Origin of the sequence: Anaerosporobacter faecicola (genome assembly GCF_012070565.1) — a bacterium.
In the GTDB taxonomy this organism is placed as follows: Bacteria; Bacillota; Clostridia; order Lachnospirales; family Lachnospiraceae; genus Anaerosporobacter; species Anaerosporobacter faecicola.
On sequence record NZ_JAAQRO010000010.1, the window covers coordinates 57,672 to 164,914 of the forward strand.

104 protein-coding genes (1 of these 104 only partly in view) are annotated in these 107,243 nt (G+C 35.6%); 9 read left to right on the forward strand and 95 right to left on the reverse strand.

The window, feature by feature from the left end; genetic code table 11:
* The 5 genes from HBB17_RS06635 to HBB17_RS06655 form a co-directional block, all read right to left on the reverse strand.
* Positions 1 to 168, reverse strand: partial view of a histidine phosphatase family protein gene (locus HBB17_RS06635; RefSeq protein ID WP_167956701.1) — the beginning only. It extends 423 nt beyond the left edge of the window; the window shows 168 of its 591 coding nt (coding positions 1-168); the start codon lies at positions 166 to 168; its stop codon lies beyond the left edge, outside the window.
* A 339-nt stretch (positions 169 to 507) separates the two neighbouring features.
* Complete coding sequence (gene fsa, locus HBB17_RS06640) at positions 508 to 1,161, reverse strand: fructose-6-phosphate aldolase (protein ID WP_167956702.1); 654 nt, start codon at positions 1,159 to 1,161, stop codon at positions 508 to 510.
* Between the two features lie 112 nt (positions 1,162 to 1,273).
* Positions 1,274 to 1,900, reverse strand: coding sequence for a DUF4867 family protein (locus HBB17_RS06645; RefSeq protein WP_167956703.1), 627 nt, complete (start codon positions 1,898 to 1,900; stop codon positions 1,274 to 1,276).
* A gap of 13 nt (positions 1,901 to 1,913) precedes the next feature.
* Positions 1,914 to 2,939 (reverse strand): LacI family DNA-binding transcriptional regulator, encoded by a 1,026-nt coding sequence (locus HBB17_RS06650; protein ID WP_167956704.1) that lies wholly within the window; start codon positions 2,937 to 2,939, stop codon positions 1,914 to 1,916.
* Between the two features lie 40 nt (positions 2,940 to 2,979).
* Complete coding sequence (locus HBB17_RS06655) at positions 2,980 to 4,461, reverse strand: L-fucose/L-arabinose isomerase family protein (protein WP_167956801.1); 1,482 nt, start codon at positions 4,459 to 4,461, stop codon at positions 2,980 to 2,982.
* 475 nt (positions 4,462 to 4,936) lie between these two features.
* Here HBB17_RS06655 and HBB17_RS06660 point away from each other — a divergent pair, with 475 nt between their 5' ends.
* Entirely contained in the window at positions 4,937 to 6,433 is a 1,497-nt protein-coding gene (locus tag HBB17_RS06660) for a L,D-transpeptidase family protein (RefSeq protein WP_167956705.1), read from the forward strand.
* A gap of 177 nt (positions 6,434 to 6,610) precedes the next feature.
* Here the strand turns inward: HBB17_RS06660 and HBB17_RS06665 are convergent, their stop codons facing one another.
* From HBB17_RS06665 to ruvA, 13 genes are all read right to left on the reverse strand, one after another.
* Positions 6,611 to 7,195, reverse strand: a complete 585-nt coding sequence (locus HBB17_RS06665; protein WP_167956706.1) for an AAA family ATPase — start codon at positions 7,193 to 7,195, stop codon at positions 6,611 to 6,613.
* Positions 7,196 to 7,382: 187 nt separating this feature from the next.
* On the reverse strand, positions 7,383 to 7,811 hold the full coding sequence (locus tag HBB17_RS06670) for an aspartate carbamoyltransferase regulatory subunit (RefSeq protein WP_167956707.1): 429 nt from the start codon (positions 7,809 to 7,811) through the stop codon (positions 7,383 to 7,385).
* Positions 7,805 to 8,725 carry an aspartate carbamoyltransferase gene (pyrB, locus tag HBB17_RS06675; protein WP_167956708.1) on the reverse strand — a complete coding sequence of 307 codons (921 nt, stop codon included), beginning with the start codon at positions 8,723 to 8,725 and terminating at the stop codon, positions 7,805 to 7,807. Before pyrB ends, HBB17_RS06670 begins: the two co-directional genes overlap by 7 nt.
* A gap of 165 nt (positions 8,726 to 8,890) precedes the next feature.
* On the reverse strand, positions 8,891 to 9,652 hold the full coding sequence (locus HBB17_RS06680; RefSeq protein ID WP_167956709.1) for a hypothetical protein: 762 nt from the start codon (positions 9,650 to 9,652) through the stop codon (positions 8,891 to 8,893).
* Positions 9,621 to 10,520: an ATP-binding cassette domain-containing protein gene (locus tag HBB17_RS06685; protein WP_167956710.1), complete on the reverse strand. Its 900-nt coding sequence runs from the start codon at positions 10,518 to 10,520 to the stop codon at positions 9,621 to 9,623. The genes HBB17_RS06680 and HBB17_RS06685 overlap by 32 nt, the downstream gene beginning before the upstream one ends.
* Positions 10,521 to 10,534: 14 nt before the next feature.
* Positions 10,535 to 12,079 carry a phosphate--AMP phosphotransferase gene (locus HBB17_RS06690; RefSeq protein ID WP_167956711.1) on the reverse strand — a complete coding sequence of 515 codons (1,545 nt, stop codon included), beginning with the start codon at positions 12,077 to 12,079 and terminating at the stop codon, positions 10,535 to 10,537.
* 220 nt (positions 12,080 to 12,299) lie between these two features.
* Complete coding sequence (locus tag HBB17_RS06695; protein WP_167956712.1) at positions 12,300 to 12,752, reverse strand: NUDIX hydrolase; 453 nt, start codon at positions 12,750 to 12,752, stop codon at positions 12,300 to 12,302.
* A gap of 176 nt (positions 12,753 to 12,928) precedes the next feature.
* Entirely contained in the window at positions 12,929 to 14,671 is a 1,743-nt protein-coding gene (locus tag HBB17_RS06700; RefSeq protein ID WP_330588173.1) for a peptidoglycan D,D-transpeptidase FtsI family protein, read from the reverse strand.
* 35 nt (positions 14,672 to 14,706) lie between these two features.
* Entirely contained in the window at positions 14,707 to 16,002 is a 1,296-nt protein-coding gene (locus HBB17_RS06705) for an FtsW/RodA/SpoVE family cell cycle protein (RefSeq protein WP_167956713.1), read from the reverse strand.
* Positions 16,003 to 16,010: 8 nt separating this feature from the next.
* Positions 16,011 to 18,542 (reverse strand): U32 family peptidase, encoded by a 2,532-nt coding sequence (locus HBB17_RS06710; RefSeq protein ID WP_167956714.1) that lies wholly within the window; start codon positions 18,540 to 18,542, stop codon positions 16,011 to 16,013.
* Positions 18,543 to 18,836: 294 nt separating this feature from the next.
* Positions 18,837 to 19,247 (reverse strand): cell division protein ZapA, encoded by a 411-nt coding sequence (zapA, locus tag HBB17_RS06715; protein WP_167956715.1) that lies wholly within the window; start codon positions 19,245 to 19,247, stop codon positions 18,837 to 18,839.
* A gap of 255 nt (positions 19,248 to 19,502) precedes the next feature.
* The gene (ruvB, locus tag HBB17_RS06720; protein ID WP_167956716.1) at positions 19,503 to 20,504 is read right to left on the reverse strand and encodes a Holliday junction branch migration DNA helicase RuvB; all 1,002 of its coding nucleotides are present in this window, start codon (positions 20,502 to 20,504) and stop codon (positions 19,503 to 19,505) included.
* Positions 20,505 to 20,570: 66 nt separating this feature from the next.
* Entirely contained in the window at positions 20,571 to 21,188 is a 618-nt protein-coding gene (gene ruvA, locus HBB17_RS06725) for a Holliday junction branch migration protein RuvA (RefSeq protein WP_167956717.1), read from the reverse strand.
* Between the two features lie 502 nt (positions 21,189 to 21,690).
* On the opposite strand from ruvA, the gene HBB17_RS06730 reads away from it, so the two are divergent.
* Both HBB17_RS06730 and HBB17_RS06735 read left to right on the forward strand, forming a co-directional pair.
* Positions 21,691 to 22,803, forward strand: a complete 1,113-nt coding sequence (locus HBB17_RS06730; protein ID WP_238483691.1) for a sensor histidine kinase — start codon at positions 21,691 to 21,693, stop codon at positions 22,801 to 22,803.
* 1 nt (position 22,804) lies between these two features.
* Positions 22,805 to 23,518, forward strand: coding sequence for a response regulator (locus HBB17_RS06735; RefSeq protein WP_167956718.1), 714 nt, complete (start codon positions 22,805 to 22,807; stop codon positions 23,516 to 23,518).
* A gap of 240 nt (positions 23,519 to 23,758) precedes the next feature.
* Here HBB17_RS06735 and pyk read toward each other — a convergent pair whose 3' ends face one another.
* A complete protein-coding gene (gene pyk / locus HBB17_RS06740) occupies positions 23,759 to 25,174 on the reverse strand; it encodes a pyruvate kinase (protein ID WP_167956719.1) in 1,416 nt (471 codons plus the stop codon).
* 30 nt (positions 25,175 to 25,204) lie between these two features.
* Positions 25,205 to 27,370 carry a protein translocase subunit SecF gene (secF, locus tag HBB17_RS06745; protein WP_167956720.1) on the reverse strand — a complete coding sequence of 722 codons (2,166 nt, stop codon included), beginning with the start codon at positions 27,368 to 27,370 and terminating at the stop codon, positions 25,205 to 25,207.
* A 334-nt stretch (positions 27,371 to 27,704) separates the two neighbouring features.
* Between secF and HBB17_RS06750 the strand changes: the two genes are divergently transcribed.
* Entirely contained in the window at positions 27,705 to 29,294 is a 1,590-nt protein-coding gene (locus tag HBB17_RS06750; protein ID WP_167956721.1) for a glycoside hydrolase family 9 protein, read from the forward strand.
* Positions 29,295 to 29,456: 162 nt separating this feature from the next.
* On the opposite strand, the gene HBB17_RS06755 is transcribed toward HBB17_RS06750, so the two are convergent.
* The 4 genes from HBB17_RS06755 to HBB17_RS06770 all read right to left on the reverse strand — a co-directional run bounded on the left by HBB17_RS06755 (position 29,457) and on the right by HBB17_RS06770 (position 33,267).
* Positions 29,457 to 29,705 carry a hypothetical protein gene (locus HBB17_RS06755; RefSeq protein WP_167956722.1) on the reverse strand — a complete coding sequence of 83 codons (249 nt, stop codon included), beginning with the start codon at positions 29,703 to 29,705 and terminating at the stop codon, positions 29,457 to 29,459.
* Position 29,706: 1 nt separating this feature from the next.
* Positions 29,707 to 30,633 (reverse strand): deoxyribonuclease IV, encoded by a 927-nt coding sequence (locus tag HBB17_RS06760; RefSeq protein WP_238483692.1) that lies wholly within the window; start codon positions 30,631 to 30,633, stop codon positions 29,707 to 29,709.
* Between the two features lie 97 nt (positions 30,634 to 30,730).
* Positions 30,731 to 32,284 carry a cardiolipin synthase gene (gene cls / locus HBB17_RS06765; protein WP_167956723.1) on the reverse strand — a complete coding sequence of 518 codons (1,554 nt, stop codon included), beginning with the start codon at positions 32,282 to 32,284 and terminating at the stop codon, positions 30,731 to 30,733.
* A 119-nt stretch (positions 32,285 to 32,403) separates the two neighbouring features.
* Positions 32,404 to 33,267, reverse strand: coding sequence for a putative ABC transporter permease (locus HBB17_RS06770; protein ID WP_167956724.1), 864 nt, complete (start codon positions 33,265 to 33,267; stop codon positions 32,404 to 32,406).
* A 381-nt stretch (positions 33,268 to 33,648) separates the two neighbouring features.
* Between HBB17_RS06770 and HBB17_RS06775 the strand changes: the two genes are divergently transcribed.
* Positions 33,649 to 34,821, forward strand: a complete 1,173-nt coding sequence (locus tag HBB17_RS06775; protein WP_167956725.1) for a ribonuclease H-like domain-containing protein — start codon at positions 33,649 to 33,651, stop codon at positions 34,819 to 34,821.
* A gap of 231 nt (positions 34,822 to 35,052) precedes the next feature.
* On the opposite strand, the gene HBB17_RS06780 is transcribed toward HBB17_RS06775, so the two are convergent.
* From HBB17_RS06780 to HBB17_RS06820, 9 genes are all read right to left on the reverse strand, one after another.
* Positions 35,053 to 36,537: a methyl-accepting chemotaxis protein gene (locus HBB17_RS06780; protein ID WP_167956726.1), complete on the reverse strand. Its 1,485-nt coding sequence runs from the start codon at positions 36,535 to 36,537 to the stop codon at positions 35,053 to 35,055.
* Between the two features lie 249 nt (positions 36,538 to 36,786).
* Positions 36,787 to 36,966, reverse strand: coding sequence for a 50S ribosomal protein L32 (gene rpmF / locus HBB17_RS06785; protein WP_073281783.1), 180 nt, complete (start codon positions 36,964 to 36,966; stop codon positions 36,787 to 36,789).
* Between the two features lie 42 nt (positions 36,967 to 37,008).
* A complete protein-coding gene (locus HBB17_RS06790; protein ID WP_167956727.1) occupies positions 37,009 to 37,530 on the reverse strand; it encodes a YceD family protein in 522 nt (173 codons plus the stop codon).
* 406 nt (positions 37,531 to 37,936) lie between these two features.
* The gene (locus HBB17_RS06795; RefSeq protein WP_167956728.1) at positions 37,937 to 39,127 is read right to left on the reverse strand and encodes an acetate/propionate family kinase; all 1,191 of its coding nucleotides are present in this window, start codon (positions 39,125 to 39,127) and stop codon (positions 37,937 to 37,939) included.
* A gap of 169 nt (positions 39,128 to 39,296) precedes the next feature.
* The gene (gene pta, locus HBB17_RS06800) at positions 39,297 to 40,295 is read right to left on the reverse strand and encodes a phosphate acetyltransferase (RefSeq protein ID WP_167956729.1); all 999 of its coding nucleotides are present in this window, start codon (positions 40,293 to 40,295) and stop codon (positions 39,297 to 39,299) included.
* Positions 40,296 to 40,417: 122 nt separating this feature from the next.
* Positions 40,418 to 41,284 carry a phosphatidylserine decarboxylase gene (locus tag HBB17_RS06805; protein ID WP_167956730.1) on the reverse strand — a complete coding sequence of 289 codons (867 nt, stop codon included), beginning with the start codon at positions 41,282 to 41,284 and terminating at the stop codon, positions 40,418 to 40,420.
* A 138-nt stretch (positions 41,285 to 41,422) separates the two neighbouring features.
* Entirely contained in the window at positions 41,423 to 42,046 is a 624-nt protein-coding gene (locus tag HBB17_RS06810; protein ID WP_238483693.1) for a CDP-alcohol phosphatidyltransferase family protein, read from the reverse strand.
* Positions 42,047 to 42,062: 16 nt separating this feature from the next.
* On the reverse strand, positions 42,063 to 43,106 hold the full coding sequence (locus HBB17_RS06815; RefSeq protein ID WP_167956731.1) for a lysylphosphatidylglycerol synthase transmembrane domain-containing protein: 1,044 nt from the start codon (positions 43,104 to 43,106) through the stop codon (positions 42,063 to 42,065).
* Between the two features lie 16 nt (positions 43,107 to 43,122).
* Positions 43,123 to 43,809: a phosphatase PAP2 family protein gene (locus HBB17_RS06820; protein WP_167956732.1), complete on the reverse strand. Its 687-nt coding sequence runs from the start codon at positions 43,807 to 43,809 to the stop codon at positions 43,123 to 43,125.
* 338 nt (positions 43,810 to 44,147) lie between these two features.
* Here HBB17_RS06820 and HBB17_RS06825 point away from each other — a divergent pair, with 338 nt between their 5' ends.
* Positions 44,148 to 45,398, forward strand: coding sequence for a nucleotidyltransferase (locus tag HBB17_RS06825; protein WP_167956733.1), 1,251 nt, complete (start codon positions 44,148 to 44,150; stop codon positions 45,396 to 45,398).
* A 201-nt stretch (positions 45,399 to 45,599) separates the two neighbouring features.
* On the opposite strand, the gene pepF is transcribed toward HBB17_RS06825, so the two are convergent.
* The gene (gene pepF / locus HBB17_RS06830) at positions 45,600 to 47,405 is read right to left on the reverse strand and encodes an oligoendopeptidase F (RefSeq protein WP_207717330.1); all 1,806 of its coding nucleotides are present in this window, start codon (positions 47,403 to 47,405) and stop codon (positions 45,600 to 45,602) included.
* A 192-nt stretch (positions 47,406 to 47,597) separates the two neighbouring features.
* On the opposite strand from pepF, the gene HBB17_RS06835 reads away from it, so the two are divergent.
* Positions 47,598 to 48,593 carry a hypothetical protein gene (locus HBB17_RS06835; RefSeq protein ID WP_167956735.1) on the forward strand — a complete coding sequence of 332 codons (996 nt, stop codon included), beginning with the start codon at positions 47,598 to 47,600 and terminating at the stop codon, positions 48,591 to 48,593.
* Positions 48,594 to 48,720: 127 nt separating this feature from the next.
* On the opposite strand, the gene HBB17_RS06840 is transcribed toward HBB17_RS06835, so the two are convergent.
* The 6 genes from HBB17_RS06840 to HBB17_RS06865 form a co-directional block, all read right to left on the reverse strand.
* On the reverse strand, positions 48,721 to 49,368 hold the full coding sequence (locus HBB17_RS06840) for an ATPase (protein WP_167956736.1): 648 nt from the start codon (positions 49,366 to 49,368) through the stop codon (positions 48,721 to 48,723).
* 108 nt (positions 49,369 to 49,476) lie between these two features.
* Positions 49,477 to 49,956 carry a pantetheine-phosphate adenylyltransferase gene (coaD, locus tag HBB17_RS06845; RefSeq protein WP_167956737.1) on the reverse strand — a complete coding sequence of 160 codons (480 nt, stop codon included), beginning with the start codon at positions 49,954 to 49,956 and terminating at the stop codon, positions 49,477 to 49,479.
* A gap of 45 nt (positions 49,957 to 50,001) precedes the next feature.
* Positions 50,002 to 50,568, reverse strand: a complete 567-nt coding sequence (rsmD, locus tag HBB17_RS06850) for a 16S rRNA (guanine(966)-N(2))-methyltransferase RsmD (protein ID WP_167956738.1) — start codon at positions 50,566 to 50,568, stop codon at positions 50,002 to 50,004.
* A gap of 287 nt (positions 50,569 to 50,855) precedes the next feature.
* Positions 50,856 to 52,532 carry a two-component system response regulator gene (locus HBB17_RS06855; RefSeq protein WP_167956739.1) on the reverse strand — a complete coding sequence of 559 codons (1,677 nt, stop codon included), beginning with the start codon at positions 52,530 to 52,532 and terminating at the stop codon, positions 50,856 to 50,858.
* A 267-nt stretch (positions 52,533 to 52,799) separates the two neighbouring features.
* The gene (locus HBB17_RS06860; RefSeq protein WP_167956740.1) at positions 52,800 to 53,000 is read right to left on the reverse strand and encodes an alpha/beta-type small acid-soluble spore protein; all 201 of its coding nucleotides are present in this window, start codon (positions 52,998 to 53,000) and stop codon (positions 52,800 to 52,802) included.
* A 132-nt stretch (positions 53,001 to 53,132) separates the two neighbouring features.
* On the reverse strand, positions 53,133 to 54,329 hold the full coding sequence (locus HBB17_RS06865) for a MalY/PatB family protein (protein WP_167956741.1): 1,197 nt from the start codon (positions 54,327 to 54,329) through the stop codon (positions 53,133 to 53,135).
* Positions 54,330 to 54,593: 264 nt separating this feature from the next.
* Between HBB17_RS06865 and pdxR the strand changes: the two genes are divergently transcribed.
* Positions 54,594 to 56,006, forward strand: coding sequence for a MocR-like pyridoxine biosynthesis transcription factor PdxR (pdxR, locus tag HBB17_RS06870; protein ID WP_167956806.1), 1,413 nt, complete (start codon positions 54,594 to 54,596; stop codon positions 56,004 to 56,006).
* 243 nt (positions 56,007 to 56,249) lie between these two features.
* On the opposite strand, the gene HBB17_RS06875 is transcribed toward pdxR, so the two are convergent.
* The 5 genes from HBB17_RS06875 to kduI all read right to left on the reverse strand — a co-directional run bounded on the left by HBB17_RS06875 (position 56,250) and on the right by kduI (position 61,155).
* Positions 56,250 to 57,275, reverse strand: a complete 1,026-nt coding sequence (locus HBB17_RS06875; protein ID WP_167956742.1) for a sugar kinase — start codon at positions 57,273 to 57,275, stop codon at positions 56,250 to 56,252.
* Positions 57,276 to 57,396: 121 nt separating this feature from the next.
* Complete coding sequence (locus HBB17_RS06880; RefSeq protein WP_167956743.1) at positions 57,397 to 58,359, reverse strand: bifunctional 4-hydroxy-2-oxoglutarate aldolase/2-dehydro-3-deoxy-phosphogluconate aldolase; 963 nt, start codon at positions 58,357 to 58,359, stop codon at positions 57,397 to 57,399.
* Positions 58,360 to 58,612: 253 nt separating this feature from the next.
* Positions 58,613 to 59,404: a DUF7402 domain-containing protein gene (locus tag HBB17_RS06885; protein ID WP_167956744.1), complete on the reverse strand. Its 792-nt coding sequence runs from the start codon at positions 59,402 to 59,404 to the stop codon at positions 58,613 to 58,615.
* 11 nt (positions 59,405 to 59,415) lie between these two features.
* Complete coding sequence (locus HBB17_RS06890; protein ID WP_207717331.1) at positions 59,416 to 60,222, reverse strand: gluconate 5-dehydrogenase; 807 nt, start codon at positions 60,220 to 60,222, stop codon at positions 59,416 to 59,418.
* A gap of 72 nt (positions 60,223 to 60,294) precedes the next feature.
* Positions 60,295 to 61,155, reverse strand: a complete 861-nt coding sequence (kduI, locus tag HBB17_RS06895) for a 5-dehydro-4-deoxy-D-glucuronate isomerase (protein WP_167956745.1) — start codon at positions 61,153 to 61,155, stop codon at positions 60,295 to 60,297.
* A gap of 193 nt (positions 61,156 to 61,348) precedes the next feature.
* On the opposite strand from kduI, the gene HBB17_RS06900 reads away from it, so the two are divergent.
* Positions 61,349 to 62,209 carry an AraC family transcriptional regulator gene (locus HBB17_RS06900; RefSeq protein WP_167956746.1) on the forward strand — a complete coding sequence of 287 codons (861 nt, stop codon included), beginning with the start codon at positions 61,349 to 61,351 and terminating at the stop codon, positions 62,207 to 62,209.
* Between the two features lie 122 nt (positions 62,210 to 62,331).
* Here HBB17_RS06900 and HBB17_RS06905 read toward each other — a convergent pair whose 3' ends face one another.
* The 50 genes from HBB17_RS06905 to HBB17_RS07155 all read right to left on the reverse strand — a co-directional run bounded on the left by HBB17_RS06905 (position 62,332) and on the right by HBB17_RS07155 (position 106,566).
* The gene (locus tag HBB17_RS06905; RefSeq protein WP_167956747.1) at positions 62,332 to 63,780 is read right to left on the reverse strand and encodes a TrkH family potassium uptake protein; all 1,449 of its coding nucleotides are present in this window, start codon (positions 63,778 to 63,780) and stop codon (positions 62,332 to 62,334) included.
* A 17-nt stretch (positions 63,781 to 63,797) separates the two neighbouring features.
* The gene (gene trkA, locus HBB17_RS06910; RefSeq protein ID WP_167956748.1) at positions 63,798 to 65,156 is read right to left on the reverse strand and encodes a Trk system potassium transporter TrkA; all 1,359 of its coding nucleotides are present in this window, start codon (positions 65,154 to 65,156) and stop codon (positions 63,798 to 63,800) included.
* A gap of 161 nt (positions 65,157 to 65,317) precedes the next feature.
* Positions 65,318 to 66,268 (reverse strand): bifunctional riboflavin kinase/FAD synthetase, encoded by a 951-nt coding sequence (locus HBB17_RS06915; protein ID WP_167956749.1) that lies wholly within the window; start codon positions 66,266 to 66,268, stop codon positions 65,318 to 65,320.
* Between the two features lie 59 nt (positions 66,269 to 66,327).
* The gene (truB, locus tag HBB17_RS06920) at positions 66,328 to 67,251 is read right to left on the reverse strand and encodes a tRNA pseudouridine(55) synthase TruB (RefSeq protein WP_167956750.1); all 924 of its coding nucleotides are present in this window, start codon (positions 67,249 to 67,251) and stop codon (positions 66,328 to 66,330) included.
* A gap of 13 nt (positions 67,252 to 67,264) precedes the next feature.
* Positions 67,265 to 68,251 (reverse strand): DHH family phosphoesterase, encoded by a 987-nt coding sequence (locus HBB17_RS06925; RefSeq protein ID WP_167956751.1) that lies wholly within the window; start codon positions 68,249 to 68,251, stop codon positions 67,265 to 67,267.
* A gap of 240 nt (positions 68,252 to 68,491) precedes the next feature.
* Entirely contained in the window at positions 68,492 to 68,896 is a 405-nt protein-coding gene (rbfA, locus tag HBB17_RS06930) for a 30S ribosome-binding factor RbfA (RefSeq protein WP_167956752.1), read from the reverse strand.
* A gap of 109 nt (positions 68,897 to 69,005) precedes the next feature.
* Positions 69,006 to 71,576, reverse strand: coding sequence for a translation initiation factor IF-2 (infB, locus tag HBB17_RS06935; protein ID WP_167956753.1), 2,571 nt, complete (start codon positions 71,574 to 71,576; stop codon positions 69,006 to 69,008).
* A 14-nt stretch (positions 71,577 to 71,590) separates the two neighbouring features.
* Complete coding sequence (locus HBB17_RS06940) at positions 71,591 to 71,941, reverse strand: L7Ae/L30e/S12e/Gadd45 family ribosomal protein (protein WP_330588175.1); 351 nt, start codon at positions 71,939 to 71,941, stop codon at positions 71,591 to 71,593.
* The gene (gene rnpM / locus HBB17_RS06945) at positions 71,928 to 72,203 is read right to left on the reverse strand and encodes an RNase P modulator RnpM (protein ID WP_167956754.1); all 276 of its coding nucleotides are present in this window, start codon (positions 72,201 to 72,203) and stop codon (positions 71,928 to 71,930) included. The genes HBB17_RS06940 and rnpM overlap by 14 nt, the downstream gene beginning before the upstream one ends.
* A 31-nt stretch (positions 72,204 to 72,234) precedes the next feature.
* Complete coding sequence (nusA, locus tag HBB17_RS06950; protein WP_167956755.1) at positions 72,235 to 73,305, reverse strand: transcription termination factor NusA; 1,071 nt, start codon at positions 73,303 to 73,305, stop codon at positions 72,235 to 72,237.
* 41 nt (positions 73,306 to 73,346) lie between these two features.
* Positions 73,347 to 73,814 carry a ribosome maturation factor RimP gene (gene rimP / locus HBB17_RS06955; RefSeq protein ID WP_167956756.1) on the reverse strand — a complete coding sequence of 156 codons (468 nt, stop codon included), beginning with the start codon at positions 73,812 to 73,814 and terminating at the stop codon, positions 73,347 to 73,349.
* Between the two features lie 293 nt (positions 73,815 to 74,107).
* Entirely contained in the window at positions 74,108 to 75,034 is a 927-nt protein-coding gene (locus HBB17_RS06960; RefSeq protein ID WP_167956757.1) for a diacylglycerol/lipid kinase family protein, read from the reverse strand.
* Between the two features lie 82 nt (positions 75,035 to 75,116).
* Complete coding sequence (locus HBB17_RS06965) at positions 75,117 to 76,118, reverse strand: class D beta-lactamase (RefSeq protein ID WP_167956758.1); 1,002 nt, start codon at positions 76,116 to 76,118, stop codon at positions 75,117 to 75,119.
* A 209-nt stretch (positions 76,119 to 76,327) separates the two neighbouring features.
* A complete protein-coding gene (locus HBB17_RS06970) occupies positions 76,328 to 77,263 on the reverse strand; it encodes an MBL fold metallo-hydrolase (RefSeq protein ID WP_167956759.1) in 936 nt (311 codons plus the stop codon).
* On the reverse strand, positions 77,253 to 77,552 hold the full coding sequence (locus tag HBB17_RS06975; protein ID WP_167956760.1) for a DUF1330 domain-containing protein: 300 nt from the start codon (positions 77,550 to 77,552) through the stop codon (positions 77,253 to 77,255). The genes HBB17_RS06970 and HBB17_RS06975 overlap by 11 nt, the downstream gene beginning before the upstream one ends.
* A gap of 60 nt (positions 77,553 to 77,612) precedes the next feature.
* The gene (locus tag HBB17_RS06980) at positions 77,613 to 78,191 is read right to left on the reverse strand and encodes a TetR/AcrR family transcriptional regulator (RefSeq protein WP_167956809.1); all 579 of its coding nucleotides are present in this window, start codon (positions 78,189 to 78,191) and stop codon (positions 77,613 to 77,615) included.
* Positions 78,192 to 78,303: 112 nt separating this feature from the next.
* A complete protein-coding gene (locus HBB17_RS06985; RefSeq protein WP_167956761.1) occupies positions 78,304 to 79,011 on the reverse strand; it encodes a DUF5131 family protein in 708 nt (235 codons plus the stop codon).
* Positions 79,012 to 79,086: 75 nt separating this feature from the next.
* A complete protein-coding gene (locus HBB17_RS06990) occupies positions 79,087 to 79,707 on the reverse strand; it encodes a hypothetical protein (protein WP_167956762.1) in 621 nt (206 codons plus the stop codon).
* Positions 79,708 to 79,790: 83 nt separating this feature from the next.
* Positions 79,791 to 80,156: a GNAT family N-acetyltransferase gene (locus tag HBB17_RS06995; RefSeq protein WP_167956763.1), complete on the reverse strand. Its 366-nt coding sequence runs from the start codon at positions 80,154 to 80,156 to the stop codon at positions 79,791 to 79,793.
* A gap of 61 nt (positions 80,157 to 80,217) precedes the next feature.
* Positions 80,218 to 80,979 (reverse strand): GNAT family N-acetyltransferase, encoded by a 762-nt coding sequence (locus tag HBB17_RS07000; protein ID WP_167956764.1) that lies wholly within the window; start codon positions 80,977 to 80,979, stop codon positions 80,218 to 80,220.
* A gap of 202 nt (positions 80,980 to 81,181) precedes the next feature.
* Positions 81,182 to 81,961, reverse strand: coding sequence for an ASCH domain-containing protein (locus tag HBB17_RS07005; RefSeq protein WP_167956765.1), 780 nt, complete (start codon positions 81,959 to 81,961; stop codon positions 81,182 to 81,184).
* A 21-nt stretch (positions 81,962 to 81,982) separates the two neighbouring features.
* Positions 81,983 to 82,189 carry a DUF6440 family protein gene (locus HBB17_RS07010; protein ID WP_167956766.1) on the reverse strand — a complete coding sequence of 69 codons (207 nt, stop codon included), beginning with the start codon at positions 82,187 to 82,189 and terminating at the stop codon, positions 81,983 to 81,985.
* A 29-nt stretch (positions 82,190 to 82,218) separates the two neighbouring features.
* Positions 82,219 to 83,190 carry an alpha/beta fold hydrolase gene (locus HBB17_RS07015; protein ID WP_167956767.1) on the reverse strand — a complete coding sequence of 324 codons (972 nt, stop codon included), beginning with the start codon at positions 83,188 to 83,190 and terminating at the stop codon, positions 82,219 to 82,221.
* 18 nt (positions 83,191 to 83,208) lie between these two features.
* Positions 83,209 to 83,670, reverse strand: a complete 462-nt coding sequence (locus tag HBB17_RS07020) for a GNAT family N-acetyltransferase (RefSeq protein ID WP_167956768.1) — start codon at positions 83,668 to 83,670, stop codon at positions 83,209 to 83,211.
* A 179-nt stretch (positions 83,671 to 83,849) separates the two neighbouring features.
* Positions 83,850 to 84,554: a hypothetical protein gene (locus tag HBB17_RS07025; RefSeq protein WP_167956769.1), complete on the reverse strand. Its 705-nt coding sequence runs from the start codon at positions 84,552 to 84,554 to the stop codon at positions 83,850 to 83,852.
* Positions 84,555 to 84,818: 264 nt separating this feature from the next.
* On the reverse strand, positions 84,819 to 85,388 hold the full coding sequence (locus tag HBB17_RS07030) for a GNAT family N-acetyltransferase (protein ID WP_167956770.1): 570 nt from the start codon (positions 85,386 to 85,388) through the stop codon (positions 84,819 to 84,821).
* 132 nt (positions 85,389 to 85,520) lie between these two features.
* Complete coding sequence (locus HBB17_RS07035) at positions 85,521 to 85,736, reverse strand: GyrI-like domain-containing protein (RefSeq protein ID WP_167956771.1); 216 nt, start codon at positions 85,734 to 85,736, stop codon at positions 85,521 to 85,523.
* Entirely contained in the window at positions 85,733 to 86,005 is a 273-nt protein-coding gene (locus HBB17_RS07040) for a DUF3781 domain-containing protein (RefSeq protein ID WP_167956772.1), read from the reverse strand. The genes HBB17_RS07035 and HBB17_RS07040 overlap by 4 nt, the downstream gene beginning before the upstream one ends.
* An 18-nt stretch (positions 86,006 to 86,023) precedes the next feature.
* Positions 86,024 to 86,533 (reverse strand): hypothetical protein, encoded by a 510-nt coding sequence (locus HBB17_RS07045; RefSeq protein ID WP_167956773.1) that lies wholly within the window; start codon positions 86,531 to 86,533, stop codon positions 86,024 to 86,026.
* A gap of 26 nt (positions 86,534 to 86,559) precedes the next feature.
* Positions 86,560 to 87,879 (reverse strand): replication-associated recombination protein A, encoded by a 1,320-nt coding sequence (locus tag HBB17_RS07050; protein WP_167956774.1) that lies wholly within the window; start codon positions 87,877 to 87,879, stop codon positions 86,560 to 86,562.
* Positions 87,880 to 88,025: 146 nt separating this feature from the next.
* Entirely contained in the window at positions 88,026 to 88,532 is a 507-nt protein-coding gene (locus tag HBB17_RS07055) for a hypothetical protein (RefSeq protein ID WP_167956775.1), read from the reverse strand.
* 91 nt (positions 88,533 to 88,623) lie between these two features.
* Positions 88,624 to 89,649, reverse strand: a complete 1,026-nt coding sequence (locus HBB17_RS07060; protein ID WP_167956776.1) for a serine hydrolase domain-containing protein — start codon at positions 89,647 to 89,649, stop codon at positions 88,624 to 88,626.
* A 203-nt stretch (positions 89,650 to 89,852) separates the two neighbouring features.
* The gene (locus HBB17_RS07065; RefSeq protein WP_167956777.1) at positions 89,853 to 91,016 is read right to left on the reverse strand and encodes an iron-containing alcohol dehydrogenase; all 1,164 of its coding nucleotides are present in this window, start codon (positions 91,014 to 91,016) and stop codon (positions 89,853 to 89,855) included.
* A 52-nt stretch (positions 91,017 to 91,068) separates the two neighbouring features.
* Positions 91,069 to 91,629 (reverse strand): flavin reductase family protein, encoded by a 561-nt coding sequence (locus HBB17_RS07070; RefSeq protein ID WP_167956778.1) that lies wholly within the window; start codon positions 91,627 to 91,629, stop codon positions 91,069 to 91,071.
* A 69-nt stretch (positions 91,630 to 91,698) separates the two neighbouring features.
* Complete coding sequence (locus HBB17_RS07075; RefSeq protein WP_167956779.1) at positions 91,699 to 92,085, reverse strand: MerR family transcriptional regulator; 387 nt, start codon at positions 92,083 to 92,085, stop codon at positions 91,699 to 91,701.
* A 100-nt stretch (positions 92,086 to 92,185) separates the two neighbouring features.
* On the reverse strand, positions 92,186 to 93,118 hold the full coding sequence (locus HBB17_RS07080) for a GTP-binding protein (RefSeq protein WP_167956780.1): 933 nt from the start codon (positions 93,116 to 93,118) through the stop codon (positions 92,186 to 92,188).
* A gap of 639 nt (positions 93,119 to 93,757) precedes the next feature.
* Positions 93,758 to 94,264, reverse strand: coding sequence for a hypothetical protein (locus HBB17_RS07085; protein WP_167956781.1), 507 nt, complete (start codon positions 94,262 to 94,264; stop codon positions 93,758 to 93,760).
* Positions 94,265 to 94,499: 235 nt separating this feature from the next.
* Positions 94,500 to 94,865 (reverse strand): DUF7674 family protein, encoded by a 366-nt coding sequence (locus HBB17_RS07090; RefSeq protein ID WP_167956782.1) that lies wholly within the window; start codon positions 94,863 to 94,865, stop codon positions 94,500 to 94,502.
* 62 nt (positions 94,866 to 94,927) lie between these two features.
* Positions 94,928 to 95,386 carry a hypothetical protein gene (locus HBB17_RS07095; RefSeq protein WP_167956783.1) on the reverse strand — a complete coding sequence of 153 codons (459 nt, stop codon included), beginning with the start codon at positions 95,384 to 95,386 and terminating at the stop codon, positions 94,928 to 94,930.
* 181 nt (positions 95,387 to 95,567) lie between these two features.
* Positions 95,568 to 95,840: a hypothetical protein gene (locus HBB17_RS07100; protein WP_167956784.1), complete on the reverse strand. Its 273-nt coding sequence runs from the start codon at positions 95,838 to 95,840 to the stop codon at positions 95,568 to 95,570.
* Between the two features lie 20 nt (positions 95,841 to 95,860).
* Positions 95,861 to 96,886 (reverse strand): hypothetical protein, encoded by a 1,026-nt coding sequence (locus tag HBB17_RS07105; protein WP_167956785.1) that lies wholly within the window; start codon positions 96,884 to 96,886, stop codon positions 95,861 to 95,863.
* 420 nt (positions 96,887 to 97,306) lie between these two features.
* The gene (locus HBB17_RS07110; RefSeq protein WP_167956786.1) at positions 97,307 to 97,822 is read right to left on the reverse strand and encodes a DUF2247 family protein; all 516 of its coding nucleotides are present in this window, start codon (positions 97,820 to 97,822) and stop codon (positions 97,307 to 97,309) included.
* A gap of 450 nt (positions 97,823 to 98,272) precedes the next feature.
* Positions 98,273 to 100,699 carry a glycoside hydrolase family 3 N-terminal domain-containing protein gene (locus HBB17_RS07115; protein WP_167956787.1) on the reverse strand — a complete coding sequence of 809 codons (2,427 nt, stop codon included), beginning with the start codon at positions 100,697 to 100,699 and terminating at the stop codon, positions 98,273 to 98,275.
* Positions 100,700 to 100,712: 13 nt separating this feature from the next.
* On the reverse strand, positions 100,713 to 101,645 hold the full coding sequence (locus HBB17_RS07120; protein WP_238483695.1) for an AEC family transporter: 933 nt from the start codon (positions 101,643 to 101,645) through the stop codon (positions 100,713 to 100,715).
* Positions 101,646 to 101,706: 61 nt separating this feature from the next.
* A complete protein-coding gene (locus HBB17_RS07125; RefSeq protein ID WP_167956788.1) occupies positions 101,707 to 101,949 on the reverse strand; it encodes a sodium ion-translocating decarboxylase subunit beta in 243 nt (80 codons plus the stop codon).
* Positions 101,950 to 102,150: 201 nt separating this feature from the next.
* A complete protein-coding gene (locus HBB17_RS07130; RefSeq protein WP_167956789.1) occupies positions 102,151 to 103,245 on the reverse strand; it encodes an alpha/beta hydrolase family protein in 1,095 nt (364 codons plus the stop codon).
* A 24-nt stretch (positions 103,246 to 103,269) separates the two neighbouring features.
* A complete protein-coding gene (locus HBB17_RS07135) occupies positions 103,270 to 103,851 on the reverse strand; it encodes a TetR/AcrR family transcriptional regulator (RefSeq protein WP_167956790.1) in 582 nt (193 codons plus the stop codon).
* A gap of 402 nt (positions 103,852 to 104,253) precedes the next feature.
* Positions 104,254 to 104,778, reverse strand: coding sequence for a hypothetical protein (locus HBB17_RS07140; RefSeq protein WP_167956791.1), 525 nt, complete (start codon positions 104,776 to 104,778; stop codon positions 104,254 to 104,256).
* 399 nt (positions 104,779 to 105,177) lie between these two features.
* Positions 105,178 to 105,765, reverse strand: coding sequence for a GNAT family N-acetyltransferase (locus HBB17_RS07150; protein ID WP_238483696.1), 588 nt, complete (start codon positions 105,763 to 105,765; stop codon positions 105,178 to 105,180).
* 54 nt (positions 105,766 to 105,819) lie between these two features.
* Entirely contained in the window at positions 105,820 to 106,566 is a 747-nt protein-coding gene (locus tag HBB17_RS07155) for a pyrroline-5-carboxylate reductase family protein (RefSeq protein ID WP_167956793.1), read from the reverse strand.
* Between the last annotated feature and the right edge of the window lie 677 nt (positions 106,567 to 107,243).

Here is a 107,243-nt window from a genome sequence, read left to right on the forward strand (position 1 = left end):
TTGTAACGGGCTTGCATAAAATGCAACAAAGGAATAGTCCGCCAATGCAGTTGCACAGACCCTTGCTTGTTCCATTCCGGTTTCATTCAATGGGATGTTCTCAATTCCTTGGTATCTGCCTTGTATATTCCAATCAGTTTGTCCATGTCGAACTAAATATATCTTCATATAAACTCCATTCTAATCCTTGTGCCTTTTTCATAAGTGTTACAGTTTTCTTAAAACACAGATTCTTCTTGTCTCGTTCTATTATACAATAGTCTCACTCACATTTCCATTCCTATTATGTGGTATTTCAAAGTTGTGTCTCAATTCTACACATTCTTACGCCGAATGTACACACAGGGAGACGTGGTTCTTCGGATGATTGGATACATGACTTGCCCCATGTATTAGTAAAAAAAGCAGGATCTTCGACTCCTGTTACCAGGCAAATCAAAGATACTGCTTTTTAAACAATTCTTTTATATCCTTTTATATGTGCACATTGTGCGAAATGCTCCGATCTTATTCTCCAAAAACAGCTTTATAATCAGCTTGGAATTTTGCAATACCTTGGTCTGTTAATGGATGTTTCGTCATTTGTTCAATAACAGAGTATGGTACAGTTGCAATATCTGCTCCTGCTAAAGCACAGTCAGTAACATGAATTGGATTACGTACACTTGCAGAAATAATTTCTGTTTCAATATTATGAACAGCAAAGATATCAGCAATCGTACGAACTAATTCGATACCTGGTTGAGAGATATCATCAAGACGACCTAAGAATGGAGATACATATGCCGCACCTGCTCTAGCAGCAAGTAAAGCTTGGTTTGCAGAAAAGATCAATGTAACATTTACTTTGATTCCTTCGCTTGCAAGTACTTTTGTTGCTTTTAAACCATCCACTGTCATAGGGATTTTAACAACCATGTTTGGATGGATTTTTGCAATTTCTCTACCCTCTGCGATCATGGTTTCTGCATCAACAGTGGTTGCTTTTACTTCTCCACTAATTGGACCATCTACGATTGAAGCGATTTCAGCAATAACTTGTTTAAAATCTCTTCCTTCTTTTGCTATAAGGGATGGGTTTGTAGTAACACCACAAATTACTCCCATATCATTTGCTTTTTTAATGTCTTCTACATTTGCTGTGTCGATAAAAAATTTCATTCTAATCACCATTTCCTTTCAAAAGTAGGGCGATCCCTTTTCCAACATGAATCGTCCTGTGAAAGATTATTCTTTCACATTAATTTCATTATATGAATCAATTTTGTTTACCCTATACTGTTAGGTTCTCACCTTTTAGTCCAATAAATGCACCATCTTTGTCAAGTCCAGAATCTTTGTGTGCAACAAGCCACTTATTTCTAGCAAATAGCAATGCATCTTCTCCTTTTGCAGAAACTGGCTTCTTAACTAAGTCAAGATTCGTATCCTTAGGTAATACAACAACACATTGGAATCCTTCGTTTGTCGCATCACATGGTGCATAATGTAAAGTAGTTGCATATACCTCAATTGCTGTTCCAGCTGGCAATAAGAACGCTTCTACCTTGGCTGTATCATAGGTATAATCTTCTTCCATATCCTGCTGCATTCCAATTAATAAGATTAGATCTTTCGCTGCAATGTTGATTTCAGAACTTCTATGGTACTCCAATGCATTCAATGTATGATTATGTCCATTACAATATCCTACTTGTACTGGTAGCCCTCCATATACATGGTTTGTAAAATAATCCATAATTTCTGTTGTTTCTAACGCAGCTACCGATGGTTCATAAACCACATCTTCTGGTAATGGAGTGGTTTTAAGGATTTTTACGATATCTGTTGTATCATAATCTTTCAGAACACGACCATACTTTTTAAAGCTTTCGTCTGATACTTTCTGAATCTTTAACATATCTATTCCTCCACTAATTCATATTTTCAAGAATTTTGATCTCATTCTTAGTAATGTTCAATTCTTTCGTTGGGGTTATATTACTTACCAAGCGTTTAAATGCCATGTTTACTGCTTTATATCCCTGGGTAAATGGTTGCTGACAAATTGTCGCTTTTATAATTCCTCGTTGAATCAAGTCCCTTGTCTCCGGAATCAAGTCAGAGGAAACGATCGTAATCTGGTCAACTAACCCAGCCTGTTCAACCGCTTTACATACTCCCACCGTTCCAGCCGCTACAATATAGATTGCTGAGATATCCTTATGTTTTTCCAACATTTTTCTTGTATTCTCGTATGCGCAGGTATCATCATCATTCGTTTCAATGATATCAAGAATCTCGATCATTGGATACTTTTCCTTACAAATAGTATGAAACCCTGTAATTCTTTGATTATGACCAGATAACATTGGTGTTCCAGTTGCAATTCCGACTTTTGCCTTTCCTCTTGTAACTAAGCCAAGAAGGCCAGCTGCGGTTTCCCCACTTTTTACATAATCACAACCAACGTGGCTAATTCGCTTTGAATCTTCAATATCGGTATTGATGGTTAACACTTCAATTCCCTCTTCTGTAAGTTCTGCTATTTTATCCGCAATACGCTGATCATTCATAGGGTTTAATATAAGAAAATGAATCTGGCTTTTCATTTCATCGATCAATGCAAGTTGTTTCTCGATTTGATATCCTCTCATTGTTTTAAGCAGGATCCCCACTCCATAGGAGTGGATTTCCTGCTCAGCACGTCTAATTCCTGCTATAACTTCATCATAGAAACGAATTCCCTCTGAGATGAGTAGTATGCCAATAACATAATTTTTCTTTTGTGCAGCAAGTGCTCTACCAGCTGGGTTGGGAACGTAACCTAAGCGATTGGCAGTTTCGCGAATTAATTGTTCGGTTTCAGGTTTTACTTTTCCGCGGTTATTCAGTACCCGATCCACAGTACCTCTTGATATATTACATGCTTGCGCAATTTGCTTAATTGTTACTGCCATCTTGTACCTCCAAGAATCTCTCTACGTCGTTTTTCCATTTCTATGCAAATGGATTTTCTGTTTTATATAGCATTCCTTTTGGTTGGTTAAATCCAATATCTTCTACTCCTAAGTATTTGAATACTTCGAAGATTGCTTTTCCGTAATGTCCAAATGCAACTGCTCCATGATGAGGATAGTTCTTTTCTACTAATACATGACGGTAGAATCTTCCCATCTCAGGAATTGCAAATACACCAATGGCTCCGAAAGAACGTGTAGCTACTGGTAACACTTCACCTTCCGCAACATAGGCTTTTAATAAAGCATCGGAAGTACTTTGCAAACGGAAGAATGTGATATTACCTGGCATGATATCTCCCTCTAATGTACCACGAGTGATATTTGGCTCTTGATTTGGTTCTAAGCTTCTTGCCATGATCTTTTGGTTCTTCATAGAGCAGAAAGATAATTTGCAAGATGGAGTATTACCACAATGGAATCCCATAAATGTATCTTTTAATGTATATTCATAGTTTCCTTTTATTTCTGATTCATACATATCAGCTGGAACAGAGTTATTAATATCAAGTAATGTAACTGCGTCTTGACTGATACATGTTCCAATATATTCGCTTAATGCACCGTAGATATCAACTTCACAAGAAACTGGAATACCTTGTGCTGTTAAACGGCTGTTAACATAACATGGTACGAAACCAAATTGTGTTTGGAAAGATGGCCAACATTTATTTGCAAATACAACATAGTCTCTTGAACCCTTATTTGCTTCCATCCAGTCTAATAAGGTGATTTCATATTGTGCAAGTTTAGGAAGGATACCTGGCATCTTGTTTCCATCACCAAGTTCTTTTTCCATATCTTTTACTACATCTGCAATTCTAGGATCTCCTGCATGTTCATTAAATGCTGCATAAAGATCCAATTCAGAATTTTCTTGAATCTCAACACCAAGATTATAAAGTTGTTTGATTGGTGCATTACATGCTAAGAAATCTTGTGGACGTGGTCCAAAAGAAATGATCTTTAAGTTGTTTAAACCATTGATTGTTCTAGCAATTGGAAGGAAATCTGCCATCATATCAGCAACTTCACTTGGTGTTCCTACAGGGTATTCTGGTATGTAAGCTTTAATATTACGAAGTTTTAAGTTATAGCTTGCGTTAAGCATACCACAATATGCATCACCACGTCCATCTAATAAGCTATCTCCTCTTTCTTCTGCTGCAGCTACGAACATTACTGGTCCATTGAACTCTTTTGCTAATAACGTCTCAGATGATTCTGGACCAAAGTTTCCAAGATAGATTACTAAAGCATTACATCCTGCTTCATTTACTTCTTTTAAGGCTTTACGCATATCTACTTCATTTTCAATTGTAGTCTTACATTCGAAAATTTCGCCGTATTTGTTCGTGTAAGCTTTAACAACTTCTTCTCTTCTACTTTCAGATAAAGACATTGGAAAACAATCTCTACTTACTGCTACGATACCTAACTTGATTTCTGGAATATTCTTCATCATTCTCACCCCATGCTATCGTTTCAAACGAATTGCCCATACCTATTTGCGAGTCGGGCACGCATGGCTCCTTTCCTTCCTTTAATTAATTTCAACTTAGATTTTATGATTGCCAAGTTCAAAAGTACCAAGAATGTGCGAGTGCGCATCCACTGGAGGGTTTATATACTTTTTTCTCTTGTATCATTTGTACTTATTGTTTAAAATGTGCACGTGCACATTTCTATTTTCATAATATACTAGGACTCCTCATTTGTCAATTCTTTTTTCATTACTTGTTGTCTCATACAAACAACATTTCCTTCCTATACATAATCTATCCATATTCTTCCCTTATTCCTTTAATTTTCCCATATTATTTTTGTAACTTTACTTGCACTTTTAAGCTTGTGTGTTATCATTAGTGTATGATATAAGGGTCATAAGGAATATTGGCGCTTTAATCAGTGTATATATTTATATATGGAGGAAGCTTATGAATAGTAGAATAACAAAAAAACGTAGTTCCTTAATCAAAAAACTACTAATTGGAAGTCTTCTTGCTCTAGTTGTCATTCTAGCAGGCGGTTATTTCTTAGCTGTAAGATATTATAGTAACCATTATTGGAAGAATACCATGATTAACGGAATCGATTGTTCCAACAAAACAATCGATGAAGCAATGAAACTTCTCAAATACGAAGCCGATCATTATGTACTCACGATTGAAGAACGTGATGATATAGAAGAAACCATCAATGGAACAGACATTGATTTTTCCATTTCCTTTGGAACAAGTCTTGAAGACCTAATGGATGAGCAAAATCCTTATCAATGGTTGTCTTCTCTTTCCAAAAAATCGGAACATGAATTTTCTTCGATGATAACCTTCGATGAAGCAAAACTAAGAGATAAAATTGCATCATTAAACGCATTTAATCCTTCTATCGCTGTTGCACCAACAGATGCTCATATCTCAGATTATACGGAGGAAGGTTATTTAATTGTAGAAGAAACCCAAGGAAGCACGTTGAAACAAGAAGAAACAACGGCTCATATTATTGAATCGGTATCGAATTTTAACGATCGAATCGTCCTTGATGATTTGGACTGTTACGTAAAACCACTCATTACAAAAGATGATAAGAAACTTAAAACTTTATCTGAGATTTTGAATAAATATACGAGCACCGTTTTGACATATCATTTTGGTGACGTAACAGAAGTTCTTGATGGTTCCCTAATACATACTTGGTTATCAATTGAAGATGATCAAGTAATCTTAGATGAAGATAAAGTAAAAGAATATGTAGATTATATTGGTAAAAACTATAATTCCTTTGGTCGAAAACGGAAGTTCAAAACAAGTTATGATAAGACGATCAAAGTTGTAGGTGGTGATTATGGCTGGTGGCTTAATCGTGGTTTGGAGCGACAAGAGATTATTGAAGCCATCTATGCTGGTACCCAAGGAGAAAAGAAACCGAACTATTATCAAACAGCGCAGCAATACGGTAGTGATGATGTTGGCAATACGTATGTTGAAATTAATCTTAGCGCACAACATCTCTTCTACTACAAAGATGGCGAATTGATTGTCGAGTCTGATTTTGTTTCAGGTAATGTAGCCAAAGGACATGCAACTCCTGTAGGTACGTATAGCATCACATACAAAGAACGTGATGCAACACTTGTAGGCGAAGATTATGAAACACCCGTGAAATACTGGATGCCATTCAACGGAAGTATTGGTTTACACGACGCTAATTGGAGAGATGACTTTGGAAAAGATATCTTCTTGAAAAATGGCTCTCACGGCTGTATCAATCTACCACCAAAAGTTGCAAAGAAGATTTACGAGAATATCTCAAAAGGTACTGCTGTTGTCTGTTATGAATTACCAGGCACAGAAAATTATGAAGTTAAAGACGAAAAAGCAAAAAAAGCTGATAAAAATTCGACGAATTCAAATGAGTCTTCAAGAAATAATTAATGAGTACTTCGTACTCTCATAACGCTAAAATATAAAAAAACAATCTTTTATGAATACCGTGTTAAGATACTGACATTACTCGTCAGTTCTTACACACATTCTTTCATAAAGATTGTTTTTTCTTTGTGAAAATGCAGTTCGTTCCCACCCTACATTCTTCACCTTTTACATGTTTCATTATTTTAGTAATTCTTCTTCCATTGCTTTCATAGATTCTGCAAATTCTTCATCACTAGAGTTATGGAAGATCAATAAATGATCAGTTGATCCTTCTTGCTGTAAAACTTCAGGTAAATTATAATCTCTAGTTGCTATGTACTCATCCCAATGTTCTAATTTCCATGTATCTCGATCCGAAGCTCGATCAATCATTCTTTGATGGCAAACCTCTACGTCTGTGTCTACCCAAACGACAACTAATTCTGCTCCATTATCATTTACTTGTTTTTTAAAATTTTGCATATACTGTAGATCATGGATTTCACGGGTAAATGGTGCATTAATCAATACCAGGTCTTCATACTCTAGTGCCTCTAATGCAAGATCAATAACGACCGTATATTCAACATTTCTAACATACGTTTCAAAGAAATCTGAGCTACGATTGATTTCTTGATTTGCAGCAATAAAAACCTGTTTTGACAAAGGAATTAGCGTATCTTTATCAAGATAAACAATATGCTTTAATGTTTTCGCTAATTGCTTTGAGATAAATGTTTTTCCACATGCTGGTGGCGAAGTTACAAGGATTAATTTTTTCATACGATACAGTTCCTTTCTCTGTTGTATATTCGAATCCTATGCGTATTCTTCCGTAATTAGACTTTTTTTTCTTTCGTTCAATCATTTTATGTGGAGATACAATAAAGTGACTCGTAATTTAAATAAATGTAAAAGGTCCCCCTATAAGAGGACCTCCTTGTCTTACATATTTGCTACAAAATCTAACTTATTTTTGTTCTTTAAAGGACTGCTCACAATAGACACATCGATAAATTCCTTTATCTTTGTTCGTTAATTTAAATGCGTGTGGTAGTTCTTGTTCGATTGAAGTAATACATCTTGGGTTCTTACATTTAATTATATTAACCACTTTTTCTGGTAATTGCAAGTTTTTCTTTTCAATTATAGAACCGTTTTCTATAATATTGACGGTAATGTTATGATCCAATACACCTAACATGTCCAAATCGATATCAACATTTCCCTCAATCTTAATGATATCTTTCTTTCCCATCTTGTTACTCTTGGCATTCTTAATTATTGCAACACTACAGTCCATTTTTTCTAGATTTAGATAGGAATAGATATCCATTGCCACGCCTGCCTTAATATGATCAATTACGATACCTGTTGTTAATCCTCCGATATTTAGCATCCTGACACCTCCAACAATTTCATGATCAAAGCCATACGAACATATACACCATACTCTGCTTGTTTAAAATAAACTGCTCTAGAATCATTATCTACTTCTGTAGAAATCTCATTAACTCGAGGTAATGGGTGCATGACTAACATATCCTCTTTTGCCAGTTCCATCTTTTTTGCATCTAGTATAAAACTATCTTTTAATCGAATATAATCTTCTTCATTAAAGAAGCGTTCTTTTTGTACTCTAGTCATGTATAGTATATCTAACTCTGGCATTACATTTTCCAAGACTTTAACTTCCTTATACGGAATATGGTTCTCTTCAATCACTTCTTTACGTAGATAATCAGGAACACGCAACTCATCTGGGGAGATCAACACGAATTTGACACCTGGATACCGTACCAATGCATTAATCAAAGAATGTACCGTTCTACCAAACTTAAGATCCCCGCAAAAGCCAACTGTAATATTATCAAGGCGACCTTTCAGATTTTTGATCGTTAATAGATCTGTTAATGTCTGTGTTGGGTGGTTATGGCCTCCATCACCTGCATTGATCACAGGAATTTTGGAATACTGGGCTGCCACCAGTGGTGCACCTTCCTTCGGATGACGCATTGCACAGATATCTGCATAGCTAGAGATTACTCGGATTGTATCTGCTACACTTTCACCCTTTGCAGCCGAGCTCGAATCGGCAGAAGAAAAACCAAGTACACCACCACCTAGATTCATCATTGCAGCTTCGAAACTAAGTCGTGTTCGTGTACTTGGTTCATAAAATAACGTCGCGATTTTTTTACCATTGCAAACATTGGAGTATCTCTTCGGCTCAGCGATAATCTTCTCAGCCAATGTCAAGATCTCCTCAAGTTCAGTAACCGATAAGTCAAGGGGACTAATTAAATGTTTCATATGCACCTCCAAAAGAATATATGTTTAACATCTCTTTACTCAACGATATATTGTACTCGATTCCTTTGGTTTTTTCAAGTGTCAAATCCATTTCCTAACGTTCCCCTAACCCCCCATTTCCTTTAAACGCAACTACATAATCTAATTTTAATAGAATCATGAAAGTTACTTATCTTTTTTATTAGTACTTGTTATAGCATATAGCCTCCATGGTTTACACATCAGTAATAAATAGCATGCTGCATAACTGCAACAATACACAACACCTTTTCCCAATCCCCAAAATGCAGAAATTGATACATACTCCTGCTTATTCACCTGCTTCGCCACAGAACTAATTGGCGGCAAAAGGAAACTAATGATGCGAAATGCAGGAAAATCTTCAATTACTTGTCCTTGTACAATTGCAAGTATTGTTACGATAACAAGAATGCATATCTGAAATTTTCGATCTGGTAATATGGTAGAATTAAGTATAAGACCAACAAACATACCCAATAACGAAAAGATAACATTCAATAATAATCCAAGAATCGCATCATTGAATACAGGTGCACGATCAAACAAGCCCGAAAAGCCGAAATAATATCTAAAAAATGGATAGATTGTGCTAATGAGAGAGAATACCACTATAATTCTTGTTAAAACGAAAATCTTACTTATGTAAAGATAGGATCGTCTCGTAGGTCCTACTTTCATAAGCATAATTTGTTCTAACACTTCATCTTCTGAATCACAATAGGAGACACTAATTACGGTCATTAAAACGAATAGATAGATTGCTTGAACAACCAAAGAGGGAAGTACTTTTTGTGGTCCAACACTATATGCGATTCCAAAAAAAGCAAAGTAAGCAATTAACGGTAAAATAATTCGATTTGATTTCAAGTAATTTTTATTTCCCAGTCTCATACAAGCTCGTAACATAGTGATAATCCTCCTCTCTTCCAAAAGCATGATAATCTAGGATGGTCAATCCCTCTTTTATTAATTGCAATAAGATTTTCTGCGATTGCTCTTTTTTACAGATTATCCTAGTTTGGTTGCTTTCTTTATGTACTTCTATTGCCAAACCTTCCAATTTCCAAATTTTTTGTAATTCTTCACATGCACCGATAATTTCAATCATTACACAATTGGTATAATTTAATATACTACTTTTCTTTTCTCTCCATATGCCATTATTAATCTCATAAACCTGATCTGCTAACTCACTTACAAAGAATGGTTCATGACATGCAAGTAGAATGGTTATCCCCTCTTGTTTTCGTTTCTTTATCTCTTCCATAAAAAATTGTTGCGATCCAAGATCTTGTCCTGATAATGGTTCATCCATTAATAGCAAATCGGATTTCCCCATCAAAGCCTGTATAACGGAAACTTTCTGCAACGAACCTTTTGATAAATATTTTAGTGGTGTACGAGTCATATCCTTCATATGAAACCTTGTATAATAGTATTCTCTTCGTTTCTTACTAGCCTCTTCATCAATTCCATCAAGAACTGCCAGTTCACAAAGCAGTTCTTCGATGGTAATATTTAGTTTTGGAAATCGATCAGGAACATAATTCATTTGAATATTTTTCTCATACTTAACCGATCCCTTTGTTGGTTTTTGTATACCTGCAATAATTTTTAATAACGTACTTTTACCTGTCCCATTAGCTCCAAGAAATGCTATGGTTTTTCCTCTTTTTATGGTTATATTCGTATGATCAAAAAGATTATGTTGATTAAATCGCATGGACAGATCCTCGATTTTAATAATATCTTCTTCATTTCCTTGAATCCCCATATCTATTCCTCCTCTCAAGTTAACCGCTTTTCTAACGCGTGAATGATTGTCTCTAATACTTTTACTCTTGCATATCGTTTTGAATTCCCTTCGATTACGGTCCATGGTGCATACGTAGTTGATGTCTTCACTAACATCTCATCCACAGCTTCTACGTAATCATCCCATCGTTCTCGATTTCTCCAATCTTCTTCTGTAATCTTCCATGATTTTGCAGGATTCTGTTGTCTATCCAGGAATCGTTTTTCCTGCTCATCTTTATCAATGTGCATCCAGAACTTTATGATCTCTGCACCAAAATTACGCAGATGCTCCTCCATCTCATTGATCTCGTGGTACGCCCGCTTCCATTCCGCCTTCGTACAAAATCCTTCCACTCGTTCTACAAGCACTCTACCATACCATGTGCGATCGTAGATTGCCATATGGCCTTCTTTTGGAAATGTTTGATAAAACCTCCACAGGTAATGATGTGCCTTCTCTACATCGTTTGGTGCACTGATCGGAATCACTTTATATCCCCGTGGATCCAGATATTTTGTAACCCGTTTGATGGCACCACCTTTCCCAGCAGCATCCCAGCCCTCAAAGGCAAGAATCACCGGTACTTTTTTCGACCTCATCTCGTTATGCAGAAGCGACAATTTACATTCTAACTGTTTTATTCTGCACTTATATTCTTCTTTCGACAATTTCTTTGTCAAATCAATTCCAGCTAAAACTGGGGTTTTAATATCATCGATGAGTTCCGTCTGATTCACGCATACGATAGGAGTTTCTAACTGATTTCCCATTCGTGTTACATGATGTAACTCTTTTGCACTCTCTTTATGCGCGAGTAATTCTTCTTCCAATCTTGCCACTACTGTTTTCATGATTTTGCATTTTGCATAATGAAAATCCATCGCTTCAACAATGGTCCAAGGTGCATTCTGTGTATCTGTATTTTCAAGCATCTCATTATTCATCTTTAAATATTTTTCATAGTGTTGATTTTGTCTAATATCTCTTTTTTTAACACGCCATCTCGTTTCTTTTCGGGCTTGTAACTTGTGAAATCTCTTCTTTTGTTCCTCTTTTGTGATATATAAAAAGAACTTTATCAGAACCATTCCATCATCTGTCAGTAATTGTTCAAAATGTACAATGTCATCAAATGCACATTCGATTTCTTCTTTTGTAGCAATCTGATCAATACGATCATTTAAAACCCTACGATACCAACTTCGATCAAAGATCGCTATCCTACCTTTCGCTGGTAATTTGCTAAAAAAACGACACAGATATGGTCTTTGTTTCTCTTCTTTCGTTGGTCGTTGTATGGAATATACTTGAAATCCTCTGGGATCAAGTGCCTGAATCAGCTGATTGATCATTGTTCCTTTCCCAGAGGCACCAAATCCTTCAAATAGAATTGTAATTGGTATTCCTTCTTCTTTGCATACCCGTTGTAGATAGGAAAGACGGGAAGATAATTGTTCCTGTCTCTCTTTTGCTTCTTTTTTATCTTTTTTATCTTTTTTATCTATTCTCTTATTCAAATCTACTTTTTCTAACACCCGTCATTCCTCTTTATCATGATAATTATAGACTCCATGTAGGAACATCTATATAATAAAAGGATTAACAGATTAAGGAAAACTATACGTATTATTCATTATTCCTCGTATTAACAATACGATCTTCCTTTATCTTAAAAAATAAATGAAACAACCTAAGAAAGAAGCACGAATGGAATAAATTCTTAACCATTAGCTGCCAAATTCTCAGGTTGTTTACTTAGAAATATTTTTTATTTCCCCATAAATTACTCTTTTTCAAATCGACATATTCATTATATGCTTTCTCTAAAATCTGCTTTTCATTGGAAAACTTCAGTAAATGATATGCTTCATGAAATTTGTAATATCCTGAATCCATAAAATACTCTTCACGTTGTGGTTTACTATAATAACTATCGGACATCATCAAATACCAATGTACATCCTTCGAAACCATGTCCGTTGGAGTGTTAAATGTATATTGACTTTTTCCTACATACTTGATTATGTTCGTATCGACTCCGGTCTCCTCTTTTACCTCACGGATTGCTGTTTCCTTGTACTCTTCGCCTTCCTCTACCGTACCTTTTGGTAAAACCCAACCTTCATACTTGTTTTTATAGTTTTTATACAGTAATAAGATCTTTCCTCTGAATATAACCACACCGCCACAGCTCGTTGCTTCTATCATCGCAATTCCTCCTGTACTATGGTGTGTCTTGTCCTAGAAATAGTATACCTCTTTTTTTTGTGATTTTCAACCAAAACATGAAGAGAATCTTGTTACTAATTACGAATCTTGTTGCTATTCGCCTCTTAAGTAATAAATACTCTGTTGAATATTACCAATGAACATCCTTTTCTATATTATCTACTGAAATATGTGTCCATTATCTTCTTTGCAATTGGAACTGCATAATCACTACCAGTTCCTGCACCTTCTACAATGATGCTTACCGCTATTTCTGGATTATCCGCTGGAGCAAAACCAACAAACCAGGCATGGGATGAACTTCCAGAATCAAATTCTGCAGATCCCGTTTTCCCTGCAGCCTGATATTTCTTACCAGAAAGTTTGTAAGCAGTTCCATTATTCACAACATCAATCATCATATCTGCTAATACATCTGCTTCTTTAGAAGACATAAGACTTCCGTAAGTGGAAGGCATATTCTTACTAACCACATCTCCCACATAATTCTCAATATGGTCAACCACATATGGCTTCATTAACGTGCCTCCATTTGCTATTGCACTAACAAGTAACGCATTGTGAATTGGTGTAATCAATGTATTTCCTTGTCCGATTGCCGTTTGAGCAACTAATTGATCACTTGAAGAGGTGTCCAAGGTATAGGAACTCTTTTTGTACGGAAATGGTAACGGTAAATCCATATTAAACAATAGAGAATCACACGTGTTTAACCAAGCTGTTTTACTAAGTTTCGTTCCAATTGATGCAAATGTTGCATTACAGGATTTTGCGAATGCTGTTTTAAGATCAAGATGACCATGCACCTTGTTATTATAGCATTTGATCTTCATATCGTTGATGGTTATGCTTCCATCACATGTGTATTCAAATTTCTTATATTTTTCATTCTCCCGCATATACTCCAAAGCGGTTACAATCTTAAATGTTGATCCTGGTGGGTATAATCCTTGGGTTGCACGATTTATCAAAGCGGAATTTTTCTCACTATCTTCAATCAAATCTTCCCATATAGACGTAACCCGATTGGGGTCATAGTCTGGTTTAGAAACCATTGCTAATATTTTTCCTGTACTTGGTTCCATTACAACAACAGCACCTTTATGGTTACCAAGGGCATTATAAGCAACTTTTTGTAACTCCACATCTAAAGTTGTTACAATATTATCCCCTACATTTTTCTTTTCCGACAGTTCATTAACAATTTTTTCAATCGGATTTGCGTTGGAAGTAAGCAAATTGAAGTTTTCGGATAACTCTATTCCCGTCTTTCCCTTATCAAAGCGACCAACTACATGGACGAATAAATCTTTGTATGGATATACCCGTTTGCTATTCCCTTCATCATCTTCGACTGTCTGTGCAAGTACTTCTCCATTCTTTCCAAGAATCTGTCCTCGTATGACACGTTCTGCCAACAAATCCTGTCTTTTATTATAGGTATTATTAATCACTGTTTTGCTGTCTGCAAAGAGAAAATGCGTATAATTCGCCAATAATAAAACAAAAAGACCAATAAAGATATACGTTACAACAAGAATTTCCCGATTTGCACCACGTTTTCTTTCCATCGGTTGTGGTTCTTCTGTCGTTTGCATCTTTCGTACAGACACCTTTACATTTCTATTATCCTGCTTTGCTACATTCTGTTCTTTCCGATTTTGTCTCTTTTGATTTTGTTTGTTGGAAGTATACCGTTTCTGGCTTTGCCTTCCTTGCGTTGTGTTCGCTTCCCCATTTTCTTCTGATGAAAAGATTCCTTCATCTTCCAAAGATTTCTTCAGATAACTACTGTAATCCTCATCCATAAAACCATCTGTGGAATAAGCTCGTGTGCTTTTCCTTTTATCATTCGCACTTATCTTTTTATTCTGCTTCTTTTTTCCTGAACCAATCACTCTTATCAACCTCGTTTATCAAATTCACTATAGCATCATTTGTTTCGAACATACAGTCCTTGTATGATGCAGAAGATTATGATGGTACTTAACACAGAACTACCTCCATAACTGATCAATGGTAACGTTACACCCGTACTAGGTATGAATTTGGTCACCCCACCAATGGTAAGGAATATTTGAAATCCATATACAATCCCTAATCCCAGTGCAGTTAATTTATAAAAATTACGTTTCATCTTCATTGCAATATTAATAAACATAATAAAACAGCTTAAGCAAATAAGAACGATACAAAAAGCGACGATTCCACCAAATTCTTCTGAAATAGCAGAAAAGACAAAATCACTTTCAACAACAGGAATACTGCTAGGTAACCCTTTTCCCAGTCCTAATCCAAACCAGCCACCTGTACCAATTGCAAATAATGACTGTGTAATTTGGTACCCTTCCTTATCAATATGCCCCCATGGATCCTTCCATGCCATAACACGTACACGAACATGACTGAATAGTTTATATGCAACTGCAGCAGCAACACTTCCACCACCTAGCCCAGCAAATAGATACAACGGATTGTGGGAAGCTACATAAATCATCATCAGATACGTAATAAAAAAAATCAAAGCACCTCCAAGGTCTTTTTCCAATACCAGTAAGATTACATGCGCTCCAGCCAAAACGGATACTTTCATAATCTGACGGAAATCATAATTTCTTGATAGCAAAGAGGCAATAAAGAATACATACAGTATCTTTACAAATTCTGATGGTTGTACCCCCACTCCTCCAAAATACAGCCAGTTTGTTGCACCATACTGCGTTCGACCAAAGACCAATACTACAAGCAATAGACCAATACCTACTACAGCATATAGAAGTCCCAGATTTTCCAATTGCTTTGCTTTATCAATGATCAATGGCACAATCAAACAAACCATGAGGGAAACACTTGCAATTATAAATTGCTTAATCGCCAAGGATATAGACAACCTCGTTAACATGACAAAGCTGAACATCAAAAGCATCAACATGTTATTCAGTACCAAGCGCGATAAATTCCGATAGACAACCTTATACACCGATAATACAATTGCAAAAAATGCGATCTGAAACATATACAAGATGAGCAATTGCATATTCTTCGTCTCCAAAAACAAAACTAAATAGCATATAAAATGAATTACATATAGCAATGCGATCTGCTTATTAAATTTCTTTGCCTGTCTCTTCCTATCACTACTGCGAAATACGGTAAAACAGTACAACGTATAGATTGTTAATAAGATAATGATGATGTATCTTGCTAATTCAATTACTAAATTCTCCATGTGACCACCTATTCAATTCCCCGATTAAAGTGCCCTTTGGTAAAGGAACCTTCTCTGTTTTTTTCATTATCAATGGATTTTCTATTATTTGATTTCCCATCAGAATTCTGTTTTATACACAAGGATAGAATTTCTCTCACCTGTTCAGCAGTCTCCATTGTAAAATCTATCCGTACTCGTTTCGGTTTTAATTTTTTAATCTCTTCCATCTGGCTTAGCAAATATAAAGCAGACCCATTGTAGATGGTATTATAGCAATATCTGCAATGTCTACGAACATAGAATCGGTTTTGTTTCGTATCACGCATTTCGTAATATGGATTTTCCTGCTCTTGTTTTCTCAGCCCTTGTGTATGTTTCACGCAACCAATGGTGCTATTTCGTAAGCATTGCGCTGATACCATGAGGGTAATATGTCCATACACGATCATATCTGATTCCGAGAGATCAAGTTCCGATAATTCTTTATACGTCAGCTCCAAGGAAGAAGTAAAATGGGTTACCCCTTGCTCATGGAAAAATGCTTTTGATTCTTCATTAAGTGTATATAAGTTAGAATCGAGTACTAGGTCAAACGAACGTGTAAATTTAACCTTTTCTTGAATTTGTTTCATGTATGCAAGTTCCTCTAAGTTCTTGATTATTACACCATCAATCTTTTCTATAAGATCTTCTGTAAAATAATCCTTAAACTTATCCTTTGTCTCTTCTCGGAATATAGCTGGAAGTACAAGATAGCAAAGAATATTTTTGTTATGAATCATCTGTGCACTACGTATGAATTCTGATTTACTAATTTCATCACAATTAAGATAAACAGCTTCAATCTCATCATATGCCAAAACAGCTCCTAATAAACGTGTATCTTCGAGATGTACACAAATACCAGGCATACCATATGAATTTTCTTTCCTTTGCTTTCTATTCTGTACATTTATTTCTGCGAACTGAATCTTGTTATTTTGCTTTTCTCTTCGATATGCACCCCAAACTTTTTCTGTCAGTGTTTGAACCGCTTCTCTTCGCAATTCATTTAGCTGACCATTTGGTATAAACAAACCATCTTCTAAATCAATTTCAAAAGAAGTAATACAAAAAGAAGTCGTATTAAGTTTTGACAATTGTTTGATTACTTGGTCTTTCGTTGCACTTTGCTTCTGTGCAACCATTGGAATTTCTCCTTCAACCATAATTTCATAGCTTTTTTTACGGTCTGTATATGCAAAGAGCAATCGCATCGGTTCATCTTTTCTTGCTAAGAACCTTGCCCTGATCGGCTCTTTTCTCTGCTTCTCCATATAATTTTCCTGTATGGAATCAAGCAATTGCTGGTTTTTGATTCGATATACTTGTTGTCCTACAAAAATTGGTGATTTTGCAAAAAAGTTCGTTCGAATGACACTCCCACGAGAAGCTCCATCCTTTAGCGTGAATTCATAACTTTCTCTCGCTTTTGCTATGGTATTACTCTTTCGTATCTCTAATAGGTCTTGTGCATGTACATCTTCTATCAATTGAATACCTGCATTATTTCCTTTTATATTCACTACTTCTCCCACAAGAACACCGCTATGATTCGGTCTAGTTAAAGACATCATGTCTTTCCCATTGTGATTTACATAATACCCTTTCGTGAAATTGCCACGATTGTAGAGATCCATTAAATCCTTTTGATCTCGTTCTAATTCATCCATATGGCGTTCTATATAAGATTGGTATTCCTTTTTCCCAAACTTTTGATAAAGATCCACGTATTTTCTATATAAATGTGCTGCGAGTGCTGTATATTCTGGTCGCTTCATTCTTCCTTCAATCTTAAAAGAATCGATTCCACACTCCACCAAATCTGGAATTATAGATAAAGTACACATATCCTTAGGACTTAAGAGGTAATTCTCTTTTCCTTTTGTCAGTTTTTCTCCACCTATATACAAATCATATGGCATTCTACAGGGTTGAGCACAACGCCCACGATTTCCACTTCTTCCACCAATCATACTACTCATGAGACATTGTCCTGAATAGCAATAGCATAGTGCTCCGTGCACAAATGACTCAATTTCCAAGTCTGTATTCTCTCGTATGGTGCGGATTTCTTCTAAGCTTAATTCTCTCGATGTAACTAATCTGGTCACTCCATAATCTTTTAATACATTGGCACCAGCTGCCCCAGTCAATGTCATCTGTGTACTTGCATGTAATGGCAGATCGGGAAAATTAGCATGTAGAAAATGTAACACACCATAATCCTGTACAATGGCCGCATCCAAACCTTGTTCATAAAACTTTACCATATACTGATACAGTTGATTTTTCAATTCTTCTTCTTTTAATAAGGTATTCACAGTAAGATATAACGCCTTATTATGGACATGTGCATAATCAATAGCCTCCATCATCTGTTCCTCTGTCAGGTTATTCGCATATGCCCTTGCACCGAATAAACTTCCTCCTATATAAACCGCATCACAAGAAGCTGTTACTGCTGCTTTTAAGCCTTCATACGATCCTGCTGGTGCAAGTATCTCAATATCTCTCATGTGTCAATCCTTTCTAATCTCTCTAATCGTTCTAATCTAGCCAAAGTCTCAAAGAACCTTTCTCTTTTGAAGTAATAAAGGAAAGCACACAAAAGGCAAAATGTGTCAACTTACTTTCCACAACTTGCTTCTTTCGTGCGCTTTCCTTATCCATATGAAATTCTTCAATTGCTCTGTGTATTCTGCTTCATGTACATGATTATACATTCTTACATATAGCTTCACATACATCTTTACATTCACCTAATCTTTACCAATTAAACGTTACTCTCATAAAACTTTACTAATAACAGATTACTTTTTGTTCTTGTCTTCTAATTCTGTCTGTAACTTAATTATCGTCTTTTGCGCTTCATTGTATTCATTTTGCAATTTTTCATAATCTTTTTGTACTGATTCTAATTTTGTTTTTGCAGCAATTACTTCATGTTTAAGGTCAAATAATTCATTTCCCTTCATATCGGCTTCTTCATTCATTTCTTGAACCTGGCTTATCGCTTTAAAATAATCATCTGCAATATTAATCTGCATTAAAATGTTACGCATATCTACATCAAGTTTATTATAACTATCCATCAGCTTGAATTCCGTATACTTTGTATTAATATAAGAGGCTATCTTCTGTAGATAATCTCCGCTTTCATAACCACTTAATGTGTATCTCTTATTATTAATAATAACTTCTACATCATTCATCGTATTCATTCCATTCGCCCCTTAGATATTCTAAACACATAACCGTGTCATTTACAATGTATTATGAAGATACAACAGATAAAAGGTCATACTTTAAAGCCCACGAAACATGAGAAAATGCCCTTATAGGGCGAATCCCGAATGTTCTTGTATTGCTATAGCACACCGTGTTTAACAATACGAAGTATCAAGAGCGACAAAATACATTTGACACTTTAATCATAATACACTCTAATTATAGTTGTTTCTTCCTAAAATGACAAGTTATTTCTGTTTTTGCTCTAATCCAAAGTGTTTATAGCATAAATCCGTTACCATTCGTCCCCTTGGGGTACGCATGATCAAACCATTTTGGATTAGATATGGCTCATAGACATCCTCGATTGTACCAGAGTCTTCTCCAATTGCAGCCGCAATGGTATCTAATCCAACAGGGCCTCCTGCAAACTTATCCATCATTGTATATAGAATCTCTCTGTCTATATGATCCAATCCTAATTTGTCTACTTCAAGTAAATCCAACGCAAAATTGGCTACTTCCTTCGTAATCTTACCGTCATACTTAACCTGAGCAAAATCTCTTACCCTCTTTAATAATCGGTTTGCTAAACGAGGCGTTCCGCGGGAACGTCTTGCCATCTCCATTGCACCTTCTTCATCAATTTCAACTTTAAAGACACCTGCTGATCGTAAAATTATCGCTTTCAGTTCTTCATTCGTATAGAATTCCAGACGATTAACGACTCCAAAACGATCTCGCAAAGGCGCTGTCAACATTCCGGCTCTCGTCGTTGCTCCAACAAGGGTGAATTTGGGGAGATCTAATCGTATGGAGCGTGCAGAAGCACCTTTTCCAATTACAATATCAATTGCAAAATCCTCCATTGCAGGATATAAGACTTCCTCAACTTGACGGTTCAAACGATGAATCTCATCTACGAACAAAAGATCCCCTTCTTGCAAATTATTCAGTATAGCAGCCATTTCACCTGGTTTTTCAATTGCTGGGCCAGACGTTACTTTCAAATTGACATCCATTTCGTTCGCAATGATTCCCGCTAATGTAGTCTTACCTAATCCAGGTGGACCATAGAATAATACATGATCCAGTGCTTCTTTTCTCTGTTTTGCTGCTTCAATATAGATTTTCAGATTATCCTTTGCTTTTTGCTGACCAATATAATCCTTTAATAGTTTTGGACGCAGACTATTCTCAATCTTATAATCTTCTTCCATCAACTCAGTTGAAATGATTCGTTTCTCCATGATCTTCCTCCGACTTTTTTCCGCTAACATTAAGCTTTTTTTCCGTTTTTAGCATATTTCCCATTCCTACAAAAAGGAAATCTTCTTCAAACTAAGTTTAAGGATATCTTCTGTGTCCATTTCTGGGGTTATATCGATTCCTCTTACTGCTTTTAGTGCTTCTGTATTACTGTATCCCAATGCAACCAACGCTTGAATAGCCTCATTCTTTGCATTCGTTTCTGTGGATGCTTCTTTTCCTTCCACGGAAGTTTTGGATAACTTCTGTTCAAATGCATCTTCTAATTTTAATTTATCCTTTAACTCTAAGATTAGTTTACTTGCTGTTTTTGCTCCAATTCCTGGTGCTTTGGCGATTGCTTTTGCATCATCTGCCAAAACTGCAAATCGAAGATCATCTGGTGTGATTGTTGAAAGGATACCTAATGCACCTTTTGGACCAATCCCATTTACTGTAATTAATAATTTAAATACCTGTAAATCATCTCTGGATAAAAAGCCATACAAAGCAAGAATATCCTCTCTCACATACAGATATGTATAGATCTTTACCTCTTCTCCGGTAGAAGGCAATTCATTCATTACAGACAAAGGTACTTTAATATCATATCCTATACCATTACATGCAACAACTATTCCATCTTCATATATACTATCCAATTCACCTTTGATAAACGATATCATTCTTCAATTCCTTCCTATTCTCTTGTCCTATATTAAATTATTATACTGGCTACCCGTACGAAAAGCAAGTAATTACGCATTTTTATCGAATATCTGTTCGTATAATTTTATACTATTTTCTTGTTTTAAAATATGTTAAAATAACGTTAAGGAAGCCTAAAATCTGTTTTCAAGAGAAATTATTTTTGCTATGATACTTTCAACAATTGAAATTGGTATTGCTAGCCAAACAATTGTTTTACGGTCCTAATGATGAGTCCTTCAAATCTTAGAAACGTAAGCCTCTCTACACACGTAGCACGAATTTGAATCCCTTACAAATTCGTGCTATTGATTTTTGTAGATCTATTTATACGTAACATGCCGATATGTTGTACATTTTAGCTCCAATTCTATAGCAACATATAAAGCTTAACAGGAATCAACTATTAATGGATTATCGCATATGTTATTTCTATCGAGGAAACAGATTTTACGTGCCTGATTTACAGGAGGAAATACTATGCTAAAATTCAAAACAAACATACACATGCAAACATTATTTGGTTTTTTATTGAAATTACGTCATAAGATGAATGATCTAACATATACCATTATACTAATGATTGTATCTACGCTTGTTGCTTTTCTGTTTTTCTTTTTAACAGGAAAACAATCATCTAATATCATATTACTCTACATATTAGCTTTGATCTTAACAGCTCGATACACCAATGGTTATCTATATGGGATCTGCTCTTCTCTAATCTATGTTATCATGGTAAATTGTTTTTTTACGTATCCTTATTTTCGTGTTAACTTCACGATTACCGGATATCCAATTTCATTTATAATAATGTTAGCGATTGCATTAACAACCAGTGCTGCCACTTCTCATCTACGTATTCAAGCAAGACTTTTGGCGGAACGGGAAGAAATGCTTCAAAAGGCAGATAAAGAAAAAATGCGGGCCAATTTGTTACGAGCAATCTCTCATGATTTAAGAACGCCGCTAACAAGTATTATTGGAACTTCCGCTACCTATCTCGAAAGTACTTCACTTTCAGAAGAAGAACGTACGATTTTATTACAACACATATACGATGATTCTACCTGGTTATTGCATATGGTAGAGAATTTACTCTCTGTTACACGTATCCAAGATACAGAAACGAAGGTCAAAAAAACGGAAGAGGCTGTAGAAGAAGTTCTTGCAGAAGCCATTGAACGGTTTAAGAAACGACAACCTGAAGCAAAGCTCGTAGTAAACATACCAGACGAGTTTATTATGGTTCCCATGGATCCTTTACTTGTAGAACAAGTAATCATGAATCTGCTAGAGAATGCTTGGTTTCATTCTCATAGTAAGCAGCCAACTAAATTATATATTACAAATGAAGCCGAATGTGTTTCTTTCCATGTTCGTGATTATGGAATTGGTTTGCCAGAAAAAAAACTATCCACCGTTTTTGATGGTAAGGCTACTTCAACTACGCAGAATGTAGATGGGCACCGTGGAATGGGTATTGGCTTATCTATATGTAAAACGATCATTGAAGCTCATAAAGGAACAATTTATGCGGTTAATTGTAACCCTGGACTCGAATTTGTATTTACATTACCAAAGGAGGAATAACATGAATGCTAAATTCACAGTCTTAATTATAGAAGATGAGGAAAACATAGCTAGTTTTATTAAGAACACCTTACAAAATCATTCATATCGAGTTTTATTGGCCTATACTGGACAGCAAGGGCTCGATATTATTAATTCCCAATGCCCTGATATTATCTTACTAGATCTTGGTTTACCTGATATGAACGGAACAGAGATTATTAAAAGTGTACGTACTTGGTCTAGTAACCCAATCGTTGTTGTTTCAGCTCGAACGCAAGAATACGAAAAAGTGGAAGCCTTGGAACTTGGCGCAGACGACTATATCACTAAGCCATTTGGCACCAATGAGTTAATTGCCAGAATCCGAACTTCTCTTCGACACAGTAACCGTTTGCTCAATGATTCTCCACTCTATAAACGACCTTATCAATATGGTGATTTACACATTGATTTCAGCAAACGTCAAGTGTTGATTAATGGACAAGAGATTCATCTTACACCAGTTGAATATAAGATTGTATCTTATTTGGCTCAGAACTCAGGAAAAGTAGTCACCCACTCTTCTCTTATGACTTATGTTTGGGGACCATACACCGATACAGATAATAAGATTCTTCGTGTTAATATGGCAAACATTCGAAGAAAACTAGAAAAGAATCCAGCCGAGCCCATCTATATCTATACTGAAGTTGGTATCGGTTATCGTATGAAAGAAGACGAATATAACGCATAAGAACAAAGTGTACTTCGCACAGTCAGCTTTAACTGACATCTACCTTATGTGCGAGTGCACATCCCCCGAAGGGTTTCTATATAGGAAAGTCCTCCGACTCTCCTATTATAGAACAAATAAAGGACATCTGCTGGGTCATTAAGCAGATGCCCTTTTATTTTATTTTAATATCCGCACAGAAAATTCAAAAATTATACTTTTAGCTAGAATAGCTAGAACAAATTCTAAAAATTCTAATTCTTATACAACTTCAACCTTTATCATATTCGTTGTACCAGATTTTCCAATTGGTACACCTGAAGTGATAACAATTACATCCCCATTTGATAGATATCCTTGTTGCTTTGTCGTTGAGATTGCATAATCAAATAATTCAAATACTTCACTCTTTTCTTGTAATAATACTGGTTCAATTCCCCAAGACAGGTTCAACTGACGGCATACCCGTTCTTCCGTTGTACAACCGATTATATTGCAAGATGGACGATATCTTGAAATCATACGAGCAGAACGTCCCGATTTGGTTACAGTTACAATTGCTTTGGCATTCAAATCCAATGCGGTCGTACAAGTTGCATGACAAATTGCATCCGTAATATCCGGATTTGCTTTTCGATTCTTATTAAAGAATCGTTTTCTAAAATCAATATCTGATTCCGTTTTCAATGCAATACGAATCATGGTTTGCAAAGCTTCAACGGGATAACTACCTGCAGCTGTTTCTCCAGACAACATAATTGCACTGGTCCCATCATAGATTGCATTAGCTACATCGGTAGTCTCTGCCCTTGTTGGTCTAGGATTCTTCATCATTGAATCCAACATCTGTGTTGCTGTAATAACTTGTTTACCTGATTCATACACTTTACGAATGATCATCTTCTGAATTACTGGCACTTCTTCTAGAGGAATCTCAACACCCATATCTCCTCTAGCAATCATGATTCCATCAGAAACTTGAATGATATCGTCAATATTTTCAACACCTTCTTGATTTTCAATCTTGGCTATGATATTGATCTTTTCTCCCTGGTTTTCTGCAAGCAATGTACGTATCTGATTGATATCTTCAGCTGAACGAACAAAGGAAGCGGCAATAAAATCAACTTGCTGCTTAATACCATATAAGATATCCTCCCGATCCTTCTTGCTTAAATATGGCATGGAAAGATGTTCATCTGGAACATTTACACCTTTTTTACTTGATATATAGCCATCATTCATTATTTTACATATAATATCTTTACCATCAAGACCAATAACTTGTGTCTCAATCAATCCATCATCAAACAAGATATGAGAACCAATTTGAATATCCTTATACAAATCCTTGTATGTGATACTAACACCTTCACTAGTACCTACTTTATCTTCCTGATAAAGTCGAAATGTTTGACCAGTTTGAAGAAATACTTTCTTTTCTTCAAAATCCTTTAATCGTATCTCTGGTCCTTTTGTATCCAATAGCATTGCTACTGGTTTTCCTTGTTCTTTCCTTATTCTACGTAGACGTTCCATTCTCCCACCATGCTCTTCGTAATCACCATGTGAGAAATTAAACCTTGCTACATTCATTCCTTCCCGAACTAATGCTTCCATTATGTCTGGTTGATCTGTCGATGGTCCCATTGTACAGATAATTTTTGTTTTTCTCATGCTGTCTGCCTCCCTAGATTCTATAACTGTTTACGATACTGTTTTCTTGTTCTTCTTTAATTGCCACATACACCAAACAATACTTGCAATGCAAATAGAGGAATAGCAACCACTGATCAAACCAAAGAACATTGGTAATGCAAATTCTGTAATAGCAGATATACGGAACATACCTGCTGCTACCAATATGATTAATATACATAAACCTGTTGTAACTGATGTATTGACAGAACGTCTTAAAGTCTGTGATATACTTTCATTGACAAGCGCAATAAAACTAATCTTTGGATTTGCTTTTGCATTTTCACGGATTCTATCATACAGTACGATGGTATCATTAATGGAGTAACCAATAATAGTCAAGGTAACTGCTACAAAAGAATCATTTAGTGGAATCTTAAATACAACAAATGCAAAAAATACGATCAAAACATCATGAAGCAAAGCTAACATTCCTGTCAAACCTGCTGCTAATCCGTGAATTGTTGAGAAACGGATCCATACGTAAATGATGATAAACACAAAAGCCAAAACAATTGCGATTCCCGCATCTTTCAAAGCTTGTTTACCAATGTAAGGTTCTACTGCATAGGTCTCTTCCAGTTCTGCCTGATAGGTCGTATGTAAGATTTCTGTAATCTCCTTTTGTTCTTCTGGTGAGATACCTGTTGTTCCAGCCAAAGTAACTACTACTTGTTTTTCATGGTTTTGACGATTATCTGATACTTGAATGGTGACTGGTCTGTCTGTAACTTGATTAATCGTCTTTTCGATTGCTTCTGTATCTCCTTCTTCTTCAACCGAATAGGTTAATACAACACCACCAGTAAACTGTGTATCTAATTTAATACCATTAATAAAGCAACCAATAATACCAATTAGTAATAAGGCAGCTGAGATCAGAGCAAATTTCTTTCTGTTCTCGAAAAACAATTTTACTGTTGTTTCTTTTCTACGTATAAAATATTTCTCTTTATTATATTTTCTATATTCTAATATACCTACTAATAAATGTTTGGAAACACTAACACCAACAAGAAGGTTAAAGATCATACCCATCAATAAAGTGTATCCAAAACTTAGCATGGAACCTGACCCGAAGATCATCAAAATAATTGCTACGATTGCTGTTGTAAGATTACCGTCTAATACAGAAGAGAATGCATTCTTATAACCATTCTTTACTGCTGTACGAATCGTTAAACCTTTCTTAATCTCATCTGCAATACGTTCAGAAATAATAATGTTCGTATCAACTGCCATTCCTAAGGATAGGATAATACCCGCAATACCAGTAAGTGTTAACGTATACTGTGGTACGGATACAGACAGTAACTGCAATGCCATCTGAAGAACCAATGTCAGACAAGCGATAATTCCAGGCAATTTATATTGCAATATCATAAATACACAGATAACAACAAATGCTATTGCACCTGCATAGATCATAATCTGTAATGCATGACTACCTAATGATGGACTAATCGTACTAAAGTTACTTGTTTTTAAAGAAAAAGGCAATGCACCAGCATTGATCTTATCTGCTAATTCCTTGGCAGCTTTATAGGATTCCATATTGTCGATTGAAGCATTACCACCACTGATCTTTGCTTGCACTTGTGGGTTTGATATCTGTTCTTCATCCATATAGATGCCCATGTTCTGTCCAACTAAATCTCCTGTAGCCTTTTCAAACAATTCGGCACCTTTTGTATCGAATGTTAGATGTACCATATACTGTGTTCCCACACCAGATGTATCTTGTCCAGGTTCAGCTTTTAAAACATTCTTTCCTTCTAACAGAACATTACCATCTGGATCACGAAATGTTAATTTCGCCATCTCACCTAATTCTGCAATTGCTTCCTCTGGATTAAAATCTGTCTCCCCAGATTTCCAAGGGAAACGTACAATAATATATCCGCCCTTTTTGTCAACGGTAACTTCACGGTCTGCAATATTTTTGGAATCTAATCTTGTTTCTATGATCGTCCTAGCTGAATCTAATTCAGAGGATGATGGTTTTCGATCTATTCCATCGGCTTCAAATACAACCTCTACGCCTCCTCGTATATCAATACCATAACGCATCTGAGTGATTGGCTTTACAGCATCACCAATTCCAACAACTGCGATAATGACAAATGCAAGGATAACTCCCATAAGAATTATCATATTTCTCTTGTTCTTTTTCACTTTTCTGTCCTCCATCCTGATAACTTACCGTGTGATTCACGCACTTCAATTGGTTTATTTTACACACTTCTATCGCAGTATCCATTGTATCATAATCTACTTTTTCTATACGCTAAGATATTGCTAAGTTTCCTTGTTTTCCCTTCTGTTGCCACAAAATTTTTCCCACTTCCATTTCTTCGTTTCCTATTTTCAATTATTTTGTTCTGTGATAAGATGTTAGTAGAGTGTAAAGTCTGTTATTATATTTCATTTCATACAACTTGTAATAAGGACTTTTATGCTTGGATGTCATATTTTTTTTATAAAAGTAAATATAATAAGGGGGTTTATTATGGTCAACATAATTACAAATCAAATTGGTTATCAGTGTAAAGAGAAAAAAGTAGCTGTATTTCGTAATGTTACAGGAACATCTTTCTCTGTAGTTAATGCCAATACTGGTAAAGAAGTATACAATTCCATTGTATCTTCTCCAATTGATAATGTTGCTTCTAATGAAGTAATCGTACTTGGTGATTTTTCTTCCGTTACCACGCCAGGAACTTATCAGATAAAAATGGAAGGAGCAGGAGTTTCTTATCCATTCCGAATTGATGTTGATGTGTACAAGCCAGTTTTACGTGATCTTTTCCGCATGTATTATCTACAACGTTGTGGTTGTGAAGTTACAAAAGAATTAGGTGGAATCTATGCACATCCTGCTTGCCATACTTCATTAGCTACAATTTATGGAACAGACAAAAAAATTGATGTAATTGGTGGATGGCATGATGCAGGGGATTATGGTCGCTATATTGTGGCTGCAGCCGTTACGATTGCTGATCTACTCTATGCCTATGAGGCCAATTGCTCTATCTTTGAAAAGAACTTTGATATACCAGAAAGTAATCAGACAACACCAGATCTTTTATGTGAAGTTCGTTATGAATTAGAATGGATGCTAAAGATGCAGGATCCAGAAACAGGTGGTGTTTATCACAAAGTTACCTGTGCCGGTTTCCCTGGTTTTGTTATGCCAGAAGAAGAAACTGAACCATTGATCGTATCTCCAATCTCTGTTACAGCAACAGCTTCTTTTGCTGCTTGTATCGCTCTTGCAATACCATTCTATTACAATTACGATGAAGAGTTCTGTAAAAAATGTTACCAAGCTGCTACAAGAGCATGGGACGCTTTACAAGATTTACATATGCCAGGTGGCTTTAAGAACCCAGCAGATATTGTCACTGGGGAATATGCAGACGCAACGGATACAGATGAAATCTATTGGGCTGCAGCGGAGATGTACAAACTAACAGGAAAGCAAATGTATCATGACGCATTCAAAAAACTGGTAACAGAAAAAGTATGGTTAGGTTATGGTTGGGAGGACGTTGGAAGCTTTGGTAATCGTGCTTACTTAACGACAAGTTTCCCAACAGATCACGAAGTCATGAATAAGATCACGGAATCGACTAAAGAGTATGGTAAACAATTATTCGAGGCTTCTAAAAAAGATGGTTATGGCGTTTCTTTAGGAAACTCCTATATCTGGGGTAGCAATATGGTAGTTGCAAATAACGCATTGGTATTACTTGACTGCTATCATCTTACCAAAGATAAATCCTATCGATTTGCTGCAAAAGAACATCTTGATTACTTGTTCGGCAAGAATCCAATGGCAACCTGCTATGTAACGGGTCATGGTATTACATCGCCTATGCATCCTCATCACAGACCAAGTGTAGCCAAGAACAAACCAATGCCTGGTATGTTAGTTGGTGGCCCTGATGCAGGTCTGCACGACCCACAGGCTGTTGCTACTTTAACTGGTATGCCACCAGCCAAATGCTATGTCGATCATTTTGATAGTTATTCCACCAATGAAATTACAATCTATTGGAATGCACCATTAATCACTTTATTAGCAGAATTCATGTAGAGCAAGCGTTCTCTAAGATGAGAGAACAAAAAAGCCCTCCCCTTTGCACTGTTACAATTAAAATGCATTCCACTATTTTTACATAATGAATAAAAAAGCTGTCTATTATAGAATTCAAAACATGTATTACATGCAATGAATTCTATAACAAGACAGCTTTAATTATTGCAATCGTTCAAAACGACCTCTTGATACCGATAATCTCCCTTCACTCATGTATTGAATTACTTCGTAAGGTGAGATTCCCAACGCTTCTGCAACTTGAAGTGCATTGCTATTGGGATATTTTTTTAGATAATCATAGATTGCATCAAAGAATAAATTATCCGTTGTTTCGCAATCTTTGCAGGTATACTGCTTCACACGGGACTTAAAAACCTTTCTACAATGTTTACATACATTCGTATACATCTTACTCTCCCAATATTTCTTCTTTTAATTTCGGATTAAATTCGCCTTTTCTTAGCATCTCAATTTCTTTTTTATATGGAGGAAATGATTTCTTTGAATCCTCTACAGATGGAATATATGGTGTTTCTAAGATTTTGGGTACATTTTCGAATGTTTTATGAGAAACAATATTGGATAATGCGTCAAACCCAATATATCCAAATCCAATGTTCTCGTGTCGATCTTTTGCAGCACCTCGTTCATTCTTACTATCATTAATATGGAACACCGCAATCTGGTCTTTCCCTACAAAATGATCAAACTGGTCAATCACCCCATCAAAATCATGAATGATATCATACCCACTGTCATGAACATGGCACGTATCGAAACATACACGTAACTTGTCATTATAGATGACCTTATCATAAATTCGAGCAAGTTCTTCAAAACTACGACCGATTTCACTACCTTTTCCAGCCATCGTTTCCAATGCTACAAAAACCTCGGTATCTTTGGTCAATACTTCATTCAAACCCTTGATAATCTGTTCCGTTCCTTTTTCTTCTCCTTCTCCTACATGGGCACCAGGATGAAGAACAAGAACTTTACTTCCCATTGCTTTTGTACGTTCAAGCTCTAATGCCAGAAAATCGACCGCAAGTTGAAATGTCTCTGGTTTTACACGATTACCAAGATTGATAATGTAAGGAGCATGAATAATCAAATCACTAATTCCATGTTCTTTCATAAAATTTTGACCAGCTTCAATATTCAAATCTTCAATTGCTTTTCTTCTAGTATTCTGTGGAGCACCTGTATATACCATAAATGTATTTGCGCCATAGGAATATGCTTCCTTTGCTGAACCTAGAAACATATCTTTTCCGCTCATTCCTACATGGGAACCTATTTTTAGATTTTTTTCTTCCATATTGTATTCTTTCATATTACTCTCTTTCATGTCTTTCTTTCAATTAATGTTATTCGTTTTATTAACAAAAACTGTTCTGCAGGTTGTACCCCTTACTATTTTACTATATTCCCTACATTTGTGTCGAGAAGATATTAAGAATGCTCTGATATAATTTCAATGCTGCAGGTCGACGATTCCATTCCTCAAAAGAAATTTCTTTGCTTACTTTTAAGGTTTTCATAAAATCTGCTTTGATATCTGCTATAATCTTCGCTTCTGACATAAAAACTCCACATTCATAATGCAGATAGAAACTGCGATAATCCATATTAATCGTACCAACGATACCACAATTCTCATTGATAATTGATTTTGCATGAATGAAACCCGGTGTATACTCATAGATACGGATACCATTTTGTAGCAAAACACCATAATTATAATTAGTCAGAATCTTAACATGTTTCTTGTCTGGTATGAATGGTGTAATGATCCGTACATCAACCCCACTTCTAGCTGCCATAATTAGTGCTAGTCTCATATCTTCCTCTAAGATTAGATATGGTGTGGTAATATAGAGGTAGTCATTCGCTGAATAAATAATCTGTTTATAAGTATTTTCAATAGGATTACTAGGATTATTCACCGGACCATCGGCGACTACACAAGCAAACGTTTGATTTTTCTCAAACACATCAGTGGGTTTATATATGGTATAGTCAAGATATTCTCCTGAACTAGCAATTTCCCACATTTCTAAGAAGGTTACTGTTAATCCCCATACGGCATCTCCATAGACCCGTACAGCACTATCCTTCCACACACCAAAACGTTCAATCAAATTTGCGTATTCGTCCGCAATATTCATACCACCTGTATATCCTATATTTCCATCAATAACAACTATCTTTTGATGGGATCGATAATTCATATATAATTTGTCTGTATACTTGTGGATTGGATTGAATACCCGAACTTGAATTCCTTCATTCTCCAGTATCCTACGGAAATTCTTTGGCGTTCGGATCATTGCACCAAAATCATCATACAGAAATTTTACTTCTACTCCTTCTTTGATCTTATCTAATAATATGGAATGAAGTTCGTCCCAAAGTCCACCTTCCGCAACAATAAAGAATTCAATTAAAATGAAATGCTTCGCTTTTCGTATATCATCAAACATTGCATCAAATGTGTCTTCTCCCATGGCATAATAGGTTATTTGATTATTCTTAAACATTGGAAAACCTTCAGAAACCATATAATTAGATACTCGCTCGATTTCTTTATAATCTTCTCGAATCTCCTCTAATATATGTTCTTCGTAGGTATGAAAAGTATTCCCCCGTTCGATCTTTGCCTTGATCACATTGCTTAATTTCTTATTCGCCGTTGACTTTCCCCATAAGGCGTACATAACATGTCCCGATATCGGTAATAACAACACAATACAAACCCAGGCGATCTTATACGAAGGACTTCGATTATCATTGATTAACGTGATGACTACGAACAAACTTAATACTTCCAGAATTAAATAAAAATAAACTGTATAACTTCTTAACCATAAGGAAAGTGCTATGATCACCGAGAATTGAAGTAATACTAGTGCACCCACAAGCCCCGCTCGTAGAAATCCACTCAGATGGCTATTGAATTTTCCCTTTAACTGTTTAATTTTCATACTCTAATCTCCCACCATTAAAGCGACCCTTATTCGCTCTTTGTTTCCTCAAAACTTTACTGTAAAATAAATTAACTTCACCCTTATTCGAATATCCCAATTTATATAACGATATTCCACTATTTGTTATTCTTTTTTCTCATACGTAATCGTTCCCTTAATTCTGTTAACATATATTCATTGTTTGTTGATTTCATATTAGGGAATGCTTTTAACAAACGTCGTTGAATAATATGTACATGTTCAGAATGTAAGGAATATTTCTCCTTGAATATACGTAAACGTTCGTCTAACTCACCACTGTGTACATGTACTTTTAGATTATCTATATACTCCGCAATCGTTGCATTCTCCAGCTTTCTTCGTAATTCTTCTTTTGAATGATAAAAACGACTTTTCTCCATATATCCAATAAGCTCATCGCGTAACTTATGCATATTGGCTAGTTTTTGGTTTAACTTCAATGTAGATATAATTGTAAGAACCAAATCAATTACTACAAGTGCAAAGATAACGAATGCAAGTATTTCTCCAGGCTTTTTCGGTATCTTATGGATCAATGCATTGGAAATTGGTTTTAAAAATACTGTCATTAATACAGAAAGTATGCCCCAGAATACCGAAACAATGGGACATATCCTACCTTGTATATTGAATTTGTATTGACTATAATCCCACCATTTGGCATGAAACAACTTTTCCATTACGTAAGAAGTCAGAAATTCTAGGATGGTAGCCAAAAGCATGCCTCCTAAAAACACAAGTAATAGATTTTTCGAAACAGGATCCAATATGATACAGATTAATACAGCACCTGCACCATAGATTGGTATGATTGGACCGTTCAAAAAACCTCGATTCACAAACTCCTTTTGTTTAACGGATACCAGACAAGTCTCATAAATCCATCCAAATACACTGTATAGGATGAATGTATAAAAAATATAGTAAAATTCAAATCCAAAAATCTTCACACTAAACATAGTCTTTCCTCTTTTTCGTAAAATAACTCAATACATAAGAAAGCAATCATAGCCTTTTTGAAACACAGGACCTTTTGCTTTTGTATAAATATATATCATTTTACCATATTATGAAGAAAAAACCTAGAGGCATTCAAACAATAGCTTTTGCCCCTCATTTGTGAATTGCAATACCTCCAAAATCTTGCTATAATCTTTTCAAGACAAAGTATATGATACAAGGTTCGAATGCACATAACAATCCGTTGTATCATGATCCGCAAAATACATTTTGACGATCATGAATATATTACTCGATCCTTCTGAATGTCCATAATACATTTCCTTTTCTATATTCTATGGACACAGATATGATATATTCATAAAGAAAGAGGTTGACCTATGATAACCATAGAAAAACAATTGAAAATTTCATCTGTCTATTCCTTCCATGATCAAATACCATATGAAGATATTGTCTTCTTTGATATTGAAACAACTGGGTTTTCTCCTAATAATACCATCCTCTATTTAATAGGTTGTACGTATTATAAGAATCAATGTTGGAATCTTATTCAATGGTTTGCAGATGACAATACTAGTGAAAAAAAGCTCCTCCATGCGTTTTTTACATTCATAAAGGATTACCGTTACTTAATGCACTTTAATGGAGAAGGATTTGATCTTCCATATATTCAAAAAAAATGTACCAAACTTGGACTAGACTATACTTTTGACCATATCGAAAGCTATGACATCTACAAAAAAGTTCTTCCTTATAAGAAGATATTCAAATTAGAGAATTTCAAACAAAAAACATTGGAACACTTTTTGCATATACAAAGAAATGACACCTATTCTGGTGGAGAATTGATTCAAGTCTATGCCAACTATCTTGGTATGAAGAAATTGGAACAGCTAAAGAACCGCACTCATGAAGTCTCACCTGTAAAAGACTTAGAAGCTCGCATTCAATCTACGAATCAAACAGCTTTTGGTTCTCCTAATTCTGCACAACTACTACAATTACTTTTATTACACAATGCAGAAGATGTTCAGGGTATGCTCCCACTAACGAATATATTATCCTATGTTGATCTTTTCCGAGGTGCGTACAAAAATATAACAGCAAAAGTTGATCAAGACCAGTTGGTTCTTCATTTTACCTTGGTTTCTTCGTTGCCTGAAAGTATCAGTTATGGAAATGATACCATACACTGCAATGCTTCTGGTGATCAAGCAATATTAAAAGTTACGCTGTACCAAGATGAACTTAAGTTCTTTTATGATAATTATAAAGATTATTATTATCTTCCAAAAGAAGATACTGCAATACATAAAAGTGTTGCCTTTTATGTCGATAAGAATTTTCGTACACGCGCCAAAGCAGCCAATTGTTATAGCAAAAAAACAGGTCGCTTTGTCCCTCAATATGAAGAAATCTACACTCCACATTTCAAAATTGATTATCATGACAAATATACGTATGTGGAAGTTACCGATGAATTCCTTCAGGATACAAAGAAATTAGCATTGTATATTCAGCATCTACTCACAAAATTAATTTCACGTTAACACTTTTCTATATTTATTTTCAACTCAAATATAGATAAACACTATACGATTATATGTGAATTAATTAATCTTTTTAGTTCTCTAAACTTTGCTATTTAGAAGGTATGATTTACACAAAGAAAAGAACAATCCACTCTAGATGGTAAGACATGACTTTAACTCTTTCATTTTCCTGTCTTACTACCTCTGTAGATTGTTCTTTTTATTATATTCTCCTAGAAAATCCTAAGACTACTCAGAAATTCTAACACTTTCTTCCATCTTGTTTGCAATAGAATAGATTTCTTCTAACAATTTGTTTAATTCACGAAGATTCCCCATAGCCGTGTTACTGATTGATAAACCTTCTGCGGATGATGCGGAAACTTCCTCCGTAGTAGCTGCTAACTGTGTTATATGATCTGAAAAATTCATATTTACTTCTAAAATGTTGTCCATCACACCACCAAATATGTGAATGGCATCAGCAAGTGTATTGATTTCTTGCTTTATTGTAGAGAACTTTTCTCCAGTTTTTGTTATTAATTCATTCTGTTTGCTTACTGCTTCTATGGATTGTTCCATTGAGTTATTTGCTTCCGTGGCATCCATCGTTAATTGACTAATAATTTCTGTAATCTTATTCGTTGCATTACTTGTTTCTTCAGAAAGATTACGAATCTCATCTGCAACAACAGCAAAACCACGACCTGCGTCTCCTGCACGTGCAGCTTCTATAGAAGCATTTAATGCTAGAAGATTTGTCTGTGAAGATATGTTCGAGATGGAGGCAGTTATCTGCTCTACGTCAACAATTGACTCATTTAATTGTTTCGTTTTTTCTTTTGTAAACTCACTATTCTTTGTAACACTTTTTGCTTGCTCTTTCAGATCTTCAATGATTTCAACACCTTCCATTACGATGTTATTAGCTGTACTTGACGTATCCTGCATTGATTTTGTTGTTTCTGCTGCTTCTTTAATGCTCTTTTGAATATCATAAGTCATGGAGGTCTGTACTTGTATAGATTCTGCTGTACTTGTAGTACTTTCCGCAATATTATTTACTGCAAAATGATTGGACTCCATACTATTGGTCAAACTGCTAGATTGTTCCTTTGCTTGTGTAAATTTATCAGATAGATTAGCAACCCCTTGCATTACTTCTTGTGTGATCATTTGGTTAACTTTTACTTTCTGTTGAATTTCTTGTGCGTCTTCATCACTATGTTTCTTTTGTAGCTTTGCATATATATTAACAGAAGCTCCAATAATTAATACTAATAAACATTGAAAGATATACTGTAGTGTGGTAGAACTATCATGATAATTGGATATTTGATAGATTGCACATCCAAGATTAACAAAGAATCCAATTATTAATCCACCTATCATATAAATCTTATCTTCATAGAATAATGCAACGATAAACATACTAAATGCAATTGCATAGATATAAGGTTGGGTATCATAGGATACGAACATCGTAACCAAGTATGTAACAGATAAAGAATTTAAGCAAACTCTTCTGAAGTTATTACTACTCTTTAACAGTTTATATCCCATTGCATTTGAAACCATAACAATACAAGATAGTATAATTAGTACAATATGTTTCTTATCCGACTGATTCACAAGAAAATATATTGAATTGGACAATACACATAGAATAATAACTATAACGATCAGAAAAGCAATTTTGTTCTTTTCTCTAATACGAATTTCACTTTTACTCATATTAATCCTTCCTCACTTCTTTCCTATTCTTCTTAGAACTGATTATTAAGTTGCAATTGAGTCTTTTAACATATATTTCTTATAGTATATATTTATACTCACATTTTGTCAATTCGTGTTATCATTACATTATAACAGAAATTCAATGTATCGATTTTGCGAATATCCTTCATGCAAACGCTTTCCCCTTGGCATAAGGCAAAAAAAACCTCATAACCAAGAATTCTCATGGTTATGAGGTTTAAGAAATTATTCTGCAGAGATAATCTCTTTTTTGTTATATGAACCGCAAGCTTTACAAACTCTATGTGGCATCATTAATTCTCCACATTTGCTACATTTAACTAGGTTTGGAGCAGTCATTTTCCAGTTTGCTCTACGGCTGTCTCTTCTTGCTTTTGAAGATTTATTCTTTGGACAGATAGACATGAGTACACCTCCTTAAAAATATAATTGATTTACTACAATCAATTACTTTGAATTATTGAAGATATCAAGGATAGCTGACATTCTAGGGTCTAAACTCGTGCTTTCGCAGTTACAAGTCCCCTTATTGAGATTTTGTCCACAAGTATTACAAATTCCTTTGCAATCTTCAGAACATACAACTTTCATAGGAAAGCTAATCAAAATCTCGTCGTAGACAAGTTTGTCTACATCTAAATCATATCCATTAATATAATTCATTTCATCTAGTTCCTCGATACGTTCTTCCTCTGTCTTTCCAAAATCAATTTCTTTTGATATGGAGATATCTAGAGTAGTCTCAACGTCTTCGAGACATCTGCTACAAGGAATCATAAGTACTACTTTCGTGCTTCCTTCAATTAAAACTTTCTTCTTACCAAGATTGGTAATTGTAAGTTCAAACGGATTCTTCACTTTAAATTCATATGTTTCACGTTGTAGTTTGAAGTTCTCCAACTCGATGGGAGCTGATATTCTTTCGACTTTGTCAGGAACTAACATAATCTCAGATAAATTAATGATCATAGTTATCTCCTATCTGTGAAACAGATTACTTTCACATCGATATCTCACTTATAGTCTGGGTTAGCAACATATAAGCGAAAATAAAGAGTGTGAAAACGCTTTATTTCACACTTTTAATATTATACATACTATACCATACTTTGTCAACCATTTATTTGTCGATTTGTATTGATGTATGTAGGTTCAAACGCTGTATTTTCCATGACTCAGGAGAAATAATCTATGTTTTTACAGATCCATTCAAACTCGAATGAATAAATCTCGTTCACTTAACAAAGTAATTAAAATATAAATACTGTAAAAGAGAATGGTATCCCCTTTCTCTTTTACAGATCCATAACTAATATACAAGATTCATCGCATATTTTTAATCAAATATGCTTGGTTCAGACAGTTACACAAATTCTTAGATTAAAGCAACTGTTTCTCTAGCGATTGCAAGTTCTTCATTTGTAGGAATAACACAAACTTTAACTTTAGAATCTGCTGTTGAGATGAGTACTTCTTCTCCACGGATTGCATTTTTTTCTTTGTCCAATTCGATTCCTAAGTAACCTAAATAACTTAATACGGATTCACGAACTGCACCATCATTTTCACCAATACCAGCTGTGAACGCAATACCGTCTACTCCATTCATAGCTGCTGTATACGCACCAATGTATTTGGCTACACGATAACAAAATACGTCTAATGCTTGTTTTGCAAGAACATTTCCTTCTGCAGCTGCAGCACCTAAATCTCTAAAGTCACTTGAAAGTCCGCCAGACATACCTTGAACACCTGATTTTTTGTTTAAGATGTTGAGGATTTCTGAGATATTCTTTCCTTCTTTGTTTGCAATAAATTCAATGATTGCTGGATCAAGATCACCACTACGTGTACCCATTAGTAAACCTTCAAGTGGAGTTAATCCCATACTTGTATCAACAGATTTACCATTTAATACCGCACTTACACTAGCACCATTACCTAAATGACAAACGATGATTTTAGAATTATTGATGTCCATACCAGCGAATTCAGCCATCTTCTTTGATACAAAGCTATGACTTGTTCCGTGGAAACCATATCTTCTAATTTTGTATTTTTCATAGTATTCACAAGGAATACCATACAAATAAGCTTTTTCAGGCATTGTTTGATGGAATGCAGTATCAAATACAGCTACCATTGGTACATTTGGCATAAGTGCTTTACAAGCATTGATACCAATTAAGTTTGCTGGGTTGTGTAATGGAGCAAGATCATTACATTCTTCAATTGCTTTCATTACTTCGTCATTGATTACAACTGAATGAGCGAATTTTTCTCCACCATGTACTACTCTATGTCCAACAGCACCAATCTCATCAAGAGATTTGATTACACCATTTTGTGCATCAATCAAAGCATCTAATACGATCTTGATTGCATCTTCATGGTTATTCATTGTAGCTTCTTTTTCTACTTTTGCTCCAGTGTTTGATTTGTATTTGAATCTTCCATCAATTCCGATTCTTTCGCAAAGACCTGAAGCTAATGCTTCTTCTGTATCTGCATTGATTAATTGATATTTTAATGATGAACTACCACAGTTAATAACTAAAACGTTCATAAACCCTCCTAAAATAATAGTACTTTTATTACTATCTCCATTTTTATCTTTTCTAATCATGAATTATCGCACCAAGCTATTGAAATCTTCACAAGGTGCGATAATTATATCGTATTATATAATGAAATTGGTGTCAAAAGATCAATTGTTCTTCTGAACCTTGTTCATATTATTCTGTAGCAGCAGCTTGTACTGCAGTAATAGCGATTACACCAACGATATCGTCTGCACAGCATCCTCTTGATAAATCGTTTACTGGTTTTGCAATACCTTGTGTAATTGGTCCATATGCTTCTGCTTTTGCTAAACGTTGTACTAATTTATATCCGATATTACCAGCATCAAGATCTGGGAATACTAAAACATTCGCTTTACCAGCAATTTCACTACCTGGAGCTTTAGATGCACCAACACTTGGAACCATAGCAGCATCTGCTTGGAATTCTCCATCGATTTTAAGTTCAGGATATGATTCTTTTGCAATCTTTGTTGCTTCTACTACTTTATCAACATCGGCATGTTTTGCACTTCCTTTTGTTGAATGAGATAACATAGCAACAACTGGTTCTTCTTGAACTAATAATTCAAAACTCTTTGCAGATGATCCTGCGATTGCAGCTAACTCTTCTGGATTTGGATTTTGATTTAAACCAGCATCAGAGAAAATGAATGTTCCGTTCGCACCATATTCACAATTTGGAACAACCATTACGAAGAAAGCAGATACTAATTTTGTATTAGGCGCTGTTTTCAAAATTTGTAAAGAAGGTCTTAATACATCAGCTGTAGCGTGGCAAGCACCAGCTACCATACCGTCAGCATCCCCTGCTTTAACCATTGTAACACCATAGAATAAATAATCTTTTGTTAAAAGTTCTTTTGCTTTTTCTGGTGTCATACCTTTATTCTTACGAAGCTCTACAAGTAAATCTATGTATGAGTTCAATTTATCTGAATTCATAGGGTCTACTATTGTAGCTTTACTAATATCTAGTCCCTCGGCACCCTTTTCAATTTCTTCTTTGTTACCAACTAATACCAAGTTTGCTATTCCTTCTGCTAAAATTTTAGAGGCAGCCTCTAAAGTTCTTCTGTCATTTGTTTCTGGTAACACAATCGTTTTCTTATTTTGTTTTGCTCGTTCTTTAATAGCATCGATAAATCCCACGATAATATCTCCTTTCGTATTTGGCAATAGACCGCTAATGCTATGTTTATTGTCGTAAAATCATTACTAAACCAATTATAGTCCATATGTTTATTGTATACAAGCACTTTTTTTAGTACAATTTATAAAATTTCTTTTCCTATGGCTTGCCCCATATGAATCATTGTTTCGTAACCATCTTCTGTATTCTTAAAGAATTCTTGATTAACCTGTACTTGTTTAGAATCAAGTAATAGAACAATACTGGAACCTCCGAATTCAAAACGCCCTTTTTCCTGTCCTTTCGTCACCTCTAATTCTTGATGATAATTTACAATCTTACCAACCATTAGTGCACCAATTTCCATCTGAATGATATCACCAAATTTCGTAGTTTCCAATACGGTATACTCTCTCGTATTCTCTTTGTAGATTTTTACATGTTCATTAGCCACAGGATTCACTGTATGTAAAATACCTGGAACATGAACATTTTTCCCCTTTATACCATCTGCAGGATAACAATAGCGGTGATAATTGTCTACAGTCAATCGAATGATCATACAACAACCGCCTTTATATTTTTTTGCTAATTCTTTGTTCCTAAGTAAACTTGCAACCGTATACTTACTATTCTTGATTGATACCACAAGTTTGTCCGAAATTGGATATGCGCTTACTTTACCATCTGCAGGAGATATTAACACCCCTTCTCTTTCATCAATTGGTCTATAATCTCGTCTGATCTGTCTTGTAAAGAAATCATTGTAGCTCATATAGTATTGTTCCACATACTCATTCATATCAATCTTATTCTTTTTAATAAAAGAAGGGATTAATATCGTGGAAAGTTTTGAATTAAGAACAACTCCTCCTAAATATGATATAGCTGGATTAACCAATACCTTAATTATACTTCTTCCGAGCGAATTGGCATAAAGTAATCTTAAAAGGCGATCTTGCTTCGTTTCCCTTTCTATCCTATTTCCATTCAAATCAATATATTTCATAAAGACTCCTTTCTACATTACTATTAGGTAGTATAACCAATGTTAAGCTACTTAATAGTAAAAAAAGATTCATAGCATCTATATACCGCTATGAATCAATCTTTTTTAATTTTCGTTTACTTAATATTCGTAATCGGTTTAAAATAATTCCAATACTTTGAGAAAAATAACCGTAGCACATGCAATCATAACTACCGACTCGGATTTATTTGGTTTTTTTACTTTAAAATTCAGTACAAACAAAAATGCAATGGCAACTAATACCCCTTCTAACACGGGTACAAAAGTAAAAAAATCACGCAAAAGATAAACAAGAGGTAATATAATTGCAACACTCGTTACAGGAAGACCTTGGTATAGTTTTCGATTTTCTGTTGTCTCGGATTGTCGTTTTTCTTCCATAACATTAAAAAACCCTAATCGAATAACAGCAGCTAATACATATAAGATAATACAGGCATTACCTATAACCCCAGTAGCCCCAAAAGAATATACGATAATAGCTGGGAACATACCAAAACAGATTAAATCGCAAAGAGAATCAATCTGTATTCCAAATCGCTTTTCATCTTCGGTTCGATCCATTGCTCTCGCAATCTTACCATCGAACATATCACATAAACCTGACATCATCAAACACAAAAAAGCAATTTTATGATTATCACTTAATGCTTGTGTCATTCCATAAATCGAAAACGCCAAACCAATATATGTCAATACAACTGAAAAATTATAAAATCCTATCATTCTCTTCTCTCTCATCTTAAAACCTTCCCTTTTACCTACTACTCACTTTTTCTTTTTGACAACTATTCTTGATCTGTACGACTACGGTAACCCCCGCACTGATCAATAACAACCCATAATAACTAATTCCCCTGCTTAATAACATTCCTGGAATAATCAGTGCTTTACCAAAAATCTTTTGGAAAATAATAAGAAACAGATTCTCACTCGCTCCAATTCCTCCTGGTAATGGTAACATATCGACCGCAATAGAGATAATGGATTGTAATGCAACAATATCAACTACGCCATATCTCGACAGGCCAAATGCCCGATATACAAAATATGTAACCAAAAACAATGCAACCCGTTGAATAAATGTAATAATAAACACAACAACCATTACACTCTTATGTTCTTTCAGAAATACTGCACTCTTATTATAATTATCAAATGCATGATCAATTTTTGTTAATGTGCTTTCTTCATCTCGAATCAATTTTATCTTTACAAGTATATGAATTCCTTTGTGCACTAGATAACGAATTGGCTTCGTATAAAAAATCATTAGCATTAACCATAATACAACAACTATATTAATTACGATTCCAAAATATAAGAAACAAATATTCTTACCCAAGTAATGGAATACGAATTTTCTCTTTATCGTGAGCATCAGCATACCAAATAAGATTAAAATTGATTTATATGCAATGGTTACTTCCAGTAAAACTAAGGTTGCAACTCCTAAATTCACTTTATCTTTTTTCATATAGTATAACTGTGCAGGTTGTCCTCCTGTTGCACTTGGTGTAATGCAACTAAAAAAGAAACCAATAAACGAGTACTTGATGCACCCTTTTAATTTAATCGGGCTACGTAGTTTTTTCATCATAAAGCAGATGATCACAGATTCGCAGCAAACAAAAAATATAACTGCAACGATACCAAGTAATAAATATAGTACGTTCGTCTTCTTAATGCTATCAAGAATCAGTGGAATTTCTTGATCTTTTAATAACAGATAAAATGTAACTCCTACGATAAACAAAAAGAATATGGTATTACATATATTTTTTTTGTTAACTTTCAGCATAGTTCCTCCCTATATCTTAATCCAACCCACACCGTGTATTAAGCTTTTCAAAGAAACGCTGAAACGGTTGATATAATTTCGTCTTATAGCTGATTAAACAACAAATCTCAGCTAAAGCTATTCCACCTATTGCATCAACAAAATAATGCTGTTTCGTAACTTGCGTTGAAACGACTACAACCAATGCAAAAAGCATGGAAAAAATTCGATAGGCTTTTGGTATCTGCTTTTTCCTTCGAATACCAATATAACAAAACCAACTTACACTACAATGTATGGAGGGAAATAAATTCTCTGCCGTATCTGACCAATAGATAAATCGTAAAACCTGTTCACTTATGGAATTGCCAGTCACCTCAGGTCGAATATTCGTTGTAGGCATTGCAATAAATATAATTGCATTGATCATATAAGACAAATATACAGCAAATAACATACGATATAAATGTTCTTTACTGACTCGCGTCAATAGAATAAAATTCAAAACCCAAAATATATAACACCCAAAATATATGAAAGAAAACCATGGAATCACTGGCACTGCTCGGTCAAAGCTTGTCGTAAAATCATAATGATATCTTCCTTTTTCCAATAGTTTCGACACTTCATATACTAACGTTTCCACAACAAAAGAGCCAACCAGTGGAAAGATGGCATAAGTTGGACATATTCGTCCCACTGTTTTTTTTAATAATGTATTCATTATGTACCCCTATTTACACTCTATTATCGAATTATTCTCTATTCACACAGAACAAGTGTACTTCGTACACTCTCGCGTTCATAACATCTTTATAAAAAATACAGAACTTTTATAGAACTTTTATAAGTATATCATCATTCTTGGTAGAAGTAAAGTTCAACCTTGCTATGTAAAAGGAATTGTAATAAATAATTAAGGTTGAAAATGCATTGACGTTTATTGCTTTCCTTTATAGAATGGTGTTGGAGTTCATTTTCCAACATTGGTTTTTGATGGCAATATGAAACACTCATATAGCACAAAGAACTATATCCTATTACAGATTGAAGGAGGTTTCCATGAAGATAGTAGGCTTAATCACCGAATATAATCCATTTCATAACGGACATGCCTATCACATACAAAAATCCAAAGAAATTACAGGTGCAGATTATGTTGTTGTAGTAATGAGTGGCAATTACGTACAACGAGGCACACCTGCAATTATTGATAAATACACGCGTACACAAATGGCACTTTCTCATGGCGCAGATCTTGTTTTTGAGCTTCCTACTCTCTTTGCGACAGCCAGTGCAGAAATATTTGCTTTCGGTGCAATTGCCATTCTAGAAGGCTTAGGAATCATTGATTCCATCTGCTTTGGTAGCGAATGTGGAGATCTTGTGCTTCTCTCCTCAATAGCAGATCTCATGGTACATGAAACGTCTGAATTTAAAGAGATTTTACAAAACAGATTACGTTCTGGTTTGTCCTTCCCTATTGCCAGAAAAGAAGCTCTTATAGCGTTTGCACCATCTTTAGGGATTACAGAAGAACAGATGAATTCTGTACTTTCTTCCTCGAATAATATATTAGGAATGGAATATCTAAAAGCATTATCGAGAATATCCAGTTCCATACAGCCATATACTCTTGTACGAGAAGGAAGTGGTTATCATGATCTATCCATTGACACCTCGTATTCCTCCGCCAGTGCCTTACGAAAATGTCTAACCCAGTCAACTGATAAAGCCCCTTTACAACAGCACATGCCTGCTGCCGCATACGACATATTACAAAAGGCTATACAGGTCAAAGCACCAATTGACGAAAATGATTTTTCAGATATCTTATTTTATCAGTTGCATTCCCAATCTCCAGAAAAATTAGCGACTTATCTGGATATGAATGTAGATCTTGCCAATCGAATCTCCTCTTTATCTTTGCAGTATCATAGCTTTCAAGGGCTCGCAGAAGCAATGAAATCCAAACAATATACGCGTACACGAATAAATCGTATATTGCTACACATACTGTTGCAATTGCATAATGAGGATTTAGTGACCTATGCGCCAGATACAAATATGCCCTATGCGCGATTACTTGGTTTTCGGCATTCTTCTAGCTTTCTACTAAAGACGATTCATAAAACTGGTAGAATTCCGGTGATTACGAAAGTAGCGGACGCAAAAGCACGTATCACCACCACACAATATGATTTGTTTCAAAAAGATTTATTTGCTACACATCTCTACAATCAAATCGTATATACCAAATTCCATCACGTCCTTCCAGATGAATATCGACAAGGTCCTGTAATTATATCGTAAAATTTGATCAAAAAAACAATCTTCATGATGATCTGTCAAATCAACTGTATCTATGATCTGACATCTCCGTTCATGAAGATTGTCTTCTATAAGTCGTTGGATTACTTTATGAGTAACCACATAAATGTTATTTCTTTAATTTTCAACTCTTACTTTTAGGTGAATTTAATTCTAAATCTTTCGTTTATTATTGTTCATTCATTATTTCGTCAATTCTTCTAATTCATCTACCAATTCACCAAATAATAATAATGCTTCGTTGATTGGGTCTTTACTTGCCATATCAACTCCAGCTCCACGTAAAAGAGATATTGGATCTTTTGAACAACCTCCACGCAAAAAGCCTACGTAATCTTCTACTGCTTTTGATCCTTCTTTAAGAATTCTTCTTGATAATGCAATTGCTGCAGAAAATCCTGTAGCATATTGATATACATAAAATGGTGTATAGAAATGTGGAATTCTTGCCCATTCCATATCAATTTCTTCATCAACGATCATATCTTTACCAAAGTATGTCTGATTTAGTTCATGGTACAATTTGCATAATTCTTCTGAAGTTAATGCTTCTCCTGCTTCTGCTTTTGCATGTGCACGCATTTCGAATTCAGCGAACATTGTTTGTCTGAATAATGTACCTTTGAAGCTTTCAATAAAGTAATTAACAAGATAAGCTCTCTGCTTCTTATCTTCAATCTTATTCAACAGATGTTGGATTAATAATGCTTCGTTACAAGTAGACGCAACTTCTGCTACAAAGATCTTATATCCTGCATCTTGGAATGGTTGTGTTTCATTTGAATGATAAGAATGTAATGCATGTCCCATTTCATGAGCTAATGTGAAAACATTATCCAAATTCTCATGATAATTCAATAATACATAAGGATGGGTACCATATGCGCCCCAAGAATATGCACCACTTCTTTTGCCTTCATTCTCATAGATGTCGATCCAACGATTTGCAAATCCTTCTTTTAATAGGTTAATGTATCGTTCTCCCAATGGAACTAACCCTTCTAATACAATTTCTTTTGCTTCATCAAAAGTGTAAGACATCTCTACATCAGAAACTAATGGTGCGTATACATCATACATATGGAGTTCCTCAACCCCTAATAATTTCTTACGTAAAGCAACGTATTTATAAAATTTTGGAAGGTTACTGTGTACCGTTTCAATCAGATTCGTATATACACTAACCGGTACATCCGTATCATCAAGATACATCTCCAACGTATTCTCATACTTCTTTGCTTTTGCACGGAACATGGAAGCTTTTACATTTGCAGAAAACATTGCTGCTGAAGTATTCTTCATTCCTTGATACGTATGATAAACACTTTCAAATGCTTCTTTACGGACTCTTCTGTCCTTGCTTTCCATGTAAGTAATATATCTTCCATGCGTTACAGGGACCTTTTCTCCATCCTCTCCTGTAATTGAAGGGAATTTAAGATCTGCATTATTAAACATGGAGAAGATGTTACTTGGTGCACCTAGCACTTCTCCTGCATCAGCTAAGATTGCCTCCTGCTGTGCAGTTAAAGTATGTGCTTTCTTTCTTGTTATTTCTTTGATAACGCGGGTAAATGGTTGTAACTCCTTGTTCTCTGACAAGAATTGTTCAATTTTTTCATCAGGTATTGCTAAGATTTCTGGCATATCAAATGCTACGGCACTATTAAGTAGAACTTCCAATCCATTTGCCTGATCTGCCAAATTTTGATAGGTTCCATTTGCTGTATTCTCATGATACTTTTCATTCGCATATACATATACACGTTCAAAATGGAACTCTGCTTCACTTTTTAGTTTAAGGTATTCATATAAAGTAGATGCACTCTCTCCTAGCTTACCTTCATAAGCTTGAAGATCCTTGCAAAGTGATTTCACTTGTTCAAATTCTTTTTTCCAGTCTTCATCATTTTGAAAAAGGTCTTCAATTGCCCATTTATCCTTCTGCATTATTTCATCTCTTGTTACAATCTTATTCGTTTTGGACATGATTCTCACCTCTTGTAACTTTTGTTACACCTTTCTTTAAAACATTGGCATCGTTCCTAACGATACCTTACTATTATACCATATAATAGTAGTTTTTCCTATTGCTTTCACTTTCATGTAATAGGAAGCTCATTTTCTTAATAGAATATAGTAATTTATGCAAAGGCAGGAAATGTAATGCGATCACAAAAAATGATGAAAATAATTGATCATGCAACGGTTCCCAGAGGGAGAACCTTAACCAAGTGTGGACTTTTCTTGTTCCTGCTTCTTGTTATAACGCAACCGCTTTCTGCACTAAACGGAGCAAAGACAGGTCTTTTATTATGGTTTAATACCGTCTTACCAACCTTGCTACCTTTCATCATCTTATCGAATTTTATTATCCGTTTTCAGGTTACTGATTATATATGCCGCATCTTTAGTCCTTTATTCAAACGCCTCTTTCGGATTAGTGATCTTGGTTGCTATCCTATCATCATCGGTATCCTGTCTGGTTATCCCATGGGTGCAAAAACTTGTGCAGACTTAATCAAAGAAGGACTATTATCACGAGAAGAAGGACAATATATCATGATTTTGGTAGGAAATGCAAGTTATATGTTTCTCACTAGTTTTCTTGCCATATCAAGCTTACATGTTCCTGGTCAAAAATACCAACTTCTCCTTCTCATCTACCTTTCTTCTCTCCTGTCTGCAACCATTTACCGTATACGAGCCAACCAGCTTAGAAAGAAGCAACAGCGCAAGGAGAAGCAATTAAGCTTAGATTCCATCTATGCCACAAGTTTACCTGAAGAAACCCCACTTAGTATGACTACTGTTGATCACTGTATTCTAGATGGGTTTACTACAATAACAAAAGTTGGTGGGTACATTATCATGTTCTCTGTACTTGCCCAGATTTTCCTTGTCCTTTTCTCTTCCTTTGGTTTTCTACGCTATCTGTTATTAGGTTCTTTAGAAATCACAACTGGAATCTATCTGGTATGTGCTTCTTCTATGAATCTAACACAAAAAATAGTCCTATCTATTACAATTACCTCCTTTGGTGGTCTCTCCAGTCTTGCGCAGGTGGGGAGTGTAATTGAGAATAGTGGACTATCCTTAAAAACTTATTTTAAATACAAAATACTTACTGGTATTCTAGCATTTTTTATCATAATAATTTACGTTATCATACGATGAGGAATCTTTCCTACATTGGAATATAACTCTATGACATTAACTTTCAAATATGGTATCACAAAAATAACCAATCTTTTAAACTAATTCATACCCTCATTACAATACATAACTTACAAGAATATCATTCTTACTCAATATCATCTAAGAATGTGTTCTCATCAAAATCAAAATCACCTTGTTCCTCTGTTGCCGGAGCAATTTCCTCCTGTTGGAGATTGCTCTGTGGCATTGAATTTGTTGGAGCAAGTTCTTTCTTATTGTTAATGACAATATCCAAATTTCCTTTTAATGAACCTAACAAATTATCGTATTTGCTTTTTGTACTTTCATATGCATTCGATAGAATTCGTTCTACGTCACCTAGCATATCTTCTGTATACGCAAAAGCACCTTCTCGAATCTCACTAGCATCTTGATTTGCTGCTGCAATAATTCGCTCTGCTTCTTTGGAAGCTTGTTCTACAATATCATTTGCCTGATAGTACGCCTGTTGCATAATCTCATGCTCATTGATCAATGCATTGGTTTGTTCTTGTGCTTGAGCAAGCATTGCATCTGCCTTTTCTCTTGCATCTTGTAGTATTGCATCTTTGTTAGCAATAATCTTCTGATATCTCTTAATTTCGTCTGGAGTTCTTAAACGTAATTCATCCACAAGATCATAGAGTTCATCCTTTGGTACAATTACTTTTGTAGATGATAATGGGTACATCTTACAACTTTCAATAAACTCATAAATATCTTCAATCAATTGTTCAATTCTGCTTGCTCCCATACATACTATCTCCTATCCCTGACTTTATTTTGCATGGATCTCATAACTTCCATATTATCGTTTTAATCCAATCTATTTATAAATCAACGCTTTACCAACTGTCAACATTTATTTTCTGAATTTGTCATGTACACGTTCAACAACGTTCTGTGGTACAAAAGAAGTAATGTCCCCACCGTACATGCCAATCTCTCGCACTACGCTGGAACTCACATAAGAATATTCCACACTTGTCGTTAAGAATAAAGTATCCACTTTGGGATTTACTTTATGATTTGTCTGTGCAATCTGCAGTTCATATTCAAAATCTGTTATAGCACGTAATCCACGAATAATTACATGTGCTCCTTTTAAATCTGCAAAATCCACCAATAACCCATCAAATGCTTCTACTACAACATTTGTCAAATCCTTTGTTGCTTCTTTAATCATGTCAACTCGTTCTTCTGCTGAAAATAACGGTTTTTTCGCGCTATTGTTCAAAACTCCAATAACAAGTTGGTCTACCAACTTTGACGAACGTAAAATCACGTCTAAATGGCCTAATGTAACCGGATCAAAACTTCCCGGATATACGCCTACTCTCATAATATCCTCCATAATCCGTATCTTACCCTAATCTAGTGAAACCCATTAGTTGGTCTCCTCACACTTTTGTATAAATACATGTTTATTTGTTTTATATTCTTTTGTACGATATACTTCCAAACTCGAATTCTCTAAATAGGAGAAATCCGTGTCCAAAGAAGCTTCTACTACAATCAAAGTATTGTAATAGATTACACTGGAATGTTCCAAATACTCCAATACCATCTTTTCTAGATCTTTGTTGTATGGTGGATCCATAAAGATAATATCAAATACTTTTCCATTCTTTTCTGCATATTGAATTGCCGCAATCACATCCATCATTAGTACTTGTGCTGCATCTGCAAGATTCGTTATCTTCAAATTCGCTTTAATGCAATCGATAGCTGCTTTGTTATTCTCAACAAATACAGCAGATTTTGCTCCTCTGCTTAACGCCTCAATACCAATTGCACCGCTTCCACTAAACAGATCGAGGAAATCACAATCTGCTAAGTCTTGCGCCAATATATTGAATAGTGTTTCCTTAATTCTATCCGTAGTAGGTCTTGTGTCTAAGCCTGCGATTGTTTTCAATTGCAACCGTTTTGCTTTACCCGCAATTACCCTCATTTCATCATCCCTTTAACTTCCTTAATATATTACTATGATGTAAGTGATTCACTATTGCACAAACACAACGTGAACTGAACGATTGCCCCTTACATCATACTATGAATGATATTACGAAAGCACTGAATGTGTAACAATACGTAGTATCATGAGCGCCAAATTAGTACTTGACGCTCGTATCATATGATATAGTCTATATCAAATTGTATCATAATTCAATAGGTTGTACAAACTTTTAAATAAATATTTGTGACTATTTTTGTTTTTTTCCGCCTTTTTCTATCACATTAATTTGGTACATTTATTCTTGTCTCTAAAAGTAATTTTTCAAAATCCACTTCTGCAACAGGCTTTGAATAGTAGTATCCTTGTGCATAATCGCATCCCATATTTTTTAAGAATAATGCCTGGTCTTGTGTCTCGACACCTTCTGCTACAACGAATAACCCTAACCATTTTGCCAGATTAATGATAAACTTAATTACAGAACGTCCGCTACTTCTTCCAACATTATTACGAAGAAAACTCATATCTAATTTAAGAATTTCAATTGGAAGATCACTCAGCATATTCAATGAAGAATAGCCTGTACCAAAGTCGTCCATCTCAATCACAAAACCATATCTTCTAATCTCATTCACAATTTCAATCATTTGTTTTGCATTATCGGTGTAGGCTGATTCTGTGATCTCCAAATGTAAATACTGAATTGGAATCTTATAACGTTGAACTAACTCATATAGAAGTTTTGGAAGTTTAGGATTATAGAGATCCACACGAGAAACATTAACGGATATCGGAATCACTTCGTGCCCGGTTTCTATCCAAGTAGCAATTTTTTGGCAAACACATTCCCATACATAATAATCCAATTCACTGATAAAACCATTCTTCTCAAAGATTGGTATAAATTCACCTGGAGATAAGAAGCCATACTCAGGATGAATCCACCGAACAAGAGCTTCTGCGCCAATTACACTTTCCGTAATAAGATCAAATTTGGGTTGATAGAATACAATAAACTGCTTTTCTGTAATTGCTGCTTTCATCGCATTAGTAATCATCTGTTCCCGTAATAATTTTTGTCGAATAGAATCATCATAGTAGCAGATGTAGGAATCATAGTTCCCATCAAATGTATCCACAGCCAATTTGGCACGGTCAAAAATCTTATCAATAGGCATCGTAATATCGTCTAAAGTATACACGCCAAAACGCATTACGATATTGATTGGTATTGGATAATTATTCAATCGATCTACAATTGCTCGTAATATGGCTTCACTGTAACATTCTTGTTTCATAAACAAAAAGAAATTATCAGCACCTGCATGACCACATAGTTCATGTTCTCCAATCATCTCAATCATTGTCTTGCCAATAAAACGAAGTAACTCATCTCCCTCTGTTCGTCCAAATAATTCATTCACTAATTTAAAACGAGAGATGTTTGCAAAAATCACTAAATACTTCTCATTTGCACATGTTTGTAGGACTTCCGTTACTTTCTCTGTAAAAAAATTCATACTATATAAACCAGTCAATGCATCTCGTTCAATCAGATTAATCACTGCTGCTGTTTTTAACGATTGAATCGTATTCTCTATTCTTCTTCGAATTATTGCTGGTTGAAATGGTTTGGATATAATATCATATGCACCCAACTGAAGTGCTTCTTCCTCTTTCAATTCACTATATTCCGATGTAATTACAATTACCGGAATATTCATAATAGCTTCTCTTTTTTGAAGTTCTGATAGGAAAGTAAAACCTTCCATATTAGAAATCATTAAATCCAATAAGATCATTGAAATTTTATGTGAATGGTTTTCTAATTTTGTCAGTGCTTCTGTAATATTATTCACATCAATGACGGTATATGTATCAGATAAAATCTCATGTAATTCCGATTTATTCTCTTCATTATCATCAATTAACAAAATACTATCTTTTTGACTTCTCATATTGAACCTCCCACGAGCATTTTTCGACCTAGTTCCCCGGACTAGTCCCTCTTATAAGTATAACATATTTATCAAATTTTTGAAACAATAAACCGTATATTGTTGCATAATATTGCAAAATAATTTTATTCACCTACTATTATACAGACAAAAGGGATATAATAGTATGATAATTCATACTATTATATCCCTTCATTTACTCTTTTGCTACTTGCTATGCATCTTTATTGCATTCTTTGCTTTTGCAATTCGTTAATTGCTAGGCAACTATTTGCCTGCCATTAATTTTTCTTGCTCTGCGATCATTTTTTTGACCATGTAACCGCCTACAGAACCATTCTGGTATGATGTTAAATCTCCGTTATACCCATGTTTTAATGGTACACCTAATTCATTTGCAACCTCATACTTAAATTTGTCCATTGCTTCTCTTGCTTCTGGTATTACTGAATGATTTCTGCTTGCCATAATAAACTCCTCCATTCCTTATTCAGATGATTTCTCTTCTGAATAGCTCGTGTTGTTGTTTGTTACGCTATTATTATATGGAATTCAAAAAATCTTACACATGTAATTATTGGTTTATAATTTTGTAAAACACTATAATTCCAAATCTTTAAATGCATCATAAATACGATTCATTGCTTCTTCAATCGTTTTCTTTGGTGCTGCGATATTGATTCTCTCAAACCCTTTTCCTTCATCACCGAATATGATTCCCTCATCTAACCATAACTTTCCTTTTTTTTGAATGCGCTCTTCTAATTCTTCAGCCGATATTCCATATCCATTGAAATCCAACCATACAAGATATGTCCCTTCTGGAATGGTCATAACAACCTTTGGTAATTGCGTTTCAATAAAATTCTGTACGAACCGAATGTTTTCCAATAGGTATTGTTTCAGTTCTTCTAACCATTCTTCTCCAAACGTATAAGCAGCCTGACATGCTACAACACCCAATATATTCGGTTCATCGTAACCTGTTTTATCAATTTCCTGTCGAAAAGCAGATCGTATACTTTTATTCGAAATAATAATATTTGACAACTGTAAGCCAGCAAGATTAAAGGTTTTGCTAGGTGATGTACAAGTTATCGTAATATCTTCAATCTGTTTGCTTAATGAAGCGATTGGAATATGCTTATGGGTAGGATAGATAAAATCCTCATGAATCTCATCTGCAATGATCGTAACGTTATGTTTCAAACAGATGGCTCCCAATCTTTCCAATTCTTCTTTATTCCATACACGTCCAACAGGATTATGTGGATTGCATAAAATAAATGCTTTTATAGAATGTGCAACAATCAATTTTTCAAATTCTTCAAAATCAATCGTATAGACACCCTTTCGGTCAACAATCTCATAACGCAAAGAATTCGAAATCACTTTACGACCGTTCTCACGAATTGTCTTAGAAAATGGATAATATACTGGTGTTTGAACTAAAATAGCATCTCCAACATCGGTTACTGCACGAATTGCCATGCTAATTGCAAAAACAACCCCCGGTGTGTAAACAAGCCATTCTGGTCTACAGTTGTAGTTATGTCTTCGTTTTTGCCAATCAATTATGGTTTGTTGATACTCCTCTTTCGGGTATGTATATCCAAAAATTCCATGTTGTATTCTTTGTTGCATTGCTTCTGTAATCTTTGGTACTGTAGCGAAATCCATATCAGCTACCCAAAGAGGCATGACATCTTTTTCTTTGCCTCTCTCTAGAGCAAAGTCATATTTCAAAGAATTCGTATTCTTACGATCAATGGTTTTATCAAAATCATATATTCCCATCTGTCAGTCCTCCGTCTTCATTAAAGTCTTAATTTCGGTTATTATATGCTTAAATAATAAAAATGTCAATGTATTATCCTACAATTTCGATATGATATAATCTATTTATCTTAAAGTAATTCAAATGTTAGTGCGTTGAAGTATATAATAATACATTGCAATACATTGCGTCTATTGATTTCATTCATCTTTCTATGGTATACTCTGCTATAACATGTAGGTTTGTGTTCGATACCTATAAACTTGTCTTACATAGGAGTGCTAATTATGTTTACAATACATTTTTCTTCCCAAAACAAAAGTCCACTGTACGAACAGATCTATACGTATATTAAAGAAGAGATACGGATTGGATCTTTGGCATATCAGGAGAAACTTCCTTCCACGCGCAATTTAGCAACTTATTTACAAGTTAGCCGTAATACGGTCGATATGGCTTATGCACAATTGGTATCAGAAGGCTATATTGAATCCAAGAATAAATCAGGATATTATGTTTGTCAAATTAATGAAATGGTAAATGTTTCAACTAAAAAATCGATATCCACTAATCATTCTGCTGTTGTAAAATCACACTATCAATATGATTTTTCCCCCTTTTCGATTGATATTAATAATTTTCCACTCAATACTTGGCGAAAACTCTCAAAAGAATGTTTGAACAATTCTAATAATGATTTATTCCTACTAGGACCAAAGCAAGGAGACTTAGCTTTTCGAGAAGCAATCCAACGCTATCTTCACGAATCAAGAGGTGTGCAATGTGAAAAAGAACAGATCATCATCGGTGCTGGTGCAGATTATCTTTTACAGCTCTTAACACAATTAATGCAATCTCTATCCCAGTGTAAAATTGCAATGGAAAACCCAACCTATACCCAGGCTTATCGTATTTTCCGTGGACTGGGTGTTAACACGTGTTGTATTCCTCTAGATCAGGCCGGTATGGAGATTGACTCCTTAATTCGATCAGAAGCCAATATAGCTTACGTTACTCCTTCTCATCAATACCCTCTTGGTATCATCATGCCGATCAAGCGCCGACAAGCACTCTTGCAGTGGGCAAATGAAGCAGAGGACCGTTATATCATCGAAGATGACCATGATAGTGAATTTCGTTATAAAGGAAAGCCAATTCCTGCTCTCCAAGGGTTAGACCAGAATGGAAAGGTAATCTATATGGGTACATTTTCAAGGGCAATTGCTCCTGCCATACGTGTTGGTTATCTTGTACTTCCACCAACTTTGCTCAAGCTCTATCAGAGCCGATATAACTACTATACTTCCACGGTATCTCGAATTGACCAGTCTATTCTTACTTCCTTTATCAATGATGGGTATTTTGAAAGACACTTGAATAAAATGCGAAAACGATACAAAGGCAAACATGATGTTCTCATTCAGGCTTTGAAGATTTTTCGTAATAAGATTTCCATCAAGGGGGAACATGCAGGATTACATCTAGTTGTTACCTTTCACTATCCTTTCACAGAAGAAGAATTAATTCAAAAAGCAAAGAATGCTTCCATCAAATTGTATGGACTAAAAGATTTCTTTATCACATTCTATCCAATAGACGCCTATGAACCTACTGTACTTCTTGGTTACGCCAATTTAACCGATGAAGAGATTGTACAAGGGGTTCAGTTGCTTTATGATACGATCAAAATGAAATAATTTCATTCGTCTGTCAATGCTATTGAGATAGATCGAACGGATAACCTCCCTATCATTTCCTATATGTACAACCTGAAAAAACTCCTACTTGACTAGAGTAGGAGCTTTTCATATAAATATTTAGGAAGTTTATTATCAATGGAATGGCAAATTTCCATTTAATAATCATTCATACTATTGTATTGTGTAAAACATATAACACAATACATATTGGTGTTTCATGGTAGTATCCGTATTCTAAAATTATCTTTGTACTCTACCTGATCCATCTCCACCAGCTAATTTCATAACTTCATCAACACTTACTTGGTTGAAGTCACCTTCGATTGAGTGTTTTAAACAACTTGCAGCTACTGCAAATTCGATTGTTTGTTGAGGTTCGAAGTTATTAACACAAGCATAGATTAATCCGCCGCCGAAAGAATCTCCACCACCAACACGGTCAACGATGTGCATTAAGTAGTTTTTACTGAAGAAGAAATCTTCTCCGTTGTAAAGCATAGCTGCCCATTTGTTATCATTCGCTGAGATTGATCCTCTTAATGTGATTGCAACTTTAGAGAAGTTAAAACGATCAACTAATTGTTTTGCAACATCTTTGTAACCTTCGTGGTTAACTGTTCCTGTTGTAACATCAGTATCTGCTGCTTTGATTCCGAATACATCAGCTGCATCTTCTTCGTTTGCGATACATACATCAACATATTCACAAAGTTTGCCCATTACTTCGCCAGCTTTTTCTTTTGACCATAATTTGTTTCTGTAATTTAAGTCACATGAAATTGTGATATTTCTTTCTTTAGCTGCTTTACAAGCTTCTAAACAAATTTCTGCAACATTATCACCTAATGCTGGAGTAATTCCTGTAAAGTGGAACCATTCTGCTCCTTCGAAGATTTCATCCCAATTGAAATCTTCTTTAGTTGCTAAGCAGATTGCGGAATTTGCACGGTCATAGATAACTTTTGATGGTCTTTGAGAAGCACCTTTTTCAAGATAGTAGATACCAACACGATCTCCACCACGAGTGATGTAAGATGTATCAACACCATATTTTCTTAATGAATTAACAGCTGCTTGTCCGATTTCATGTTTAGGAAGTTTTGTAACGAATTTTGCATCTAAACCGTAGTTTGCTAAAGATACAGCTACGTTTGCTTCTCCACCACCATATGTTGCACCGAATGATTCTGCTTGAACAAAACGATAATATCCTTCTGGTGCTAATCTTAACATTAATTCTCCAAATGTAACAACTTTCTTAGACATTTTATTCCTCCTAGAATAACACATACTTCATAAAAAACTCATCATGATGTTGTGTTACAATTATTCCTTTTCTTGATTCTTTCATTCTTTCTTATGAACGTTATTGAACATAAGTTTCTCTTTATTTTTGTAATAAATGTATTGCAAATCCGCCAACTTCATCTGCTAAATAAACAGCAACCATCTTGTTCTTGTCGTTATATTTTGCAGTTTCCATATTCACTTTTGCGCCGTTACGTTCTAAGTAAGCGATTGCACGATCTATATAATTTGTCTTGATCGCAATATGTCCGTTTGCTCCAAGATATGGTGTTTTCATAACTTCGATTGCAGAACCAGCGAATACAGAGCTGTTTCCAACTTTCTTAGTAAATCCGAAAATTGAATCAAATTTGCTTGCCACATCATCTGCTTCTTTCTCATTTGTTGCGTTGATTCCAACATGAGCGATTTCGAATCCTAACATCATCTCTACGGCTTCTTTTGTAAGTTGTTTGATCTTATCAAATTCACCAGCATTAATCATGTCTCCGCTAACCATCCAGCTACCACCACATGCGATGATTTTATTGAAATCTAAGTAACTCTTTAAGTTCTTTGCATTGATTCCACCAGTTGGCATGAATTTCATATTCACATATGGAGCTGACATAGATTTGATCATATTAAGTCCACCAGCTGCTTCTGCAGGGAAGAATTTAACAACTTCAAGTCCTAATTCAATTGCCGCTTCCACATCACTTGGGTTTGCAGTACCAGGTGTGATTGGGTATCCTTTTTCAACACAGTATTTTACTACTTTAGGGTTTAATCCTGGGCTAACGATAAACTTCGCACCAGCTTCCATTGCTTTGTCTACTTGTTCAGTAGTTAAAACAGTTCCTGCTCCAATCAACATGTCTGGATACGCAGTAGCCATAACACGGATTGCTTCTTCTGCAGCTTCCGTACGGAATGTAATCTCAGCACAAGGAAGTCCACCTTCACATAATGCTTTCGCTAATGGAAGTGCATCTTCCACACGGTCAATTTTTACAACAGGTACGATACCTATCTTTTGAATATCTTCTAATACTTTATTCAAGATTTTTTCCACCTTTCATATGAACAAGCTTTCGATTGATAATGCAACCATTCGAAAACCTAACAGAAGTGATTATAACATGTAAACGCTTACATTTCCATAATTAATTCTAAAATATTCGAAAAAGTGAACATATTTTATAAAAATTGCTCACTTTTTCGAGCTATTTTTGTATTAATTACCAAGTTTTACAATTTATTCAGTTTCAGCTTTGAAAACATTGTTTTCAAAGCTGATTTCGTCTATCAATTCTCTAAGCCTCTACTCCATAAACTTCCATCTGCGTTAATGCAGGGAATGGAGATGGGTCATCCGCTTTGATCAAATTCTTAAGTCCAACCCACGTAATCTTCTTCTTAGGGAAAACAATTGTATGTGGATCATAACTCTTTTGTAATTTCCAATCAAATTCTGTTCCATCAGAGAACACAACAGTAACTTGCGTCCACCAGTTGTCATGAGGGAAATCTGCTCTCGTATAGAGCACAATCTTATCCGTCACTACTTCTCTTCCAAAGTCGATCTTGATCGTTGCGTCATCCTGCATATTGATTCCCCAGGAAGCATAAGGCCATTCTCCATGAGAAGTGTTGGCTCTTACCCCGTCAATTGCATTCTTCGCTGCAAATACGGACTCTCCACGAGTTTCAACATTGGCGGACGCGTGAGGATAGCAACTTGATTCCTCATGTTGATCCGCAACATTAAGAGCTAGATTTTTATAAGAAGCGACTTCTTCTTGTGTTGCTATACGAGCTGTGATCAAATGACGCTCCCCACTAAAAGTCTTAGGAGAATAACAAACTTTCTTTTCTCCAAATGGCACTACATAACGAAAAACATTTGCTTTTAGATAGACAAAGGCACTTCCAAGTGCATCATCTACTTGTATAACGAGGTAAATATCTTTCTCCGATGAAGTAAGTACGATTGAATCTCCTTCTTCGTAGGCTTTGTCGTAAAACAAAGCCACTTCATTTTCATGACTATTTACACATGCTGTACTTCCATCTGCATGCAATATTTTTAATGATAGTTCCGCCATATTGGACCTCCTTATTTTGGTTGTTTTCCGATATATGCTAAGATACCACCGTCAACATAAAGGATATGTCCATTTACAAAATCAGATGCATCGGATGCTAAGAATACAGCTGGGCCAGCTAAATCTTCTGGAGTTCCCCAACGAGCTGCTGGAGTCTTAGCGATGATGAATTGATCGAAAGGATGTCTTGATCCATCTTCTTGAATCTCTCTAAGTGGAGCAGTTTGTGGAGTTGCGATATATCCTGGTCCAATACCATTACATTGGATATTGAATTCACCGTATTCAGAAGCGATGTTCTTTGTTAACATCTTAAGACCACCTTTTGCAGCAGCATAAGCAGATACTGTTTCACGTCCAAGTTCGCTCATCATTGAGCAAATGTTAATGATCTTTCCTTTTCCTTTTTTAATCATTGAAGGAATGACTGCTTTTGCTACGATAAATGGAGCATTTAAATCAACATCAATTACTTGTCTGAATTCAGCAGCTGTCATATCACACATTGGAATTCTCTTGATGATTCCAGCGTTGTTAACTAAGATGTCAATTACGCCAACTTCTTTTTCGATTTGTGCTACCATTGCATTTACTTGATCTTCGTTCGTAACATCACATACATAACCATGCGCTTTAATTCCCATTTCAGCATAGGCAGCGATTCCTTTATCAACTAATTCTTGTTTGATATCATTGAATACGATTGTAGCTCCTGCTTTTGCATAACTACTTGCAATAGCAAATCCGATACCATAAGAAGCACCAGTTACAAGGGCGATTTTTCCGTTAAGTGAAAAATTATTCATAATGTTTTCCATATTTTCTATTCTCCTATTCTATAAAACACTTTCGTTTAACACACACCTAATATTGGCAAACGCTTGTTGCGATTACATAATTTCTGTCATACCTACGCCATCCATATCATCGAATGCTTGGTTTTCACCAACCATACCCCAGATAAATGTATATGCTCTTGTACCACATCCTGAATGAATTGACCAGCTTGGTGAAATAACAGCTTCTTCGTTTCTCATAACGATGTGTCTTGTTTCTGTTGGTTCACCCATATAGTGGAATACGCAAGCATCTTCTGGCATTTCAAAATAAAGATATACTTCCATTCTACGATCATGTGTATGACATGGCATTGTATTCCATACGCTACCTGGTTGAAGACTTGTCATACCCATTACTAATTGACAGCTTTCCACTTGTCCTGGAAGAATGTATTTGCAGATTGTTCTGTGGTTTGATTCTTCTAATGAACCAAGTTCTACTTTGTTTTCATTTTTAACGATCACTACGCCTTCTTCTGCTTCTCCTTCTGGTTTAATTAAAACAGTAGGATATGATTTGTGTGCTGGTGCACTGTTGAAGTAGAATTTAGCAGGATTTTTTGCATCATCGCTAGTGAAAGTGATTTCTTTCGCACCCATTCCGATGTACATACCTTGTTTGTATTCTAATACATAAACTTTACCATCTACAGTAACAGTACCTTTACCACCAATATTGATGATACCCATTTCTCTTCTTTGTAAGAAGTAGTCTGCACGGATTTCTTCTCCTGCAGTTAATACAAGTGGAGTAACAGGAACTGCAGCACCAGTGATGATACGGTCGATATGACTATATACTGTTTTGATCTCACCTGGTACGAATAAGTTTTGAATTAAGAATTCTTCTCTCAATCTTTCTGTAGTATAATGTTTGACATCTCTTGGAGATGAAGCTGTTCTAAGTTCCATTATAAAACCTCTCTTTCTCTCTTTGCTTTTTTATTAGTTTCATGTAAAAGTATATTTCTTACTTCGATGTATACAGTATAACACAAGGATACCCCTAAATCTTGTTATTTCAATACATAAAACTTGCAAATTTTGAACTTTTGGTTTAAGATAATACAAACAGATAAAAATGATATGAAACGAAGGTTATTATATGGAAAAATATACATCATGCAAACAAGCAATTGAACACTGTATTAATAATAAGTATTTCGCTGTAGCCTATCTATGCAACGAAGAAAAAACCATGAATATCCATATTCATGATTGTTACGAAATGTATTTTTCTATTACAGGTGGTAAGCAATTCTTAATTGATAACAAATTCTATGATATCGATTCAGGTGATCTCTTCGTTATTAACCAATTTGAGAGTCACTACCTTACAAAGATCGATCAAATGGTACATGAACGGATCGTTGTATCCATTCATCCCGAGTTTGTTAAGATGCTCTCATCGGACAAAACGGATCTTTCTACCTGCTTTACCAAGAGGACAACCGGCTGTGCACACCGTCTACATTTAAGTGCAGAACAGCAAAAACGCTTTCACTATTACATAAATAAGATCACCTCCGTTGACAGTTTTGGAAGTGACATAATAGAAAAAGCTTGTTTTATGGAATTGCTCGTAATGATCAACAGTATCTATATGGAAAATCTTAATTTGGATTCAAATGTAAGCGATTACAAATATAATCAACAAGTCGAACAGATTATTCAATATATCAACCAAAACATCTGTGAACCGATTACCATCGAATATTTGGCAAAGCATTTTTATCTAAGTGATTCCTACATTTGCCGAATCTTCAAATCAGCAACAGGAACTACCATTAACAAATACATTACTGCACGAAGGATTAGTATAGCGAAGTCTCTACTCTCTTCTGGAATGAGCGTCAGTGATGTCTATTCCCAAAGCGGATTTAACGATTACAGTAACTTTTTGAAAGCGTTTACAAAAGCAGTTGGTGTATCCCCTAAAAAGTATGCACTATATAGCAATTCTTAATATCAAAAAGGAGCAGTTGCCTTATTGCAACTGCTCCTTTTCTATTCAATGACAACGATTCTAAACCAATCTTTTCAGTAATGTATCCTGATTGCAAACCTTTGCTCTCTATAAAATATATGCTATGCACTTTGTTTTTTCTTCCATGTATTCGGAGAGAACAACACCAACATTGGGAATAATTCCAATCGTCCCACCAACATATCAAACATTAAGACATATTTACAGAAGCCCGAGAAAAAGCCAAAATTTTGTGTAGGACCAACCATATTTAAACCTGGTCCGATATTATTGATCGTGGCTGAAACAGCTGTAAAATTCGTTATAAAATCACAATCATCAAATGTTAATAACAATACGGAACTTAAAAAAACCAAAACAAAAGTCATAAAATAGACCGATACCGCTTTTAACGTTTCATCATCAATCACTTTTCCGTCCATCTTCACACTTTTTACACATCTTGGGTGAATAAAGGTTGTAATCTCCTTCTTAATCAGTTTAATACTGATAATTATACGTGAAACCTTAATTCCACCCCCTGTACTTCCTGCACAGGCACCTATAAACATCAATAATAGCAGAATGGATTTTGAAGCTTCCGGCCATACATCAAAGTCAACCGTTGAAAACCCTGTAGTTGTTATGATTGAGGCAACTTGGAATAGGGAATGTTGCAAGGACTTCATAAAACTAGGGAATAAAGAATTTACATTAATCGCGATTGCAATGGTAGATACAATAATTATACCAAAATAGGTCAAGACCTCCTCCGAACGGAAGAAATTCTTCACCTTACGAAGTAGCAAGAAGAAATACGCGTTAAAGTTCACTCCAAATAAGATCATGAAGATTGATACAACATTCTGAATATAATCGGAATACCCTGCCATACTATCATTTTTAATACCAAATCCACCTGTACCAGCTGTACCAAAGGAAATGGTTACCGCATCAAACAATGGCATCTTTCCTATTAGTAAAAGGATAATTTCAACAACCGTTATGAAAACATAGATTCCATAGAGAATCGTTGCTGTTTTATGTACCCTTGGGACTAATTTTCCTACCTGTGGTCCTGGGCTTTCTGCACGCATCAAGTGCATATTATAGCCACCTGTCAGTGGCAAAACCGCTAAGATAAATACAAGAACACCCATACCACCTAACCAGTGGGTAAAGCTTCGCCAAAACAACATACAATGAGAAAGCGCTTCCACATTGCTTAATATACTAGCACCTGTTGTTGTAAAACCTGAAATCGTTTCAAACAATGCATCCGTATAGGATGGTATCTCTCCACTTAGGTAAAATGGCAATGCACCAAATATACTCAATGCGATCCAGCTTAATGCAACGGATGCAAATCCTTCTTTTGCATAAAACTCGGTATCCTTTTTTGAAACAAGCCCCAATGCGGCACCGACCAAAAGGCAAAGAAACATCGTGATCGCAAAATAAATTCCTGCTCGTTCCTGATAGATCACTGCCACGATCGCAGGCAGAAGCATAAATGCAGCTTCAAATTTCAAAACCAAACCAATGATTTTGCTAATTGCTTTATAATTCATCTTTCTGTTCCTCTATTCTACTTTTCTAAAATATCTGTAATATCATCCATACCTGATTTTTTCGTAACAATGATTACACTATCACCTAGTTGAATCGTATCTTTTCCTTTTGGTATAATAATTGTATTATTACGATGAATACAAGATATGATAACACCATCTCTCAATTTTAATTTTTCCAAAGGAACACCAATGATCTCTGAATTACGTCGAACGATGAATTCCAATGCTTCCGCTTTATTTTCAATAATCTTATATAATGTCTCTACATTACTACCAATGGAATTCTGCATAGCACGTACATATTGAATTACGCACTCTGCAACAATGTTCTTAGGGCAGATGATGCTGTCTAATTTCATACTTTCGATTACATCACTATAGGTGATTGTATGAACTTTGGTTATTACTTTTGCATTCGCTTGCGTTTTTGCATATAAGGTCATTAAGATATTTACCTCATCTAAGTTGGTCATCGCAGCAAATGCATCTATATTCTTAATTCCTTCTTCATCAAGGATATCTTGATTGATACCATCTCCATGAATAACTACTGCTTTGGATAATTCTTCACTTAGAAATCTACAACGTTCCTCATTCTTTTCAATAATGGTAACGCCAATTCCCATATTCTCTAGTTGCTTTACCAAATAATAGCTGATTCCACCACCACCAACAATCATGATATTCTTTACTTTCCCCTTCACAACACCTAGTTTATGAAAGAATTCATTTGCTTTTTGAGGGGTAGCAACAATGGAAATCAAATCACCTTCCATTAATTGAAATTGTCCATTAGGAATGATCACCTCTTGCCCACGTTCTACTGCACATACAAGAACATTACAATTTAATTTCGATGAGATTTCATATAATTTTAGATTCTGTAATTTTGAATCCGTAGGAATCTTATATTTGAGGATTTCAACTCGCCCTTTTGCGAAAGTTTCTACCTTTACAGCAGATGGGAAACGCAATAATTTTGCAACTTCTTTTGCTGCAACATATTCTGGGTTGATCGTCATGGATAATCCTAATTCTTCTTTAATAATATTGATTTGTTTGCTATACTGTGGATTCTGCATACGGGATATCGTTTGACAATTACTAATCTTCTTTGCGATTAAACAACACATTAGATTAAGCTCATCCTTGCCAGTCATAGCAATCAGCAGATTTGCTTTCTCTATTCCAGCATCAATCAAAGTAGTACTTACTGCTCCATTACCTACAACCCCAAGTACATCATAACGATTGGATACAGATTTTACAATATCACGGTCCAAATCAATAATTGAAACATTATGCCCTTCCATGCATAATTGTTCCGTTAATAAAGCTCCAATTTTCCCACAACCTACTATAATTATGTTCATTATATAGCACCTCTGTTTTTTCTACTTTAACCTAAGTATTTTTTGAAATAGTCGAGTATCGACCTATTCCATTGTTTTCTTTTCTTCTATATTAACAACAAACACCGATACAAGTTGTACAAAGAGTACTGACAACGAGTAGGAATTTGTCAAGTTCATTATTATTGTTTAAATAACATAGATTTTTGTTCTTGTTTCGCGAAATACTGTTTTCCAAATTCACGATCGCAAAACATCTGTGCTTTCAACGCTTCTAACCCATCGAATTTTTGTTCTCCACGTTCATAGGTATAAAAATCCACTTGAATTTCTTGACCATACAGATCTCCATTAAAATCAAATAGATAAGACTCAACACCTGGTTTTGTCTCTCCACCGATTGTTGGCTTGTAGCCAATATTGGTTATTGCTTGATACATACCATAGCTTGTATGGACGATTGTTGCATACACCCCATTAGGAGGGAGTAATTTATCTTCTGCCGGATAGATATTGGCTGTTGGCATGGAAAGAAGTTTTCCACCAATCTGATTTCCATAGACAACAGTTCCGCCAATCTGATACGTTCGTCCAAGCATACGATTTACTTGTTCAATCTGTCCAGATAACAAATTCTTTCGGATTGCAGTGCTGCTTACAATCTGATCATCGATTTTTACTTTTTCTAATACAACAACTTCAAAACCATACTTTTCGGACCACTCTTGTAGCATTGTTGCGTTGCCTTTTCTCTTGTACCCAAACTCAAAATCACTTCCCACTACAATCTTTTTTGCACGTAATTGTTTGCATAAGATTTCTGAAACAAAGGTATCTGCTTCCATACAACGCATTTCCTCATCAAATGGATAGGAAATCAGTACATCAATTCCTAATTGGTCAAGATACGCTTTCTTTTCCTCTTCACTAAGAAGATTCCCTTCCACTTTATCTTTTCGAAGTTTTTGCACAGAAGTAAAGGTGAACACGACCGATTTCCAATGATGTTCGCTACCTTTTTTCACTTCATCGATCAGCAATTGGTGGCCAATATGAATACCGTCGAATTTACCTAATGTAACAATGGTATCCGAATCCAAATTTAATTGCATTTTATCTGTAATATATCTCATCTTATAATACTTGCTCCTTCCGATTTGTGTAACCTATCACACCCGCAAGGATTGACTCATTAATTCAAAAACATCTTCACAGGTTTCAATAAGGTAGGATCACCCCATTCATAAATCGCATGGAACTGATTTTCCTTGTTATATATTCGAACTTGCTTATCTTCTCCTAACGCCGACTGCTTCGCTTCTTCTATATTTTGTATATGTTCTAACCGAAGAGGATTCCCATTCGCTAGAAATCGTTCTCCTAACTCATTCACAATGATTTTAGGATAATGCGGGAACATATCTGCAACTGTTACCATATGTTCTTCTAAAGAACCTGCTTCTTGTAATTTCTGCGCTTGTTCTAATGTGATTGCATTCTCTACAGTAAATTGACTTACTTTCGTTCTGATTAAACTCTTCATGCAGCCGCCGCACCCTAATTTTTCACCGATGTCATGGCAAAGAGTACGGATATATGTTCCTTTGGAACAGGATACAGTCATATGCACTTCCTGGCAATCCTGCTCTAATATAATATCTTGGATTGTAATATCGTGGATCGTGATCGGTCTTGGCTTTCTCTCCACCACTTTTCCTTCTCTCGCTAGTTCATATAATTTCTTGCCATTTACTTTAAGTGCAGAATACATAGGTGGAATCTGCATGATGTCACCTACAAAACTTTGTATAACCTCACAGATTTGTTCCTTCGTTACTTTTACCTGTTTCTGTTCTAAAATCTGACCTGTAATGTCTTGTGTATCCGTTGTTGTCCCTAACTGTAAAACAGTTTTGTACTCCTTGTCCTTATCCGTAAGTAAATCACATAACTTTGTTGCATTTCCTAAGCAAACAGGCAATACTCCCGTTGCATCTGGATCCAATGTACCTGTATGACCTATTTTCTTCTGTTTGGTAATCCCTCGCAACTTTGCTACTACATCATGTGAAGTGAAACCTTTTTCTTTGTATATATTAATTATTCCATTAATCAATGTTGTTCTCCTACTACTTGTTTTCAAGGAGTGCTTCCTCAGTTTCTAGGTTCTTAAGCTGTATATCGATATGTCTGACGATATTATTGATCACGTCGTGCATAACACCTTTCAGGGAGCAGCCTGCCGCTTTCACATGTCCACCACCACCGAAATAAACGGCAATTTTACTTACATCGACATTGCCATTTGCACGCATACTAACTTTATATTCTTGTGGTAATGTTTCATAGATGAATACCGCTACTTCTACTCCTTTTGTAACTCGAAGCTGATCGATAACACCATCGAGGTCTTCCGATGTTACTTCATAAAAATCCATTGTTTTCTTATTTAATGTTGAAATGATACATTTTCCGTCCAATACAAGAAAGCTTTCCAATAAACAACGTCCTAAAATCTGATTTTGCAAGTATGTCTTTTGATAAAAGCTTTCGTCAATGATCTGTGCAGAGGAAACTCCTTTACTTAATAATTTCCCTGCTATCATCATGGTTTTCTCAGAGGTATTGGAATGTTTGAATACACCCGTATCATGTACAATTCCAAGATACAACGCTTGTGCAGTTTGTAATGAGATCTTTTCTTCATCAAATAATCCGTAAAGGACTTCACAAGTTGAACTTGCATCCGGGAAAATATAATTTTCTTTTGCAAACTTCGTGTTACTAATATGATGATCAATACAAATGGTTTCTTTCGCTTGTTCAAATATTGGTTGTGCATTTCCAAGACGATCTGCACTGCCGCAATCTAAGGAAAGAAATAAATCATACGATTTTATGTCAGTTCGATAATCCATGTGAATTTGATCAAGGTTAGCCAGCATACCAAAAGAACTTGCTACGGATTCTAGAAATACATCAACCTGAACTTCCGGCAAATTTTCTTTTATATAGTGATACGTTGCCATACAAGATCCAACACAATCTCCATCTGGACGAACATGTCCCGATATGGCTATGGTCTTAACGTCTTTGATTGCTTCTAATAATTTCATTGTTACACCTTCCTTTCTACCTTTTCCATATATGCAAATCAACCCTGAAACCCCACTATTTCGGGCTACTTTCTTATACAACAATTTCCTAAGACATGTTTCATGTAAGTACAAAACTCATGTTCTTTTGACCCTAGTATCATACCATAAATAGCACAAAAAATCCACTCACACAAAAAGACAATCTCCATCAGATGCGTTCACAACTAATGAAGATTGCCCTGTCAATTCATTATGTTTCTATTCGTTGTCTTCTTCAGAATCCGTTTCCACATCTTCAACGTCATCTGTGAGATTTTTGTTCACATCATCGATTAATTTCGACATATTGACACCATATTCAATAGACTGATCCATAACAAATGTTAATTCTGGTGTATTACGTAGATTTACAGTCTTAGCTAATTGTGTTCTTAAATAAGGCGCTGCACTTCTTAATCCTTCAAATGTGGATTGTTTTTTCTCTTCATCACCTAATACACTGATATATACTTTAGCATGTTTTAAATCAGGAGCAACTTCCACAGCTACCACTGATGTCATTGGACTGATCCTTGGATCTTTAATCTCTCTACTAATCAAAACACTTAGTTCTTTTTGAACTTCACCATTGATTCTCGTATTTTTTATGCTGTTCTTTCTCATATTAACTCCATTTCTGTACGCTTGAACTCCGTACTTACGAATAACAAAATGTGAGGTCAAAGGATTGTAAACCATTTGACGGTGGTACCATGATAAGGAACAAACAAATCTATTTTCTTGGTACTTCTACCATTGTATAGATTTCAACTTGATCCATTTCTTTTACATCATTGAATTTTTCAAATACTAGACCACATTCATAACCAGCAGCAACTTCTTTAACATCATCTTTAAATCTCTTAAGGGAAGCTAAAGCACCATCAAAGATTACGATTCCGTCACGAATAATTCTTGCGCTTGAGCCACGAACAACTTTACCATCTAATACATAAGATCCTGCAATTGTTCCTAAACCAGAAGCTTTGAATACCTGACGTACTTCAACATGACCAAGAATTTGTTCTTCGAAAGTTGGGTCTAACATACCTTTCATTGCTGCTTCAATATCTTCGATTGCATTATAGATTACACGGTATAGACGTAAATCAACTTTTTCACGATCTGCTGTATCTTTTGCCGTATTATCCGGTCTTACATTGAAACCAATGATGATTGCATTGGATGCACTTGCAAGAATTACATCGGATTCGTTGATTGCACCAACACCACCATGAATAATACGAATTGCAACTTCTTCATTGCTTAATTTTAGTAAGCTTTGTTTAACAGCTTCAACAGAACCTTGTACATCGGCTTTTACGATAATATTTAATTCCTTGATATTACCAGCCTGAATCTGTGAGAACAGACCATCAAGCGATAGTTTTGATTTTGTATCATCTAATAATTTTTCTCTGCTTTGTTTGATAAATGCATCTGCAATGGAACGTGCTTCTTTATCATTCTCTGTTGCCATAAAGATTTCACCAGCACCTGGTACTTCATTCAATCCAAGGATTTCTACTGGAGTAGAAGGGCCTGCTTCTTTCACACGTCTTCCCTTATCATCAATCATTGCTCTTACTTTACCATATGCAGAACCAATTGCGATGGAATCACCAACGTGAAGAATACCCTTTTGTACTAATACAGTTGCAACAGGACCTCTTCCTTTATCAAGTTCTGCTTCAATTACAATACCTCTACCTTTACGGTTTGGATTTGCTTTTAATTCGCACATTTCAGCAGTTAACAAGATCATCTCAAGTAATTGGTCGATACCTTCACCAGTATGTGCAGATACTGGTACAAATACGGTATCACCACCCCAATCTTCTGCGATCAATTCATATTCTGTTAACTCTTGTTTTACACGTTCAATGTTAGCACTTGGCTTATCAATTTTATTAATCGCAACGATAATCTGAATACCAGCAGCTTTCGCATGGTTGATTGCTTCAACCGTTTGTGGCATAACACCATCATCTGCAGCTACAACTAAGATCGCAATATCTGTTGATTGTGCTCCACGCATTCTCATTGAAGTAAATGCTTCATGTCCTGGTGTATCTAAGAATGTAATCTTTTCACCATTAACATTTACCACATAAGCACCGATATGTTGTGTGATACCACCTGCTTCACTTGTTGTTACATTTGTTTTACGAATGGTATCAAGTAAAGAAGTTTTACCATGGTCAACATGACCCATTACACAAACAACTGGTGGACGTTTTTGTAATAAAGATTCGTCCTCTTCTTCCTCTTTTAATAATTCTTCGATCACATCAACTTTTTCTTCCATTTCTGCAATTACATCAAATTCTAATGCAATTTCTTCTGCTTCTTCAAATGTAATCTCTTGATTGATCGTTACGACTTTGCCTTGTAAGAATAATTTCTTCACTAAAGCGGCAGCTGGCATTTTTAATTTATCAGAAAGTTCCTTGATCGTTAATACTTCCGGTAAAATAATTGTCTTAATGCCATCATCTTCAACTTCTTGTACAGGGGCTGGTTTTGGCATAATAAACTGTCCTTTCTTTGGTGCACCATTGTTACTATTATTTTTGCTTGCATTGTTGTTTTTATTATTATTTCTGTCGTTTCCTCGATTGTTGTTACGGTTATCGAAACGATTATTTCTATTATTGTTGTTATTGTTATTGTTGCTATTATTATTGCTAAAACGATTATCATTTGGACGATTTCCGCGGTTATCATTGTTACGATTATCGTTACTACGGTTATTGTTCATGTTCCCGCGGTTATCGTTTGGACGATTTCCATTTCCTGCATTATTTCTTTGGCTATTATTATTCGTATTATTGTTATTACGATTGCCATTATAATTGTTGCCGTTATTATTGCTATTATTGTTGTTATTATTGTTGCTATTTCCGTTATTATTGCTGTTATTGTATCTGTTATTATTAGAATTGTTGTAACGGTTGTTTCCACCATTATTATTTTGTGTATTAGAACGATTTCCCATACGATTATCATTACGGTTATTGTTCTGGTTCTGGCTATTATTCTGTGTATTTGTTTTATTATGATTCTCACGATTTTGTGAAGTAGCAGGTTTCGTCGTCGTTTCTGTACTCTTTGCAGGTGTTGCTTTTTCCACAGATGCTGTAGATTTTGCTTGGAATTTATCTCGAACCATCTTTACTGCATCATCTTCAATGCTGTTCATATGACTCTTTACTTCAATTCCCTTTTCTTTTAAGAATGTAATAATATCCTTACTGGGTTTATCTAATTCTTTTGCTAATTCGTATATTTTAATTTTTGACATACTTACTACCTCCGCTATTCCACTACATTTTTAAGTTGTTTCTGTGTTGCATCAGCCAAGCCCTTATCAAGCACTGCTAAAGAAGCTCTCATCTCTTTACCCATTGCATGACCTAGCTCTGATTTTTCACCAAAAAAGTAAATAGGCACTTCATAGTAAGTACACATATTGGTAAACATTTTTTTGGTATTATCTGATGCGTCTGTGGCTACTATAACCAGTTCAGCTTTATGTTCTTTTACAGCTTTCTCCGTAGAGAATTCTCCACTTGCGACTTTACCTGCTTTGGTTGCTATTCCAATATAGGATAAGACTTTGTTCTTCGTCTTTTGATCACATTGAACATCGGTATTAATTTGTTCCAAGATCAATCAACTCCTTTTCTAATTGTTCATATACTTCTTTTGGAATGCTAACTTTTAAAGAACGCTCTAAGCCTTTGCTTTTTACGGCCTTTGAAAAACAGTCCATACAGTTGCATAGATATGCACCACGACCATTCTTCTTCCCAGTCGCATCGATAACGATTTCATCTTCGGGCGTTTTAATTACACGAAGCATTTCTTTTTTTGATTTCATTTCCCCACAACCGACACATTGTCTTTGCGGTACTTTCTTAACTTTCATTCAATCACTTCCTAAGTGTATTCCGTATTATTTATTCCTCTTCAAAAGACTCACTTGCTTCGCTGTTTCCATTTACTTGCGATTCACTCTTGATGTCAATCTTATATCCTGTTAAACGAGCAGCTAATCTAGCATTCTGACCTTCTTTACCGATTGCAAGAGACAATTGATAATCTGGTACAACAACATTTGCTGTCTTTTCTTCTACATCAACATCAACAGAAACAACTTTTGCTGGACTTAATGCATTCTCAATTAATACAGCTGGATCGTCACTCCAGTTAATGATATCGATTTTTTCTCCGCGAAGTTCATTCACGATTGCATTTACTCTTGCACCATTTAAACCAACACATGCACCTACTGGATCAACATTTTCGTCGTTTGAGTAAACAGCCATCTTTGTTCTTGATCCAGCTTCTCTAGAGATACTCTTAATCTCTACTGTACCATCTTTTACTTCTGTTACTTCTGCTTCGAACAGTCTCTTTACCAACTCTGGATGCGTTCTAGATACAGAGATTCTAGGTCCCTTTGTTGTATCTTTTACTTCTAATACATATAATTTGATACGATCTGTTGGTTTGAAACGTTCTCCTTTCACTTGTTCATTCTCTGTAAGTACTGCATCTACTTTTCCTAAATTGATACTAACATTATTACCTACATAACGTTGTACAATACCCGTAACGATGTCTTTTTCCTTACCATAGTATTGGTTGAAAAGTACTTTTCTTTCTTCTTCACGAATTTTTTGAACAACAACTTGTTTTGCTTTCTGTGCCGCAATACGTCCAAAATTCTTTGGCGTAACTTCTACATGAACGATATCTCCTACGCTGTTCTTAGGGTAACGAAGAATTGCTTCTGCTTCACTGATCTGTGTAACCTTGTCTGTTACTTCTTCTACGATCTCTTTTTCTGCATAAACAGTAACTTCACCTGTTTCTCTGTCAATGTTAACACGGATATTGTCTGCTTTTCCAAAATGGTTCTTACATGCAGCTACTAAAGAATTTTCCATCGCTTCTAGTAAGATTTCTTTACTAATATCTTTTTCCTTTTCAATTTGATTTAAAGCATCAATTAATTCTGAGTTCATTGTTTTCCTCCACTTTCTAAACTAAATTCGTTTTATCACGATTAAAAATCTAGTGCCAATCGTACCATTGCAATGTCGGAACGATTGAAATTCATTGTGTTCTCATCTTCTGTTTCAATTGTTAAGGTATCTTGATCAAATGCCGTTAATACACCAGCAAATTCTTTCTTTTTATCAATTGCTTTATATAATTTGATCTCTACTTCTTCACCAATGCTTCGTTTGAAATCTTTATCTTTCTTTAATTGTCTTCCTAAACCTGGTGAACTAACTTCAAGGATATATGCATCAGATATGAAATCCTTTTCATCTAGTAAATCGCTTAATGCTCTACTTACTAATTCACAATCATCAATTGTTATTCCACCTTCTTTATCAATGTAAGCACGTAAGTACCAGCTACCTGCTTCTTTCACGTACTCTACATCAACCAATTCAAAATGATTCGCTTCCATAATTGGTTCTAGAAGTTTTTCGGTCATTGCTTCATATTCTTCTCTTTTCGCCATTATAATCCCTCTTTTCAATAATCTGTAACACAAACTTCGTACATAGAAACCACATACGCGTTCAAAACATTTAAGTGCGAAGTTTACGTCTGTAATAACAAACAGTCAGCCTATCTTTCACGAGTTATTATAACCGTTCCATCGATAAGTAATCTGTTAAGCATTAAGGTTTTTTGTAAAACACAAAATGAAAGAGTGGACTGCCGCCCACTCTTTTAATAGTTCATACTTTCAATAACAATAACATTGTAACATTATTCCATGGTAAAAGCAAGTACTTTATAAAATTTCATTTATCCAGCAATAAATCGAATTTTCTTTGGAGATGTTTCGAAGGTTACTTTATTGTACTTACCATGTGCTTTCGTTTCTCCATCCACATGCACATATTGTCTCTTATTCATTTCAAATACTGCTTTTTTGCATCGATACGTATGAATTTCTGAGAAATGTACATGCTTTCCCTTTTTCGCAAATGGGAGGATACATAACGCTTTCCATCTAGCAATGTTCTCTGCAACACAAAGATCAAGATAACCATCTTTTGGATCTGCTTTCGGACAAAACATAAATCCTCCCCCTTCAAACTTCTGAACATGTACAGCTGAAAAGAAAATCTTATTATAATGGATGCGTTTTGTATCATCTAACAGAATTGTCCCATCAATGTATGGTATTCCCATTAACTGTTTCACAGCAATCAACCCATAAGTCAATTTACCGAAATTAATACGATTCAACAATTTCTTTAACTTCGAATGATTGACTTCATGACATACGGCTGCATCAAATCCCATTCCCGAACTTACAAAGAATCGTTTTTGTTTTTCGCCAAATGTCGCCACTCCATAATCTAAGTCAATGAAATTCGTTGGCTGCAGGATCTTCTCAATCTGCATACGATAGGATTTCTGTATTCCCATTCCTCTGGCAAAATCGTTACTTGAACCGATGGGAATATACCCAAGTGTGACCTGCTCTACATCTCGGATTCCATTCAGCACTTCATTCAGTGTGCCATCACCACCTAATACAACAATCGTTATATCTTCATCCGTTCCACTGGTAATCTGCCTAGCTACCTTCGTTGCATGACCAGCTTCTCTTGTGAAATATTTTTTATAAGTAAATTCCTTTTTTTCTAAGAATTGTTCAATATTCTTCCATATCCCATGTCCAAGTCTTGATTTAGCATGAGCATTAATTACAAAATGATACATATGTACACACCCTATTCTTTTGAATTCTGTATGGTTCTTTTGCAGTCCGTCTAACTACAAAAAATCGTACGTGTTTATCATATCATAATTTGTTGCTCACTTCTATCATTAATTTCTCCGCAATACCCTTTGCACGGTTTTTCGTTTCATTCTTTAATAGATCATCTGCAACATATACCGCGAAGTAAATCAATCTGTTGTCCTTATTGGCAAAGCCTACAAACCAATTTTCTCCACTCAAGCCATGTCCTGTTTTACCATAGATTATATCCCCATTGGACATTGTCGTCTCCATAATCTCTTTTAAAATCGTAACATCCTCCTTGGAATAGATGGTTTTTCCTTCCACTATAGCACGTAAGACATCAACTTGTTCAAGTGGCGATATCTTAAGAGAAGATGCCAGCCAGAATCCATTGGTATCCTCCATCGGATTGATTCCACTACCAGCCCATTCCGTACAGTCACAGTTTCCATAACCTAAGTTCTTAACTTCTTTTTCTACGATATCCTGCCCAGCTTGATCGATGACCTTTTTAAAATACCAAACGCAAGAAGATTGAAATGCTTCTTTTAAGGAAAGATCAGCATTCCACTGTTTGACTGGATATTTTGTTCCGTCATATCCCATAGTAGATTCTACGTTGTTTAAAATAGTATTATTCAGCCCAATTAATGTGGATATGATCTTAAATGTCGAAAAAGGAGATACCCGCGTCATACACATATCCTTGTTGTACACCTGATATTCCTGATTCTTCTCTGTGTCATAAATCACCGCACATCCATTAACCCCTTCAAAATAGGACGAATAATCCACTTCCACATATGTTGGTTCTGTTTTTTCATCTTCTTTTGTCGTTGGTGTGACAGATTGCACTTCTTGTACCTCTTCCATAGATTCTGTATTCACTTCTGCAGTATTCGTTTCTGTATTTGTCTCTATATTTGTTTCTGTATTCGTTTCATCACTACTAATTTCCACATGCTTTGTTTCCTTTTCTTTTGCTCTATTATCACTACACCCAACCAGAACGGTTACTAGTAAAGCAAGAAAAAGAATACTCCATTTTCTTCGTTTCATAATCTCCCTCTTTTTTATGTACTCCTGATATAATTTCATCTTTTTCTACGAACATATCTAACTTTGCTTTTCACTTGTACGTATGCTCTTATGGATTGATCTAAATTAATGCTAGTGATTTCTCCAATCCATATCTAGCATATGATGTTGCCTGCGATAAAAAATAACTTAAATCTTTGTCTTAACACGGTTACATCATACATGAGCAACTAAATATTGTCAATATTTGCACATAGAGATCTTCTAAATAAGGGATTCATCAAAAATTTTTCCATATTCATACGTTTACAAACTTCCAGTATAATCTTTTTATTTGCTATATTGTTATCTCCCTTCTCCGTTGTATTCTCGTTTACCAATTGACGTTCGATCTCCCTTTGATTTTCCTGTTCCTTTCTTGCTTCTATTCTCGCTTCTTTTATTCTTTCTTTTCTCACTTTTTTCACCGTATCATCAATCTTTTGTAAGAACGTTTCCGCTTGTGCTATTCGTATCCCCCCTTCTTCCACAGACCATACCTCTCCCCAAGCAGGACAATACCATGTAACAGGTTTGATGTTCTTGATTGTACGTAGCGATTTCATGCTATCATGAAAGCTGGTATAGATTGGGATGTCCCCTACAATCGGAATGGCATCCCCTACGAATATAACTTGTTCTTCAAGAAAATAAAAGGATGTTGACCCAGCCGAATGCCCCGGCGTTGCAAGTACCTGCAACGTAATCCCCTCTTCCAGTTTTCGAAACTCTCCATTCACATAGGTACCATCTAACTTTACGGATTTGTTCAATAAGGTATAATAATTTGGAATTGGGCGCTCCTTATATTCCAAATTGACATCCTCCATCCACTTTTGTTCCTCCTTACTTCCCCATACCTTACAGCCGCTTTCTTTCTTCAGTTCATAAGCTGCTCCTAGATGATCTGGGTGCGCATGCGTTAAGAAGATTTCTTTGATCATTGGAAGAGATCTACCGTATTGTTCAAGATATTCTCGAATAAGTTGTTCAGCCCCGTCAACTCCTGTATCGATCAGGTAGACTCCTTTCTTACCAAAGATCAGATAGATATAGACAAAGCGCTTGATTTCTTCCGTCACCTGAAACTCTATTTTCAATTGATGCACATGTTCGCTAACCTTCATAATTCATACCTCCTACAATAATCGCATCTCCGCCTACCGTACCTTTCCGTTTTTCCATAATCGCTGTATATTCTTTTGAAGAAAGCCAATTCTTAATCAATTCTTCGCTAGAAAATGCAATAACGATCACACGATTTGGTTTCCAATATTCTCCCAGATATGTAACCTCCTCCGTTCGAACCAGATAGGTCCCACCATAAGACTCCACGATTGGTTTTGCCAGACGGATGTACTCTTCATACTCTATGTTCTTCGTTTTTTCCTGAATTGTAGCAATAAAATAATACATTGTATTCCTCCTTTTATTTATGCAAGTATACACTTGCATATGGTGAATAAAAAATGGCATCTATTTTTTGATGCCATTAACAAAAGCTGCAATACTTACTCTCCTATACTCTTCCTGCGTCAACAATGATAATCGATCTTCAAACGATGCTTTTAGAAATACAAACCCAAAGTTCATTGATAAAAATGTCATTGCCAAAGCCTCTGTATCCTTCTCTTGATCCATGTATCCTTTGCGAATCATCTCATCAAAGTATTGTTTCACACCTTCTTTAAAGGTTTTGGGAATATTCATGATTCCTGCTGCTGTATACTCTGCTAATTCAGGTGTTCGCAACCCAATGGACAATCGGACAAAACGGCTTGTAACCTTGCTCATATAAATCTTAGAAAACGTATGCAAATCCTTCTCCAAATCCCACTGACAATCCATAAAGTCCTCCGGCTCCAGGTCAGGATGCCACTCCTTCTGCTGCATTGCCTGTAAAACAATTTCTTTCTTCTCACCGAATTTGCGGAAGATCGTACATTCATTCACACCAGCCAACTTGGCAATTTCCTTCGTCGTAGCAAACGCATACCCTTTCTCCATGATCAATTCCATCGTTGCATTTTGAATCTTTATTGAAAGTTCATCCATTTTTGTGCTCTCCATATGCAAGTGTTTACTTGCATTATACGATTATCCTTTTGATTTGTCCAGTTTTTTTTACATATAGTAATTGAGCATTGTCGGGCAACCTTAATAATATTTAGAAGTTAATTTCTGCTTTTCTTGCCTGACTACAAAGATACCTTGTTGCAATGGTATACTCTGTTCCATCTTTCCGAAAATGTGTTCCACACTGACGGAAATCAAAATGCGTCTGTTTCCGCTTACATTGCTCCCGAATATCAAGTACCCAATCATAATCGAGTACACGCGCATTACGGTCGGATTCTCCACCTACCACAACACATTCCACATCATCCAAATACTGCTCAATATTTATTCTCTCTAGCATTGGTTGGCATACGATGTTCTTATGCTTTATGGGTAATTTCGAGAAAATTGGTAATCGAAAATCAGCTCTTTCTTGGTTTTCAATCGTACAGGAAACCGTTACATTGTCATATCCGTCTCCCCAATCGTCCGGCATACAAGCTTCAAATCGTTCAATTCGCTTGGTAAGGAATAGAAAATGTAGATCGGAACGTTCCTTCATGATTGCAAAGCATTCCTTTCGCCATTCATCCGCTTCTTCCACAAGGAAATCCGATGTAAAGCAAAGGAACACAAGCTGTCCAGATTTCATCTTATACTCCCCATTTTTCTTTTTCTGAATGGGTGCATCAAAATTCTCTGCCCGAACAATCTGGTTCGTATCCACCCCTCTTTTGGCATCCCCTTTATGAATATAACAATACTTGCAACCTTCACTATACCGATGGCACCCACGCCAAGGATTCCAAACTGCCATTGTTTTTCTCCTCTCTCTTTATAACTACATATTATCGTTACATTATGTACTATTGCAAATTCTGTATAGTTTGCATTATTTACATAAATTCTTTATGACTTTTTCCACCCGTTTATTCTGTGCTGGTGTTAAGTCTTTCTTCCTACTATCCAATGCTTCTAAAAAAACATCCCTGTTTTCTCCCGTTATACAGATTGCTATTCGTTCCGTATGTTGCGCGATCTCCTTTGGTCTACATGTTTTAATATGTTCTAATAATCTAGGGAATAGAACTTTTGCGTATTCTTCACGTTCCTTACATAACTTTGCGAAGACAGTAACCGCATTATCCACTGTAATCACGCTTCCAGTTTGATATGCTTGTAAGAGCCGTCCAATATTACGAAAGATTATTTCACTTTTTAATTCAATAATGCAAGACAAGGCTGTCATTGCTCCCCAAACAAGTCGATTATTCTTTGATGATACCAATTCAATAAAACGATTACAATACGGTGCAATTAATTCTGGTTTTCGATCGCCAATCTCATACAAGACTTTCATGCAGTCATTCGCCACTCGTTTATCTTTCTGGTCTAAACCAGAGACGATTTCTGCAATCCCCATTTCATCCTCTGTATCACATAAAAATATAGCCAATTCTATATTGGGAATTTCATCATTTCTACCCATCGCAGTTGCAATTCTTTCAAGCATCCATTTTCCCCTCTTTCTAATACGAATTCGATTCGTCCATTACTACTATATTTTTGCAAAATAGTAATACTGCGTATTGACTGTTAACATGAAAAATTCACATAAGAGACACATTGATAGGTATCGCTCATTGACCAGCCCATTTTTGTATAAAATTCTTTCGTCTTAGGTTCCGCATCTGTTAGTAACACTTTTTGTGTCACGTGTTTGTATTTGTTCATAATTCTTTGAAACAATTCTGTCCCAATTCCTTGTCCTTGATATGTTGTTGCAACAAGCAGGTCTTGTACATATAGAATGGTTACACCATCTCCTACGACACGAATTGCACCAACAAGTTTTTCCTGATCCCATGCCGTGATTACTGACAAAGAATTTTGATAGGCACGTTCCAATTTTCCCGGATCACTCGTATAATTAATCCAACCAACATCTGTATATAGCTGCATTAAATCTGACAATTCTGGAATGTGGCCTTCTCTTCATTCGATATTCATTGTAATTCCTCCTTTACATATTTTCAATGAACTGTTCGCTTTTGGCAGTCAACTCCACCCAACCAGGTCGAAATCCGCATTTGATCGCATTCTTAACAGATTTTACATTTGACCATGCTGCACAATAGAACGGTACCTTTTCCCGTTCAACAATCATCAATGCCAACCGACTTGTCAATGCACTGGCAATACCCTGGCGCCGATAAGCAGGCAATACATCAACACCAATCTGCCACATATTCGCACCGTCTGCTGAACAGGCAGCAAAACCCACTAACTGTCCTTTGTCATATGCGCCGATTCCTAACACGTCTAGTTCTTTTCGATCTTCACATAAGGCATTGCTCCACTGTGGTACATACAACGGTTCAAAATCAGGTTTCTCCAATACTATCATTTCATATTCGCAAGATAACGGTTTGAGTTTCGTCAGATCCGGTAAAAAATAATCTGCCATAAAGCATACTTTCGCTTTATATGGTTGAAGAGCAGAATTTAATTTGTAGATGTTCGGTGTCTCAAAACAATGGTAAAACTCAGAATGATCGATATACTTCTGAACAGGTATCTCTAACCCATCTTTTACCGAAGCAACAATATTCGTTCCATAAGAAACTAGATTACAGATGAATGCTTCTTGAATATATTTTCTCGCATTTTTTTGTAAACAAGAAGGAACTACCACGTTATCCGTTCGTAGAAAATCTTCTGGTCTACAATTCATATCAATTGCAGACTGTTCTTGTGCAATCCGCATAATCTCCTTATTATCCATATGCACTACCTCATTTATACTTCTATACTTATTATCCTTGTATTCCACTTTTTTATTTTACGCAAACTTCGCACGATAAAATTATAGCTAGAATATAGCAAGCCCTACTCACTAAAACTGCAAGTGGGAAGTATTATATTGGTTACAATTCTTTCATTTGGCAACACTCAAATAACGGAAAAACGTATTAACACGGCTTTCCTTATTGATACACAACCTCAAACTCTTCGAATACTACCATCATATCTTCTGTAAATGTATAGTCTAATTCTTCTTTGCCTTCTGCCGTAAAAAAAGCCCGATGCCCTTCTCTCCAGGATTCTAAACTATCATCTTCCCCTTCCTTACTACATAAAGCAAAGTCAATCTCATTGAATGGTAATACCGTGATCTTCTTCGTTTGAATCACACATCTTGGCTTACCAGCCCAATCTGTTACGATACTGTAATCCCCTTCTTTTGGCATTGTACCTTCTACTTCCCAGGATTTCAAACTACTTGCTGTAGCTTTCTTCTGTCCTCTTAATACAAGATCAAGAAGATAGTTCGCCAAATATTCCGTCATTTCAAAATGAAATGCCTCCAAATAGGTTGTTTCTGCATCTACGTTCTTTGCCTCTAAAAATATTTTCCAGTATTGATCAATTCGTATCTTCTCTAATCGCTTACGGTTTTCTCCATCTGCAGGAACAAAACGCTCAATATGTGCACATGGATATGCTTCACAAGAAGCACACGTATCAATCTTTGCAGTCTTCTTGCAATTTCTTATTTCACAATCACCGCACATCTTACTATGTTTCATTGCCTCATCCTGACTGTGGCATCCATAACAAACCATATCCTCTTTTTCAAAAGTACATGTTTCTGTACTGTATTCCCTCGCTAACTGTTCCTTCTTTTCTTCATCTTGTGTTGCTGTAGCTATGTATATTGGACAGTCCGTACATACCAAACCGCAAAATGCTATTTCTTTATTCATTGGATATAAATCCTTTCTCAATCATTCAAAATATTCCCTTGCAGAGGGATCAACAACGACCTTTCCCTCCGCATCAAGTAATGGCGTAATTGCACCATATCCTGATCCTACCGAAACCAGATAATTCACCCCTGTAACCTTATCTACCAGAACATACGCACTACCTAACCCTATGCGTTGTTCATCTTTTACTATAAATCGATTATCCTTCTTTTCTTTACTAAACATAGTCTCTCCTTTTCCTAACAAAACATGAATCAACAACCTTTTGTCAATTGCTCCAGGCGTTCTACAACCACACCCATAGCACGATCTGATGGGAAATGTCCCGCATTCTCCACGATTGTGCAAGTGATGTTATCATGATTTAATTGCACAACATACTGTGCAATTGCTTCTTGCGAAGCAACGATATCCGTCTTTCCTTGTATGATCATGTACGGTATGCTAATTGCTTGTAACGTACTTCGCAGGTCTATCGTGATCATTTCTTTAATCAAACTTTCATTTTTCATACACCCATTTTTTACAATTGCCATAAAGTCCTTAAATCGATAATCTGGACTAGTTAGCAAGCCCCGAATGATTTTTCCAACTGGTGCTGATTTTTCTGTTTTATTCTCATATCCTTGTGTATAGGTCTTAACCCATTTGGTCAATGCTTTTATATCGTTTACGGTATATGCTTTTTTCTCTTGTAATACCCGTATCTTACTCTTTATCTTCTCTGGTGCTTTGGACTGCAGTAACGTAGCGAAACATTCCTCATTGCAATTTAATTTGCTGAGAATCTGTCCATATATAAGAACTCCATCGATCAACTCTGGTATACGTTTTACTGCTGCTGCGCATAAGATTGAACCCCAAGAAACACCGAATAGATATACTGCATTCTGAGGGAACATCTTCTTAATCTGTTCAATTAATTCTACCGTCATATCTACAAACTGGGTAATTGTAAAATGCTCATCAATAGGATGGTCATTAATACCACAACCCAGTTGATCCCAATACACCATAATATAATGATCTGTAAATTCAGGAAATAATCCTCGACAACCTACTGAAAAAGGGATTGGTGTACCGGGTCCTCCATGCAGACAAACAACAATCGGAAGTTCTTTCCTTCTTCCTTCCAAAAGAACTTTTTGTGGATATCCGCCTAAGTTCCATTCTCGAATCTCCGATATTTCATTCTGTTGTATGATCCTTCTTCTTTCTTTATTCATTAGTGCCTCCTAATTTACTTACACTTCTCGTTTTTTCACAAATGTGTATACCTTTACATTTCCATCATAACTTTCTTCACGAATGGAAAATCCACATTTCTTCGTATAGAATACTACATTCTCTTCTTTATCCGCAGGAGTAATCAAGGTAACTTCCTTCCAGTCTTTATAGTAAGATAGGATATATTCCATTGCTTTTGTGCCAATTCCCTTGTGTTGATATGCAGGGATTACACACAAACAACCAAGATAATATATACCCTCTCCTTTATCAGCTAAGGAAACAACACCAACTGCTTTCCCTTCGATTTCAATAATGTGTTTTGTTGCAATTGCAATGGATTCCTCCATTCGTTCTACACTACGACCATACGCAGGACATTGCCCATATTTGATATAATCTGCATAAAATGCCTGGTTATAGAGTTCAACCAGTAATTTAGCATCTTCTTTTTTTGCTATTCGATAGGATTGTTGCATGTTCTACTCTCCTTCTTGCACATTTTGTTTTCTACATTTCGTTACTCATATTTCATTTATCTGCATCTCGTTTATCTGTATTTCACTTATCTGCATCTCGTTAACTGCATTTCATCTAACCGCATCTCTTTATAACTACATTTCTTTTAACTACACAATCCATGCGCTAGCTCTATAGATCATCTCTTCATCTTATATTGGTGAATCTGATCAAACTGGTGATCATAGCAATAATATACCGTATTCTCATTATAGGAATAGACGAAAGAGAATTCCGTTCCCCATCTCTCATCTGTCTGGTGTACCTTCTTTAATACTGAAAATGCATCTTGTACGGTAAAATCCTCCGTCCCTTTTGCTAACTCTTCTTCCGCTTTAAGTTGTCGATCCACTCCCATACCATTCCATTCCCCGTTCTTCTTAAAATCACTAACAGGACAATTACTCATTACCACATATTGTTCTTTCTCTGAAAAAGGAATGATTCCTCTTCCTGGCTCAATAATATAGCTCATTTGATTTGGACATGCAACCATAACATGAAGGCTAATCTTCGGAGGATTTACGATCCTATGCTTTTGTAAGTAACGATCAATATCCTTTACAGACTTAGGTTTCAACAGCATCTTACCTATAAAGGTAGAAGTATCCATCGTACGCAATCCCATACGGAATTTTCCCTTTTCGCAGTCATCCACCACCTGTTGATTTACCATAACACCATCGTTACGAATACCAAACAACGGACGATCTTTACCCAAACTATGTAAGGTAACAAGAAACCGATCCTCTCTATAAGGTGCCAGTTTCAGATTCTTTCCTTGGTTATCATAATTCATTGCAATAAACGTATCTTTTCCTCGAAATAAAAAACTTGTACACATACTCAATATCCCCTTTATCTCTTCTTCTCGTTTTTTCTTATGATTTTTCTTTTGTTTTCTTTTCGTAACTTAAACTTCACATATGGAACCCTTTACTTAGAGAACATGGTTCTGTTTTGTTTGCATGTATGCCCGTTTCGTCTCCATATTCATTCGATATCTCCCCCTTTTTTTATCGTAAGTAGTTTTTCTACATCTTTTCTCTGTTCCTCCTCCAATACTCGATAATGAATCCAGCCACCCTCTTTGCATGGATACCTATGATCAATATACTTGTGACGTTGGTAATAGTTGACTCTTGTCTTTTTTATATAAATATGTACAAATAATAATTGGTTCCCCGTTCAAATCATCCTTATAGGAATCCTGGTCATTCCGACCAATTCGAGTAAAACCAAGTCTTTCTAATAGTCGATAGGAATTTGTATTCCGAACATCACAATCTCCATAGATTTCTTGAATGTGCACTTCCCGAAATAGATAGTCTAACAAACAAGCTGCTGCTTCAGTTGCATACCCCTTCTTCCCATAGGCTGGGTTAAAATCATAATCGATGGAATATCTTCCGTTCTCATCAATCCAGTAACCTACGCTACCAATCAATGCACCGGTTTCTTTCAAAACTGCTACTAGACGATTATCCATCTCTGACCATTCTTTCACTAAATCCGTTACTTCTTCCATTGACATTGGATAAAAGTCTTCATATCTTGCAACTTCCTCGTTTGAGAAGGTTTCATGAACCTCTTTCCTATCTTTTTCTTCATAATTTCGTAATATAAGTCGATCTGTTTCTAATCGAAGCATCTCAATTCTCCCCCTCATCTTTTTCATTTCTATGTCAACTATTGCTCTATATCCTCTTCTAACAACGCTCTTACCTATATGCTTGGGATACAATCAACAAAATCTGCAAACTTTAACTTCTCTACCAGAACATGAAACAAGAGTCAAAAAATCTAGTCATTACATAACAGGAACCCATAATTCAATGACCGAATTCTTATCATACCACCGAAAGCGAGAATCATATTGCTCAAAATGTAAGAATTCCTCCTGCCTCAGCGTATAGCCACTTTCTGGTATAATTGTCTTATACAGTAACGTATAGCTATCATAAATCGAATCCATTGGACCAACATGATTCCAAACAAGATATACAACTCGTAGTTTTTCCATCATACTCGTTTGACTCCATTCTTACGATGTGCGGTAATGATTGTATAACTATAAGCATTTACTGTAATCTGTATCTCATCACTCTGTATGTACCAGTTCTTTCCCTCTCTATGTATATTGGCATCATCCCGTTCAATCTGCTTCCTACACCAAGAAACTACATCGATTGTTTCTTCAAGTCCAAGATTTCGTCTGATTCTTACAATTCCCAATTCTGTTGTATGCAGATTCGTTAGATGCATCAACAACTTGTTGTCTTCATTTTCCCTCATCTTCTGTTCGAACGCTCCTTACTCATCAAATAGTTTTCCATCAAGCGTATTTGCTTTCCACTCATCAAGTCCTAGCACCATAGGATATCGTCCCGTATTCGCAATGGTCATTCCATTTAGTATGCCAATATGACACATAAAATGGCGATACTGTCCTAAGATCAGCTCAAGAACTGTATATTCACATTTCTCAGGATGTTCACTAAGCTGTTGATCCGATAATACAGCAAGATAGTCTTCTACCTTCTCTTTCACAAAATGAAAATACGACCATAATTCCTCTTCCGACAATACTTTACTACATGGAATATCTACTTGGTCTAAATGTTCCACATGAATTGCAGGTTCTGTATATACGTTTGGGTTGCAAAACCATTTGTCACAGGAATGCAAGGTGTGATAAATGTAGCGCCACGTTGGTGCTCCACAGATTAGGCATTCCCAGTCACAAGTTTTCATAGCTATCTCCATATTACGAAAGAGCAAATCTGTTTGTTGTGCTATTTTTTCCGTTAATATTCTTGTCATTCTCTACTCTCCCCCTTGTTTCTGTTTTACCGATGATCATTCTTCCATTTCTTAATGTCCTCTAGGCGGGCTTTTAACTGTGCTTCTTTTCCTTGATTGGTTGGAATATAGTATTCCTTTCCGGCAAGGGAATCTGGTAGACATCGCATATTGGTAATCTTCTCTTGCGAATCGTGCGCATATTGATACCCTTTTCCATATGCAAGATCCTCCATTAACTGCGTTGGAGCATTCCGAATCACTAACGGAACTGGTTCTGCAAGCTGTTTTATCGCATCCTTCTTTGCCTGTTCATAAGCCACATACAAAGCATTGGACTTTGGTGCTAACGATAGATAAACAACTGCTTCCGTCAGATGTACCGTGCATTCTGGCATTCCAATAAAATGACAAGCCTGATAAGCCGCTGTTGCAATCTCCAATGCTTTCGGATCTGCCAATCCAACATCTTCACTAGCAAATCGAATTACACGACGAGCAACATATAACGGATCTTCTCCTGCTTCTAACATTCTCGCTAACCAATATACTGCCGCATCGGGATCTGAATTACGCATAGATTTATGTAGGGCAGAAATCAGATTATAGTGTTCCTCTCCTTTTTTATCATAGAGCAATGATTTTTTCGAGATACATTGTTCTAAGGTGTCTTTCGTAACCGTAATAATGCCTTCGCTATCCAAATCACCATTCAATATAACCATTTCTAAAGTAGAAAGGGCTGTTCTTGCATCGCCATTGGAAAATACCGCTATCATTTCCAACAATTTTTCATTAATATGAATTGCTTGGTTTCCAAATCCTCGTCTATCTTTTAATGCTCGCTGTAATAAGTCAACTAATTCCTCCGTTTGCAATGCTTGAAGTACAAATACTTTACAACGGGATAAAAGGGCGCTATTGATTTCAAAAGATGGATTTTCTGTAGTTGCACCAATCAGAATAATGCTCCCCTTCTCTACAAATGGTAGAAATGCATCCTGTTGTGCTTTATTAAAACGATGAATCTCGTCCACAAATACAATGGTCTTCTCTCCAAATTGACGATTGGTCTCCGCCTTCTCCATAACTGCCCGAATCTCTTTAATTCCACTTGTTACTGCTGAAAAATCGATAAACGTTGCTTTCGTTTTATTGGCAATGATCCTCGCCAGTGTTGTTTTCCCAACCCCAGGAGGTCCCCAAAAGACCATGGAAGATACCATATCGCCTTCAATCACTCGACGAAGCACTTTTCCTTTCCCTAATAGATGTGTCTGTCCTACATACTCCTCTAATGTTTGCGGACGTAGACGTGCCGCAAGTGGCTGCGGAACATCCCTGTCAAACAATGACATTTGTTCCATTCCTATATCCCCTTCTTTCCTTCCGATATCCTATTATAACATTTTCTCGAAGTATTTGCACCTCGAAGCAATGTTATAAACGTAGATTTCATCTAACATACACAGAAGTACATTGTAAATCTTTGAAGCTCAAATAAAGGAAGTTATTATAAATACTTGATCTTTTCGACATTCTTGCAAGCTTGTAAAATATATTCATCAAATTGAGTCCTCTTTTCATCAAACCCTTCATCGGTATATAGAATCCCATTATTCTTCGTAAACATTACAATGTTACATGTTTTCATTTTATATATGGCAATCACTTGATCATACTCTATTTCAACGGAACATTTTCCTTCCGTCATTGAAATTCTTTCACCGAATAGCACTGTACATTCTGGACGTTGCCCCATATGAATGCGTCGATCATAATCCCAAAGTTGCTTTAGCATCATTCGAGGTGTAATTATAAGTATTCCTGTTATTAAAAGGAACGCTATAGCATAATAGCATAACAGAGTGGTATCACCAGAGACCAATCCGATAATTATTAACAAAATACATATACTGTCAAGAATCCCACCTATTCTGTATACACTTCTGCTCAGAACCTTCCGTGCATATTCACGATACATCTCTTTTGTTACATAAAAACGATTCTCGTATATCATATATCCTTGCTGTATGATGTTTATAGAAGCTAAACATTTACTTTCCTTTCATTTTATTAGAGACTTATGTTGTGCATTCCTATATATAATCTTACACAGAACAAACTAGTTTCAATAATAGTCGTATCGGCAACGCTGGATTTGTCATTTGACAAGTATCTCCGACAAAATACAGGTCCTTCTTTGGATAATAAAATGCAAAGCAACCTGTGGACCCCGTATGTCCTACTAATTCTCCCTTGTTACGAAATCCTGTTAATGTTCCTTTTAATGGAATCTGCATATAGCCAGCACCGTAATTTATTGGACCCATTGTAAATTGTAGTTTTCGGTAATTTCTGTATTTTTCTAATATGGAAGGATCAAATAATTTTCCTTGAAAGAATGCTTTCAAAAAAACCATTATATCTCTCGCATTCGAAACAATCCCCCCACTTGCATAAGAATGTGCTAGTGCTTTGGATAGATTAATCAATTCGTTCTTGTAATATACGCAAGCAATATGCTCCTCTTCCGACTCGTATAGATAGGTACTTGTTAATCCTAATGGAACTGTTATGTATTCTTGATAAATCGTAGCTAACGGTTTTCCTGTAATGTTTTCTAGGATTTTACCTAGTAGATCAAAGTTAAGATTGGCATAAAAAGCTTTATCTTTACATGGAGCAAAATGTGCTTTCAGTAGTTTCGCATTCGCAACTTCTTCTTCAAAGGAATACGTAGCATTTTTTAATAACTCCAATCTCTTTTGTTTTGATATAGTTTCCTCAAACTCATCTGCAAACCCACTAGATTGCAGTAACAGATGAGAAACTGTAAGGGATGAGGAATAATCAACACCTTTATAGACATGTATTCCTCGCATTTGTTCTTCTCCAAGATATGTTACAATAGGTTCTTCTAACGTAAGAATCTTATTCTGTACACACCGAAAAACACATGCCGTAGTAAAGAGTTTCGTTATACTTGCTATTACGAACGATGTATGGTACGTTCTCTCTCCATAATTTTTTCCCCATGAAAAACTACCATCCGAATTTTCTACACAACATAGGGCCGTGTGTATTTGCTTATTCTTTGTAAATTGATCAAATACTTGCTCTAACTTGTTCTCCATATTTCCCTCCCAATCTTCATTTTACAGCTTGATTCCATAAACTAGATCATCTCCAACTAATTCATTCCGCTTATGAAAACACATCTAATAATATATGCTATAAAAATAATAGCACCTTTGCCTATATTTTTCCAATATTATTATTAAAAATTCCAGAAAAAAAGTCACTACAGATTTTTTCAATCTATAATGACTTTCTAAATTTACAGTGAATCCATTATAATCTTAGCAATTGCCGCTTCATCAAGTGGAACATAGGCATTTTCTAAACCTTCATTAACTGCAATATGATGTGCCATCTCTGCCACTCTGCTTTCATCGATTCCTACATCTCGTAAATGCATTGGAATTCCAATTGATTCAAAGAATTTGTACGTTTCTTCAATAGCTTTCTCTGCAATTTCCTGTTTTTCTAAGGTTGCATCTATTCCAAATACGTTGACGCCATATTTAACAAAACGATCCATTGTTCGTTCACTTAAGATATGCTTCATCCATCTAGGAGTAATGATTGCCAGTCCTTCGCCATGGGTTATATCATAATAGGCACTTAATGCATGCTCAATTGCATGACACGGCCATCCAGATTCACTATTACCTAACGAAAGAATTCCATTGCAGCCGTAGGTACAATCTAGCATCAACTCAGCTCTTGCTCTATAGTCTTCTGGATTTTCAAGTGCAATTTTTGTATTATACATAAGACTTTTGAATTCCGCCTCACAGAATCCATCATTTAAAATCGTCGTATCCTCTACGAAATATTGTTCCATTACATGATTCATCGCATCTGCACATCCTGCTGCTGTCTGCTTTTTAGAGACCGAGAAGGTATATCTTGGATCTAAGATTGAACATACGGGGAAAAGATGTGGGTCCATATAGCCAATCTTGTCATTCGTCTCCGTTCTAGAGATAACACCACCACAATCATATTCACTTCCCGTCGCTGCTAATGTTAAGATATCAACGATTGGTAATGCGTCTTTAGCAAATGCTTTATACGAGATCAAATCCCAAGTCTCTCCCTCATACTTTGCTCCTGCAGCAATTGCTTTGGAACAGTCTAGGACACTTCCGCCACCTACTGCAAGAATTACATCTATCCCTTTGTCTTTACAGATCTTCACGCCTTCAACGACACTTGTAGAATACTTTGGATTTGGTTCAATTCCAGAAAGCTCGAAGACTTCAAATCCCTTAAGTAATTCTTTTACCTTATCATATAAACCGATCTTCTTAATACTTCCGCCACCATATGTAAGCAGAATCTTCTTACCAAAAGGTTGCATGATTTTTGGTAATTTTTCTACTACACCTTCACCAAATACTAATCTAGTTGGTGTCTGATAGTCAAAATTTCTCATTCTGATTCCTCCATTCAAGTTCTTCTTATTTGATATTTAAAGTATTTCCCGATTACCGCAAAATGTTCCCGTCCTTAAATGCATTTCCTACTTTCTCACCTAGTTTTACATATGTTGCATTAATTGGGTCAAACACAATTGGTTCAAACTTCGAAAGATCCGTTTTCCCATCTTCCGTCAATACAGATTCATCAATACTTACATTAACGATTTCTCCATCTAATCTTCCGGTCGTTGCATCATAATTGATTACTTTACACTCTACTGCCATTGGTAGTTCTTCAATGATTGGTGCATTAACAAACTCGGATTTACTTGCACTAAATCCTGCTTTCTCGAATTTGTCTGGTGTATTGTTCCCTGATACAAGACCTACATAATCACATGCTACCACATGCGCTGCATCCGCCATACTTACTGTAAATGCTCCTGTTTTCAAAAGATTCTTCACTGTCTTGTGAGATGCACTTAAATCCATTGTAATCTGATTGTTATCACTGATTCCACCCCAGGCTGCATTCATCGCATCTGGTTTTCCATTCTCATCATACGTTGCAATGATGAATACTGGTTGTGGATACGTCCATGGTTTTACTCCAAAATTCTTTCTCATTATCTTAACCTCCCATATTGTTCATCAGTTATTTTTTCAACATTCGTTGAAACATACTCTTTGTCTCAGTTATTCCTCAGAATTCCCCCATGTAAGTTTTCCTGTTTTTACTGCTTCCTCGTATCGGGAAATCTTATATTGAAGACGATTGATCGTCTCTTCGGTTTTCTTTCTTTGTTCAAGTAGTACTTCTAACTGTTCCTGTAATAGTTTTAATCTTGCAGGAAATGTTTCATCACCTTCCTGGCATAGCTTCACATACTCGATCATTCCTTCTATTGGAAGTCCTGCACTACGCATACAGATTGCAAGTTCTACCCAACCCAGATCTGAATTCTGATAATCACGAATTCCTCCAGAAGTTCGTCCTACCGTTGGAATCATGCCCACTCTTTCATAGTAACGTAATGTATCCTGTGATATACCATACATTTCACTAACTTCTTTAATGGTCATCTTCCTCCTCCTTTCCAAGCACACGCTTATTATAAGCTCTGGAGTTAACTTCAAGTCAAGAGGGAAATTTCAGAGCAGCAATTGAACTGTGAAGTTTGCGTTAATTAAAATATGCCTCAATCGCCTCTTTATTCAAATCTTCTCCAATTACAATTAGTACTTTCTGTCCTTTCTCCACGGACCGCGTCGCAAGATGTTCTCTCGTCGCATTAACTTCCAGCCACGTTTCGTCTTCCATTTCGAAAAAACCTTTGATTCGGAATATGTTCCCACATGTAGGATCTTTGAACAATTGCTTTACACAAGTCGTAATTTTATCTTTTGGTAAATTCATATTCATAAAGAATAACGAAGTAAATGCATCTTCCTGATCAACCGACAATCTTCTATAACTAGCATCTACCCAACCGCTGTTCATTAGTAATTGAAAATCCTCTCCCGATAACTCATCCCAGTTTTTTGCAAAGATAGAATTCTCGATGTTTCGGTCACAACGATACTTATTCAACAGATTCGACAAATACTTTGTTGTCGTCCTAATCTGCTCCTCCGAACTCTGGTTCAACTTACTTACTATCACTCTGCCACAACTCGCTATCTGTGACACCAGTAGATTTTCTGCCTTTTCTGACAACTGTTTCTCTAATCCAGCATCCACAATTGTGAAGATATTGCCAATCTCGTATTTGGAACTTACCGATTCATCATATAAGATTTCTTTAAATATATTCACATCATAGATTCCAGATGGTTCCACAATAATACGATCCATTCCCTGTAAGGCAAACAAGATTAGTTTCGCCTTGAATCGTCGTTTCCAATCAGAAGCAACATTACCTCCAACGATTGCTTCCAGTTCACATTGTTCGCTCTCTATATCCTGCAGTAAGAGCATATCCACATTTATTGCACCAAAATCATTCTCAATAATTCCAATGTGTAATCCCTGCTCCGTCAGATATCTGGCATACTTTCGTATAAATGTTGTCTTCCCTGAGCCAAGAAAACCTGTTATTAAATCAATTTTAATCATAGGAACCTCTTTCGTTTCTTTTATTCTAATAGATTTTGTCGTTTGCTTATTACTTTCAACTGACCCACTACTATTAATTCTCATATTATATTTAAAATCATAACACAAGACGAGCAATATGATAACCCGATTTTGATTTTTATTACATAAATGATAATGGATCTCCCCAGTTGACGCACCGCCATTGTATAGCATGACTGGCTCTTGGACACCTTGGTAGTGTGCGATGTCTCACTAAAGCGATAGCACACTTATTTCTTACACTCTTTAGACAGTATCGACTTACCAGACTTGGTTAATTTCGGTGCTCTATTGTTAGCCCTACTGCCTAACTTTCCACGCTTAGAATATGACATTCCTGCCACAAACCCAGGATTGCTACTGATGATGTGGTTAGCATCTTATCAGACGGAGGTTCCACCCGTTAGGCGGTGCGCCCTTTCAGGGCGCACCTATAGTATATCCCTAATAAAATAAAATGTCTTACCACTTTCAGTATAAAATGTAGTTTCCAAGCAGTTCAGCATCTGCTAAAATTTATTACATTATTAAAATTTTGAACTTCCATAGCAAGCATAAGAAAAACCAGTAGATTTTTTACTTCTACTGGCATAAGTGAATTGTACTTTTTTCATAAACCTATGTTAATGATATTACTGCTCCTTCTTCATCTGTAACTATTGACCTTAATAATTTTCCAAATCTCTCAATCTGTCCCAATTCACAATTTACATAAAAACAACACCTATGAGCTCGCTTATCATTATCTGCAATTTCAATATCAACCTCTACTTTTACGTGTCTATTTATTTGACTTGGTAAAATTGTCAATGAAAACGCAGGGGTAAAATTACCAATTTTAGTACCAAACTCAAGATAACATTCAATATCATAATTTTTCATGTATGCTTCTATTTTATCCGCATTCATCATAATAGCATCATCTTCAACATAACAACTTTGTTTTGCCTGAACATATTCTGATTTTGCTGTCACTCGTAATTCAATTTCATTAGAGTCTTGCCATATTTTTTCAATAATAATATTATCCATAAAAATCCTCTCTTTACTTGAACTTAAACTTAAAATCATCAAATGCACCCGTAATCTTATTATATACAAAGTGTATTGTACTCTTTGTTCCATAAATCTCCCCTATTTCATTTTCTTTGTTTTCATATAAGCGAACCAATATTCCATAAACACTTTTAAAATAAAAAAGTATCCTATCTTCGCAAGCTCTATTTGCATCAATTTTCAAAATACAAGGTTTATTATCATGTCTTAATCCAACGCTATTTACTATCTTTATGCAATGCACCCAACAATTGCTGCATTGGCACCCATCCTTCATCGTCCATCTCAAATTCATACTACCAAACTATGCTCTACCCAAATCTTTATCTGCTTCTAGTTGTAATTTTATAGATGTCACGCCCATATACTTTTTAGCGATTTTTAGAACAGCTGAATCATTTCCTAATATCTCCATCATAGTTATTGAAAGAATATCTCTTAAATGTTTGTCACAGTTTACCGTTTCTTCAACAAAATCAAAAATATTTTGTATTTTTTCTTTCTCTTTATCCTCAAATAAAAGTTTTAAAATCTCTGGCATAAATATGTCTTCAATGACTACCGTTTCTAACAATTCACCATTTTCTTTGATACTCCTATTATAGCCTTGACTTGTTGCTGGTATAATTCTCATCATTTTATCAAAAAATTCTTGTGTAACTTTATCCATATACTGTCCTCCATTACCGCAACTGATTCCTTTGCTTACGAACCTTTAATTAATAGAATAATTTAAAAATCAAATCCGACTATTGTTTTGTATTTTAAAGCCAACTCCAACAGTCCCTTTATCTTTATTAAATCTTTATTTGTAGTTTCATCAAGCATTTTATTTACCACTTCTAATGCAAGTGGTATCTTTTCTAATGATAAAACTTCCTCTTCATTATCATCAATAATTACATCACACTGGTCATTAATCTGGTCATATAATTTTAACTGTTCAAGTAAAGTATACTGTTCATCTAATAAAACTAACTCTTCCATTTGTTCACTTACTACTTCATTATTCATGTCATTACCATTTATATCTAAATAATTTCTACCACGTGGTCTTGTTGTATCCTCAATTCTAAAATAATTTCCATTTTTATCATATACAACACTTATTCCCGTCTCCGTATTATTATAATAAAAACACGCACCTTTCGTAACAATTTTTGTTATGAAGAGTGCGTTTATATCAGTCAATTGGAACTTAATGTGAAGTTTTCTTTCGTATACCTAGAAGCAAATTTTGCTATAAGGTGTCCTTTTCCCTTTAGGTAAATGACAAAAAGCTAATATTTATCGCTGTGTGTCATTCACTTCGTGAAAAGACAGTGATAACTTTTTGAGTTAGGGGTTTTGAAGTCCTAAAGTATAACCATAATTAAATTAAACCTTTTATTTTTGCATATTTTTCAATCTCTTCATTTAACTTATCTTTATAAATTGACTGTGAGAATGGTATTTGCACCCCCTCTTCACCATCATCATATTCAGGAAAGACAATAAAATTATCCCTGTCTATTTTCATTATTACATACTCATTTCCTTCAAATTCACCTTTTCGAATTTCATATGAATTAACAAAATTAGTAATACTCTCATAATACTCTTTAGAATTAATCTCTGCTTGCAAAAATTTTCCTATTATATCCATATCTATTTCCTTCTTTCTTATTATTTTATTGGATAAGCACTTAACATACCACCATCACACGAAATAACAATCTTCACTAAAGTTTCTCCTTTTGTTCCAACTACTTTTCCAGCATCAATTACTATTTCATAACTCGCATTACCAACTTTAGTTAATCCATTATCTGTAATAGAAGTTATCGTCCCATTTGATAATACATCTTTTAAGATACTCTCTGCGTCTGATTTATTTGCTCCTATAAATTTCTGACCGTTTCCTCCTGTTGTTGATAAATGTTTAGGTTTTACATAAGCAGAATCAATATCAAAATCATCAAATACCTTCTTCCCTTGTGTAAAAATATCATCTACAGTGTTTAATCCACCCTTACCAAGCATCTCCCCCACTTCATCCACTGTATCTTTTTCTATCTTATCTTTTATTGTTTCTGTTGCTTCTCTCGTAATCCTTTCTACGGTCTCTAATGCTTCATCTGCATTAGTCCTCAGAATCCTTTCGGCTCCTTCTTCCCCTAATTCTTTGGCTAACTTAATTCCTTTTTTTCCGTATTTTCCTGTCTTTGCTAAATCGCCTACTAGGGGTATACATGATCCGATAGAAATTGCTGCATTTAGTTTATCTCCCTCTATACCATATATTGCACCATTGATTGCATCAGCAGGTTCAAATAGTATACCTGCAGCATCCAATAAACCATGAATTATCCCAAGTATTTTATTTTCCGATCCATCCTCTTTATCTTCCTGCTTTTCGTCTAAACTAAAATACTGGTATATTGCACTAATCTTTACTTCCCTTAGTATGTACCACTTATGAATAATCTCAAGAACTGTCATCATCTGCTTCATTACTGATAATTTTTCGTCTAGTTCTTTTTCAATCTCGTCTAGTGAATGCCTTATCTCCCCATACTCTATATCAAAGATTGGGAATTGTACTTTTAGATTTCGCAAGTTTTGTCTTAGGGTGAGAATTTGGTAGTATGTCAACTCCATTTGCGATGTAGTTGACAGTAAACTGTCCGGATTTACTGTATACTCTGCCATTACTCCTCCATAATTATAATTGATATTCTCTCTTTTTTAAAGCGATTGATGTCATTCATAAATATCAATTACTCATACTTCGTATGATTCTTATATTGTCTAATCAAATAACATTAGAAACGCCACGTTTGTAGCATAACACAAATATCTCCATAATTGTTGTATTCCTGACAGACAACATCAAATCCTGACAGATGACATTACTAATTAATAAAATAGTATTCATTTTAACTATGAATATATACTCAACTTTCCCAACAGACATTTTCAAATAATGCCTGAATAAATGAAGCTTGAGACAGCAACCACTCAGTTACTTTACTTTTTACGATAGATGTGATATCTGCTGATAAGGCCCCTATGTGCTCCAAGTTTCATTTATTCAGGCTATGTTTAGAAGTGTTTGCTGGGAAAATTGAGTTAATCTTTGAATAATTCTAATTTTTTTATTTGTTCATTAATAAATAAATCTAATTTTTCTAACAGATAACTTCTACATTCATTTATTGCATGCTTAACCTGGAGGTCTTTATCATCTATTGGCATATATGATATAAACTTTTCCATATCAGTCGGATAGTCAAAATCAGCATAAATCATATCAATCTTTTCCAGTAATGTGACAATATCTAATTCTGTTTTTCTTAAATAAATTATTATAGCTATTCTGACCATAAATTTTGCTCTATTTAATTTTTCTTCATTGTTACACTGAAAATCAGGAATTCTTTCAATTGTATCTAAAACCTCAATAAAATCTTCTGACTTCCATGAAAGTTCAAGTTCTTCATCTGAAATACTTTCTTCTATTTCAATTCTTTTACATGCATAATCCTTTGCCACATCCAACGATAACACTTTATGTTTTATTCCCCAGTATACCATGTACCAATCTATTTTGATATTTATATTATCAAATATATTAATCTTATACATGCTTAACCTCCTATGGTCTAACATTAGGTTTTCCTGTATGCTTTCCAGATTTACTACTCTGCCATTACTCCTCCATAGTTATAATTGATAATCTCTCCTTTTTAAAGGGATTGATGTCATTCATAGATATCAATTACTCATACTTCGTATGATTCTTATATTGTCTAATCAAATAACATCAGAAACGCCACATTTGTAGCATAACACAAATATCTCCATAATTGTTGTATTCCTGATAGACAACATCAAATCCTGATAGATGACATTACAAATTAATAAAATAGTATTCCTTGCATCTATAAATATATATAATAATGCAAGGATCAACACGTCATATACATTTTCTCGCGAGCTAGGAGTGAAATGAATTTCCTTTTGACCCTTGCAATATATTATCAATTTAGATTAACGAATTAATTTTTACCTATTATCAGAGATTAGGAACTGCCTCTACATCTTCTTAACATTCCAAACTTCTCGAAGGAACTCTTGTAGATCGTCCGCATTCTTTTCTGGAAGAATCTCTTCTATCGTTCTATTGGACGTATATTCATAATTGCTGGCAACAATCTGCCAATCCCAATTGTTTTTGGTCCACAGTTTTTTAAGTAGTTCCTTCAACTTACGATTCTCATACATTGTCTTTACCGTAGATTTAAGTCCATAAGAATAAGGTGATTTCACATCAAGATAGATTCGTTCCGTTGCAACCCGATCCTCCTCTGCGGAAGATGTCGCTACCTGAATGTCATAGTATCCCTCCTCCACAGTAAATTGATGTAGATCCTGATCATAGGAAGCAAAATCCTGCAATTGTAATGTAAATGGAACCGTCCTACTTTCTCCTTGTTTGACAAAGACTTTTTGAAATGCTTTTAGTTCCTTCACTGGTTTTCCTAAGGTCGAATATGGATCGGATACGTATATCTGAATAACCTGAGCGCCGTCGACTTTTCCTGTATTCGTAATCTCTACTTCAAAGGATACACCCTTTTCCAGATCAACACACATATGTTTGATCGGACTGATTTCAAATTGGGTATAGGACAACCCAAATCCAAATGGATAAAGCGGTCTGATTTTCTTCTTTTCATAGTAACGATATCCCACATAGATGCCTTCTCCATAACAAACTTCATAACCATCTCCAGGGAAATTAAGATATGCTGGTGAATCTTCATAACGCATTGGAAATGTCAACGGAAGTTTTCCAGACGGATTGATCTTACCTGCGAGAATGTCGGTAATTGCCTGTGCACCTCCCATTCCAGGTAGGAATACACACAAGATAGCCTTGACAACGTCACGATTAATGAAGGAAAGGTCAACGGGACCACATACATTCAAGAGTAAAACAACTGGTTTAATCTGTTCCGTTGCTAATTGCGTGTTATTCTCTATTACCTGTTGTCTTATGGTAGATGGAATCTGCTCTTCTCTAAGTGCACCAAGGGAATAGAGCCCACGCAAGTCTTCAAGATTCATCTGCATGTCATGCCTATCATTTCCCTCCATGCCATTACACACTGCAACATGTAGGATTATCGAAGCGTCCTGCATCGTTCCTACTTTTCTCGTTTTCTGTAAGCTTTCCATTAGATTCCCCACACGGTTTGTGGTTATCCCTGCACTTCCCGTTCCACATGCAGCAATATTCTTTTCTCCGCTACCCGTTATTGCAACTGCTTCCTCTCCTAGTGGAAGAATCCCTGCATTTTCAAGAAGAACAATTCCTTCACAAGCAGCCTCGTATGCAATCTGATTGCTTTCCTGTTCCAATGCTTCGGTATCAATTTCATATTCCTTCGAAGCACCCTGTATATCACCATGAACATCACTGGTTGTTGCTATATGATGCGTAAAATCAAGCATCTTCAAAATTCTGATTACTGCCTGATCAAGAATGTCCTCGGATAAGATATGTTCCTTAACTGCCAGAACAAGCGGTTCCCCTGAGATTGGTCCTGGCATCGCAAGATCATTCCCCGCCTGCAGAGCTTCCACAGGATGATACACCGCTCCCCAATCAGAAAGTACGACGCCATCAAATCCCCATTCTTTCCGTAACTTTTCCGTCAATAGATGATGGTTTTCCGTACACGGTATCCCATTGATGCGATTATACGCACTCATAACCGTCCTTACATGGCCTACTGTTACACATGCCTTAAAACCAGGATAATAGATTTCTTCTAACGCTCTTTCTGATATGATCTCGTTAATTCCAACACGGTTGGTCTCCTGATTATTCGCCGCAAAATGTTTTACATTCGCAGCAATTCCTTGCCTCTGTACCCCTTTAACTAAGGATGGTGCCAAATCTTTCACCAAACAAGGGTCTTCTGAATATCCTTCGAATAAACGTCCATTCAGTACCCCTCTATGTATATTCACATTGGGTGTTCCAAGAAGCACATCAATTTTATATAATCTAGCTTCCTTCCCCAGTGCCTCTCCTACCTTCTCAAGGACATTCGGATTCCACGTTGCACCAAGAAGCATACCTGGCGGATAACAACCTGGTGCGTAGTCTTTCCCATTCCGTCTTGTCGTAATTTGTTCCTTCAGCCAACTGTAGAGTTCCTGCTCTTTCTTAGATGTAAGTTGCTCCGGTTCATAAAAACATTCGATCACATGACGAAGTTCACTCTGACCAGCCATTCCATTGGTACTATTCGCAAGGTTTCCTACCCGCTCCACAAGATCACCAAATAACTGTTCAAAATTAATGCCCGTTCCTCCATCAAGGAATTGGAGTCTAGAGATTCCTAACCGATCAATACTTACCATACCGAAAAAGGAAGCTCCATTTACCAACTGCGCTTTTTCCTCTAAAGTCATATGGTTACATAGCTGTTCATATCGTTTCTCTTCCATCACGCACTCTCCTCTATCGATAAATCGCCGCCAGCACAACATACACCCCTATAGAGATAAAACAATATAAGGAATTCGTTGTTGAAACATATCTGCCAGCCTTCTCCTCCTTAAGAAAAGACTGCATACTAAATGTAGCTGGTGCTGACATATACGTGATTACAGCAGCGTCCAATCGCATATTCTGATCAATCACTTGATGAATCGCACCAAGAACCAATACAATCATCGCTGCTTGAACGATCACCCGTAGGAATATGGTTTTCAGACAAGGTTTGAGTAATGTCATGTCTGGCTGCATCTCATACCCAACGATCAGAAGGATTAATGGTGATAATGCTCTTGTAAGCATATCTTCAACATTTCCATACACGCCACCTGCTGCGCTTTCTACCAGACTTGGTAGAAGTCCTGTTGTTCCTACGATAATTCCTAATACGGTAGCTAGAAATGCTGGACTTTTCACTGCTTCTTTTATTAAGGCAACGGCATGAATTCCAACCTGATTCTCCACCTGTCCTAGTAGTCCCATATATACACTAAAGCCAAATAGTAACCCTGCGATATCTAGCATCGCAATCTGTGACAGATTTTCATTGCCACACAGGCCGCAGTAAAGTGGGTATGCAATCATTCCGCCTTCATATACGCTTACCATGAACGGTAAATATTTCTGGTAACTTCCTTTCAGCCATGGTTTTAATAAAAAACCAATTCCAAACGACAGCAGTAACATCGTAAACATGATTATGACAATACTTATTGTTTTCTTACTATACACCGTTGTTCCTAACGCATGAAAGATTGCAACAGGAAGAATAATCTTTGTTACAAGGAACTTCATATTATCAATACTCTTCTTTTCTAGAAATCCACCTATTCTACAGAACATACCCAACAGGAGCATGACTAGAACCGGAAGTACAGTCTCTAATACCTTTATCATTGATTTGCCCTCACTTTTATCATTCGCATTTTTTAGATTAGGAAGTCAAAAACCTATTACCCTAATTCTTTTTTGTCTTACTTTTTCGAATTAATAAGATTGCAATACACAATAGGAATATACCGCCAGCAATCATTTCGAACCAATGCGATTTTCCAACCTTACCAGCCACAAAAACGGATGTAGGCCCGTCTGCCCCTCCTATTACGGAAACCGCCATATTATACTTTTCTTTGCTTACTAAAGCAACGATTATTAGAACCAGTCCAATAATACCACTAACTATTGATGCGAATCTTTTCATCTTTCCTCCTAAATTTGCATTCGTAATGCTTTTTATGTACCTTTATGTATTCATTGTTTTACGTTCCTAAACTTCCTACGTGAATATAGCAGACATCTACGCCAACGAAATTTAAGTTATGGTTAAGGTGTCAAAAACCATTCGTAATTCGTAAAACTATCTTTATTTTAGCTGTCCGTGAGGGAAACGTCAATTCGTAACTTATTCTCTTATCTCATGTGCCATGATATCTACTACTTTCTCGGATTGTTCCCATAATGGACTATGTGCAGCATCTTCGATCAGATAAAATCTTTTCTTAGGCGCATCTAAGATGGAATAATACTCCTCAACCAAAGGCCAAGGGCAATTGTAATCATAATTACCACTAATAAAATACACTGGTATATCCACTTTTGTGATCATCTTTCGATAATCATGTTGCTGACAATCTTCGTAAAATGGCGTCTTACGATACATCTTCATTCCTTTTATGTAATCAAACTTTTCTTTCACCGTATAACAATGACTCTTCAGAATTGGAAGTACGATTCCCTCAAATTCTGTTTTATCTTTTATTGTACCACCACCCGCCTGATGCAATAGATCCACGTAGGTATACCAATTCTTACAAGTGACAATACCCTCTTCGTCTTTCGTAACACACGCTTCCAATTTTTTAAGACGTTTCTTATCTTTACGCTTGGTAAATACCTCTTTCATAAAGTTATACATCAACGTATCATTGTCAGGTCCTTTCGTCACAACTTGCGACATCGCAATATAGGCATAATACTCATCCGGATATTGTGCTACCGTTTGGAGTCCAATATGGGTTCCTCCCGAAAATCCCATGATATAGATTTTCTCTTTATGAAACCGTTCCTTTAGATAAGCAGTTACTGCTAACGTATCCTTTATCATCTGTTCTGTTGTTATCGTATCTGGATCAAGATCTGGATCATAAACCATTCCTGTTCCACGGTACTCCCAATGGCATACGATAAAATAATCCTCCAGATTCATCTTCGGATACGCTTCATTCAGAAAATAATCTGGTGTTCCAGGTCCACTAGAGATAAACAAAAGAACCGGATTATCCAAACTTTTTCCCCGAATAAACATACCATTTGGTACATCATTGATTGTAACCTTTCTCTTTTCCGCTATACTGTTTTCTAGTATTTTTCCGTTTGCATCTCGATATGGTTTAATCGTCCCTCTACTTATAATTAGAAAATACACAACTAATACTATAATACCTATTACAACTGCAATCCCCAAACCGATCATGCCCTTACAAATCATCTTTTTCATCTTCCTCATCTTCCCTTCTTCTTATTACTGGTTTCTCAGTATATTTCCTACTTCTTCTTTCCAGTTTCCTTCATATAAAACGTTTTCTTGCGTTGCAAGCATTGTGATTCCTTGTACAGTTGCCCATATATTGATCAACATGTGCAATATACTTTCTTTTGGAACCTTTCGCCTTTCTAGATTTCCTAGTACAAGCTTTCTAAGAATCTCATAAGGCGGAAAATTATCATCCGACTGTTCTAGCGATATATGAATCTTCATATATGGCGTTTGAAACATAAATCGAAAGTAATAGGGATGTTCAATAAAGAACTGCATGTACGCTTCTCCAAGACGAAAGATTGCTTCATCACTATATGGTTCGACTCCTTCTTGGGATGCATGTAAGATCGTCAAGAATTGGTCTGTGATATAATTCTGTATTCCCCCAATTAAATCCTCTTTACTTTGAAAATGCGTATACGGTGCGGCCTGACTTACATTACACCTGGCAGCAACCTTTCGAAGAGATAACTGTCTTTCCCCTTCTTCACCAATAATCGCAATACCTGCTTCAATTAATTCTTGTTTTAAATTCTCATGATGATACTTCTTTTCTACTCCCATCGATCTACCTCCAATTGATCAAGTGCACAATCTTAACACTGTTAACTTGTTGTTATTATGCATCTTAATCTTAACGCTGTTAACTTGTTGTTATTATACATCTCAATCTTAACACTGTCAAGATTGAGATGTTATTGTTCTACACGAACTGTTAACTATACATAAAAAGACAGATCAAATGATGATCTGCCCTATTTTTCTATTGATCTATTTTTCTATTGATCTGCTTTTTCTATTGATCTGCTTTTTCTTGCTTTAAAAATAATACAAAATAGCCAATCCTTCCTCCCCCTAATGCACATAACAAGAAACGATTGAATTGACACCATTCCTATTAATATTATATTCATTTGGACTAAAACCACCTGAACTGAACATAAAACACGTCCGTGCGAAATTTGGTTACTTTCTTTTATTCATGGCAATATACGTTATTTTGGGCGCATTTCCTTCTGCAATTGCTTGTCTACGTAACATCACTAACTTTCTTGCCAGTTCTAACCTCTCTTCATCTGGATTTTCCATACGAATAACGGGATTAAAGCAAGCTCCTTTGCATGCAACGCCCAATATCTCCATATCAAGTCCTGGCTTACAACTTCCACAGCCATAACAATATGTAATCCGATCACGTAAAAAAGTTTTAATCTCCAAGCTTTCATTTGCAAAACAAGAATTAAATGCCTCATTATATTGGGTATTCACCCAAACCTGGTAACTCCTCTCCTCTATCTTAATGATACATACCCGTCTTCCCTTATAACTAAGATTATAAGAATTTGTCGAGCCCCATTGTGGAGACATTTTATTCTGTCGTAAAAAAGAAACAAACGAAATGAGATTCTCTTTATCTTTTCCAACTAAGTATAGCTCAATCTGATTGTCAATGGATGGTTTTATTTTTTTCTGTATCTGGTAGTCTGACATTCGATTTTCCTCCTTGATCTTGGTCTTAACTTTTTTCACGGACACATGGTTCTGTACCAAAGGGAATCCAATAATTTTTCTACTTAATCTATGAAAAAATAAAATGTATTAATTTTCCCCATGCATCTTCATTTGCATGATAGATGTCCATCGTATTCCTGCCTAAATGCATGAACACTGTTCCATATGCGATCTTTTTTCCCAGCAAACAAACAAATATCCCCTTTTATGTTTTCAACCTGTATCCTTTTATGTTCTTTATTTAGATCCAATATGCTACTCGACTCATATGTAAAATAATATTGTGGTGAGATATTAAGCATACCTAAGATACAATTAATGGAATGTTCTATCATATTTACCAATATATTTAGTCGAACAAAAGGCACCGGCTTTCTCTTAGATATATGTGTCCTTATATTTAATTGTTATCCAAAATCTCTTAATAATCTCTCCATCTACCTCAATTTGTTTTTCAAATACTCCACCATTAGCAACAATTGCTTTTTCACTTGCATAATTACTAGCACCACAAGTAATTAGAACTTTTTCAATTCCTAATCTATTGCAATTCAACAGATTCTTTCTCAACATCTCTGTTGCATATCCATTTCTTCTTTCACACGAACGAACATAATACCCCATATGACCACCCCAAGTTGATAATATTGGATGATTGATATGGTATCTCAAATCAATAATTCCGACAATTTTATTATCATGTAATCGAACAGCAATATATATAGTAGAGGGAACCTTATCTTTTGGACATAGCTCAATATTACTCTCAACCCTAATAGTGTCAATCCACTCTTTTACAGAGCTGCATTCTTCAAGGTTTCCACATCCTGCAAATTTATCAGTATCATCTGAATCGATTATCTCCTGACGAAATCTCCAAATATCATCTTCGTAATCTAACGTTGGCTCTATTAATTTTATATCAGGCATGTTTTTATTCCTCCAAGAAATTTCTAGAATTCCCATAAAATCAATCCAAAACTTTATCGCTCTTGTCTTAATGGTCAAACTACTTTTATTTCATCTTCTCATACGATGCATAAATACACTTTTTATTATATTCTTATACTCATTTTCTTCAAAACTTTTTATTCCAGCTTCCGTTGCACCTCCTTTTGTTGCAACTTCCGTAATCAGTTGTTGATATCGATTCGATTGTAGTGATGTACTAAAAATGTTAGAAATAATCATTAATGAATCTTCTTCACAAAAACCTAGCTGTTTTCCAACTTCATAGAAACAATTTAATGTATACGAAGCGAACCCTATTCCACAAGATGCAAAAGCAGTTACTTTTTCAATGTCCTCTTCTTTTACTAAGAAAGCATCACCCAAATGATGAAAAATATAAAGTACCGTACTATTTTCTGTAGGTGTATATCCAATGATTCCTTTACATTTTTCTATTCCTACATTAGGCATAGCTCTAGATATTTTCGCATTGATAAACGCAGATGCTAATTCAATAACTTTAACACCCGCCATAAAACTAATAATATTCTTATTCATACAATCTATTGGTTGAATATCAATGAATTCGGATCGGAAGACTTTGGGAGGTATTGTAATAAATATAATGTCTGTGTTATGAATTAATTCTTTATTCGTAGCAAAGTAATTAATACCGTATTCATCAGCTGCAATCTTACGTGATTCCCGTGACTTAGCCGTTATAAATATACTGTTTTTATCAATCAATTGTCCTGCTAATAATCCTTTTACAAAGGATTTCGCTAAATGACCAAAACCTATAATTCCAATTTTCAAGTTCAGACCCCCTCTTTGCTATTCAGAACTGCATTTTCATTGGTGCTTCATATATAACATGTAAAACTTTTACTTTATACATCATCCGATTATTAACTACAAATTATTCTAATCAACATTCCTAGTTTCCAATATCATTTTTTAAGATAAATAAAACAATACAACCTACCAGTATAAATAAAGTTACTCCCCAAAAAAGAAGTGAAGCTTTCCTATCATCTTTCCAACATTTTATACCAAGTACTACAAATAATACGCACAAACCTAGTTTATATAAGTACCAGGCAGGTTCCCACAAATCAAAAAAATCTAGAAACATCATTAGGACTAAATATATGCAATACACTATGTCTATAATACAAAAGGCTTTTTTACGAACAGATTGTTTACGCCATTCTTGATCGAATATCATGTTCTATTCCCCTCTTTCAAACAAATTCCTATTATTATTTTACATAAGTTTTTAAATTGTTATTTTCTTCCATCTTATTACATTATATACGAGAAATCTCAATATTACAACTAAAAAAGATTGATTAATCCTTAAGCCGGTGACTTGTAAAATGAGATGCTACTTTGTAAGACGAAATGCAATGTTTATAATCAAGAATCATTTTTTGTAAACGAAACGCTACTTTTACACTACTTTGTAAGTGAGATGCTACTTTTGTAAGCGA

Excerpts from the sequence above, each read along its gene's own strand:
- fsa (WP_167956702.1), bottom strand. The coding sequence starts at position 1,161 with ATGAAATTTTTTATCGACACAGCAAATGTAGAAGACATTAAAAAAGCA.
- HBB17_RS06655 (WP_167956801.1), bottom strand. The coding sequence starts at position 4,461 with ATGAAGAATATTCCAGAAATCAAGTTAGGTATCGTAGCAGTAAGTAGA.
- HBB17_RS06925 (WP_167956751.1), bottom strand. The coding sequence starts at position 68,251 with ATGAAATTATTAGAAGCAATCAAAGACGTTAAGACCATAGCCATATCG.
- kduI (WP_167956745.1), bottom strand. The coding sequence starts at position 61,155 with ATGGAACTTAGAACAGCTTCATCTCCAAGAGATGTCAAACATTATACT.
- HBB17_RS06735 (WP_167956718.1), top strand. The coding sequence starts at position 22,805 with ATGAATGCTAAATTCACAGTCTTAATTATAGAAGATGAGGAAAACATA.
- HBB17_RS06975 (WP_167956760.1), bottom strand. The coding sequence starts at position 77,552 with ATGTATTATTTTATTGCTACAATTCAGGAAAAAACGAAGAACATAGAG.
- ruvA (WP_167956717.1), bottom strand. The coding sequence starts at position 21,188 with ATGATATCGTTTATCAAAGGTGAATTGGATAGTATATATGAAGATGGA.
- HBB17_RS06985 (WP_167956761.1), bottom strand. The coding sequence starts at position 79,011 with ATGGCAGTTTGGAATCCTTGGCGTGGGTGCCATCGGTATAGTGAAGGT.
- HBB17_RS07080 (WP_167956780.1), bottom strand. The coding sequence starts at position 93,118 with ATGATTAAAATTGATTTAATAACAGGTTTTCTTGGCTCAGGGAAGACA.
- HBB17_RS06965 (WP_167956758.1), bottom strand. The coding sequence starts at position 76,118 with ATGAAACGAAGAAAATGGAGTATTCTTTTTCTTGCTTTACTAGTAACC.
- HBB17_RS06805 (WP_167956730.1), bottom strand. The coding sequence starts at position 41,284 with ATGAAATATATTGATTTGAATGGAAATAGGATAGAAAGGGAAACGAAG.
- ruvB (WP_167956716.1), bottom strand. The coding sequence starts at position 20,504 with ATGGAGAAACGAATCATTTCAACTGAGTTGATGGAAGAAGATTATAAG.
- HBB17_RS07140 (WP_167956791.1), bottom strand. The coding sequence starts at position 104,778 with ATGTCAGACTACCAGATACAGAAAAAAATAAAACCATCCATTGACAAT.
- HBB17_RS06970 (WP_167956759.1), bottom strand. The coding sequence starts at position 77,263 with ATGAAGGTTAGCGAACATGTGCATCAATTGAAAATAGAGTTTCAGGTG.
- HBB17_RS07125 (WP_167956788.1), bottom strand. The coding sequence starts at position 101,949 with ATGAAAAGATTCGCATCAATAGTTAGTGGTATTATTGGACTGGTTCTA.
- rimP (WP_167956756.1), bottom strand. The coding sequence starts at position 73,814 with ATGGCGAAAAGAGAAGAATATGAAGCAATGACCGAAAAACTTCTAGAA.
- HBB17_RS06705 (WP_167956713.1), bottom strand. The coding sequence starts at position 16,002 with ATGGAGAATTTAGTAATTGAATTAGCAAGATACATCATCATTATCTTA.
- HBB17_RS06905 (WP_167956747.1), bottom strand. The coding sequence starts at position 63,780 with ATGAATTATAAAGCAATTAGCAAAATCATTGGTTTGGTTTTGAAATTT.
- HBB17_RS06770 (WP_167956724.1), bottom strand. The coding sequence starts at position 33,267 with ATGTTTAGTGTGAAGATTTTTGGATTTGAATTTTACTATATTTTTTAT.
- HBB17_RS06665 (WP_167956706.1), bottom strand. The coding sequence starts at position 7,195 with ATGAAAAAATTAATCCTTGTAACTTCGCCACCAGCATGTGGAAAAACA.
- nusA (WP_167956755.1), bottom strand. The coding sequence starts at position 73,305 with ATGAACTCAGAATTAATTGATGCTTTAAATCAAATTGAAAAGGAAAAA.
- infB (WP_167956753.1), bottom strand. The coding sequence starts at position 71,576 with ATGTCAAAAATTAAAATATACGAATTAGCAAAAGAATTAGATAAACCC.
- HBB17_RS06960 (WP_167956757.1), bottom strand. The coding sequence starts at position 75,034 with ATGTATCATTTTGTAATTAATGCTCATGCTAAATCAAGACTTGGACAT.
- HBB17_RS07025 (WP_167956769.1), bottom strand. The coding sequence starts at position 84,554 with ATGTGTACAAGTTTTTTATTTCGAGGAAAAGATACGTTTATTGCAATG.
- HBB17_RS06650 (WP_167956704.1), bottom strand. The coding sequence starts at position 2,939 with ATGGCAGTAACAATTAAGCAAATTGCGCAAGCATGTAATATATCAAGA.
- HBB17_RS07005 (WP_167956765.1), bottom strand. The coding sequence starts at position 81,961 with ATGAATAAAGAAATAGCATTTTGCGGTTTGGTATGTACGGACTGTCCA.
- HBB17_RS06750 (WP_167956721.1), top strand. The coding sequence starts at position 27,705 with ATGGTCAACATAATTACAAATCAAATTGGTTATCAGTGTAAAGAGAAA.
- pepF (WP_207717330.1), bottom strand. The coding sequence starts at position 47,405 with ATGTCCAAAACGAATAAGATTGTAACAAGAGATGAAATAATGCAGAAG.
- HBB17_RS07030 (WP_167956770.1), bottom strand. The coding sequence starts at position 85,388 with ATGAAAAAGATGAGGGGGAGAATTGAGATGCTTCGATTAGAAACAGAT.
- HBB17_RS06820 (WP_167956732.1), bottom strand. The coding sequence starts at position 43,809 with ATGAATACATTATTAAAAAAAACAGTGGGACGAATATGTCCAACTTAT.
- HBB17_RS07110 (WP_167956786.1), bottom strand. The coding sequence starts at position 97,822 with ATGTATAAGATTAATATATTTGATAATATAAATATCAAAATAGATTGG.
- trkA (WP_167956748.1), bottom strand. The coding sequence starts at position 65,156 with ATGAACATAATTATAGTAGGTTGTGGGAAAATTGGAGCTTTATTAACG.
- HBB17_RS07090 (WP_167956782.1), bottom strand. The coding sequence starts at position 94,865 with ATGGATAAAGTTACACAAGAATTTTTTGATAAAATGATGAGAATTATA.
- HBB17_RS07020 (WP_167956768.1), bottom strand. The coding sequence starts at position 83,670 with ATGCAACAATCCTATCGAATAGCAAAAAAAGAAGATGCTAAATTACTG.
- rsmD (WP_167956738.1), bottom strand. The coding sequence starts at position 50,568 with ATGAGGGTAATTGCGGGTAAAGCAAAACGGTTGCAATTGAAAACAATC.
- HBB17_RS06865 (WP_167956741.1), bottom strand. The coding sequence starts at position 54,329 with ATGGGAATATATGATTTTGATAAAACCATTGATCGTAAGAATACGAAT.
- HBB17_RS06840 (WP_167956736.1), bottom strand. The coding sequence starts at position 49,368 with ATGGGAGCAAGCAGAATTGAACAATTGATTGAAGATATTTATGAGTTT.
- HBB17_RS06980 (WP_167956809.1), bottom strand. The coding sequence starts at position 78,191 with ATGGATGAACTTTCAATAAAGATTCAAAATGCAACGATGGAATTGATC.
- zapA (WP_167956715.1), bottom strand. The coding sequence starts at position 19,247 with ATGAATACGATGAATGATGTAGAAGTTATTATTAATAATAAGAGATAC.
- HBB17_RS07040 (WP_167956772.1), bottom strand. The coding sequence starts at position 86,005 with ATGAGGGAAAATGAAGACAACAAGTTGTTGATGCATCTAACGAATCTG.
- HBB17_RS07115 (WP_167956787.1), bottom strand. The coding sequence starts at position 100,699 with ATGGAAGAGAAACGATATGAACAGCTATGTAACCATATGACTTTAGAG.
- rnpM (WP_167956754.1), bottom strand. The coding sequence starts at position 72,203 with ATGAAAGTTAAGAAAGTACCGCAAAGACAATGTGTCGGTTGTGGGGAA.
- HBB17_RS07035 (WP_167956771.1), bottom strand. The coding sequence starts at position 85,736 with ATGATGGAAAAACTACGAGTTGTATATCTTGTTTGGAATCATGTTGGT.
- HBB17_RS06835 (WP_167956735.1), top strand. The coding sequence starts at position 47,598 with ATGATGAAAATAATTGATCATGCAACGGTTCCCAGAGGGAGAACCTTA.
- HBB17_RS06825 (WP_167956733.1), top strand. The coding sequence starts at position 44,148 with ATGAAGATAGTAGGCTTAATCACCGAATATAATCCATTTCATAACGGA.
- HBB17_RS07015 (WP_167956767.1), bottom strand. The coding sequence starts at position 83,190 with ATGAATAAAGAAAGAAGAAGGATCATACAACAGAATGAAATATCGGAG.
- HBB17_RS06730 (WP_238483691.1), top strand. The coding sequence starts at position 21,691 with ATGCTAAAATTCAAAACAAACATACACATGCAAACATTATTTGGTTTT.
- rbfA (WP_167956752.1), bottom strand. The coding sequence starts at position 68,896 with ATGAGAAAGAACAGCATAAAAAATACGAGAATCAATGGTGAAGTTCAA.
- HBB17_RS06790 (WP_167956727.1), bottom strand. The coding sequence starts at position 37,530 with ATGATCATTAATTTATCTGAGATTATGTTAGTTCCTGACAAAGTCGAA.
- HBB17_RS06795 (WP_167956728.1), bottom strand. The coding sequence starts at position 39,127 with ATGAACGTTTTAGTTATTAACTGTGGTAGTTCATCATTAAAATATCAA.
- HBB17_RS07060 (WP_167956776.1), bottom strand. The coding sequence starts at position 89,649 with ATGGAGAACAAGTTAGAGCAAGTATTTGATCAATTTACAAAGAATAAG.
- HBB17_RS07130 (WP_167956789.1), bottom strand. The coding sequence starts at position 103,245 with ATGAAAAAGATGATTTGTAAGGGCATGATCGGTTTGGGGATTGCAGTT.
- HBB17_RS07000 (WP_167956764.1), bottom strand. The coding sequence starts at position 80,979 with ATGGATAATAAGGAGATTATGCGGATTGCACAAGAACAGTCTGCAATT.
- HBB17_RS07100 (WP_167956784.1), bottom strand. The coding sequence starts at position 95,840 with ATGGATATAATAGGAAAATTTTTGCAAGCAGAGATTAATTCTAAAGAG.
- HBB17_RS06660 (WP_167956705.1), top strand. The coding sequence starts at position 4,937 with ATGAATAGTAGAATAACAAAAAAACGTAGTTCCTTAATCAAAAAACTA.
- HBB17_RS07135 (WP_167956790.1), bottom strand. The coding sequence starts at position 103,851 with ATGGGAGTAGAAAAGAAGTATCATCATGAGAATTTAAAACAAGAATTA.
- HBB17_RS06645 (WP_167956703.1), bottom strand. The coding sequence starts at position 1,900 with ATGTTAAAGATTCAGAAAGTATCAGACGAAAGCTTTAAAAAGTATGGT.
- pyk (WP_167956719.1), bottom strand. The coding sequence starts at position 25,174 with ATGAGAAAAACAAAAATTATCTGTACAATGGGACCATCGACAGATCAA.
- HBB17_RS06855 (WP_167956739.1), bottom strand. The coding sequence starts at position 52,532 with ATGAGAAGTCAAAAAGATAGTATTTTGTTAATTGATGATAATGAAGAG.
- HBB17_RS06685 (WP_167956710.1), bottom strand. The coding sequence starts at position 10,520 with ATGGGGATTCAAGGAAATGAAGAAGATATTATTAAAATCGAGGATCTG.
- HBB17_RS06995 (WP_167956763.1), bottom strand. The coding sequence starts at position 80,156 with ATGCAGCTATATACAGATGTTGGTTGGATTAATTATACGAGTGATCCG.
- HBB17_RS06915 (WP_167956749.1), bottom strand. The coding sequence starts at position 66,268 with ATGAGATATATTACAGATAAAATGCAATTAAATTTGGATTCGGATACC.
- HBB17_RS06900 (WP_167956746.1), top strand. The coding sequence starts at position 61,349 with ATGGAAAAATATACATCATGCAAACAAGCAATTGAACACTGTATTAAT.
- HBB17_RS06755 (WP_167956722.1), bottom strand. The coding sequence starts at position 29,705 with ATGTATACGAATGTATGTAAACATTGTAGAAAGGTTTTTAAGTCCCGT.
- HBB17_RS07120 (WP_238483695.1), bottom strand. The coding sequence starts at position 101,645 with ATGATAAAGGTATTAGAGACTGTACTTCCGGTTCTAGTCATGCTCCTG.
- cls (WP_167956723.1), bottom strand. The coding sequence starts at position 32,284 with ATGAAAATTAAACAGTTAAAGGGAAAATTCAATAGCCATCTGAGTGGA.
- HBB17_RS07055 (WP_167956775.1), bottom strand. The coding sequence starts at position 88,532 with ATGATATACGAGAATCGTTTTTATGTAACAAAAGAGATGTATCGTGAA.
- HBB17_RS06875 (WP_167956742.1), bottom strand. The coding sequence starts at position 57,275 with ATGTCTAAGAAAGTTGTTACATTTGGAGAATTAATGTTAAGATTAGCA.
- coaD (WP_167956737.1), bottom strand. The coding sequence starts at position 49,956 with ATGAGAGTAGGCGTATATCCGGGAAGTTTTGATCCGGTTACATTAGGC.
- HBB17_RS06710 (WP_167956714.1), bottom strand. The coding sequence starts at position 18,542 with ATGAGAGATATTGAGATACTTGCACCAGCAGGATCGTATGAAGGCTTA.
- HBB17_RS07010 (WP_167956766.1), bottom strand. The coding sequence starts at position 82,189 with ATGTTTAGTAAAGAAAAGAAGGATAATCGATTTATAGTAAAAGATGAA.
- HBB17_RS06990 (WP_167956762.1), bottom strand. The coding sequence starts at position 79,707 with ATGCTTGAAAGAATTGCAACTGCGATGGGTAGAAATGATGAAATTCCC.
- HBB17_RS06695 (WP_167956712.1), bottom strand. The coding sequence starts at position 12,752 with ATGATAGAAGCAACGAGCTGTGGCGGTGTGGTTATATTCAGAGGAAAG.
- HBB17_RS06775 (WP_167956725.1), top strand. The coding sequence starts at position 33,649 with ATGATAACCATAGAAAAACAATTGAAAATTTCATCTGTCTATTCCTTC.
- HBB17_RS07105 (WP_167956785.1), bottom strand. The coding sequence starts at position 96,886 with ATGGCAGAGTATACAGTAAATCCGGACAGTTTACTGTCAACTACATCG.
- HBB17_RS06670 (WP_167956707.1), bottom strand. The coding sequence starts at position 7,811 with ATGCTAAATATCGGAGGATTAACAACAGGTATCGTAATTGATCATATT.
- HBB17_RS06760 (WP_238483692.1), bottom strand. The coding sequence starts at position 30,633 with ATGAAAGAATACAATATGGAAGAAAAAAATCTAAAAATAGGTTCCCAT.
- HBB17_RS07045 (WP_167956773.1), bottom strand. The coding sequence starts at position 86,533 with ATGACAAGAATATTAACGGAAAAAATAGCACAACAAACAGATTTGCTC.
- pyrB (WP_167956708.1), bottom strand. The coding sequence starts at position 8,725 with ATGAAACATTTAATTAGTCCCCTTGACTTATCGGTTACTGAACTTGAG.
- HBB17_RS07070 (WP_167956778.1), bottom strand. The coding sequence starts at position 91,629 with ATGAGAAAGAATTTTGGAGTAAAACCATGGACGTATCCACAACCAGTA.
- HBB17_RS06780 (WP_167956726.1), bottom strand. The coding sequence starts at position 36,537 with ATGAGTAAAAGTGAAATTCGTATTAGAGAAAAGAACAAAATTGCTTTT.
- HBB17_RS07150 (WP_238483696.1), bottom strand. The coding sequence starts at position 105,765 with ATGGGAATTCTAGAAATTTCTTGGAGGAATAAAAACATGCCTGATATA.
- HBB17_RS06680 (WP_167956709.1), bottom strand. The coding sequence starts at position 9,652 with ATGTTACGAGCTTGTATGAGACTGGGAAATAAAAATTACTTGAAATCA.
- HBB17_RS06860 (WP_167956740.1), bottom strand. The coding sequence starts at position 53,000 with ATGGCAAGCAGAAATCATTCAGTAATACCAGAAGCAAGAGAAGCAATG.
- HBB17_RS06810 (WP_238483693.1), bottom strand. The coding sequence starts at position 42,046 with ATGAGAGAGAAGAGAATGATAGGATTTTATAATTTTTCAGTTGTATTG.
- HBB17_RS07085 (WP_167956781.1), bottom strand. The coding sequence starts at position 94,264 with ATGGAACAAAGAGTACAATACACTTTGTATATAATAAGATTACGGGTG.
- HBB17_RS06885 (WP_167956744.1), bottom strand. The coding sequence starts at position 59,404 with ATGGCGGAACTATCATTAAAAATATTGCATGCAGATGGAAGTACAGCA.
- HBB17_RS07065 (WP_167956777.1), bottom strand. The coding sequence starts at position 91,016 with ATGAGAAATTTTGACTATCAGACACCAACTAGATTAGTATTTGGTGAA.
- HBB17_RS07075 (WP_167956779.1), bottom strand. The coding sequence starts at position 92,085 with ATGACCATTAAAGAAGTTAGTGAAATGTATGGTATATCACAGGATACA.
- HBB17_RS07050 (WP_167956774.1), bottom strand. The coding sequence starts at position 87,879 with ATGGAACAAATGTCATTGTTTGACAGGGATGTTCCGCAGCCACTTGCG.
- HBB17_RS06815 (WP_167956731.1), bottom strand. The coding sequence starts at position 43,106 with ATGCTGAAAGTTAACAAAAAAAATATATGTAATACCATATTCTTTTTG.
- HBB17_RS06890 (WP_207717331.1), bottom strand. The coding sequence starts at position 60,222 with ATGGAAAACATTATGAATAATTTTTCACTTAACGGAAAAATCGCCCTT.
- rpmF (WP_073281783.1), bottom strand. The coding sequence starts at position 36,966 with ATGTCTATCTGTCCAAAGAATAAATCTTCAAAAGCAAGAAGAGACAGC.